The organism is Paenibacillus sp. cl6col (genome assembly GCF_900102125.1).
GTDB classification, from domain to species: Bacteria; Bacillota; Bacilli; order Paenibacillales; family Paenibacillaceae; genus Paenibacillus_B; species Paenibacillus_B suaedae.
In genome coordinates this window covers 1-115343 of the sequence record NZ_FNAZ01000009.1, presented here as the reverse complement: position 1 = coordinate 115343, position 115343 = coordinate 1, and the positions used below count along the sequence as shown (strand labels likewise).

Genomic DNA, 115343 nt, shown 5'->3' with positions numbered 1-115343 from the left:
GCTCTATCCTTTCTCCATCCCCTTCTATCGCAAAGCAGGCTGGGAAGTATTCAGCGACCGCATGACTTGCCAATTTACCCGTCATGATCTAATTCCATTGAATCCTGAACTGGCAGGCATTGTTCGCCGCTTTACCAAGGATACGCATTCTACTGATATTGAAGCGGTATATGACGCATGGTCATCACAGCATTCAGGTATGGTCGTTCGCGATCACGAATGGTGGCTTGCTCACTATCATCATCGCACCGCGGCGGTCTACTATAGTGAGCATTCGCAGCCTCAAGGGTATATGTTGTATGAGATAAAAAATAATGCTATGCATGTACATGAATTCATGTGCGTTACAAGGGATTCTAGACAGGGGCTATGGAATTATATTTGTCAGCATGATTCTATGGTAGAGCAAGTAAATATGCGTCTTTGTGAGAATGAGCGCCTGTTTTTCGCCTTGAACCTTCCACGAATTGTGCGTACCATACAACCTTTTGTCATGGCACGAATTGTAGATATTACATTATTTCTACAGCAATATACGTTTGCACCTGTACCTGCACACCCTCCCCTCTCTCTGTACATAAGTGACGACCAGGCTCCGTGGAATAATGTAGTCATTCAATTTGAGAACGGGCAAGCTGCTATTCACTCTCACAATGAGAAGCAGGTTCGTACCACTGTCAACACGACCAACACCCTGTCCATGAACATTAGAGCACTCACAACTATGCTGCTAGGTTATCAGCGACCATGCGAATTATTCGATAACGGATTTATTGCAGGTTCCATCAACAGTATTGAAACTCTAGAGCAGTTCGTTCCGCGACTTCATCCATATATATCCGACGCTTTCTAAGCTAAGCGAGTAAGTAAGTATGAGCATTCATCTCCCAATGGCATTACAGTCCGATCATTGCAACGTCTCTCCCTCTCAATTGAGCAATAGGATTGAGAATCACAATTCATCTTCGTTATAATAAGCTGTATGAATCTATGTAAGGGAGTTTTTGCAATGACGCGTAGTGCAGTAGAACAACAAATTATCGACAATTATGAGCGGGATGAGCAAATGATGATTCTTATCTTTGCACAATGGTGTGTGAACCATGATCTTGATCCAGCCGAGCTCTATCATCGCGCATACCCGAAGCAGGGCGACAACTATCGATTGCAGCAGGCAATTGATCTTACGGTTCCGAAGGAGGAGGCCGGACCGATCCCTGACGACACTTTGTTCGCCGTGCTGTCCATGTACAACAACGAAGATCTTGCCTTCGTCGTCTCAGAAGAGTTGGAGAAGATGAAGCAGTCTAACAACAAATAAGGATTACTTGGATTCGCATTAGGAATGCATAGGTATCAGTGCGTATAAGTTTACTGCAAATATGGAATAGTAAGCCATGATTGACCGATTCTAACCTACATCAAGGAGTATATTTGCATATGAAACGCATTCTGATTGCCACTGCTCTCCTCTGCTTGCTTGCCGCAAGCATTCAGCCAGCCGCATACGCCGGACAGGGTCCCGCATTCCACTTTGGATTCAAGAAGAGTGTAAACGGCAAGCTTCCTTCGATTGACGAGGAAGGCTTCAAACCGACGATTGAGAAGCACGGAGCTATTTTTCTCGGAGATACAAACAAAAAAATGATTTACTTAACCTTCGATAACGGATACGAAAATGGATACACGGCTCAAATTCTGGATACGTTGAAGGCGAAGAAGGTTCCAGCCATCTTTTTCGTTACCGGACATTATGTAAATACGCAGCCAGATCTACTGAAGCGAATGATTAACGAGGGACATCTGATCGGCAATCACTCGTGGAGTCATCCGGATATGACCACCATATCGGATGAGCAGATACGAACCGAACTGGATAAGGTCAAACAGGCGGTATCAGCTGTCACGGGCAAGCAGGATATGCCTTATCTGCGACCACCACGTGGTATCTTTAATGACCGGACTCTAGCCATCACGAAGAATATGGGGTACACGAATGTATTCTGGTCCGTGGCTTACTTGGATTGGGATGTCAATGCCCAACGGGGAACGAGCTATGCATATGATAAGGTTGTAAAGCAGCTTCATCCTGGAGCGGTCATTCTGCTCCACTCCATATCGAAGGATAATGCCGGGGCCCTTGGCGCCATTATTGACGGTGCACGTCAACAAGGATATGAATTTGCAAGCCTCGATCAACTCAACGTACAGCAATCCAAATAGAAACAATCATTACTTGTTCAACGCAAGCTGATGAGCGCAATTAAGGGCTGGGGACGGTCATTCGTCCCACAGTCCTTTTTTTTAGGTTGATAATCATGATTTTTATTTCAAGTTGGGGGCAGTTGGTGTATACTAGCACATTGTGATTACCATTCATTCATTCATTCATATACCGAGGTGTCTTCTGCTCATGTCATCAAGAAAATCATCGCATCTGTATGCCCTGCTCATCGTAGGAATGATCGCAATCTCTTTCTCGGCCATTTTTGTGAAATGGTCAACTGCCCCCGCCGCTGTCATTGGCATGTATCGTCTCCTGATAACGAATATCGTGCTTCTGCCATGGGCGTGGTCATATCGATCCGAATGGAGCTCTGTCCAGCGCAATGATTGGCTGCGTCTGTTCCTGTCAGGCTTCTTCCTCGGTTTGCACTTTCTCTTCTGGATGGAGTCGCTGCGCTATACGACTGTAGCGAGCTCGACCGTTCTGCTTGCCTTGGAACCCATACTTGTAATGGCCGGATCATTCTGGATTTTCAAACAACGAACGACGAGAAATTCATTAATTGGTGTCGGGATTGCTTTATGCGGCATGCTGCTCATTGGCTGGGGTGATATGGCCATTTCCGGGAGAGCGTTATATGGAGACATTTTATCTATCCTTGGTACGATTTCGGTCGTCATACACATGCTGCTAGGTCAGGATTTGCGACAGCGCGTCTCGTCTTACGTCTATAACTTTACCGTTTTTCTCGTAGCTGGTCTGGCGTTGGCTGTCTACAACCTTTCCGCAGGCTACTCCTTTATTGGATATGAAGCTAGAGAATGGCTCTTATTCGCATTAATGGCTGTCATCCCAACCGTGCTTGGACATATGCTGTTCAACTGGTTGTTGAAGTACACAAGCGCCACATCGATTTCGATGAGCGTGCTCGGCGAGCCTGTAGGTGCTACCGTTCTCGCGTGGCTTCTATTGGGAGAATCATTAACGACTACCCAATTTATTGCCTGTGTGCTTCTCATTGCTGGGGTATGGATATTCCTCATGAGTGAACGACGGGCGAACCACTCCACTCCAGCTGCAGCAATGGACCCGAACACGACTCGTTCGGTCTCCTAATCAACTACATCCCATTCAATCGTATCATTCAACTGTTAACGACAAAAAAGCCGATGCTCGCAGATGCGAATATCGGCTTCTTCTAACCTTCCGGTTTATCTAAACGCTAGAGAGAAATTACTTCTTGACGTACACCGGCTTCACACATACCGGCTTAGACACCTCAACAGACTGCCCTGTACTCGTGAGCTTGCCAGTCGAATTATCTACACGGAATACGACAATATTGTTCGCATCTCGATTAGCAGCCAGCAAATACGCTCCTCCAGGTGTCAATGCAAAGTGACGGGGATGACCTCCCTCTGTTGAAACAAATTGTACAGTCGTCAATTTGCCAGTGTCAGGCTGTACTTCGTATACAACGATACTGTCGTGTCCACGATTGGATCCATACAAGTACTTTCCATCTTCTGAAATGGCGATCTCTGCACAATAGCTCTCGCCATCGAAGTCCACAGGAAGTGTCGACACCGTCTCAATCGCATGGAGCTCACCATTGCTCGCGTCGTATGAGAACACACTCACCGTTGAATTCAATTCATTGATGACGTAGACGAATTGACCATTCGGGTGGAATGTCAAATGACGCGGCCCAGATCCTGCTGGAACCTCATATTCACCGTGCGGAACAAGCACGTGGCGCTCCTTATCTATGGAATAGCACTTCACCCGGTCAATCCCCAAGTCAGACACGTAGATATACTTCTCATCTGGACTGAAAAATGCAGAATGCGGATGCGGCTGGTTCTGATTCGGATGCGGGCCATGGCCGTGATGCTGCTGTACATCAAGCTGGCTTCCTACTTGTCCATCTTCTAGGAGCTCTACCAATCCAATGCGGCCGCCATGATAGCTGGCAACAATCAGGTAACGGCTCTGAGAGTCTCGTTGAATATGGCATGTCGGAGCATCAAGTGAGAAGGCGCGGTTCAATTGCGTCAGCTTGCCTGAAGCTGTATCTATTGCGAAGCTAACTACCTCCGCAGTCTTCGAACCATCTTCAATGACACATTCTCCAATGGAATAGAGCTTCTGCTGATCAACATCGACATTGATGAACGTTGGATTTTTCAACCCTGCTGCTTCATCCAGCTTCGTCAATTGACCAGTCTTCTCATCCATCGAGTATACATAAAGTCCAGAAGAATCTGCTTCAGCATACGATCCAACAAACACTAACATACGTTGTTCCATGTATGTAACTCCCTTCGGTGTTGTCCTTATGTAATATAGGAACTGATATTGTGTCTCTACTTTACACTTGGTACAGCGGAATATCAACATCCGAGGCTCAATCAACAGAATCAAATAGAGAGAGCCGCACAATATGACAGCTCTCCCTCTCGTTTTGAATAACTTATATGTGCTCAGGGATAATGCCTGCTGGGATTCTCCCATCTGGCCCTAAGTAATACCGATGTGTTGGTGTCAGCTTCTCATCAAGCTCGTACACAAGCGGTGTCCCTGTTGGTATGTTCAAATCTGCAATGCCGTCGGCAGGGATTTTGTCCAGATACTTCACAAGCGCCCGCAGTGTATTGCCATGAGCAGCAATGATGACCCGCTCCCCTGCTTGAATTGCCGGAGCAATGGTCTCATGCCAATAAGCAAGCACTCGCTTCTCCGTATCTTCCAAGTTCTCTGTTAGCGGGAATTGACCCGGCTGCAAGGAAGCATATTTCCGATCTGCTGCTTCATAGCGTGAATCAGTCGGCTCCAATGCAGGTGGACGTACATCCACCGATCGCCGCCACAGATGAACCTGCTCTTCCCCATACTTCTCTGCTGTCTCCGCCTTATTCAATCCTTGCAGCGCCCCATAATGACGTTCATTCAGCTTCCATGTATGGTGGATAGGAATCCACATCTGATCCATCTCATGCAATGCAATCCATAGGGTTCGTATGGCCCGCTTCAGCACAGAAGTATACGCGATGTCAAATACGAATCCATGCTGGCGCAATATCTCACCCGCCTGTCTCGCTTCAATAAGACCTTGTTCAGACAGATCGACATCCGTCCAACCTGTAAATCTATTTTCCAAATTCCATACGCTTTGTCCATGTCGAATCAGCACAAGTTTAGCCATAAGTTGCCCCTTTCTGTGAGCGAGCCACGTTCACGCCATGTTAGACAATCATATTTGAACATGTCCTTCTATTCTTTTTTAACCAAAATGAAAGGCGATGAAACAATTGCGAAAACTAATGAAAACAATATGTAATCCATACACAATTATTCCCTACTCCTGGCTACCGCTCGGCCACAGAGTGGATTACGTCTAACAGCTGTTCGATCGCATCGCCTTGACGATAATGTCTCATCTTCTCCCGCATCACTTCTTTATTGGCATAAGCGCTATAAATGGCTTCGATAAATGCAGACCCTTCTATTTCTTCTTCAAGCAGAACATGGCAATAACCGGCGGATTGAAAGGAGCGAGCATTCTGTATTTGATCTCCCCTGCTCGCCTTCTTAGACAACGGGATCAGCAGCATAGGAATCTGCAGCTTCAAATACTCAAATATTGCATTGGAACCTGCTCTTGAAATGACCAGATCAGCAGCTGCAAGCGCATCGCCAAGCTCTTCCTTCATATATTCGTATTGTTGATAGCCGCGATACGTAATGGAAGGATCAACATTCCCTTTTCCACATATATGTATAATCTGATATTGTTCCAATAACTTCGGCAGACTGCTCCGAATTCGCTCATTCAATCGTTTAGAGCCTTGACTTCCGCCCATGAAGAGAAGTACTGGCTTCGTACGTGTAAAGCCGCATGCATTTAACCCTCTGGATCTACTGCCCAGCAGCAGCTCAGAACGAACAACTGCTCCCACATAGATAGACTTGCGCTGCTTCACATGTTCTATCGTCTCCGGAAACGTAACACATACCTTCGTGGCAAAGGGCAAGGCCATCTGATTCGCCAATCCTGGGGTAAGGTCTGATTCATGAATAATAACCGGCACACGATTCAACCAAGCACCAATGACAACAGGGACCGATACAAATCCCCCCTTAGAGAAGACCACCTCAGGCTGATATGTACGGATATATTGATACGCCTGCCATGTCCCCTTCAATACACGGAATGGATCCTTTACATTGTTCCAGTCCCAATATCGGCGCAGCTTGCCCGTTGCAATCTTACAGTATTCTACCCCATCTAAGCCAACAATCAGTTCGGCCTCGATTCCATGCCGGGAACCAATGTATCGTACTTCCCATCCTCTGTTGATAAACTTAGGGATGAGAGCAAGGTTCACAGCCACATGTCCTGTCGTTCCTCCACCAGTAAAAAGGATGCGTCTTGTCACATTCAGGCACCTCGCCATCTATCTGTAAATGAACCAATCCGCACGAAACGTTCCTCTAACAACTTGCCTGCTCATAAAAAATGATTCGGTTGCCAAATGGATCAGTGACACACATTTCATGTTCATCCGGATCAAGTCCAGGTTTCGCGTATTTATACTGCTTGCCGCGCATCTCAGCATGCAGCTGCCGTATATGGCTAACTTCAATTCGCACTGCCGAGCCAGGACAGCAATCCCCATGATGCTCTGATAAATGAAGTATGCAATTGCCGCGTGCTACCTGCATGTACAATGGGAAATCTTCTCCGTAGCGATGTTCCCACTCCATTCGGAATCCTAAGAAATCTACGTAAAATTCACGCGCTTTATGCTCATCGAATATTCGCAATATCGGTATAGCTTCTCGGAACGAAATATCCTCCATGTTAACTCCCTCAATTCGACTCAGAATATCACATTGATTTATTATCGAAATGATACCACAATTTGGTTACATACACACACTATTCCCGCTTCATTCGTTGCGAACCCTCTCACCTTTATCCGTCTTCTTGACTGACTCTTGACTGCTAACTCCTTCAACAAAAAACGGCACAAGAGCAGTAGCCCTTGTGCCGTTATCATTGCGTTTCATGAATAAATCAGCCTATTAATTGCGATTGTTCCATGCGCATTAATTTCTAATGGGATCTCAGTACATGATCAAGCTGACCTCAGCATGCACTCTACCTCCGTCAAGGTTTCACTCTAGCAGTGACTTAACATCCTCGATAATCTTATCTTCTGGCGGTTCTAATCCATTGTAGCGAGTGAGCACGGTTCCCTCTTGATCAACGAGGAAGACTGAGGTGGTATGGATCACCTGATCATCGCCTTCCACCTTCTGCACTTGTGATTTGAACATCTCAAGACTGTATTTTTCAATCGCTGCCTGACTGTAACCCGTGACAAAGCGCCAATGAGTCGTATCAGCCTTATATTTACCAAGGAACTCCTTAATCTTCGCCGGCGTATCAATAGAAGGGTCGACACTGAATGATAGTATATGTACGTCTTCAATTCCCTTTTCTTTTAGCTTCTGTTGAATTTCTGTCAGGTTGAAGGTCATAGGTGGACATACCGTAGTGCAGCTTGTAAACGCAAAGTTAACGAGCCATATCTTCCCTTTCATTTGTTCGGTACGAAAAGGCTGTCCGTCTTGATCAACCGCCTCAAATGCAGTAACCTTCCAGTCGTAATCATTCGGCTTCGGCTTGCCGCCACAAGCGACTAGAACGATCATAATTATAGTGATTACACTACTTACAAGTATCTTCTTCATACCGACCTCCACATTACGATACCACATCGTTTTTACTCTTATTGTATCGTAATTGCAAGTCTATTTTTACCATCTACGCCCCTATTAAGCTACGATATTGTGACATTTTCATACATACATACATACATCGTAGTGAGCAAAAAAACACTCTCCGCATATTAGCGAAGAGTGCTTGGTTCATATCCGGACAACGCTTCAATAGATTTGCATAGGCGTTCATACACGGAAGTCCAGGGGGCCATCTCTTTTAAATTTGACAGCATTCCGAGCAAGATCACCTTACGGGGACGTACTTGCAGCAGTTCTTCTTCCAGCACTTGAATAGAATCCAGAACATCTTGCTTATTCCAGCTTTTCTTCTCCTTCGAATCCATGTCCATACTCTCTACAGCCTCTCTCAGCTGCTTCACAAGCACAAGCGGATGCAATTGCTTTGGCTTCAAATGCTCCTCATCGAATCCGACCATGCTTCCATTCAGTATTGGCTCCGGTCCATGCTTCAACATCCCTTCGGCCACATAGTCCATGATCGTAACAATATACCTGCTGAGGCTGTCCATCTCGATGGGGAAATTGTCGAATAGCTTCATATACATATAGGTAAAAATCAGACTGCTAAGCAACGTTGCGCTGTCAAGCATATAAGGGCTGAATTGCTCCCCATAGATATCTTGCAATGATTCCATCAGCGTCTCTATATTAAACTTATTCATTTGCTGCATGTGTTCACGAAGCTCTTTGCTTTCGGTATGCTTCGTATTATCCCGTATCTGCATCTTGATAAACTCAGGATGTTCGTTCCAGATGTGAATATAAACCCCGATTTTGCTTATTAACCGTTCACGAGGATTAGGCTGTTTCTCGCGCTCCAACATCAGCAAGCGATCCTTCAATAATTTGGATTGATACATGAAGATGTTCAGCAGCAGCTCATCCTTGGAACTATAATATTGATACACACTTCCTTTTGACATTTTACAGAAGGAAGCGACTTCCTGCATCGTCGTCTGTACGTATCCCTTGGATGCAAACAATTTCATAGCCGATAATAGAATCTGCTTCTTCTTCTCTGGCATATGCTCTTCCATTCGCTGTCCTCCACACTTGGTTCCTAATAAGTTCTTAATATGACTATTGAGTTCTCAATATCATAACAAAAAGTGGCCATTACCTGCAACCACATGGGATTGGACATATGAAGATAAACTTATCATCTACTCCGATTGAGCCAAAATACACCGATTATTGAACCATTTCTCCTCGCTGTGCTGCACTGGTATATGATGCATCCTGCTTCCAGCCAATAAGCATGCCCGCACTTGCGAGCAACACAATGGCGCCAAATGCATAGGGGATCTGAACATGAATATCAAACAGGATTCCCGCAATCGCTGGCCCAATAATATTGCCAAGACTCATATAAGCATTGTTCATTCCTGCAACGAACCCTTGCTCATTCCCTGCCATCTTCGACAATAACGTATTGATTGCAGGCCGTACGATGGATGTTGCCACGAAGAATAACATCGTAACAAAGAAAATAAGAAAATAATTCGAGACGAACAACAACAAAATCATACTGATTGCAGATAATCCAAACATCGTGAGCAGAATCTTCTTCTCACCGAATGTTCGCAACAGGCGCTCAATTAGGACAGCTTGACAGATGACTCCGATTATCGCACCGAGTGTAATCATTAAGGAAATATCCTTCGGCGTAAATCCATATTTCACATCAACATACAAACCAAATATCGCTTCAAAATTCTGCAATCCGAACGTTAATGCGAACACCAGCACAAGCAGCATGAAATACGGCGCCTTCGCAGAAGCGGCCATCTGTCGGAGCAAATTTTCCTTCTTCTTCGTGTTGCTTCTCGCTGCCATCCGTTCCTCGACAGACAGAGATTCAGGCAGGAACAACAATGAGACTACCGTAGACAATCCAGCAAGTGCTGCTGCTGCGTAAAAAGGAACTCGAATTCCGTATTCCGCCAACATGCCTCCGATACCAGGCCCTATAACAACGCCGAGCGTCATGGAAGCCATAAGCATGCCGAGCCCCTTCCCCCGTTTCTCTTCCGTCGTAATGTCCGCTACATAGGCCATCATCGGAGGTGTCATTAACGCTGCTGACATTCCGCCTAGCAGTCGTGATACATACAACATCCACATGTGTTCAGCCATACCGAACAGTAGCTGTGAAACGGTAAATAAACCAATTCCCGTTACGATTAGCAGCTTTCTGCCGTATTTGTCAGACAACTCGCCAGCAATCGGCGAGCACAGAAATTGCGTTAATCCAAATGCCGCCACCAAATACCCCATTGCTTGCCCCGTAGCCCCAAACGCCGTCACATATTTCGGCATAATCGGAATGATCAGCCCCATTCCAACCATAGCAATGAACATGTTAACCATGAGGATAACAAGCGAACCTGAACCTTGCTTTTTTGTTGACAATGTTCTCCACCTCTTCTAAGAACCTATAAGTTTTATTTTTGACTTATTAGTCAAAACCCATAGTACTCTACTCGACTTCAGAATGTCAAACTCCATTTCCAATCCCTGTGCTCCCTATACTTCTGTTGCCAGCTACAAAAAAAGCCCTCAGACGAGGTAACTCGCCGAGGGCTGCCGTTCAATTCATGAGAGTGAAAGATTATAGATATAATGGGATCAGACATGTTGAATTCCTTCACCCTTCCTATTCAGCTTCTTAAGGAAGTTATACAGGCAGAAGGTGTTTCCTCCTGACCTTATGCAGAACAATTGTCTGGTTCCCCGCTAAATATATTCCCTTAGATAGTGGTTGATGCGTCCTCTGCAGTCACCGGAGAAGCAGCTGTATCAATGGACTGCGGCGTCACCTCGGCTGGACGGCTTTCGTGACTGCCTCCTTGCAAATTCAAACCAATTACGCCGAGAATAATAAGCAAGATCGATACAACCTTAATCCAAGACATTGACTCAGAGAAGAAATAATATCCGATAACGGCAATGGCTGCAGTACCAACACCTGACCATATCGCATAAGCGACACTGACATTAATCTGCTTCAGTGAGAAATTCAAGCTCGTAAACGCAAGCAAATAACAAACAATCATGAGAATGGAAGGAACCGGTCTTGTGAAACCGTTCGACATCTTCATTGAGATGGTTCCGATAATCTCCAATGTAATCGCACCGATTAAGTAAAGCCAACTCATCATAATTGCATCACAGCATTTCCCCCGTATCTATCGTTCTTCACCTATTGACTTCACGAAAATAGGCACAATAGAGCTATTATGTTGCATCACGAGCGCCTTGTCAAACAGCATAGCCACTCGCCTCAAATTAGGCGCTCTCTTCACTCCATTCGTCTAGTCACCATGCTCCTGACCCACATACACTTATAACGTAAGATAAAAGCATGACGAAAGGAGCCAATGAACATGTCCGAAGTATGTGGTTCAGTTGGAGGCTTTTGTGGTGGAGGTTTTACTAGCGTTGGCGTAATTCTTGTTCTCTTCATTTTGCTCGTTATTATTACTCGTTCCTTTGGCTGCGGATTCGGTTTCGGTTACTAATTTACGCCAACAACCCCGGCAGTTGCAGCCGGGGTTGTTCTCTATCTTATACTTCTTTATCTATTAGGATTCAAATAATGCCTGTGAGATATATTACCCTTGAGCATACCCACCCGGTATGGCGAACAATGCACTCGCTACCGTCTTCGTAGATTCGTTCATCTTGTCCTTCTGTCCAAGAATTTTTAACATCGGACAAGCTGTTTATATGGATTCATCCATAAAGGAACCGTCATCCATCCATGATCGTGCTATATACTTCTTTCCTGCGGTGATCACTGCATGATCGCTGCAAAATGGGATATGGTCATGTATTCAATGCTGCGTTCCATCATAGCTAACCCTCGCTTTGGCTTTAGGTTTTATCATTGCACATGCCATACCTGCAAAGATGAGAACGATTCCCCCTATCTGCATCCCTGTCGGCCGAAATCCAGTGATCCACGTATCCAGTAAAATTGCCACGGCGGGATCGAGAAATACGAGTACTGAAATGACTCGTGTAGGCAGCTCTCTCAAACTGTCAAAAAACAATAAATATACAAATCCGGTATGAATGAAGCCAGTCGCCACAATTGCGAACCAATTGCTCCATGTTAATGCACCATAAGACGACATATCAACAAATGGCAGCAGCAATACGATCCCGAGGCTCGTCTGCACAATCGTAATCGCATACCCACTTAGTTGAACAACACCCTTGCCTAACAATGTGGTCATTGCATAAAACACGGCTGCCATGAATGCCCACACTACCCCTGTTGTGAACAGCTCGTCCATGCTTGCGCCTCCTTCGATACCGATAACAAGAACAGTACCGACGAAGCATATCCCCACAGATAAAATAGACCAGACCGTTAATTTTTCCTTGAATAAGATACTTCCAACTAGCACGACAATTACCGGAGCCAAATGATATATCGATATCGCAATCGTAATCGACATCCACTCGAAGGACTTGAACAAGAACACCCAATTGCCCACAAGAAATACACCGCAAGCTATCGTTTGCAGCAATTCCCGTTTGCTCCACTGTTCACGCCGGTATTGGCCTGAAGCCGCCCAGCAAATTCCCAGAAATAATGTTGCGCAAATGCATCGTATGAAGACAAGCTCCATTGACGGTAATCCAGTATGCTCGGAGAAAAATCCGATAGAGCCAAAGATGCACATGGATATGATCATTTTCATCATTGGCAGCGAGTTATTCCATTTCAAGACGATGACAACCTCCTTTATGTACCTCACCATGTGAATGAATTTCATAGAACGCAGCCTTACTACCCTTCTACATTTTACCACATGTAACATATATAAAAAGAAGGGACAAGCTGTGCATCGCCTATCCCTTCCCTATAATCAACCTATCTCTGTTATTCTGATGCTTTTACCGCCCTTGTCTTCCCCTGCCACTTGTTCTTAATCGAATGAATGATTTGGGCAATCGCGCCATCACCAGTTACATTAGCAGCCGTACCGAAGCTGTCCTGTGCAATATACAGTGCAATGGCAAGACTAATCATTGCTTCATCGAAGCCGAGCATGGATTGGAACAATCCGGTTGCCGCCATGACGCCGCCGCCAGGAACACTTGGTGCTGCAATCATCGATATGCCTAACATGAAGATGAACGGCATCATTGTGCTTACCGATAATGGCGCGCCATTAATGTACATGATCGCACTTGCTACGGAAGTAATCGTAACCGTTGAGCCAGTAATATGAATCGTTGCACATAACGGTACCACGAAGTTTGATACTTCCTCATCGGTACCAAGCTTCTTCACTTGAGACATGGTCACGGGTATCGTTGCCGAAGAAGACTGCGTCCCTAGCGCTGTTAAATACGCCGGGAGCATCGTACGCAGCATCGTGATCGGGTTGCGCTTGTTCATTATGCCCGCGATCGTATACTGTCCAACAATGACTACAGCATGCAGCACTAAAATGACGACGAACACTTTAAGGAACACTTGCAGAATGAATGCAACCTCGCCTGCTTGTGTCATGTTCATAAAGATACCCGCAATGTGGAACGGCAATAGTGGAATCAATATCGCATTGATTACCTTGCCTACAATCTCCTTGAACTCCAACGATGCGGTAAGCAAGACATTTGACTTCACAAACGTAATGCCGACACCGATCACGAAGGACAGCAGCAGAGCAGTCATAATATCGAATACCGGTGGCATGTCCAATTTGAAGTAACTTGTTAGCAGCATCTCTTCTGGATTGCTCGCCCGAAGGCCAGATGCTCCAGACAGCAGCCACGGGAATGTTGTCTTGGCGACGCCGTATGCCAGCATGCCAGACAATACCGTGGATACATATACAATCAATGCCGTTATGCCAAGAAGCTTGCCAGCTCCCCTCCCCAACTCTCCAATGCCTGGGATAATAAAACCAAGAATGATTAACGGTATGAGAAAGCTCAAAAATTGCCCGAATAAATGATTAAACGTAGCAAATATTCTTATAAACCAATCTGGCATAATTAGTCCCGCTCCAGTACCGAGCAGGATTGCGATAATAATACGCGGTAATAATCCTAGTTTTCTCATGATGTACTCCCCTCCAGTGCACGCAAACAAATCAATATATATGTCCTCGCACAGTGTACATATGTATCCTTCTTGAACACATTGTCCATATTAGCACACAACGAAAGAGAACAACACTGACAAATTGAGGGATTCATTGCTCAACTATAGGATGTACTCGTCCCCTTGAATCCATGATAACTGATTCAAGCATTCTCATTAACTTGGCGATACGATCATTTCAAGATTATGCTTCGCTGCTCATCTGTGGTAATGTGATAGAGAGACAACTGCAGCGTTGCTGCAGCAAGGATAAGGAGGAAATATTTTTGAATCGCACAAAATCCATTACATTCTTCACGCTCATGCTAGTCGTACTGCTTATCGTGGCTGGTTGCGGCAGCAAGCCAAGTACTGGGCAAAATGGAGCGGCAGACACAACCAAGTCTGGTCAAGAGACGAACAAGGAGGCTCCGAAAGATAACAGCGATAGCAAAAAGACTTCCAATTCCAAAAATCCGATTGTCACGATCGAAATGGAAAGCGGAGACAGCATTGAGATTGAGCTGTATCCTGACAAAGCTCCGAACACCGTAAACAACTTTATTTCTCTCGTGAACAAAGGATTTTATGACGGGACGATCTTCCATCGTGTTATTCCAGGATTTATGATTCAAGGAGGAGATCCTCAAGGCATCGGCATTGGCGGGCCTGGTTATGGCATTAAGGGAGAATTTGCGAACAATGGAGTAGAGAATGACCTGAAGCATACGGAAGGCGTATTATCAATGGCACGCTCTCAGGATCCGAATTCAGCAGGATCCCAATTCTTCATCATGGTAGCAGACGCACCACACTTGGATGGGGATTACGCAGCCTTTGGCAAAGTGATCAAAGGGATGGAAATCGCGCAAGCGATCGTGAATGTACCAACCGGCGCTAACGACAAGCCGGAGAAAGACCAAAAAATGAAAAAGGTTACTGTAAATACATTCGGCATCACGTATCCGGAGCCTGAAAAAATTCAAAGCTAACTCATAAGCTAATATATTTGATAACAGGGACAAAAGAAGGCTGGCTCCTTCTTTTGTCCCTGTTCTATTTTATATAACCCATCAATGGGAATCACGTAATCATGCTGATGTGCTGGTGAGCACTCTATTTATCGGCTTAAGGTGATTTCGCAGCCTAAGGAACGTTGTAAGGAGACAGGGGCTGCACTACTTCCGTGCGCCCCGTTGTCCTTTGCTGGCATTGCTGCGAGATGAACGAGATTGGATCGACGGCTGTGACTTGCGTACTGGCTTTCCAGAATGACGGCGAGCTTCTGCTTTTGCACGATTTCCTTTTGTGAGCGCAATTGGGCCCATTAATGACTGAAAAGTGCTGTACATGGATCGTGCTTGCTGGAACATGCCGAACATCTTCTGAATTTTGCCGAACGTATTCATCAGATCATCGATTCCATACTGTCTGTTCAATGAAGTGTAAGAACCACCGCCTGCGTTGCCTGCAGCTTCTTGATTCGCAACTGCATTGGATGCAGAGGGATCCGTTGGGGTTGTCAGCCCCATTACATTTTGATTCATGTAAGGCGCAGATGCTTTCGTTCTGCCCGGCTTGCTGATAGATCGTGAGGCTGCTCTAGGCGAGGCGGACAGCTTGTGCTTGGGTTTCGAGCCTTTGCGTCGAGACGTTCTCATGATGACGACCATCCTTTACCTCTGCTTGTATGGGTGATTCCACTCTTGGTAGAGCGGAAGCCTTACAAGATAATCTATGCACTCCCGCAACAGCTCGTATAGGTATCTATCTCTTTATTCGTATTTTTGTGCCATCACCCAACTAGGGGTCTGATCTTAGGAAATACTTGCAAGGCGTTATGATAAAATACTTCCTCATGATGACGCTCCGGAATGACCGTTTTCACAAAGTCAATGTAGGTTCCAATCGGTGCAAGTGGCCAATCTGTTCCGAAGAGCAGCTTATCATAGCGGTCACAATACACGATGGCGTGGCGCAAATGCTGAAAAAATAATGGCGACTCCTCGTCCAAACGCGCAAATCGCCTTGAATCTCCCACAAGCAGCCCCGACAGATCTGCATACACGTTTCGATTCTTATATACGACCTCTGCTCCGTCCAGTACCCATGGATCACCGAAGTGTGCCATCATCATCGTCACATCACGATGCTTCACGGCCACTTCATCAATCGTTAACGGATGGGCGTATTTCAGCAGCCCCCGTTCTGAATACGTATCTCCACAGTGGAATACAACCGGAACCTCGTACTTGGCAGCCAACTCATATACCCGATCATAGACACTGTCGAAAGCATAGAATGGATAATAGCCGAGATATAGTTTCAATCCCACTGCTTGCGGCTTCTGCAGTTCGAGCTCTATCCGTGCCCATGCCTCTTCATCGCATTGATAGGGATTGATTCCAATACAATAAGCAATCGAAGGAGGGAGCACATCCACAAGATCAAGTACCATCGGGTTATGGGCCTCAGCATCAGGGAATCCCTCTGCTTTCGTCTCTGCCAGCCCCATTCCGATAGCGAAGACAACACCATGCTGTGCGTATTCTTGCAGAAGCCCCTTCACACTGTAACCTACCTTGGATAATTCGTCTGCCGTACGCTGGAACTCCTCGATTCGGGACAGGTGCATATGGGCATCAATGATTTTCACCCCTTGACCACCTCCGACTCAGATTGCGGAAAACGAATAGCACGAAGATCGGTTAGCGCCTCCGGTTCGATTCTTTCCATCGAGAACATCAGCATAACGGGAGAAGTACGCTGAGTATGACCATTCGGGATGTGCAGCTTGTGAATCACATTTGTATGTGTCACTTCTTTATTGGCATACACGCTCGAGCGAGAAATCGTATGATCCGTAACGATGTGCATAATGGCTGTCTTATCCCTGGAACCGAATCGATAATCAGAATTTTCATATACATCGACAACTCCCTTACCTTGAGGGAAAGCGATTGGCTTTCCGTTCGAAGAATGCGCTTCGAGCCAGCTATTTTGCTCAGGTTCCCCGTTATTAATGAACATTTCTTGCTCCAATCGATCATTCAAATAAGCTTGAGAAGCTTGATGCACATCTGTGAATTGGCATAATACCGGTACACCTGGCAACAGTAAATAATAATTGCTCAATCGAATCCCCTTATACTTTTCATGCTCACGAATATGAAGATCAACCCGAATTCCCTGCCATTCATTACGATGCTGATCATACAGCTTAACAAATTGTGCAGACCGTTCTTGTTTTAAGGCTGACAGCATCGTAAGCTGATCGAGGCTGGAGTAAAGCCCACCGACAAATGGATTCCACCATGACTTAACGTCCCGAGCTGGGAAATTACTCATTAACCATTCTTCCCCTTCAACTTCGAGCGAGAACAGAGAAGAATAATAGTCAGGTGCCGCTTTCATCCGAATAACTCCGTTATCAACCGTGTATACGGTATACTCCGACTCCACCGTCTCGGTGCAATCAATCGGGCTCGATAACTGACGGAAGATTGCTGAATGATACTGCCCTAGCTCTACATCCAAGCATGTGTGAGCATCAACAACATCAATCGATTGAAGAAGTGGCCGCAACGTCACGCTTGCTCGCGTTACCTCCTCTTCAGGCGATATGGAGCACTGGGCTTCAATCTCTGCCGAATAGCGGTATGACATCTGCACATTGCCGCTCCATATGCCATGTTTCCGATCCTCCAAGATCATGGTAGGTTCGCCCGTCGCGAACGGATTCCGGTCTACTGGCTGCAGTTGCGTCTGAGGGGTAAGTTCGATATGCTCATCCCATCCCTCCTGCATGGAACAAGCTCGAAATGCCTTCCAATCCACAAAGCTTCCCATTGAAATGAATATGGGCTCACTCTTCACTGTCTTCCAAGCATCAAGCATCCCTATATTCGTATCCAAATCCATATACCAGCCTTGAAACTTCAATTCGTATTTCTTACCCCAGCTTATCCCGATCGGCAGCTCGTCTCCGCGGCTGAATAACCAACGTTCCGTTATTAGGTTGCTATCCCAGAACTCATATTCACTTCCGATAGAATCATTCATTTCTACAAACTGACCCGCATAAGGAATGATAGCGCGGTAGAGATCATGACGAACGGATTGGGATATCCATAAATCTTCAAGCAGCGGCTTATCCCCTTCATTCGTTGCTTCGAACCAGCGTTCAACGATGCCATCACCATGAAGCCGAGTCATTACTTTCAATAAGACGCCCGGGAAAGCTGAGGAGCGGTAATGCACTTCCTTCACCATGGCTCCGTTCTCTTCTTTTGCAAAAGACACATGACTAGGCGCTGCCTTGGAGAACTCATCCGAAAATGGCTTGCCTAGTTTCGGAAATAAGAGACTCATGTGCTTGTCCATTCCGACGCAGCTAAGCGTTGTGTCGTTATGCTCCTTCATGAGAGATACTGCATATTTTCCATGTCCAATCTGCCATCCTGAGTTGCAACGCCCCCCGTAAGCTGCACCTATCCCTGGGAATGACGCACTGATTAACGGAAGGAATGACAATGATTCGCCAGACCCTGTCTCAACTTGTATAAGAAGCTCGGTTTGGTAATAACCGAATTGAAGAACTTGATACCGGAGTGGAATGGACTTGCAGGAGAGCGGCTCGATCTGAATTTCGAACTGGCTGTGTTCCCAATCGATCTGATCTTGAGAAGGGAGCATGAAGCGGAACGTCGCTGACTCTGCCAGGTGACTTGCGATGTCAAGATAGGCAACGCCTTGCTTCCTATGGAAGGCGCCGAGATCAGGAAGCCTCAATTCCACAGCAGCGGGCTGTTTCGGAACAACACCGACTCGGAACTGTGCGGATTTCCCATTGATCAACAGCTCTGTACATACAGTTGGAGTCGTTCTCCACTGGCTGATTTCCTCCTGCAATTGCTGAACATTGAATTCTGCCTGGAGGGTTGCTTCTCCAATTACATCAATTGATGACTGCCAATCAAAATGAATATTACGATCACTCTTCCCTTGAAGTTCGATATGAAGAGGTTTCCCTGACTTATTTACGAGATGGTAGTGAATCGAGTAGGTTCTTCCGCAAATCAGATCCGGCTGCGCGATCTCGGCCGTCAATATATAATCATCCGTATCAATCAGCCTCATACCGCGTCCTCTTCGTTCAAATTCCACTCTCAGCTTCTTGCCGGACTTCTCCCACTCATACCGATAATAGTCGAACCCATTCTGCTTGATGCCATCAGGTGCGAGGGTGATTTCTCTCACGGAATCCCGATACCAATCAAAATACTCAAAATGAGATGCCAATGCTTCTGTGCGGACTACCGTTGGGATAAAGTTCATGAGATGTGTCGTTTCATCCCGATCCTCCCAGAAGAACCCGCATTTTTTATATAAAGGAACCGCCTTCGTATTGCTTTGCCACGTGTACAAATCCAATCTTGGCCATCCTAATGTAATCGTGTCATCAATGACTTGAAGTAAGAGCTGCTTGCCAATCTTCTGCCCATGATAGTCGGGATGGACATTTAATAAATGCACATACAGTGCGCCCGTGTCTTCCCGATACTCACATATTTTGCAATAGCCTACGACCCGTTCGCCGTCTAGCGCTAAGTATAAGTCTAGAGTATCCGCACTCTCCTCCCTCTGCCGCACTTGCTGTGCCGTCATCCTTGAATTTCCGCCGCCGAATGATTCATGACTATCATTCCACATGTCGGCGATCGCTGCTGCCAATTCGGGTCGATACTTCTCAATTTGGATTGTACGAATCATACCGCAACCTCCCAAGATTACTTCAACTAGAGCAAGCGGAGATGCCATTATGTGACATCGCCACTGTTGATTATATCATCATATCAGTGGATAAATGTTACATTTGAAATACACTTTCGAAATCACGTTCTCCCTCGTAAAACAGTCCAAAATCTAGTTGACAAGCTCAATCGTGAACAGCTACGATATGATTATTCATATGTCCATATATTGGAATTTACATCGTCGCCATCCTTACGATTCCCTGACTTTGGACGTTCCTTTCATTTACTGCAACTCATTTGTTGTATAGCTTCGAATGCATAATTGAATCCCCCTCTAGCGTATATAGAGGGATTTTCAATTTGTAGATCTAGAATATACGTTCTTAATCACAGTACATAGCGTCTTAGGTAGATTGGATGTGGAACTAGTATGAAAATACGGAGAACAAGACCGGACTTTCTCCTACTGCTGCTAACTGTCTTATTGGTAAGCTTCGGAATCATGATGACATTTAGCGCAAGCTCGTATACCGCGTTGCAATATTATAAACAACCTTGGTATTTCATTGATCGCCAGCTCGGATTTGCCTGTGTGGGATTCGTTCTTATGCTGCTGTTTATGTGCATTCCCTACCCGAAACTCAAGAAGCTATCTGTCCTGCTTGTCTTCGGCTCCATTGCCACCTTACTGCTCGTCCTGCTCATTGGCAAGGATGTTAATGGTGCAAGGCGCTGGCTTATGATAGGCGGCTTCACCATACAACCGACGGAGTTCATCAAATTATTTGTGCTGCTATATGCATCTATTCTCATTGCCCGCAAGGGAGACAAGATTCGCAGCTTCAAGCTCGGGCTGCTTCCACTCCTATTCGTGGTTGGCTGCATCGCCTTATTAATATTGAAACAGCCGGATTTCGGCTCTTCCCTGCTTATCATCATTGTAACCGGGGTTATCATCTATGTCGGTGGTGCAAAGCTGTCCCATCTTCGTTCCATCCTGCTAGGACTGGCGCCCATTATCATATTCCTCGCCGTGTTCAAAAGCTATCGGTTGAAGCGGATTACTTCCTTTATGAATCCGTGGGACGATCCTGATGGAAGCGGCTATCAGCTGATTCAATCATTATATGCTGTATCCCATGGCGGGATTGCTGGGACTGGATTTGGGCAGAGCATACAGAAGATGTCTTACCTGCCAGAGGCACACACAGATTTCATTTTCTCCATCATTGCGGAAGAATGGGGGTTATCAGGTACAATCTGTTTTCTCTTGCTCTACTTCCTCTTCCTTGCTCGTGGACTGCTTGTAGCCTTGCGTTGCAATGAACCGTTCGGACTAATCCTTGGTACGGGGATTATTTCTATGATAGGCATCCAACTTGTGATGAACATAGGTGCTGCCACTGGATTTCTGCCGATTACAGGTATCCCGCTTCCCTTCATCAGCTATGGAGGCTCTTCCCTGATTGTGTGTATGACTTCGGTTGGCATGCTGCTGAACATCTCTCGCTACACCTATGAGACTCAACAGGCTGAAAGTAAAAATATAAAAAGGAAAACGAGGTTTACTCATGAAAGAAAGATTGGAGCGCATTAACTATTTCATTAGCTGTTGGTATCGATCGGTCTCGTTCTAAGTAAAAGCAGCTGCCAGAAATCTGAAAGCGGCTATCACTTATCTGAATCGAATCAATTTAGCACGCCAATATGATATTGCGGCACACTGCTGTAATACCATGAAGCACGCAGAGACTTACCGGATAAGAACACGAACTTTAGAACATGCCAAAAAACCCGCGACTCCGCGGGTATCTTTATGTATTCGATTTGCGGTACAACATGCAGTCGTGCATCGCCTAGTCTGTTTATATTTCTTTGTTCGAATCCTGACCAATGGTCATACGATATTTCAATTCCGTAATATTATGCTCCATTTTACGAACGATTTCCTCAATGAATTTGACATCCACAGACGGCTCCGTGTTTACGATTTCTTCACGTTCACGATGCATCATTGAGATCTTATTTGCTCGTTCTTGCAGCTTCAATTCCTTGTATTTCTCCAACAGATCAGAGATTACCGCATAGAATTGGCTGTAATCCTTAATAATATCATCCAAGAATGCATCTACTTCATCGGGATCATATCCACGGAATTTGATCTGAAAATCCTTCTGATGAATGGTGAATGCATCCAGCGTAATTCCTAGCTGCTCAAACAATTCCTTCTGATGATCATATTGATCGTTCTTATTCTCTTCCATCTCTGTTCCTCCGTTCCATGCCAACCGGATCGCCTTCCTATTCCAAGTTGCGATCGATTTTATCTAAAGAACACACTATCAGCACTAACCGAACATTTCAAGTGTTTCCTTGTAACCTGTAAGTAAATGGCAAACAAAATCCTTCTTTGCCCGCGTCAAATCGGAAAATGCCCCAGTCTTGTATGATAAGACTGAGGCAAGGTGCCTACACGATTACACGGTATCGTTGTCCTTAGCTGCGGAACGGTTCGCTCCCGCTTGTTCGAAAGCTTCTGCACTAAACTCCACATTATTGGCCTGCTCAGGAACAGGAAGCTTATTCAGCTTCGTGGATTGAACCTCTGCTTTTGTAGCAAATTGATCATCATGAGATTGCTTGTTGTTCATTGCTGCCCCTCCTTTCCCTAACCTAGGATCGAAGGTTATTATGTGCATGAACATGCATTTCCATACCTATCCATCACATTGTTTGTAGTGGATTAGGAATTCACTACAGCAGCATTCCCGTTTATATAAGTCCGTTCTTGCAGTGAGATTTCGATAATACGATGAAGCAGCTCACCGTACGATATCCCCGCTGCTTGTGCACTTTTAGGCAATAAGCTGTTTTTCGTCAACCCAGGAAGCGTATTGACTTCAATCACGTACGGAGTTCCTTGATGTAAAATCATATCAATACGAGCGTATACACTGCATTGCGCAGCTTCATATACGCCAAGAGCAGTCCGGCTAACCTGCTGCATCACTTGCTCCGGCAGCTCGATAACTACCTCGTCCGCACCACCATCTTCGTACTTGGAGGTATAATCGAAAAATTCCCCCTTCGGCTTAATCGATAGAATCGGCAGCATTGCTCCATCTAATATGGAGCATGTGATCTCTTCGCCTTGAATATATTGCTCAATCAGCACTTCCGAATCATATTGGAACGCTTCCTCTAAGGCCGCGACAAGCGCATCACGATTGTGCACCAACTGTACACCGATGCTGGATCCGCCTGCGTTTGGCTTAATGACGAGCGGATAACCTAGGTCTGCCTCAATCCGATCGATATCATAGGCGGAATTCGATCGCAGCATAAGCCAATCCGCTGTTGCGAAGCCTTCAAACTTCACTAGCTTCTTCGTCAGCAGCTTATTCATACATAAACTGCTTGATAATATCCCGCCCCCGGTATACGGAATCCCGAGCGTATCAAGTGTTCCTTGAATGGTACCGTCTTCACCGAACGCCCCATGCAAGGCGAGGAGAGCGATATCAATCCCTGCAACCTTGTCAATCAGCTCTGCTTTGCTGTTCAATACAATAGGTACCGCTTCATATTTGCCAGTTAGGTGTTTCATCATTTCCTGACCTGTCATAAGCGAGACATCCCGTTCTGTAGACACGCCCCCCATAATGATACCAACCTTCATCTGTTATCCCCCCTGGATGATTTGCTTTATTACGTTCCCTATGATTCGAGTCCCTCGCTCGATGTCTGGCTCCGATACGCGTGAAAATCCAATGCGGAATGTGTTGGCGCCTCCTCCATCTGTGTAGAATCGGCTTCCAGGTGTAAATAGAACGCCCTGTTCACGGCACTTCATAAGTACATCCTCAACATTAACCGAAGGATCCAGTTCAATAAATAAGTGGAGTCCACCATCGCCCCATAATCTGCGGAGTGGAATATGTTGTTCACAACACTGTACAGCCCATTCGTACTTGCGTTTATATACGGATTTGGCTTTTTTCAAATAAGATTCAAAATGCCCATTGTGTAAGTATTGATAGAGTACCGCTTGATCCAATGTTGAGGTATGGATCGTTCGAGCCCTCTTCATACTAACGAGATATGAAATGAGCTGCTCATCTGCAATAATCCAGCCGATTCTCATTCCTGGAAACAAAATTTTAGAGAAACTCCCGATATAGATAACATGATTAGCCCCGCCAGCGCAGGCAATAAGTGGTGCGACATGCGCACCTGAATAGCGCAGTTCCTCACTAAAGCCGTCTTCGATTACGGGTATGCCGTGCTTGGCAAATAAGCGGATTGCAGTCATCCGCTTGCTAGGAGACATCACCACTCCAGTAGGATTCTGATAGGATGGGATTAAGTATGCCAGATCATAGGAACGTTCCTCTAAGGCATTCGTTACCTGTTCCATGTTCATCCCATCGTGCTCCATCGCAATGCCTTCGATCTCGAGGCCATGCATCTTGAACAATTTAATGGCACTATGATGGGTAGGATTCTCACAAATGACACGCCCATGACGCTTATCCATAGCAGATAGGACAATATCGAGTCCTTCCGTGAAGCCGTTCGTAATGAGCATATCCTTGCCCTTCATATCAATGCCCTTAGATTCCATATATTGCTTCAACTCTTCAATTAGCGGCTGATATCCCTGAGCATATCCGTAATTCAGCATAATCTCGCCTTCGGCTGCAATACGGTCTACCAATGCCTGCTTAACATATTGAAGTGGAAATAATGATTCATCTGGCGCAATACTCATAAACGAGATCATTCCGCGCTCGCCGCGTACACCGTGTTTCATCACATCCATGCGCTCAGCAGTTTGCGCCTTCTCGCTCATTCTCTTGTTCCAGTCCATATTTGCTATAATTGTATCGGCTCGTTCAGCAGGTGAAGCATAGCTGCCCTGCCCAGGGATTGAATAGATGAGCCCTTCATCAGCAAGTTCTTGATAAGCTGCAATAACGGTGTTGCGGCTTACACCCCATACATTGCCAAGCTCCCTTGTCGAGGGAAGCTTCTGATCAGCTGTAAGCCATCCGCGATTAATGAGCAGTCGCAAATAATCTCTAACTTGCAAATAAGCTGGTCTCCCTGGGATCAGCTTAAAATCTTGGAACATGTGCTCAACTCCCCTTTCTTATCTTGGCACAAACCCTTCCAAATGAGAAGAACCACATTCAGGTTATTTTACAACCGATGCGGTTCTTAGTCGATGTGATAGTGGAATCTAGCACTCTGCTGTAGTAAACTAGTATGCATCATCCAGATATGATTTGGACGAGCTCTAGGAAGCAACACGATTACTATTAATATTGACTACTACATTGGAGTGATTGCTTGTGACAACGTTACCATTGAATGAACGTGGAATTCCGGCAAGCCGCATCGTGCTTGGCTGCATGGGAATGGGCGGAAGCTGGGATAATGAGCCGTATACAAATGAACATGTGAAGCGTGCGGAAGCTGCTATTGAAGCGGCGCTTGAGATTGGCATCAACATGTTCGACCATGCGAATATTTACTCCCGCGGCAAAGCGGAGCAAGTATTTGGCGACGTGCTGAAAGCGCAACCAGGATTACGCGAGAAGATTATTATCCAATCCAAATGCGGCATTCGTTTCGCTGATGGTGATATTCCGGGAAGATATGATTTCTCCAAGTCTCACATCTTAGAGAGTGTCGACGGCATTCTTAGTCGTCTCGGTATTGAATACTTGGACATATTGCTGTTGCACCGTCCTGATCCTCTGTTGGAACCGGAAGAAGTCGCTGAAGCATTCAACCAATTGAAGCAATCCGGCAAAGTGCGATATTTCGGCGTATCCAATATGAGTGCTGGTCAGATTCGACTTCTGCAATCATGCTTCAATGAACCGTTCGTTGCAAATCAGTTGGAAATGAGCTTAGCCCGCTATGGCTGGCTGGATGCAGGCGTGCACGTGAATCAAGCAGCTTCTGCTGACGATACCTTCCCAGATGGAACACTCGAATACTGCCGCATGAATGGCATTCAAATTCAATCTTGGGGACCGCTGGCGCAAGGCTTGTACTCTGGACGAAATCTTGACAATGAACCCGAATCGGTTCAAGCTACCGCGAAGCTTGTTCGGAAGCTAGCTTCCCAATACAACACAACTTGCGAAGCGATTGTACTTGCATGGCTAATGAGACATCCGGCACATATTCAGCCTGTAATTGGTACTGTTAATCCAGAGCGGATCCGCGCTTGCAAGGATGCAACTTCCATTACATTGACACGTGAAGAATGGTATTCTCTCTATGTCAGCACGAGAGGCCGTATGCTGCCTTAATCATCGTTGACACAGCGATATAGATGACTGAAACAAGCGGCATCCATCCGGATGCCGCTTTTCTTCTGTTGAATACGATTTTTTCGTTCAATATCGTAAATTCAAGATGATCAAATTTACAAAATGATTCGATGTGCATATTGACAATAATTTATTTATCTGTTATGATATATTATTTAATTATTGATATTGAATACCATCCGTGATAAAACATATTATGCTAAGACGCAATGGCAAACCTTACTCACGATGGAGGGATATACTATGATCGTTGCACCAGGAGTCATGATGTTAGAGTTGGAATCTGAAGGCATCGGAGGACCAGTAGCAATTCATCCTACTCTAATATGGGATGAAGAGGATGCAATACTAATCGACACTGGGATGCCAGGGGATTCGATTCGAATCCAGCATGCGATGCAAGAAGCAGGCGTGCCGCTCGATCGATTGCATGCTGTCCTGCTTACCCATCAAGACCTCGATCATATCGGGAGTCTGCCTGATGTGGTATCAGCCAAGGATGGCCATCTCGAGGTGATAGCACACCACGAAGACGCCCCCTACATAGAAGGCAAATCTCCACTCATTAAGACAAGCCATGAAGCTATGGCGAAGCTTCTGCCGCTGCTGCCAGAAGAACATCGTCCTAAGGTCTTGGCCATGTGTAACATACATCCATCAGCGAATGTAACCAGATTGATTACGGATAATGAAGTTCTTCCTTACTGTGGCGGAATCCACATTATCCACACGCCTGGCCATACAGCAGGGCATGTCAGCATCTATTTGGAGCGCAGCCGTATCTTGATAGCCGGCGACGCGATGATAAGCGTCGATGGAATGCTGCAAGGCCCCGTCCCGCATGCGACGCTGGACATGAACAGCGCAATTCACTCTCTCTCCAAGCTGGCCAAATATCCGATTGACACCGTCATCTGTTATCATGGCGGTCTGTCCGAACAGAACATACACCATCAGATCCTGCAACTATCACATTCGTCGATAACGAAGCCATAATAAAGAGGGCAGCTAACCAACATCTTATTGTGGTTAGCTGCCCTCTTCTTTTCTTTTGAAATCAACACACCATTCACTTTTCAAATCTAATAATGAAATAACCACCTCACTGGTTCCTACTCTTACATTTCCTGCTCGCTCATAGAAATGTTGATTATTACGTATTGACCTTCACATCATGTCATCCTTTACACTATGTTTGTGGCCGCATTATGAAGGAGTTGGTACCAACAATGCATATTCGTGAATTATCTAAGCTTACAGGAGTCAGTCTTCGTTCCCTGCGTTATTACGAGCAGAAGCATCTGCTGTCCCCCGCTCGTTCAGAGAATGGGTATCGCATATACGAAGACATCGATGTCCAGCGCGTTCAGCTGATCCAGTTATTCTTGAAGCTTGGAGTTAGCACTGATGAGATAGCGCGCCTGATTCAGAACTGTGAAGGGTTGCCAGGGCGTAACAGCAATAACAGCAATCATCAAGCTGAATGCGCTGCAGCATTTTATGAAGAACGACTTCAGGAGATAAGAGAACAGATTCAATTATTACGAGAAGCAGAGCTGCAACTAGAAAAACTAGTTACTCATTGGAAGCAACATATAACAGACAATTAATATTGTAATTTGAGAAGAAACGAGGGATTTCCTATGCTGTTTTTGGATCATGTTACACTGGCAGTACCTAATTTGTCTCAAGCCGTCCATCTTATTCAAGAGACTACCGGCATTATATTTACGAAGCAAGTCATTCCGTTCCCGGGAACAATTGGGCAGGTTGCCTATTTAAGAGAGGGATTTATTGAACTCATCGCCTTAGAGGATTTAGAAGAAGCACAGAAGACGCCATTGGGCTCAGCATTCGCTGCATTTGCCTCTCAGCGTGCAGGGATTTTCGGAGTCGCATTAGAACTAACAGGGGGGTTGTCTTCATTTATTGAACCTGCAAGAAGTCTAGGAATACCTTATATAGGACCTAACCATCAATTCGCTCCATTAGAAGACGGAACCAGCATCTCTTTTCAGACGGCCTACATTGGACCACACATGCCGTGGTTAATCGAGTACGAGCAATCGCGTGTCTGGCCTAGTGCATATACATTGACTGGAGTCGAAATTCAAACAACGAATATTGAAGAGGATCTAACTGTGTATTCCAGCGCCTACCAGCTGCAAGCATCCATTGCAACAGATTCCGGCAGCCTGGATCGGATATTCTTGCTTGATCGTGGTTGGCTATCACTTCACCATACCGATACAAATGAAACATCAGGGTTTAACGCCGTTGTCTTGAATAAGGATAACGATACATTCCGTATTCTATGTACATCTCAGGGTGTACAAGTAACTTCGTAAGGATGCTGGCTTCATAAGTCTCCTTGATCGCCATCATAAATTCATTACTCGTTTATTTGATTGATTTTATTCGAATTTATTTTGATCTAACTTTCACATAGGTTGAATTTGGTGTATGATGGGTAATAGTGGAATTCGAGGAGGTATGATATGATCTTACGACGTCTTGCAATTGGGCTCGTTTTCATTGTACTTTCATTATTGTATGTGTACATTTGGCAAAATGGAGATCTCCGCTCCTTATTCAACATCAATTGCTATTTAGGTTTAGGGTTGTGGGTAGTCGGTTCCCTTTTCTCGGGTCTATTCAGGGATGATACGAAGCTTAAATTTAATATGGGCCATATTCCAGAAGAAGACCATCGAAGAAATATTAAATTCAGCGGTACGATGTTTTTAATTGGGCTGCCGAGTATTATAACATCCATCATTATCTTTACTTTTGTCCTATAAGCGAGCGGCTTAATCATCATATAAGAAAGAGAGGATGTTAGCCCCATCTACTTGGTGGGCACATCCTCTCTTTGTATTATTGATACATAACTGTGAATTGAACGATTGAATAGCGGTATAACTACACATACACCTGGTGCAAATATTGCTCGAGCCTCTCCTTCACCTGTGGCCATTCCTCATCAACTATGCTGTACACATTCGAGTCGCGAATATACCCGTCCTCCATCACCCGATGTCGGCGCAATTTCCCTTCGTATACGGCTCCTAGCCGTTGAATGGCGCGATTCGAGCGCTCATTGCGCACATCTGCCGTCAGCTGAACACGAATCGTATGCAGCTGTTCAAAGCAATATTGCAGCAGCAAATACTTGCACTCTGTATTGATGCGAGTACGCCATACAGAAGGATGATACCATGTGCCGCCAATCTCGGCATATCGATGCAAGGCAGACATATTCATTATTCTCGTCGCGCCAATAATTCGCTCTGTAAGCTGATCAATGACAACGAATGGATACTCAGTCCCCTTCTCGCGGTTCAGAACAGCATCATGAATCACTCGTTCTGCATCCGTAAGACTGCGGATGGTGCGCGGCAAGTAGTGCCAAATATCAGGATGAGATGCTGCTTCATATAAATCTTCCTTATGTTCAGGAAGCATCGGGATCAGCTTAGCACTGCTCCCCGCCAGCTCGAACAATTGATTGTTCATTCGTATCCATTCCCCCGAAGGTCTGATAGGTATAGAGTGCAGTCTGTAACTTGTCTATGTATTGCTGCTCATGACTTGAACACATAAATTGAATTGAAGGGCGGACTGACGTATCCGATGACTGCTTAAGCTGGTTTTCCTGCATTACTTGTGCTAGACGCTGCACGGTGCCATGGCTGCCGTCTATAAGCTGGATATGAGCAGGGATAATGTCTCTCAATATGTGCTTGTAATAGGGATAATGCGTACATCCTAACACAATCGTTCCATACTGATTCAAATCCAATCCAGCAAGCTTATGCACGAAGTAGTCTCCTATCACTCCCTTATCAAAGTTTAACTGCTCGCAATACTCTACCAATTCCGGCAAGGGAATCGAATCCACAATATGTTCTTCGTCAATTCGACTGACTAATGTATGGTATTTGTTCTGACTTAAGGTTAAAGCTGTCGCGAATACAAGCACACGTTTGCCATTGTCGCGGTTCATTTCCACGGCAGGCTTGACTGCTGGTTCCATCCCGATGATCGGAATGTCGTACTTCCGTCTTAGTTCTGACGCTGCGATGCTTGTCGCTGTATTGCACGCAATAACAAGCGCCTTCACATTGTGCTGCATGATGTCTTCCACAGCTGAATGTACATGGCGCATTACCTCGGATTGAGATTTCGTCCCATAAGGAACATGCAGCGTATCTGCATAAAATAAATATTGTTCATGCGGCATCTGCTTCATAGCCTCAGCCAACACGGTTATTCCACCGATTCCAGAATCAAAAAAAGCGATTGTCATTCCATTCACCTAGCATTCTTATTAACATTGCAACATCTAGTTGTCGATGCTTATATTGTACTCCTTTTCGGCGGTGAATCCTATCGAAATTTGTCAGATAACAAATGAAAAAACCTGCTGCACCAGCATGATACCGGTACAGCAGGTTCTTAGATTCTCAACCTATTGTTCCTTCAACTATTCATCTATCAGCTTCGTGTACTGCTCTGCATTCAGCAAGTGCTTCACAGCTTCCTCAACGCTGCCTTCTACTTCAACTTCTGCAATCCATCCATCTTCGTAGGGGCTGCTGTTCACAAGCTCTGGCGACGCTTCCAATCCATCATTGACCTTCGTAATTGTTCCGGATACCGGACAGTACAACTCAGATACAGTCTTCACCGATTCAATTGATCCCATGCTGTCCCCTGCGGACAAGCTGGTACCTACTGGCGGAAATTCGATGAATACGATGTCTCCCAGCTGGGATTGTGCATGATCTGTAATGCCAACCCGTACCGTATTGCCTTCTATGGCAACTACCCATTCATGCTCTTCACTATACAACAATCCATTCTTCACTTCGCTCATGTCAACGCCCCATTTCATTCATAATGTCATTCATCAGGCCGTCTATCCAATCGAGATCGTAAAAATGGACAGGAAGCGGCCTTGTCGCCTTGTTCTCTGTCCTCGGTACCTGAGAGTTCCCGTTCCTCCACAGCCACAACTGCGGTTGAACTTACCCCTTTGGCGGCATAGAAAATGCACTCTCCAGAGCTGCGTCAGAATGGCGGTTATGGAACCTGAGAGATTCATTGCCAATCGGCGGCTGGCAACTTGCTCCTTCGGTGTTGACAATCGCAATTGTCAAACTCTCCCGACCTTCCTCGTTCGCGAATTACGATTAAACTGGGTAATTATAACACCATTAGATTATTGCAAGATATGCATGATTGTCAATATGACAAGCTATGAAATCAGTTGTGAAGAAAATATCAATTGACAAAGTGTGGAAAGCTCAACTAATGTAGAGATGACAGCTGAAAATGGCGAATGATGGTAAAGGGAGAGACTGCTGAGACATAGCGGCGCCGAAGGAGTAAGCCTGAATGGGTGAATCTCTCAGGCAAAAGGACTTTTACCGGACGCACCTCTGGAGAGCACTGCTATTCATGAAAACGAATACAGTCACCCAAGGGGAAAGTCGATGGTAGACACGGAAACAAACAATTTGTTTGCGACAATCGGCGACACTCTCAGGTACAAAGGACAGAGCGAGAGAATGAGAGGATGCGATGCATCCACTTTTCTTTCGGCTGTCCTTTTTATGTACGTATACCGATGATTAGTCCAAATACGCGTATCGAGGTGAATTCATGAGTCAATTGAAGAGAACGCCAATATTTGATCAATACTCTGCTTATCCGGGTGCACGCTGCATTGACTTCGGCGGCTGGGAGCTCCCTGTTCAATTTATCGGCATTCAGCGAGAGCATGAAGCAGTTCGTACACATGCAGGTCTATTCGATGTCTCCCATATGGGTGAATTTATCGTAAGCGGCCCTGCCTCCCTGACATTTCTTCAACAGATGACAACAAATGATGTATCGCGGCTCGAGGATGGCAAAGCACAATATACGCTGATGTGCTACCCTGACGGAGGAGTTGTCGATGATATTCTCATTTATCAGATGAAGAGCGACCGTTACATGCTCGTCGTTAATGCCTCCAACATCGATAAAGACTACGCATGGCTGCAGAAGCACCTGATTCATGGCGTTACCTTGACCAATGTATCGAATCGCACAGCATTGCTTGCCCTTCAAGGGCCGAATGCCCAAGCTATTCTTGCTGCGGTAACTGAGGCACCTATTGATTCGCTCGCTCCATTCCATTTCCTATCGGATGCACAAGTCTGCGGCGTATCAACATTGCTGTCTCGCTCAGGCTATACCGGTGAAGATGGCTTCGAACTCTACTTGTCCGCAGAGGATGCAGCACACGTATGGAATGAGCTGATTCGCGCGGGCGAACCGTTCGGCTTGCTCCCAGCAGGGCTTGGTGCTAGAGACACCTTGCGCTTCGAGGCACGTCTGCCCCTCTATGGACAAGAAATTACAGCCGATATCTCGCCGCTTGAGGCAGGGCTAGCACGATTCGTCAAGCTGGATAAGGGCGACTTCATCGGCCGTGTAGCATTAACGAAGCAGAAGACCGATGGACCGGCACGAAAGCTGGTCGGCATCGAGATGATCGACAAAGGCATTCCTCGCTCCCATTATCCAGTGCTTGCAGATGGGCGCGTGATCGGAGAAGTTACAACAGGAACACAGTCGCCGACATTAAAACGCAATCTAGGGCTGGCCTTGATTGAATCCGCATTCTCTGAATTGGATACAGAAATTCTTGTCGAAATTCGCGGCAAGCAGTTGAAAGCCCGCGTCGTCTCGACTCCATTTTATAAACGAATCCCGACCCCTGCCAAAGGAGCGAATCCATCATGAAGCATCGTTACATTCCAGTAACGGAACAAGATCAGGCTGACATGCTGCAGCAGATCGGCATCTCTTCCATTGACGAGCTATTCCGCGATATCCCAGCCTCCATTCGTTACAATGGAGTACTGCCAATGTCTGAACCATTAGATGAAGCAGCCATGATGAAGCATATGAAGGAATTGGCCTCCCGCAATGCTAACAGTGAGAGCCATACCAGCTTCCTTGGTGCTGGCATATACGATCATCATATCCCTGTAGTCATTCAGCATCTAGTTTCTAGATCAGAGTTCTATACAGCCTATACACCCTATCAGCCTGAAATCAGTCAGGGTGAATTGCAAGCAATCTTTGAATTTCAATCCTATATATGCGAGTTGACTGGTATGGCTGTTGCCAATGCCAGCATGTATGATGGCGCTACTGCACTTGCAGAAGCTGGGGCACTGGCGGTTGGCGCAACGAAGCGCAAACAGCTTGTCATCTCGAGCACTGTCCATCCAGAAGCGAGACAGATTGTTCGCACAATGGCTCGAGGACTTAATGTTGAAGTGGTCGAGATTGGATATCAAGACGGCGTGACTGACCTTGCTCAGCTGGAGCGTGCTGTCACGGACGAGACTGCTGCCGTACTGATTCAGTCCCCGAACTTCTTCGGATGCATTGAAGATGTGCGCGCCATTGAACCGATTGCACATGCAAATAAAGGCCTGCTCATCATGAGTACGAATCCACTGAGTCTTGCTATGTTGGAGAGTCCTGGCAAACTAGGTGTCGACGTATGTGTTGGAGATGCCCAGCCGCTTGGCATTGCAGCATCTTACGGCGGTCCTACATGCGGTTTCTTTGCCGTTGCAGAGCCCTATATGCGCCGCATCCCTGGCAGAATTGTCGGCTTGACCAAGGATCTGGATGGCAAGCGTGGATTTGTTCTTACACTCCAAGCGAGAGAACAGCATATTCGTCGCGAGAAGGCGACATCCAACATCTGTTCAAACCAAGCACTTCTTGCTCTTGCTGCTTCCGTCTATATGTCCGTCATGGGCAAGATGGGAATGCAAGAGGTATCGAAGCTCAATATACAGAAGTCTCATTATGCAGCTGCTTATATCAATAACAAGCCCAATCTTGGATTAGCGTTCCAAGCGCCTTATTTCAATGAATTCGTACTTCGTCTCCCGCAAGATACTGACATGGATCGATTGCAGTCTCTGCTCCTGGACAACGGATACATTGGCGGCTTGGATCTTGGCCGTTTCTATCCTGAACTGGAAGGACATATGCTCATTGCGGTCACAGAGAAAAAATCCAAATCAGACATCGAACAATTTATTGACTTGCTGGAGGTGAGCTGCGTATGAAACCGGAACAAGCACTAATATTTGAATTGAGTCATCCTGGGCGTATTGCCTATTCCTTACCTGAATGTGATGTTCCAGAAATCGAGATTCAAGAGCTTATCCCAACTTCGATGCTGCGCAGTCAAGAGGCCGAGCTGCCTGAAGTGTATGAGGTTGATGTGATTCGACATTATACCGCCTTATCACGCCGCAACTTCGGCGTAGACAATGGCTTCTACCCACTCGGCTCTTGTACGATGAAATATAATCCGAAAATTAACGAGGATGCAGCAAGGCTGACAGGTCTCGCAGCAATCCATCCTTATCAGCCTACAAGCACGGTGCAAGGGGCTCTAGAGCTGCTGTACACGCTGCAAGAGGATCTCGCTGCCTTGACTGGTATGGATAAGGTCACGCTTCAGCCTGCGGCAGGCGCGCATGGAGAATGGACGGGGTTGATGATGATCCGGGCTTACCATGAGAGCCGCGGCGAGCAGCGGACAAAAGTAATCGTTCCTGATTCCTCTCATGGTACGAACCCCGCTAGTGCAACTGTAGCTGGCTTAGATACGATTACAATACCGTCTAACGAACAAGGATTCGTTGATCTGGAAGCACTCAGAGCCGCTGTTGGATCTGATACGGCAGCATTGATGCTCACGAACCCGAGCACGCTCGGATTGTTCGAAGAGCATATTGTCGAGATCGCGAGCATTGTTCATGAAGCTGGCGGATTGCTCTATTATGATGGCGCTAACTCCAATGCCATTATGGGTATTACGCGTCCTGGGGATATGGGCTTTGATGTTGTCCATTTGAATTTGCATAAGACGATGAGCACGCCTCATGGCGGCGGCGGCCCTGGTGCTGGCCCTGTTGGCGTGAAGAGCAAGCTGATTCCATTCCTCCCTTCCCCTACGGTGATGAAGCATGAGGATGGTTCATATGAATTCGATCAAGGCTCTCCGCTGTCCATTGGACGAGTCAAGGCCTATAACGGTAACTTCGGTATCCTCTTGCGCGCCTATGTATATATTCGCACTTACGGTCCAGAAGGGCTGCGCCGTGTATCTGAATGCGCGGTACTGAATGCCAACTACATGATGCACCGTCTGGCGCCTTATTACGATATTCCATATCCAGGCGTGTGCAAGCATGAGTTTGTGATGTCAGGAAAAGGGTTGAAGCAGTACGGTGTGCGGACGCTGGATGTTGCCAAGCGACTTCTTGACTTCGGCTTCCATCCGCCAACCATCTACTTCCCGCTCAATGTCGAGGAGTGTATGATGATCGAGCCTACGGAAACAGAGAGCAAGCAGACGCTGGATCGCTTCATCGATGTGATGATCCAGATCGCACAGGAAGCGAAGGAACAGCCTGAACTGCTGCTGAATGCACCGCATTATACGGATGTGAAGCGATTGGATGAAACCCAAGCCGCACGGAAGCCTGTATTGAACTGTGCTTGTAATTAATTTGTAATAAGCAGCAACATGCAAAATGCCCCGAGCGCCTACCGACAATTCGGTTACGGCCACTCGGGGCATTTCATTATTGGACGAAATGTAACTTACCTTCAGTCCTTCAGTATTATAACTTTAGATTGCTTTTATTATTTCTTCGCTCGGCTAACATAGAATTTAATCTTGTCACCCTTCTTCGCAGCTCCACCAGCAGGAACTTCTTGCTTAAATACTTTCCCTGCTTCCTGTTCATCCGAGTTCTCGAGAACATACTCATATTTCAAGCCGCTTGCAAGAATCTGCTTCTCCGCTTCTTCCTTCGACAAGCCCACCAAGTTAGGAACAGCAATCTCACCAGACTTCGGCGGTTCCGTCGTTGTATTCGTGTTCGGATCCGGCTGCTGGCCATCAGGCTGCTGACCGTCTGGTGGCGATGTCGTGTCTGGCGTTGTCCCTGTCTGACCATCATGAGCACCGTTATTCGTCGTACCAGAATCTGTTGTATGATCGTCAGGTTTCTTCTCTGGCGTCGTAGGCGGAGTTACACTCGTATTGTTCGAGTTGGAATCCCTATTACGGTCACGGTCACGCTCTGTCGACTTCCGATCCGCATCATCCGATTTCTTCTCCGTCTCGCGTTCTTGAGAGGAATTGTCATTGGATGAATTATTATTGTTATCCGTCGCTGGCGGCTCTGTTACGTTTGTAGAAGAGCCAGAGTCCTGTTGGCTTGCATCTGAATCCGTTCCCGGCTCTGTTGCTGGATTCTCTGTTGCAACCTGATCGTTAGACGCTGGAGCATCAGTAGATATCGCTGCATCATTTGCCTTCGACAAGGAGTTTGCCAACATGACTGCTCCGCCCAATACGCAAATAAATACGGCAGCACATGCAAGAATGAGTATCATTTTCTTGCGGCCCACATTCTCCGCGTTATCCGCTTCATAAGGTGCGGCTTCTTCTTCCTCCGCCTCTTCCTCAGCAGTGATGAGCAGCTCTGGATCCACTTTCGGAACGGGCGGCGTATAAATGCCCCCAATTGTCTTCACAGGGATGTTCGGCGAATCCATAATCTCGCGGAGCGTCAGCATGAAGGAAAACTGCGAGATTTCTCCTAAATAGACACTCTGTACGAGAGACAACAGCGCTTCCTTCTGACCTGGAGACAATTCCTTCAATGCACCGGCCAAGCGCGACTCATACATTTCATAGTATTGAGGCACATTCAAATGCAGTGTGCTCAGCTGATACAGCAAGTAGCACAGTCCCAATGTACCGCAGCGCTCAGTCGGTGCCTCTGACCAATAGTTCATCACAAGAACATGATGATCCTCCGTAATCCACAAGTTGTCGACAGATACGGAGAAGTTCGTAATATTCGATTCCAGCGCATCTTGAATCGCCTTACCAACTTCATATAACAAGGACAGCGTCTTGTTGGCACTCAGCGCGTGATGCTGTATGTACTTCGCCAGCGGCATTCCGCTATAGGAGGTGAACACCACGAAGAAATCACTGCCGGACGTCCCTGCATTCAGCATATGGAAGAATCGATTATTTGAAAAATGCGAGATTTGACCAAACGCTTTCTTGCATTGCTCAGCCTTATCCAGTCCCTTATTCTCTACCAAATATATAAATACATCTCTCTTAAGTGACAAATCTATGGCTTCATATAAAACTCCATCTGCCAAATGCAAAATTACCTTGCATAATTGATAACGTTCCCCAATGTAAGCACTCATATGTCTTGCTCCTCCGCGATTCATGCTTGGAAGCCCAACGCTGAACGTCGAGCTCTCCTAAGACATTATGAAGCAAATTATGATTTTTTGCAAAACTTGCATTAACGAAACATTGTGCAGCTATTTGCCAATTCCTTATACTATCGCCTACATTGCTTAATCTGGCTCATTTTCGCAAATTTTTCAGATTATTTTCTTCCATCATTTTCATTAACGATTCATCAACATTTCGTCATCAATTTATCGTGATTTATTCGTTGTCTAGTCGTTGATGAATCATTGATTTGACATCGTTTCATCATCGTTCGTCATTGTTTAATCATCATTGTATCACCATCGGTCGCTCTCAATTTTACTTTTGCAACATCTTCACTACATCTCTCCATTGCTTGATCGACTGCTCCATCTTGTCATGTGCCCCTTGAACTTCCCCCATTCGTGCTGCTTGCCCTGCCCATAATGACATATATTGAGGATTATTGGTTCGAGCAGCCGACTGTCTAACGCCTCTCGTAAGTTCATTCATAATTGGATAAGCAGGTATGGAATCGTGATAAGTCTCCAGCCTGCGAATGAGATCATTCCTTATTCCTCTTGCAGGCTTGCCTGAGATTGTCCTCGTAATAACCGTACTGCATTCGTCAGATGCGCGAATGGCCGCTTGATAAGCGGGATGTGCACCACTCTCCTTGCACAGCAGGAAAGCACTCCCTAACTGTGCTGCTTGTGCTCCAAGGGCCATGACCGCCGCTATCCCGCGTCCATCCATTATACCGCCGGCAGCAATGACGGGAACGGATACCTGATCGACAATAAGAGGAACTAACGCCAATGTGCCGATTAGAGATGAATAGGGGTCTCCCACAAATGTTCCGCGATGACCGCCTGCCTCACTGCCTTGAGCCACGATCATATCGATACCTGCAGCTTCAAGCTGTATCGCCTCGGCAACATGTGTTGCTGTTCCTATTAAGATGATGCCAGCTTCACTCAATTGACGAATATAGATCTCATCGAGAATTCCGAATGTAAAGCTGAGAATCGGAACGTTCTCTTCAAGAATGACTTGAATCTGGTTATGAAAAGTTAGCCGATAAGCTGACTCATCAAAGCAGTATGTCTCTTTGCTTCTATCTTTGCTTCCATCTTTGCTTCTATCTTTACTTCTATCTTTACTTCTATCCTCGCTGATTTCTTGACCTTGCTCATTCAGTTGTCTATCGATATTCTGCAAATCTTCCATCACTGCATCCGATATGTGCTGATCAATCCCGGCTGGTTCTGGTATGAATAGATTTACTGCAAAGGGCTTGCTCGTAAGCTGCTTAATTGCCCGAATTGCTTTTCTCATCTGTTCAGGCTGCATGTATCCCGCTCCCAGCGTCCCGAGCCCTCCAGCGCTCGATACAGCCGCTACAAGTTCAGGTGTGGTTGCTCCCCCTGCCATCCCTGCTTGAATAATCGGGTATTGGATGCCAATTCGATGGATTATCGTATTAGACTTATTCAATCTATCACTCACGATTCAATCTTCCCTTCTGCACCAAGGATTCGAAAATCGATCATGCTAATTTCGCACATTTAAGAGAAGCCTTGTCCCACACTGTTATCCTTCGACGAAAGAGATGGAATTTCCTGTATAATGACCATTTTCACTTGTTCTGACTCCGTGCATAATTGATGCATTGACATAATGTGTTTCCCATCAGTGTCATCGTGCGTACAATGTCTATGAATCATAGCAGGGTTTAGAATTGCTGGTGGGATAAGCGTAATCCGTTTACCATCATCACTGTCGAGAAGCGAATCCACGATATTTAGAATGCGATAATGATCAATCCAACTAGAATGATAATTTTCACGGAGAAGATGGCAACGTTTCCACCCTTCACGCATATGATAAATATAAATATTTTTGCATCGGGGAAAGTTTTTGTTGCTCAACAAACATAGTTGACCTATACTAATGAAGTAGCATGAACGGAAAAATCCCGCTTTTTTTTGGGACAAATCTTGCACTGGGCAAACTTTTTAGGACATGGTGAAATCAGGAGAGTGAATCAAATGCATTCAAATGTCGTAACGCTATACAGTGCTGGCACAGGCCAGCATGTACGGTTGAATCGAATCGAAGTTCAAGGAGTACTACGGAGAAGATTACTTGATCTCGGCTTTGTTCCAGGCAATGTGATCGAAGTGCTGCAGCGCAGCCCGCTCGGCGATCCGATCGCATTTCGAGTCAATAATACAACGATAGCGCTTCGCAAGGAAGAAAGCACACTCATGTATGGCGAAATAGTTGGGAGTGATGATCAATGACAGAACAATATACGGTTGCCTTAGCCGGCAATCCAAATACCGGTAAAAGTACCTTGTTCAATTCCCTTACAGGAATGCGACAGCATACGGGAAACTGGGCGGGAAAAACCGTCCTAACAGCAGAAGGCCACTTCAATCATGAAGGTACTTCCTATAAAATGGTCGACCTGCCAGGTACGTATTCGCTCTATTCCAATTCCGCCGACGAGGAAGCCGCTCGGGATTATATTATTTTTGAGAAACCCGATGTGACACTCGTCGTGCTGGACGCGACATCACTGGAGCGGAATTTGAACTTGGCACTGCAAGTGATGGAAATGACCAACCGCGTTGTTGTCTGCATTAACTTGATGGATGAGGCGAAGCGGCTCGGTGTCAAGATCGACATTAATGCGATCGAGAAGAAGCTTGGTGTACCCGCAGTTGCGATCTCTGCACGACACCGTACAGGGATTGATCAAATGATGGAGAAAATTAGGGGCGTAGCTTCCGGCAAGATTGTACCTGCCCCGCTGCTCGTGCAATATAGCGAGGATATAGAAGAGAAAATCGCAGCACTAGAACCGATCATTCTGGAGAAGCTTGGCACAACATTTCCAACAAGATGGATTGCACTTCGTCTGCTTGACGGTGATGAGAGCTTGATCAATTCGATGAGATCCAGATGGAACTCGCCGGTCGCAGATACCGTGAAGGGAGTTGTTTCGTATGGCCACACCGCTTGCCACTAATTCAGAATCATTGGACTCCTTATTGTCCAGAGCACGCACTCTTGCAAGCGGAGAAGCAATTCGGGACGGAATTGTAACGGATATTTATCGTACGACGCGTGATATATGCAGTGCAGCCGTTGTCTATGAAGACAAGAAGAAATTAAAAAGCACATACCGGTTAGACAAGATTCTAACCTCTCCGATCTGGGGCTTTCCGATCATGCTCGCCATCTTGGGTGTTGTATTTTGGTTGACGATTGCTGGAGCGAATGTTCCGTCGGAAATGATATTTTCCTTCTTCGAAGTGATTGAAGGGTACTTAAACACTGCATTTGAAGCGATGAATGCTCCTGCTTGGCTGCATGGCATTCTTGTACTCGGCTTATATCGCGGTACATCATGGGTAATCAGTGTCATGCTGCCGCCAATGGCTATTTTCTTCCCTATTTTCGCGTTACTTGAGAATTTCGGGTATCTGCCTCGAGTTGCATTCAACATGGATCGTCTATTCAAAAAGTCCGGCGGACACGGAAAACAAGCCTTGACGATGTCAATGGGCTTCGGATGCAATGCAGCAGCGATCTTGTCTACACGGATTATCGAATCGCCACGAGAACGCATGCTTGCGATATTAACGAATAACTTCGTACCATGTAACGGCAGATGGCCAACCCTGATTCTGTTGTCATCTCTGTTCATGGCAGCAGGTGTAGCAAGCGGGATGCAGACGATCGTAACGGCAGCTATCGTGATGGGTATGGTTATGATTGGGATTGTTGTCACCTTGACCGTATCTTGGGTCATGTCCAAAACAGCACTGCGCGGTGTGCCCACACATTATACGCTTGAACTTCCACCGTACCGCAGACCGCAAGTCTGGAAGACGATTTTATTGTCATCGCGTGATAAATCGCTTAACGTATTGACTCGCGCTGTCGTTATTGCGGCACCAGCCGGCGTTCTGACTTGGATTCTTGGCAACGTATTTGTCGGTGGCGACAGCATATTGAATCATATGGCTTCATTCTTCGACCCATTCGCTCACGCTATTGGCTTAGATGGATTCATCGTTATGGCATTCCTGCTCGGCTTGCCTGCGAACGAGGTTGTCCTTCCTATCTTGCTAATGGGCTACTTGTCCTCTGGGGCAATGGTTGATGCAGATGGAATGGAGAACATCAAGGAAATCTTCCTGCAGCATGGATGGACATGGTTGACTGCATTGAATATGATGCTGTTCTCCTTGCTCCACTACCCTTGCGGAACGACACTATTCAACATTTATAAAGAAACGAAGAGTGCAAAATGGACAGTATTGTCTGCCGTTATCCCACTCGGAATTGCTATAGCTGTCACCTTCGCCACGGCTCAGCTCGCAAGAGCCTTCGGCTGGGTATAAATTTATCGCCCGCCCCCTTAACGATTATGTTCAGGGGGTTTCTTATTCATTCCCTCCTTACTTGCTAACTATACCGTATTGCTAGAAACCATGATTTCGTTCGTTACTACCATTCGTCTACATATACATTTCTTTCCTATCATGTTAAAATGATCATCTCATTCTTTTTATGATTATTCATTAGCGAATACAAATACCTAAACAAACCTTTAATGGGGGGGATTCATTTCATGGACAAGCAGCAGCTGCACTCGATCGTGGAGCATCAATATAAACCACCAACAGAAATCGAACAATATGAAGCCGTACAACAAGTAGTCAGCCTACTTGGCTCTACAGATCCTGAATTGAGGGATGATCTTGCATATGGGATATTGTATGAATGGCTTATTACACAAAAAATCCTGACCGCTGGACAACTAACAGAGCTTCTTCATCAGACGTTATCAGACCAAATGCTTTTCAAAGGAATTGGGACTGCTGAGAACGATTCGGTCTTCCAACGTACATTCTCCGCCCTCTTACTCGCACTGCTTCTGAAGCGTGATGAACAACAGCCTTATATAAGCAAGCCTTTATATGAACACATTGCGAAGCGAGTTGTTGATTATTGCATGCAGGAGAACGATTATCGCGATTATGTAGAAGTTAAAGGATGGGCTCATTCTCCAGCTCACATCGCAGATGTCATGGCTGCTTGTGTACGCAGTCCACACATTGGCCCAGAGGAATGCAAGAAGCTTCTCAGTGCCATTGAGCACATGCTTCTTCATGCGAATCATATCTTGCGAACAGAGGAAGATGAACGCATGGCGACAGCCGTCGTGTCAATGCTTGAGCTTAATAAGTTGTCGTTCACGTCCTATTGCGCGTGGCTTATGCAGGCTGAGCTGCCCAATGAAGACAAAGTGATTTATCGCTGTAGACGCATAAATGTTAAAAATTTTGCTCGATCTGTATGGTTGCGTGCAGCAATGAGAGAATTCATCGATCCAACAACAGAATGGCACAATTGGTATAACATTGAAAAGAAACTGAATCCGGTCTTCAACAGAGACATATAAGATCAACTTCATTTCTGTTAATTTCCTCGTTATTCTCTTGTAGAGCGCCTGATTAAATACAAAAAAAAGAACCTGCACTTACCTGCAGGTTCTTGATGTGATATCTACATACTTAACTCGTTAGCCTGTAAATGATTGTACCCACACGCCATTGTAGTATGCAACACCGATGGAGGTGAAGCTGGAGTTCAGGATGTTCTTACGGTGTCCATCGCTGTTCATCCATGCGTTCATTACTTCTTGCGGATTACGTTGGCCTTTGGCAATGTTCTCGCCAGCAGTATTGAAATTGACACCTTGTGCTCTCATCAGATCAAATGGGGAGCCAAGTGTTGGAGATTGATGGTCAAAGTAGTTGTTATCGTTCATGTCTTTCGCCTTGATCATCGCAACTTTGTTCAATTGTGCATCGGATTTCAATGGCTGCAAACCAGCATTCGCACGTTCTTGGTTCACCAAATCGATAACTTGGCTAGCGAAGTCACTGTTCGCATTGTTGTTGTCTTGCGGCGCAGTTGGTTTATTGTCACCAGGTGTTACTGGTTTTTCAGCTTCTGGCTTGTTTACTTCTGGTTTGTTAACCTCAGGCTTTTCAACTTCAGGTTTCTCGATTTCTGGCTTCTCTACCTCAGGTTTGTTTGCTTCTGGCTTTTCAACTTCTGGTTTATTTACTTCCGGCTTGTCCACCTCTGGCTTTTGAACGGGAGGCGGAACGATTGGCTTATTCCCAATCTCTTTTTGAATGGCTTCCATCCATTTGGACAAGATTTGCTTCAATTCCGAGTTATCTTGGAATACTTTATCAAAGTCCATATTCATACCCAGGTTTGAACAATTCGAGTTCATCATTGGATTCGGCTGTTGCACTGGGCTAACGGGTGCTGCCATAGCAGAGTTCACCGCCATAACCGGTGCCAATGCAATCGCACTTGTAATTACAACTTTCTTAAATGTCTTCTTCATCCTGTACATCTCTCCCTTTGCAGCCTGCGAGGTTAGCTGTCGGGTTCGGGTTAAAGTGGACTCCCCTGTCGCTATACGACTTCACCCCAATGAATCGGTTCCCCCGCGCTCTGATGAGCTTCGGCTTGTTTTGTGGTACGTTTCCGATCCTAACACGGATAATACAGGAGATCATTTCAAATATATTGTAATTAATTATAATATCTTCCAAACGAAAAGAACCGGAGTATGCTAGACTGCACTCCGGTTCTACTTTTCTAGTATTCCATTTGGTCGGAAATTGATCTAATCCTAATCCGCTCGCTTCTTACTTGATCACTTGGGACAACGCTGTGAAAATCACGCCAAGCGCATAGGCACCAGCATCAGGATAGCCAAGACTCCGTTCGCCAACCGTACCCGCTCTTCCCATACGAGCTACTATTGTCTCTGTATACTTTGCACCTTGAACAGCAGCCTCTGCCGCTTTCACAGAAGCAGTCTTCACGTCATCGCCCTCAGACGCACTCTGTACCCACGCATCTGCAAATGGAGCCAACGCATCGACAAGTGTCTTATCCCCAACTACAGCTCCTCTTCCGAATGAGCGCTCGCCCGTGTCTTGAATGCCTTTAACAACTGCTTGCATCATTTGTGCAAATTCAGAAACGGTCAATTCTACGCGTTCGCCCGCGAACTTGCTGGCAGCACGGAATGCTGAACCCCAGATTGGGCCGGAAGCGCCGCCGCAATGCTCCATAATAACTAACGAGCAAGCATGGAGGAAGCTGCCCATGTTGTCTGAATGATGTTCAATGATGTCATGCCATTCTCTCTTCAATTGCTTGAAGCCCTTCGCCACACTCATACCGAAGTCGCCATCACCTGCATGTGAATCCAACTCGCAGAATGGAACCTCATTTTCAATGATGATTTCGCTCATCTTGTCTGTTAGATAGATCAGGTTATTAACCGTGAACACATTATGTTCGACCTTCGAGAAGGCCTCGTCCGTCTCTACTGTGAAGGATACCTCGTTGCTCGCAGTTCCTGCTTCGGACATCTCCTCAGGATGGATTGGTTCAAATGAACCACTCACCTGCAGCGCTGGCGTATTGCAGCTTGCTTCAAGATAATGCTTAAGCTGTTCATCCAAGCGGATAATCGACACCGACGCGCCAGCCATATCGATACTTGTCATGTAGTTGCCTACGAATACTTTGACAAGAGTAATTTGTTGTGCATGAATCTCCCGAACTACAGCGTTCGCCAGCAAGTACAATTCTTGCAGCGGAGATCCGCCAAATCCGTTAATCAACACGGCTAGCTCCTGCTTAGAGCCTGCTGTAATCTTCATGTCACGGAACAAATCCGCAACCATTTTCTTCGCCAGTTCGTTAGCAGAAGCGATCTTCTCTCGACGAATGCCAGGCTCCCCATGAATTCCTACGCCGTACTCGATCTCATCGTCATTCAACTGGAACGTTGGTGTTCCTTTTGCTGGAACTGTGCATGAGGTAAGCGCGAATCCAATACTTCTTGTGTTGTCGATCGCGTGCTGAGCAATCGCCTTCACTTCTGCAAGCTCCAAGCCCTCTTCAGCGGCCGCACCTGCAATTTTATGAACGAGCACTGTGCCTGCAACACCTCTGCGGCCAACCGTGTATAGACTGTCCTCTACAGCTATATCGTCGTCCACTTTGACATAATCGACCTGAATTCCGTCTTCTTTGGCCAGATGCGACGCATTTTTGAAGTTCATAATGTCGCCACTGTAGTTCTTAATTATGAGCAGCGTTCCCTTCTTGCTTGCAGAGGCCTTTAACGCTTGATAAATTTGAATTTGTGAGGGGGATGCAAATACATCACCGCATACAGCTACATCGAGCATGCCTTGTCCAACAAATCCAGCGTGAGCTGGTTCATGACCGCTTCCTCCGCCACTGATCAACGTAACCTTGTTCTCATTCACGATTTTTTTCTTGACAATCTTGTATTTGCTGATGAACTCCAGTTCCGGATGTGCAAGCACCATACCGTTACACATTTCCCGAACCAATGTTTCCGGTTGATTCAATATTTTTTTCATTCCTTACACGTCCTTCTGGTCTTTGAATTGTTGACCCATCATATCAGCCACTCGAATCGCCGATACGACCATCTCTTCTGTGACTGGGAACGGCATGGAGTGGATAGATTCTTCAGGGATGCACGCCTTCTGTGCTACTGCCTGTAATTCCTCGTTCGTAACACTTGTTACACCGAGATCAGCCAAGCATACCGGAAGACCAATGCTTACGCAGAATTCCAATACCTCGTTCATTTCTGCTGCGCTTGCATTCTCAAGGACAAGCTGCACCAATGTTGTAAAGGCTACCTTCTCGCCATGCATATAAGAGTGAGTGCCTTCAAGTGAAGTTAATCCATTGTGGATGGCATGAGCTGCCGCCAATCCGCCGCTCTCAAACCCTAATCCAGACAACAGAATATTCGTTTCCACAATGTTCTCTAGTGCAGGCGTTACCAAGTTCGCATCGCAAGCCATCTTCGCCTTCGCACCGTCTTCAAGCAATGTTTCGTAGCACAACTTCGCAAGTGCGAGTGCTGCTTTCGTACCTTTGGCAGGTGCTACTCCTCCCATTGCACCACAAGGCAGTCCTGCATTTACATTCGAATAAGAGCTTGCTGTTGCACGTGCTTCGAAGTAAGTGGAGAGCGCATCTCCCATGCCTGCTACGAGGAAGCGCGTTGGCGCATTCGCAATGACAGTCGTATCAATCATGACCACACTAGGACTTTGCTTGAAATAAGCATAATCGTCAAATTCCCCTTCAGGCGTGTACATGACCGCGGAATGGCTAGTTGGCGCATCAGTTGCTGCAATAGTTGGAACGATAATGAGCGCTTCCCCTTCTGCCACACATTTGGCTGTATCAATCGCTTTGCCACCGCCAAGTCCAATTGTACATGAGCAATTATGCTCAATAGCAAGCTGTTGTAATCGTTTTACTTCTTGACGAGAGCATTCTCCAGTGAAACCGCTCTCAACTAACGTAACTTTGTATTTATTCATTGTATGTTCAAGCTTATGCTTTACACGCTGCACATCATCTGGATGAGCGATCAGAAGAGCAGAATCTCCGAATGTTCGAATGAAATAACCCAAGTTATACAGTTCATCTTCACCTTGTACATATTTGGCTGGGCTGATAAACGCTTTTCTCATGATTAAATGCCTCCTCTGTGCTATTTATATGTTTATTATAGAACCGTCAATGAACTAGATCATTGAACTATTATTGCGAAATAAAGCGCTATCTTATCGGATTTTCTTATCATTTGTACGCCGAATGGTATTATCTTGTCATCCAACCAGAAAATTATGCTATAATTTAGCCATGCAAACAAAAGGAGAATGAGTCATCGTGAGTTCCCGTTTTAGCTTAGAGAGCATCATCGATATGGAAAAATGGCAGCAGCTGCAAGACTCGCTATCCTTAGTGACGAAGATGGCCGTGATTACGACTGACTATAAGGGCATCCCAGTAACAGCGCATAGTCATTGCCAAAGCTTCTGCCAGGCCATACGGCAAGATGAATCGTTGTCGCAATACTGCCAGAAGTGCGATGCACGCGGCGGTCTGGAGGCTGTTAGGCTGAATAAGCCGTATATCTATTTGTGCCACTTCAATATTGTCGATATTGCTATTCCGATTATCGTGAATAATCAATACATGGGAGCAGTGATGGCCGGACAAGTCAAGCTGCGTGACAATCCGATGGAGCTCGAACAAATTGTTACCCGACCTGCTAATGCGGATGCGAATCGGAAGTTCAAGAATCTCGAGCCGGAATACAGCTCCTTGCCGGAACTGTCTTATGATGAGGTTGTCACCATTTCTGAAATGCTCTATCATCTATGTAATTATATTGTAGAGGAAGCCATTTCCAAAAATACAACCATTGAAATGTATCGGCAGGCGCTTCATAGTGAGAAGACTGCCTCCGAGTTTTTAGCAGACCATAGCTATCGCAGCATTCAAACATTCAAGGCAGAACTGGATAACACGCTGATCGACAATCAAATTAGCAAGATGAAAAATCAGCAAATGCTTGCCTCCAACTCGATGCTTCAGCCTGCATTCGATTATATTTATACACACAAGAGCGAGAACATAAAGCTGACGGATATGGCTGCACTCTGCCATGTCAGTCCCAGCTACTTCAGTCGTATTTTTACGAAAGAAACAGGAGAAAACTTCTCGGTGTTCATTCCGCATCTCAAAATCGAGTGGGCCAAACAAATCTTGGAGACTACCGATCTGTCTATTTCGGAAATTAGCAATGAGCTTGGCTTCAGTGAACCGAGCTACTTCATTAAGTCATTTAAGAAATTTGAGCAACTTACACCTGCTCGCTATCGCCAAATCTATAAACGATAAACCATAACAAAAAGCCGTCACTCCACGTTCTCCTGCGAACTTGGGGACGGCTTTTCAACCCTTCCTCTCTTCCAATTACTCATCGAATCCACTGCTGCAAATCATCCATCGTTACATATGAGATAGAGGGCGATCGTTCATGCTGCTCATGTCCTTCTGTACAGGCTGCCGCTTTATAACCATGTTCCAGCTCGAACGTATAGAAGCGTACCGATTCCTTATCCGGCTTCAATTCGAATGTCCCTGCCCCATTGTCAACGATGGAGAAGGAATCCAGCGGAATAGATAAGCCCTTTCCGGCTGCTTTGATATAGCTTTCTTTCAATGTCCAAAGTGTATAGAAGTAGTCTAACTTCTCCCCGTCGGCTTTTTGCATTAGAGCATCCGTTTCTTCCATCGAGAAAAAACGGCGCGCAATCGACAAGTCAATCGGCTTTATTTGCTCCACATCAATGCCAAGCACTCCTTGCCCCCATATCATCATCACCCAGCAGCCTGAATGCGAAATGTTGAAGGAAAAGTCGCTGTCTCCTGCGACACGTGGCTTGCCGTACTCATTGTGTTCAAAATGTATGTCTGCATTCGTATATCCGTAATCCTTACACAACACTGCTCTGACCAAAGCTTCTCCAAACAGAGAGCGATATGCATCTTCAACAAACTTAAATTTGCTAACTCGATCTCTTCGCTGCGGTGCAACCTTGCTCATGAAATCATCATACTCCGCAGACGAAATGTGTTCCGGTAAGTGAAATGCTGCGATTTTCGTTATGTTCATCACCTTTTGACCGACCTATTGAACGACATTTAGAAGCCCATCTTCAATAACCAGCTAGCCAGATGCTCTTCCCGCGCTTTTATGTCATCCTTGTCTCTATTATATTTGCCCAATTGGTATTCGCCAACAAGATTACCGTCGAGCATGAGTCAAGCATGAATAGCACATGCTCCAAGCAAAAGATGCCCATTAGTCAACATGCTGTAAATACCTTCATGTTGGAAGACGAATGAGCATCCTTGATTATTAGGAAACGATGAATAGACCGTTATGCTTGAATGAATTGGGGAGACTTTTGCAATTCATAGTTGTTCTTTTCTTTCTGCTTGTTATAGATGAAGTGCATAATGATTGCAGCGATTAAGAAGAAGCTGACTTGCAAAATCTGTACTTGCGCATTGAAGTAATAGAACTGAAGCCGGCTTCCTGTTGCAGTCAGCCAGAACGTGAAGAGATAGAACAGCAGAGTGCCTCTTGTTGCATTGAACACGTAGCTTTGGAACCATATGAAGAACATAAGCTGAATAACGTAGAGAAAATAGGAGGTGCTAGTTTCATAGGAAGAGATCACGTAGCCTGGCAGCACCCAAAGTCCGAATATGAGTCCAGTGAGCAGAGAACTGGTAACATTGTTTTTGAATTTGCCCTGAAGAAAAGGAAGCAAAAAGCCAATCCAGCCAAAGATTCCACCGATAAGCCCTGTCTCCTCAATCAGATTCCACAGTCCAATTAGGAACATGTCAGAAATGCTGTATGTCATTTGCGGAAGAGGAATACCGAAGAGCTTTGAGCCATAGTGCATTGTCGCTACGAACAAAATGACGACTACTAACAATACAGGGAACCAGAACAAGTCTTGTTTTCTAGGAATCAGTTTGGAGAACACGCCCTTCACTGCCTTTGAACCGCCCATTGCATAATACGCAATCAATCCAGCGAACGATGGCGAGTACAGCGCAATGATGGTCAGCGGATGCATAAGCGTCAGAGGTCCTGTAATCGGAACCAGAATGTCCCCAAACAGCATATAGGCAAGCCCAATCCCCCAACAAGCGCCAAACGAGATGGCCAAATACAAATACAGATATTTGTTATGATTGCTCATCTTTTCAACCTCCCTATCGTATTAGTTTGGTGCTGGATCTTACTTACACATTCACTTTCTTATGGATCAAAGCCAGTAGGTTATTGACCGTGCTGAAATTTTTCAAATCCATATCCTCATTTTCGACTTCGATTCCGAACCTCTGCTCGACAAAATTCACAAGCTTCATCGCGAACAGCGAGTTGACGAAACCCAATTTGAAGAAATTGTCGTCATCCGAGAATTCAATGTTATCTTCGCTAATGGACAAATTTTGATGAATGAAGTTTCTGATTTCATTTTGATAGTTCATAGTATCCTCCTTCAACATTTGGCAATTGGACTTCAATATAAGGTGGGAAGTCTTGAATATTGTCTAAATCATGTTCCAACACATAGTTGCCCTGCCCATCCGATGATTTCTCACGAAATCCTGCAAAGCGATAACTGACATACATCATCCTGTTGCGTCCTGTTTCGCGAAAATCGGCCAGCAGCGGGGTGTTCTGTTTGCGAGCCTCTTGTAAAATGTAACTGAGCAGCACCGTCCCTACGCCTCGCGATACGACTCGACAGGACATGAGCAGCATCTCCAGCTTCCAATGAGTTTCTTGGGTATGGATTAAGGCTAGCCCAATCTTACCGTAATCTCCATACTTGTCTTCTAATTGGCAGACTAACAGCCGATGGTGCGGAGATTGCCGCAACTCATCCAATTCTTCATAGCTGAACGTTCTTCCCGTTGCATTCAATTGATTCGTTCGAACCGTCAGTTCCTCAGCTCGCTGCAAATCCTCTTCCTGTGCAGGATAGATCGTAAACTTCATAGAGAGCGTTGCAAGAAACGCCTCTGAGGGCCCTTGATATTCACTTTCTGCCAGCTTCCGCTGATAATCAGCCTGATACAATTTGCGTCTTCGTGCAGAATCAACCGTTATGAATCGAGGATTCAGTGATGGATGAGATAACAGGGTGAGATATTGATCCGCATTGATGCAGTGAACACTCTCATGGACGTTCTGTACTTCTTCCAATTCGAAGGGCTGATCGTCAACAAACAAGATCGTGTCCATACCGATATTGATATTTTTCTGAATTTCTGCGAGTGAATAAGATTTGGCGTTCCAATGAATTTCAGGATACAGGAAGTAATCATCCAATCCGAACTCTTTCAGCTTGGACATGGCCAAGTCATAGTCGTTCTTGCTGGCAATCGATTGAAGAATTCCGCGGCTATCAAGTGTCTGGATAATCTCCCGAATGCCCTCCTTAAGTTGGACGCTGGATGACTCCACCAGTACCCCCTCCCATAGTGTATTGTCCAAATCCCACACGACGCATTTATACTCTTTTTTTTCGCTCATACGTATCCTCCATCGGAATAGTCATAGAACCCTCATCCACTTTTGCGTCCCCACAGGCCTGCATCAACCATCTTCTTCAACAATGGGCAGCATCTATACTTGGGATCTTGATAGCTGTCATACAGGACCTCTAGCGAATGAACAACCGTATCCAAGCCTATTAAATCAGCCGTTTCCAGCGGCCCCATCTTATGATGGAAGCCTTGCTTCATAATTTGATTCACTTGCTTCGCCGTCGCTATTCCATCCTGTACGAGATAGGCCGCTTCATTCATGAACAGATGGGATAAGCGATTCGAGACGAATCCAGGCAAGTCGTCAATAATTCGTTGATAGATTGTGTTGAGATCAAAGGACAAATATTCGTTGCGAATCATGCCGGCAGCTCGATTCTCTTGTTTGATTACATGCTTCGCCCGGTACAGTACATCAGATGAAATATCCTTTAAGAGTATCCCATCCCTCCTCTATCATGCTATGCAGACACTTCATGTGCTCACTAATACCGCGCTTACAATCTGCTAGCCGGAGCTAGACCAATACAAGAAGAGCAAATGATTAGTAGATTTCTTCGTATGTTTCCTTCGTTTCCGCTAAAGCCTTGCCTACCTTGGTCCGGAACCATTCCACATCCTCTGCTGTCAGGGATATGTTCGGATACAGTCTCGACATCGTCGAAACGAGTATGCCATTCTTCGAAAGATTATGGTTCAAAATAATGTCCATCGACATAATCTCAAAATCATAGTCCGAAGGACTTGTTAGTACCGAAGAGCAGCAATGATAGGCTGAACATGCTGGCGGACCTTGAATGACGAGTGGAAGCCCTATAGCATCCGCTTCCTGCTGGATAATCTGCTGCATCTCACACATCTTTTCATTCATTTCCGTCATTGCCAGCCCTTGATTGCGACTCAATATTTCCAGTGTTGTTTTGACAGCCGCCGTTCCAAGCGGGTACCCGTTGAAAGTTCCAGCATGAATTACTTTTTTGTCGACCAGAAGCTGCATAATCTCCTTCTTGCCAACTAGTGCAGATACAGGTACGCCGCCTCCCGCAATTGCCTTCCCAAGTGTTGTCAGGTCAGGACGTACATCGAATTGCTCCTGAGCGCCGCCTAATCCCATACGAAGTCCGGTTATTATCTCATCGAAAATAAGTACAACCTCATATTCATCACATAATGCCCGCATTTTCTTCAGATAACCCTGTGCGGGCATGACGCTTCCCCCATTCACGCATACCGGCTCCGTGATGACAGCAGCAATTTCATGGCCTTTCTTCCGCAGCAGTTCTTCTAGTGCCGCTTCATCATTCCATGGCAGCAAGTAGGATTGGCTCTCAAGCGAGTTCGCTGCGCGGCCTTCTGTTCCTTTGAGGTCTCCTCTGAAATCGGAAGGGATTGGCTCCCCGCTGCGCGGCGCTCTCCCACCCATAATGTTGTCTGCATTGCCATGATAGTGGCCTTCAAATCGGACGAAGCGGTTTTTGCCTGTCCATGCCCTAGCTAGCCGTAATGCATTCTGTACGATTTCCGTACCTGACAAGCCAAAACGGATCATCTCAGCCGAAGGGATATACTTCGCAATCAACTCAAGCGCTTCTGCATCCATATCACAGTGGCTAACCGAGAGAACCCGATCAATTGTCTCCTTCAGGCCCTCATTGTATTCTCGATTCCCATGGCCAACGATCAGCGCACCGAATCTGGCATATAGATCAAGATACTCGTTGCCGTTCATGTCCCATACCCGACTGCCTTCGGCTTTGACGAAGTGAATTGGGGTTTCCTCCCACGGAAGATGGAAATTATAATGCACGCCTCCGGGCAGCAGTTCTTTCACTCTCCGGTTGTAAAGGTCCATTGTGTTCTGTCGCGTAATCAATTGCGCTATCCCTCCTTTATTGACTCTACTATCCAACGAAGCTACCACACCCATCATTCAGTAGATTCCTTCTTGGCATCTTGTATCAGATAGGATCGCTGCAATACGATATCAATATCCGGTCAAGCGTGAATAAGTAATTGAGACAGTTGTTCCCGATCCGCCTGATCATCAAATGATAAAGATTGAGGAAGCCTCGTATTTTCCCGAATCAAATTACGGGTGATTTGATTCGGTCCAATATCCACAAATAAGCCAGCTCCTGCTTCATGCAGCGCTTCGAGCACTTGATTCCAATACACCGGTGTAACCAACTGATGGGCAAGAATCGACGCTAAGTTGTCTGCGGGCCCGATAGGTTTACCTGTCACTGTCGACCATACATTGAATTTGGTAGGGCTGAATGACACGCGCTGCAAACAAGCTTCGAATTCAGGCTTCAAATAGTCCATTAATGCACTATGGTAGGGCGCATCTGCCTTCATAGGCATCATGCGGAATGGAATAAATTCTCCCCCCGCCTCGACCACATCATCCTCTACCTTCAGAAGTGCCGTCTGATGCCCTGCAATGATGAACTGACTGGGAGAATTGTAACCGGAAATTGTGACATAATCATGTGAACGAACGCTCTCGATGATATCTGTAAGCGTGTCTACATCTATATCTACAACGATTCCCGCTCTCCCCTTCTTCTCTTGCAGCGCGCGATGCATCAGTCTTCCTCTTTCTCTTGCCAAACGGACACCGTCCGAGAAGGGTAAGGCTCCTGCCGCAATGAGCGCCGAAAGCTCTCCAAGACTATGCCCTACAGCTCCGAATGGTACAAGTCCGATCTGTTTCTCCCACACTCGATACAGTGCATAACTTGCGGTCACGACAGTGGGCTGTGCAATTTCGGAAAGTGACAGCTCTTCCAAGCTTCCATTCAACAGAAGGTCTTGTAAATCCAAGTTCAATACATCACTCGCCTCTTCAAATACCTCCTGCACGATCGGGAACTCCTCCATCAATGAGCGGCACATCCCGCTGTATTGACTGCCTTGTCCAGGAAATGCTGCGGCAAGCTTCATATCGAGTAACCTCGCTTGAAATAATGCCGTAGACCGTAATACGAAATCATTTCTTGCTGCATCTGGGAGGATCCCTCGATAATCTCCAACACCTTCGCTTCCCGGTACAACCGCTCTACCGGATATTGATTACTGAAGCCATTGGCCCCATGTACTTGCAGAGCATCGCTTGCGACCTCCACCGCTACCTTGGATGCAAAATACTTCGCAATAGTCGTTTCAATCGTGGCCTCGTCTTCCTTCGCAAGCCGCATTTCTCCTGCTCGCAAACATAATGCTCTTGCAGCGTGTACCTTCGTTACCGCATCTGCGATCATCCCGCGAATTAGTTGGAAGCTGCTCAGCTTCTGATCGAACTGCGAGCGGGTTCGGGAATAGGACACCATTGCATCCACGCCTTCTTGCGCAATGCCAACACCAGCCCACGCGATACTGTATCGGCCGTTATCCAGTGCCGTCGAGACCACATATTCGAAGCCGAAGTTAAGCTTCCCTATTACATGTGATTTCGGCACCTTAACATCTCGCAGATGAATCTCAGCCAGATGGGTTGAACGTGATGCCATTAGTCCTTCAATTGCTTTTGTTTCAACACCCTCATAAGCTCTCTCCACGAGAAATACGGAGCTCTTCCCCTGATTCGCTGCAACAATAAAGAATACATCCGCGATATCTCCAAACGTAATCCACTTTTTCACACCATTAATCACGTAATAATCGTCTTCCTCATGCCATGATGTCTTAATATTCTTGGCATCTGACCCAACGTCCGGTTCGGTTAATCCGAAGCATGCAATCTGTTCTCCTCGTGCCAGCCGTGGCAGCCAGGTTTCTTTCTGCTCCTTCGTCCCGAAGCGAAGCAATGTCTCTGACACTAGTGAGGTATGAACGGTTATCAAGCTACGTGCTGCTACAGAAGCCTTCCCGAACGCTTCTGTAAACATGCCATAATGGATCGGATCGAGGCCAAGCCCGCCATAGGAGACAGGTAAAGATGCCGCCAGATAGCCTTTCTGCGCCATTTTGTCAATCAGCTCACGCGGCATTGTACCCTCATCTTCCATTTTTCGCACAAGTGGACGCACTTCTTTATCAACAAATGTACAAGCCTCCTCCACAATCGCTGCCTGTGAATTTGCTAGTGTTGGTTCCATTTCTTGAATGTTCTTCATAGCGACACCTTTTCTTCTACGCATTCACTCAAATGCCCAGCGAATTCCGAAATTGTCTTGAATTCAAACAATGCCACCGGATTAATATTGATTTCCAGTTTCCTGCGGAGTCGGTTCACAATTTTGAGAGCTTGAACGGAGGACACGCCGATCTTCATGAAGTTCATATCCTCATCAATCTCTTCTGGTTCCTCATTAAGAATCGTTGCAATTTCTGCTTTCATAAAGCCCACGATTTCTTCCTTGTTCATCTTCACTTCTCCTCTCTACTATTCTCGAATCCAATGGGAAGTCTGCTCGAACGGATATGCTGGCAAAGGAACGAGCATGCCAGATCCGTCGGGATGCAATGACGACCAGTCTATATCAGCACCTGATACGTACAGTTGCCCCACAGTATGAAGCACTGTATCTTCAAGCGAATCAGAGGCGCTCGACTCGATCAGAATGTGCTCAGCTTTGCTGTTCTGCTTATGCGACAACACCTTGTATGCTTCTTCCTTAGTCATGCACACGCCGAGCAGGATATCCGCTCTCGATTGCAGCTGACCCGCATCCTCATGAGCAAGGCACTTCTTATCCTCGCCTTCTTCACGAATGCTCTTCGATTCGCTCCTGAATGTGTCTAAGGCTGTTTTGATATCCATTCGTTCTTGCAGCAGATCAGCAAGGATCTGGCCAGAACCGAGCCCTCTTATTTCGATTATCGAAACTCCGCTTTGCAGGATTCGCTGTACAAGCGAGTACCAATAAAAGAATACCGTTAACTGTACGCGCTCCTTCATTTCCGGCTCAGAAACCCCATATTGGCTCGCACCACATTCGAGTACATCCAAATGGTCGATTGTGAATTGTTCAAAGGCAGCATCTTGAGTTAAGAGATTATCCGCCAGCGGTTGGCTCGCAATATCACCGATAACTAACGCTACTTTTGCGGCGCGGTTTTTTAAGAAACGACCTCTATTTGCCGTTTGTAATACCTCTGCCTTCAATGAATTGGAAAGGATGCAAGCAGCTCGATAGCTGTAATGCTTGCGATAACGATTCCGTGTAAAGCATAGATGATTGATATTTATGGATGGGTTGAGTTCCAGAAATTCCTGTGTCTGACGAATAACCCGCTCCAGTGCTTGCTCAGATTTAGCTGACAGGGTGAGCAAATGTTTACGCGGACGAACCGCGGATCTTGTGGTTGCTGCGGATGCTGCAGTCACCTCAGATGCTTCGGACATTTCGGACGTTTCGGATGTCTTGGATGTCACGGCTGCCTTGGTAGCTTCGCTCGCAGTGGAGAGTGCCTCTCCCCCATTCCATTCTTCGAGCACCACATGCACATTCGTTCCCCCTAATCCGAACGAGCTTATCCCTGCCTTACGGGTGTTATTCTCATCAACTGACCATTCTTCAACATCCTGTACAATGAAGAACGGTGATTTCTCCATTTCAAGAGCTGGATTGCGTGTGCCCATATGCAGACTTGGAACCAGCTTTTTGTGATAGAGAGACAACAGCACTTTCACAAGTCCGGCCCCGCCTGCAGCAGGCAGCAAATGTCCGATATTGGTCTTTACAGAGCCCAATCCAATCTTGCCATCAGTTCGTCTCTTTCCTTCCGTAAAGAGCTTGGTTAGCGCGTTCACCTCAATCGGATCGCCGATTCTCGTGCCTGAACCGTGTGCTTCCACATAGCCGACTTCACCCGGTGACAGATTCGCATCAATGTACGCTTCGGACAGAACTTGATATTGCCCGCCCGGATTTGGCGCCATGATGCCAAGCGAATATCCATCGTTATTGACGGCGCTCCCGCGGATAATGCCATATATCTGCTTGTTGTCCTGAACTGCTTGGGTAAGAGGCTCCAAGTACACTACTACTACCCCTTCGCCTAACACGGAACCATCAGCTTCAATATCGAACGTCTTTGTACAACGAGTCGAGGAGACAATTCCCGCCTTTCGCGACAATTGATGGACGATTGGCGTAGCCAATAGATTAGCGGCGCCTACAATCGCTCCTGATATGCTGTTCTGTCTAATCGCTGCAACTGCTTGATGAAGCGCCACTAGGAAGGATGAACATGCCGTATCGATTACAAGCGCCGGCCCTGTAAAGTTGAGCTTATGTGCAATCAGAGCCGATACCATATTGTGCATATTCCCTACCATCGTATTTGGATGGATACGATCAACGCCATGCTTGTCCATATAATTCATAACAAGCTGGTAGTACGTATTGATGTTAATGCCGGTATATACACCGATGTTGCGTTTCTCATCCAGCCCCGGCATCGCACCGGCATCTTCAAGTGCCTCATAGGCAATCTCCAGCATCAGCCGCTGCTGCGGATCCATGAATGCAGCTTCCTCATCGGAAATCTCGAAAAAGTCATTGTCAAAACAGTCGATATTCGCAATTTCACCAAGCCAGTCATCCCACTCTGGTTTTCCCGCCAATTGCCTGCGTTTCTCACTTACCTTGGCAATGCTGTCTTTCTTCGCGCATAGATTCTCCCAGTATTGCTGAGGCGTACTTGCGCCCGGCACACGCAGCGCAATTCCAGTAATGGCAACAGCATTATGTAAGTCTAATTTGTTGTCAGCATCCCATGCCGATGCAGGAATCTCACGTGCTTGAGGCATCGTTTGCAAATAATCTGCCATTTGCTTAATGGTCTTACAGATGACAAATAGCTCAAATCCAATTTCTATGCCAAAGTGCTTCTCGATGCGGTCTAAGAACTGAAAACGTTGAATCGAGCTTCCGCCCAATGCCAGGAAAGAATCATCTGTAGATATACGTGTTTCCTGGATGCCCAGTACTTCTGCCCAGCTCCGGCGAAGGAAGGATTCAAGTTCATTTTGAGGAGAGTGAATCACCCGCTCCTGAATATAACGCTGTTCTAATCCCGCATGAATTTCTTGAAGCGCCTCGTCATACTCCCCAGCTTCATAGTTCTTGCGCAGCTCGAAGCGTTGGAGTTTGCCGCTCGTTGTCTTCGGAATCGTACGAACCGGAATGACGTGAGTAACCTCAATGCCGAGAGATTCTCGCATATGAGTGATGATTTGGTGGCGAAGATCGAGCAGCTTCTCTACACCCGATTTGTGCTTCACGAAGGCAAGCAGTTCTTCCTGCTGTGCAGCGCCGTTAAACAAACCTACGAACGCGATGTTGCCGCGCGGAATCGCACCTTGCTCATACAACACTTCCTCCAAATCATGAGCGAAGTAATTTTGCCCGCGGATGAAAATAATGTCCTTCATTCTCCCGCTTACCACAAGCGAGCCTTCCGCTATGAAGCCTAAATCGCCGGTATGCAGCCATCCGTCAACGAACAAACTCTCGGTTAAGTCGTCACGATTGTAATAACCGGAGGTGACGGAACCACCTTGAATCTGAATTTCTCCTACAACATACTCGTCAACTGTACTCCCGTGCTCATCCGCAATTCGGATACTGATCTCAGGGAGTGGAGTTCCCTCATGAACGAATGGAAGGCGATCTCGTTCATCGGTTTCGTGAACAGGAACAGCAAGCTGTGCATGTATCAATTTAGATCGGGATATGTATTCTACCTTCGGAACTTCATCCATTCGCCAAATGCTGACGCCAACTGTTGCTTCTGCCATGCCGTAAGCAGGCAGCATCATTTCAGGCTTGTACCCACATGGTTCAAATTTCTTAGCAAAGCTGTTTACCACATGGATTGATATGGGCTCAGCTCCATTCAGTGCAAACCGCAAAGAAGACAAATCAAGTGAGGCAAGCTTCTCGTCCGCAACCTTCTGTACCATCCAATCAAATCCGAAGTTTGTTGAACCGAACCAGGTAGCCCGATGCTCAGACATTTTGCGCAAGAACAGGTAGGGTGATCGGACAAACGTATACGGTGAGAAAATGACAATATTGCTTCCGCTCACAATAGGAGTAATATGCTGAACGAACAGACCCATATCATGCGTATGCGGCAGCCACGTAAATACGGTATCCGACTCTTTCGTCTCGAATCGTTCTGCCATGGCGAGCGCATTAATCAAAATGTTGCGGCTGCTCAGCTTCACTCCCTTCGGAATACCTGTACTGCCCGAAGAAAATTGGAGAAACGCTAGCTCATCCGGCTGTGCATCATATGGCTCCCCTACGCCTTCGGTTTCCAGTTCCTGCGTGGAGAAAAAGCAGATTTCCTCATAGTAGGAACTCTGTTGAAGCGATTCATAATACTTGCGATTGTGCTCCTCCATAATAATGATTGGCTTTTGGAGCACCTCCCAAATTCTCGTCAGCTTAAGCAATCCGGCAGACAGCGGCTTCCATGAGGTAGGCTGACTGACCGGGGCTGCAACTATGCCGCCCAAAATACATGCCCAGAATGTACAGTAGAAATCTTTAGACTGATCAATTTCCAAAATGATTACTTCGCCTGGCCGTATCCCTTTTCGGTACAGCATGCTCAAGTATTGCCGGGCATTCTTCACGAGTTCCGGATAACGGAGAAATTCCTCATTTCCAGAAGCGTCTACGAAGGTGAGGCCCTTCTGCGGATATTGATTTGCGACATACTGAATCATTTCGGCTAAAGTGTTATAACCTGCTGGGAGTGTAAGAGATTTGCCATGTAGAATTGCCTTCTTAGACATGTTGAACCTCCTTATATGGATGACGCAAGAAGTAGTGGCTTGCTGAACAGGATGTACAGCATTCAGCAAGCCGTCACCAAGAAGAGTTGCCGTGATTGAATTCAGAAGCCAAGTTAGTGCACGAGGGTGTATTGACCATGGAGATATGAACGAATAAATGCTTGGATAACGTCTGCGTTGAGACCGAGCGGGCTTTCCAAGTGAATACGCAGTTGTTCTTTATCGTAGTTGACGGAAATGGATAGCTGAGCTGGAGCACTGGCTTCCTGTTCAATGGATGAGTTCCGGAAAGCATCAATCTCCTCTTGTGATGCATAGCCTTGGAAATTATAGAGTACAAGAGCTTGTGGCTGCCCGCCGCTGCGATAAGATGCATCCAGCAGACTCGCAAGTTCGACATATTCCCCTGATAGCTGCTTATGGTACAGCAGTGACAAGAAGTTAATCGAATGTCGTCTGCAATGCTGCATCACATCTTGTAAACTAGCTGCCGGTTGTCCTTCGTGCAAAAGCACGGGGATAATATCTAGAAATTCTCCTACGCTGTTGTAGAAATCCTGATTCTGATAGCTTCTTCCATAATGGATCATCGCGAGCGGAACGTCGGTTATTCCTGTATAGGAACGCAGTAAGGCGCCAACCAAGTCAAACGAATACTGCCATGGGTCTGCTATGTTCGTCAATGCAATCGGGATGGACAGCTCAAGCTCCGTAACATCTCGGTTCGGAACGTAGAGCAGACTGTCCATGATAGAGCTGTTCTGCTCTTTCCATACTCGCAGCTCATGGTATTCGATGATATCCTGTTCCGTGATACCTACTGGCCCCTTGGACAGCAGTGTTACATAATCTGCATACGGCTGAATAGGCTCGTCGTCCCTGCCTGCTATCCCCTGTTCAAATTGACGACGCACAACTTCTGCACTCATTCCATCAAAAGCAATATGGTCGAATCCCCATAGAATCTGATGGGTATTATCTGATACGCGCAGACAGCACAATCTCCAAGGCAAATGTCCCGCTATATAGGGTTCTGACAAAATAACGCCAGTAAAGCCGTCCACAAGACGTTGTTTTGTCGTCTCGCGATACGTCCGCAGATCGATATACGGAATGTGCTGAGCGATGAATGCAGAGAGAGCGGTACTATCATACTCACTCCAAGCAGGCTCATCCTCCCCTTCCATTACGCTATGAAGCAGCTGATTGCGCTGAATAATTGTGACTAGCAAGTTGCGAAGGAACTTCTCGTCCACATCGTGAATAGAAGTAACAAATCCGCTGACTTGAGCCCCGAATGCTCCGTGTGCGAGTTGGACAGGCGACAATGGGAAACGGCCAACTCGATCCGCTGAAGCCATCATTGTGGAAATGAGAGAGCATGAGGCACGTACATGCTGCACAAGCAACAGGATCTGCTGCTCAGAAAGCTCGGCCGCTGCTCCCTCTCTCCATGGGTCGTCGTGCTTATGGAGAAGTGAGGCCGAACGAGAGCTGCTCAATCCACGAAGCGCAGCCAACTGCTCGACTGTCGGATACATGAAGATCTCATTCACCTTCAATTGAAGCCCAGCTTGCAGCAGAGCCTGAACAAGTGCGATAGCCTTAATGGAATGCCCCCCATGCTCGAAGAAATCGTCTGTAATACCGAGTCTCTCCTGATCCAGCACTTCTTGCATGCAGCGCAGAATCGTCCGTTCGACCTCGGTTCTCGGAGCCGCATATGTCGACTGACCCTGCTCATTCTCACTGATGTTCTTCAGGGCCTGACGATCGATCTTTCCATTTATATTGAGAGGCATTCTTTCAAGCTTGATCAGACGAGCAGGAATCATATAGGCTGGAAGCTGTTCGCGCAGCAGTGCTTTCATCTGCTCTTGATTCCATCCCTGTCCATGCGCACGGTCTGCCTGCTCAACGGTATAATAAGCGACCATGTACATGCTGCCGGTTCGATCTGTTCTCGGTAATACAACTGCCTCCTTCACGCCGCTGATGAGCTTAATATGATTTTCGACCTCTCCAAGCTCAATCCGGAAGCCTCTGATTTTGACTTGGAAATCAAGTCGACCAATGAAGCCAATCTCCCCTGTAGGAAGCCTCCATACCAAGTCCCCAGTTCGGTACAGCTTGCCCGTTTTGTCGAATGGATCGTTCACGAATCGCTGTGCGGTCAGTTCATCCCGGTTTAAGTATCCTTTGCTTACGCCCGCTCCGCCGATATACAGCTCGCCAGGTACATATGGAGGCACTAATTGCCCTTGCTGATCCAAGATGTACAGCTTGGTCTGGGAGAGCGGATATCCGATTGGAATGCTGTGCACGTGCTCGTCCGTATGTCCGATTGGATAGTAGGCAGCAAATACCGTCGTCTCCGTTGGCCCGTACCCATTGATCAATGTATCCGGCCCTAGGTACTCTACCGCTTTGCGTGCATGCGGTATCGAAATGGCTTCCCCGCCAATCAGCAATTTCCGGACATGCTTCAGTGCGGTTACATCCCAATCCACCAGCATATTGAACAATGCTGACGTGATGAAGAAGGCCGTGATTCGCTCCTGCTCAATGAACTTGGCCAACTGCGCAATTTCGATTGCCGAGTCCTTCGAGATGATGACTAAACAAGCACCATTCAGAATCGCTCCAAAAATATCGAATACCGAACCGTCAAATGCGTAATTGGACATTTGAAGCATCCTGTCACTGTGCAGTATCGTCACGTAATTCGTGTTCTTCACAACACGGGCTACATTACGGTGACTAACAAGTACTCCTTTCGGTGTCCCAGTCGATCCTGACGTATACATGATATATGCTGTATCGTCTGCATCTCCGATATTAGAACCGATATAGGTTGTCCATGATGGTGACTCGTGAGATGCATCGTCATTTTCCGCTGACCGATCTTCCTCACGATCCAGCAACAGTCGAGGGAGTGACTCGTCAAGGATGGATTGCAGCGCTGAATCTGTGAGGATGAGAGAAGCACCGCTATCCTCCAGCATGAAGGCGATCCGAGACTGCGGATAATCTGGGTCGATCGGCACATAGGCGCAGCCCAGCTTCAAAATAGCTAGAATGCTCACAATCTGCAGCGGCCCTCGATCGAGCAATATTGCTATATGATCTCCCTGTTGAACATGCTCGTCTGCGAGGCGTGTGGCGAGCCTGTTCGCTCGGCTATTCAACTCTGCATATGTCAGTTCTTCATCATTCCACACAATTGCAGGGCGCTGCCCATACAGCTCCACCTGTTCTTCAAACAACTGTGCAAGCGTTGGATGGTCTGCTTCCAGCGTAACTGCTGGATTCAACTCGTGCAGAAGCCACTCTCTCTCCTGTGGTGTTACAAGCGTAAGCTCACTCAGCCTACGAGTTGTATCTTCAGTCAGTTGCGTAAGCATGTGGAGCAATCGCGTTCCATAAGATTCGATTCGATGTCTGGTGAACAAACTCGTATTGTATTCCAAGGAAGCCACATAGCGATTGTTCCGTTTCTCGATTGTCCAAGTGAGGTCGAACTTCGAATCCTTGTTCATCATTGGCCTAGGAGTTAGTAATAATCCGTCTAGTTCCAATTCCTCCGTGCCCATCGTAATGTAATTGATAACGACATCAAACAGCGGATTTCTTGCGATGTTCTTCTCGATATGAAGCTCCTCAAGTAGCATCTCGAACTGGCAATCTTGATTTTCATAGGCCTTCAGCATCTTCTCTTTCATGTATTGCAGGTACTCGTCCACGCTCAGGCTTTCATCAATTTGTGAACGGATTGCCAATGTATTGACGAACATTCCTACGATCGGCTCGAGATCGGCATGGCGTCTACCTGCAATTCCTGTACCCACAATAAGATCCTGTTGGCCCGTAAGCTTCCATAGCGAAAGCTTCAAGACAGCCATGAGAATCATATACGGGGTCAATCCTCGCTCAGATGCCAACTGTTCCAGCCGCCCACTGAGTGCTTCACCAAATTCGAATTCCACTTCATCGCCCGAGAAGGTAAGCACAGGCGGTCTTATGTAATCTGTCATCATATTGAGCGTCGGAATCTCGCCTGCAAATTCTTCTTTCCAATATTGAAGCTGTGTACCAAATGCTTCGCTCTTGAAGAATTCATTTTGCCAAGCAGCAAAATCCTTATATTGCAGGGACAGTGGCGTTAGTGTCTTGCCGGCATACAGTGCTTGCATCTCTTCTAGTAAAATCGCTATCGAATACTGATCCGATATAATATGGTGCATATCGATGAGCAGAATGTGCTTCTCTTCGTGTATGGTCGTCCATCTTACGCGGAGCAGCGGCGCTTGCGCCAAATCAAACGGCCGAATGAAAGACTTGATTTCAGCTTCCACGTCTTCCTCTGTTGTAGTGTTGAATTCAACGACGGAAGGCACCTCGTCCTCAATGATTTGGACTACTTCTCCATTCACGATCTGGAACCGAGTGCGCAGCGATTCATGTCTTTGCACAATTTCATCAATGATTGACTTGCATCTTACCTTGTCAAGCTGCCCTTCCACCACATATACGGAGGCCAAATTGTAAGGAACCGCATCGCCAACCAGCTCATGTACGGCATACATGCGCTTCTGCGCAGATGAGACTTCATAATAAGGCTTGTTCGCAACAGACTGAATCGCCATGAATTCCTGCTCGTCAGCGCGGTTTGTCCATATCCAATCCACCATCTGGTCAAATACGGCATTATCGAATATTTCCGTCAATGACATATCCAGCTTAAATGCTTGTTGCATGTTGGCGGACAAGGAAATGGCCTTCAACGAATGACCGCCGATGACGAAGAAATCATCCTCAGCCTTTACCTCGCCGCAGCCGAGAAGCTCCTGCCATAATTCTGCTAATTGCTCACTGATGGTATCCCGACTCCTAATACTGGATGACTGACCAATCTCGATCTGCTGAGCTTGCGACAGGGTTTGGACACATGAACCTTCTTCCTTACGCTTCAGCTCAAATGCATTAAGAATCACATCATGCTCATGATACGTCGCATCGAACACATAGGTCGGCAGCGGGATACGCTGTCTTCTGCTCTCCGGATGCAGCATCGACCAATCGATCTCGAAGCCTTCACACCACAGCTGGGCAAGCAAGTGTTGGAATTCTATCCAGCTAGATGCTCCATTCCCACCAGCTTGCAGCCTATGAACCGGCGGCGAATCCTGCGCCTCCGTTCGATGTGAATGTTGGGATGCGGCAGACGCGTAATCCGAACATTCGCAACCGATCGCAACGACACTTACACTGATTTCTTCAATAGTGCTGCTATTGTGGCTGACATCAATGAGCGGAATTCGGGATGTATGGAGTGGATAATGCAACAGTTTCTTTCTTACCGCCTCTGACCCGGCACCATTCACTACAGCCTCTAGCGCCCCTTTTTCCAAACCTTGCAGCCATTTCCCGCTTGTTTGTACCCATTCAACCGCGTGCTCCAAGGCCAATACACCAGCAACCGTTAAGGCACACACCTCACCAATGCCTTGACCGAATAGTCCATCTGGCAGGACACCAACATCGATCAAACTCATTGCTATCCCGTAACTGACAGTAAACCATTCCAATGCAGGGTCATCTTGCAACTGATGGAAGGCATCCCTCTTATCGAGTTTCGTGCATGCAATCACATGTTCCACATGGCGGTTGAATGTTGCCGCTAGCGGATGTAGATTTCGCTCCTTAGATGTATGCCAATCGCGACCTAATTCGCGATAAGCCCCCGCTTCCGCTGCAATATAAAAGTGAGCGGTCGGTCTGCCGTCCTGAATACGCAATCCAGATTGTTGAAGGAATTGCTGCATTTCCTTCGTCTCATATGGTAAACCTCCATCTAAGAGGAGCGCCTTGCGGTATTCGAACGGCTTGCGCCCCATTTGCAATGTCCAAGCGGCATCCGAGATATGGACTTCTGGATGGCTGTGCAAGTACTCCAACACAGCCTCACTAGTATGGGTCAGTGCCGATTGACTCCTAGCCGAGAACAAGAGCAAATTGACAGGTTCCGATGTCTGGACTCGGCTTATTTCTGGCGGCTGCTCCAGCACGACGTGCACATTCGTTCCACCGATGCCGAAGGAGCTTACACCAGCCCGCAAGATTTGACTCCGATCCGTCCGATATTCAGCCTGTGTATTCACATAAAATGGACTGTTCGCGAAATCAATTGCAGGATTCGGCTTCGTAAAATGAAGTAAAGGCGGAATCGTTCGATGGTACAGGGACAGAACGGTCTTGATGAAGCCTGCCACCCCTGCCGCAGAATCGAGATGCCCGATATTCGCCTTTACAGAACCGATGGCGCAATAGCCTGTCTTCTTCGTATCCCATGCTTGCTTCAGGGCTTCGATCTCGATCGGGTCTCCCAATTTCGTTCCTGTCCCGTGTGCCTCAACATAGTGGATATCCTCAGCCGATACGCCAGCCTGTCTAAGAGCAGATTGAATGACCTGGGCTTGACCGCTCACACTAGGAGCCGTGTACCCGATTTTCTCAAGGCCATCATTATTCATTGCCGATCCCTTTATGACACCGTAGATATGATCGCCATCTCTAAGGGCTGCGGCTAGAGGCTTGAGGAGTACAACCCCACATCCATTGCCAGATACGGTTCCCGATGAATCCTCTGCGAACGGCTTGCAGTGCCCGTCTTGGGAGAAGATCATGCCTTCATGCCATAAGTAGCCTTCCTTGCGCGGATAGGAGATGGACACTCCGCCGGCAATCGCCATATGCGACTCACCACGCTGCAGTGACTGTACCGCTTGATGAATCGCTACTAATGAAGTTGAGCAAGCGGTTTGCACATTGAAGCTAGGCCCTTTCAAATTGAGCTTGTATGACACACGGGTCGTCAGAAAATCTTTTTCATTCAAGGTAATCGCTTCGAATGCACGAAGCAGATCTTGTTGATGACCTAAGAATTGAATCATCCAAGGAAGATTGGAGCCACTTCCGGCAAACAGGCCAATTAACCCCTTGTATGCGGAAGGATTGTATCCCCCATTCTCCAGCACTTCCCATACGCATTCATGAAGCAGCCGAATTTGCGGATCCATCATGTTGGCTTCCTGATAGGGATAATCGAAAAATGCGGAGTCAAAATACTCGATGCCATCAAGATAACCTTTTGCTTTCACATATTTCGGATGAGACAGCAAGTCAGCATCCACACCAGCTTGCAGCAGTTCTTCGTCTGAGAACTCCACAACTGACTCTACGCCAGATACGATATTATCCCAAAATGCATCAATCGTAGGCGCTCCTGGGAATCGTCCCGCCATCCCTATCACTGCGATATCTGCTATCTCATGACTTTTAGCAGCAACTGGAGCAACTGGCATTGCAAGACCAATGTCCTGCAATTCTGAAGGAATGCCGATACTCTTGACTAATGATTCAACCGTTGGATATTGGAACAGCTGCATTAACGGAATGGAGCGCCCGATCAGGGAATTGATCCGATTATTGATCAGGATGAGTCCCAATGAGTTCCCGCCAACGTCGAAGAAATTATCCCGCACGCTAATGCGCTCGGTTCCGAGCACATCCTTCCAAATATCCAATATCGCCTTCTCCAATCCTGTTGAAGGCAATTTCGTTTGTCCCGTCATTTCCGATGACTCTTGTGGGAGCGGCAGTGCTTTTTTGTCAATCTTTCCATTTGGAAGCGTCGGCATCTCTTCTAGCTGACGAATAAAGCCAGGAATCATATAATGAGGCAGCTTCTCTCGCAACCACGGCTTGAGCCATATATGCGCTTCTCCGTCAACATCCGCTTCTTTTTTAACCGTGCAATATAATCCAAGCTGTTTGTTCCCGCGCTTATCGTCGTAAGCAGCAGCTACAGCCTGTCTAATATGTTCATGCTTCTGAACTACCTTCTCGATCTCATCAAGCTCCACCCGATATCCGCGTACTTTGATCTGCGAATCCAACCGCCCCATCAGTTCGATTTCGCCATTGACAAGCAATCGTCCACGATCCCCTGTGCGATAGAGGCGGCAGCCCGGAAGCTGTTCCGTTTCGAAAAATTTGCGCTTCGTTCCCTCCGGATTGTTCAAATATCCGCGTGCAAGTCCATGTCCCGCCAAGCATAATTCGCCGTATACCCCTACCGGCTGCAGCAGTCCAGAATCGCTGATGATATACGCCTGTGTGTTCGCAATCGGCTGTCCAATCGTAACCGACTTGGAAGCCGTCAATTCCTTCACAACCGACCAGATCGTTGTTTCTGTCGGGCCGTACATATTGAACAGCCTTGCTTTGGAACGGGTTTGCAAGTCTTTCAACAAGGCGTCAGGATAATTCTCCCCTCCGCTCAAAATACAGGCAAGCTGCTTCAGCGCAGGTGCAAAATCCGAATTCTCAACAAACGCCTTAATTCGCGATACCGTGCTTAACAGATGCGTAACCTTGTGCTCAACAATTTTCTCATTCGCCAGCATTGGATCCAACTGCTCATTTTCATTGGCAATATATACGGAATGGCCAGTGCACAGTGGGACAATCGACTCGAATGCGAAAATATCAAAGGATAACGTCGTTACACAAATGACACGATCCTCTTCGTGCTGGAACACACCTCTCTGTTGAATATCTTGAATGAAATTGAGGATAGAGCCTTGATTGATCATGACTCCTTTCGGCTTGCCTGTTGAACCTGAAGTAAAGATGACACAAGCTAAGTTGTTTTGATGAGTTCGTGATACAGGATTGCTGCAGTCTTCTGTATTGTGATTTCTGATAGAGTTTATGATCTCTCTGCAATCTACCATTTCCCCTGCAAACTCGATGCCCGCTTGATACTCTTGTGGACATAATAGAATATTCACATTGCTCTCTGTGAGCATGTACGTGATTCGTTCCTTCGGGAATGCTGGATCGATCGGAACATATGCTCCGCCTGCCTTCAGCACCGCCAGGAGTGACACGATTAAGTACTCATCCCGTCTTGGCATCACGCCAACCAGCGTATCCGCTGTAACACCTTGTTCAATCAAGTGGTGCGCGATCGCATTGGCTTGTTCATTCACTTCGCGGTACGTAAGCTGTCGTCCATCGGATACGATAAGCGCCGGTTTGTCTGGTTGTGTTCGTGCATGCTGTTCGAACAGCTCTACAATTACTAGGTTCTCGTCATATGGCAGCGCTGTATGATTCACATCAGTCACAATCCATAACTTTTCTTCTGGCGTCAAGAAATCGATCTGACCCAGACTGGTATTGATATCCGTTGTGATGCGCTGCAAAATGGCCTGAAAGTGTCCGATCATTCGCTGCACAGTTTCCTTGCGGAATAGTCCCGTCGCATATTCAAGAAATCCTTCTACTGTCTTCTCCTTTTTGTTTTCCTGACAGGTTAATACCAGATCATAAGCGGACGTTGTTGTCGGGAAAGCATATGGTGCAAACGAGATGCCATCGATTTCAAGATCATGAAACTCCATATTTTGAAAGTCGAAGCAGACATCAAACAGTGGATTGCGGTTGAATTCTCGTTGCAAGTGCAGACGGTCAACGAGTTCGTCAAATTGGCAGTCTTGGTTCGAAAATGCCTTCAGTGCGTTCTCCTTCACTTCATGCAGAAACTCCGAAAACGACTTCTGGCTCAACGGACGGTTCCGCATCGCAAGCATATTCACAAACATGCCGACGGTATCTTTCGTCTCTTCTTGCGTTCTTCCCGCTACAGGCGTACCGACGATAATATCCTCTTGTCCAGAATAACGGGCTAGCAGGACATACCATGCACTCAACATCATCATATACAGCGTCGTTCCCGTTTCTTGAGCCAGTTGAATGAGCTTCGCCGCGCAATCTTCTTCAATGTGGAAATAAATCCGGTCACCATGGAAGTCCTTTACAGACGGTCGTTCATAATCTGTCGGCAATTCCAGCACAGGCAGTTCACCGTCAAGCTGCTGGAGCCAGTATGCCCGCTGATCGTGAATTTCTTGTCCCGCAGACTGCTGCTCCGCTTGCCAGACTGCATAATCTTTGTACTGAAGAACCGGCTGCGTCAGCTCCCCGAAATACAACGCATTGAAGTCCCTCGTAATAATCTCCATGGATGTGCCATCCGCAATGCTGTGGTGCATGTCGAACAACAACAGCTGCTCGTCCGAGCCTGTACGGATGAGTTCGACTCGGAACAATGGCGCACTTCCTAAAGAGAATGGCTTAATAAACGAACGAATCAATGGCATGATATCCTCGTCATTGAAACGGTCTATTTCCCGATACGTAAAAGGAATATCTACGGAATCATGAATGATTTGAACGGCTTGATCGCCGATAATGTCAAAGGAAGTCCGCAAAGATTCGTGGCGCAACATGAGCTTTTCCAGTGTTTGTTCTACTCGGGTTCTGTCCAGCAGCCCTCTAATCTTCGTAGCAGATGGAAGGTTATAAGCAACGCTGCTTGGATCAAGCAGATGCAGTGCATACATCCGATTTTGAGCAGATGACAATGGATAATAATCTCTTTGTGCCGCAGGTGTGATTTGCACTTGCTGATAAAAGTGTGCTGAATTCTCATGCAAATGAGCGACCAATGCGCTCGGCGATGAATAGGTGAATAAATCAAAAATCTCCACCTTGATACCTGCATGCTGCTGAATCGCATGAGCCAAGCTAACCGCCTTCAAGGAGTCGCCGCCGAGCGAGAAGAAGTCTTGATCGCTTGCAATCGTGTCGAAACCGAATACAGATTTATATGCATCCAATACCGCCTGCTCTAGTTCACTCTGGTTACGAAGTGTCGCTGCCACTGTGAGACGATCCACATGATTCTGCGAATGCTGAGAATAAGGCGTTTGATGCACAGCAGCATTTGATCGTGGTAATGATGCTTGTGGAGCGCTATGTGCAATACCTATTGGGAAATGTCCTTTGTCAAACACATAGGTTGGCAGCGACACACGCTTGCGAACAGTATTGCCTCGCATGGCTTTCCAATCGAGATCGACACCTGCTCCCCATAGGAGTCCTAGCTTATGATGAATATATTCCACATCATCCAGCGCCTCTTGCGGATGGCGTATTAAGTTCATGAAATGTTGACCGGCAGCCTGGGATTCATGTTGTCTCGCAAATGTACTTAAGGTACGACCCGCCCCGACTTCGATGAATACATCGTGCTCCGACTTTAAGATTTGTGTCAGGCATTTGGCGAAGTTCACTGGTCGCAAAATATGCGCTGCCCAGTAGGACGGCCGATTCATTTCGCTCGGCGACACCCATTCTCCGCTCACATTCGAGACGATCGGAATACGAGGCTCGTTGAACCGATAGGCGGAGAGTCGCTTCTCAAATTCACGCGCAGCCTCCTCCATCATCGGCGTATGGAAGGCATGGGATGTTTTCACCCGAACTGCCTTCCAGCCGAGCTTCTCGCACTTCGCTTCGAATTGTGCAATCGCTTCTTCCCGCCCGCCAACGACGCAGCTATTTGTCGTATTTTCCAGCGCAATCCACACATTCGGAATCAGTTCCGGCTCTGCCATGCTTGCTGCCGCCATAACGGCAAGCATTACTCCTGGCTCCTGCTGCTGCATCAGACGTCCGCGCAAGCGAACAATCTCCACCGCGTCCTTCAGTTCGAATACACCTGCGACCGTAGCTGCGGCAAGTTCTCCAATACTGTGTCCAATCATTCCTGCTGGCTTCACGCCAAGCTCCAGCATCGTAAGCGCCAATGAGTAGCTTGTGGCAAACAGTGCAAATTGACTGTTCTCCGTCTGATTGATTCGTGAGCTATCGCCAACGCCGTATATCATATCCTCGAACATCAGCCGTTCGTCTTCAGTCAGGCATGACAGCACATGATCCATATGCCGCTTGAATATGCGGGATACTGCGCTTTGTTCAGCGGAACGGTACAAGGAACGACCCATTCCTTGGTACTGGCTCCCTTGTCCTGGAAACAGGAAGTATACCTGCCGCTTGGCTGGCTGCACCTCATGAACAGCAGCGTCTTGCAGCTGTTTCAGCAGAAGCTGTGGATCATCGGCGTAGCGGTTATTCACGACGAGCGCCTTACGGTAGGCAAATGGCTTCCTTCCTATCTGTAATGTCCATGCCGCATCGGTAACGTTAATGCTTGGGTAGTCTATCAAGTGCTGTACAACATTGTACGAGGTGTTGACAAGCGCCTCCTTGCTCTTGGCGGAGAACACAAGCAAATTCACCTGCTCCGGATCGCTGCTGTCCATCATGCTCGGAGCTTCCTCCAATACCATATGGGCGTTCGTACCGCCAACCCCGAACGAGTTGATGCCTGCTCGGCGCTTGCTGCCTGTACCGATGGTCATCCACTCCATTCCTTGTGCCTGCACGGTAAATGGCGTACTCGCAAAATCAATTTTGGGATTCGGTTCCCTATAGTTAACCGTTGGCGGGATATATTTGTGCTTCAAGCTAAGTGCGACCTTCGCCAAGCCGACCACTCCAGCAGCTGTATCGGTATGCCCTACGTTGCCTTTCACCGAGCCTAACGTACAAAATTGCTTCTTTTCAGATGCGAACGCCTTCGTTAAAGATTCCACCTCGATCGGATCGCCGAGCGCAGTGCCTGTTCCATGAGCCTCAACATAGGTTATCGTTTCTGGATCAATGCCTGCAACACGATACGCCTCCTGGATAACCTCAGCTTGTCCTTCCACACTTGGCGCCACAAAACCAATCTTCTGTCTTCCATCATTATTAATCGCGGAACCTTTAATGACCGCATAGATATGATCGCCATCCTCAATGGCATCGTCCAATCTCTTCAGCACGACTAATCCCATACCGTTCGAGAACATGGTTCCCTTCGCCTTGGCATCAAATGGCCGGCAGTGTCCATCCGGAGAAAACATCATGCCTTCCTCGTAATAATAGCCCCCCTCATTCGGCAGTTCGATCGTGATCCCACCAGCCACAGCAATATCGCATTCGCCAAGAATTAATGACTGACACGATAAGTGAGGGGTAACCAGCGTTGTCGAGCAGCCTGTAAGCGCTGAATAAACTGGCCCTTTAATATCCAGCTTATAAGCGATCCGAGTCGCCAAGAAGTGATTCGTGCTCAGTGTAAAAGCTTGATACTTGTCACTAAATCCACTTTCGCCGAACAGAACCTTTTGATACCATTCAAAATCATCAGACCCGCCAAGAAACAACCCAATCTTCGAGGTGTCAGATCCGGGATAATATCCGGCATCCTCTAATGCTTCCCATGTCCCTTGATAGAGAAGACGAAGCTGTGGCGACATCATCTGCACTTCACCTGGTGTATATTCGAAGAAGTTTGGATCGAACTCCTCAATGCCATCAATGCGTCCTTTTGCCTTCACATAATTCGGCGATTTCAGCATGTTGGGCTGAATGCCTAATTCGAGCAATTCTTCATCCTTATAGAAATGGATGCTCTCTACGCCGCCTTTTAGGTTATTCCAGAAATCATGAATATTGGAAGCACCGGGCGCGTGAATGGACATGCCGATGATCGCGATATCCGATCGTACGACTTTTCTGTCCCGTTGGAAAAATGATTTCCGATCGGTAATCGTCTCTTCCTCAGCTTGATTGAAATGATCAGCCAGCAATCGTACAGTTGGATATTGGAACAGCAGCGTGATTGGGAAATCCTGCGTCAATGCTTTTTTCAGCTTGTTGTGCATTTGGATTAAGGCTATGGAGTGACCGCCGATTTCAAAAAAACTATCATCCACACCGACATGGGTAATTCCAAGTACCTCTTGCCACACAGAGGCAATAAGAACCTCTAAATCGGTATTCGGTGCTGTGTCGCTTGATGAAGCTGCATCTAAATAGTCTTTGTCCGCGATCAGCGCATTCCGATTCACCTTCCCGCTCGTATTGAGAGGAAGCTCTCTTTTATGTACAAAGAAGGAAGGAATCATGTACGCTGGCAATTCCTTGGATAGGTGCTCCTTCAATTGAGCCACTGGAATCTCATCGTCAGAGAGATAATAGGCGCACAACGCAGCTGACTTGCCTGTCTCCTTCTTCACAACAACGATAGCCTGCGTAATTCCTTCCATCTTCGACAGCACATTCTCGATTTCTCCTGTCTCGAGCCGGACACCGCGCACCTTTTCCTGAAAGTCAATTCGTCCGAGAAACTCAATCGTTCCGCTTGGAAGCCAGCGGGCCAGATCCCCCGTGCGGTACATATTGTGGAAGTAATCCGGGTCGCTCCCTTCTTGATAGAACGGATTCGCGACAAACTTCTCCTTCGTCAGCTCATCCCGATTCAAATATCCCCTTGCCAACCCGACACCACTAAGACATAATTCACCTGCTATCCCAATCGGCTGTAATTGATCTTGCTTGCCTACGATGTACCAGCGCGTCTCATTGAGCGGCTCACCAATTGGAATCGAGCGTGTTGTATCGTCGCCCCTAATCGAATAATGGGAAGCCCATATCGTGCATTCCGTTGGACCATATACATTTTCAAGCTTAATATCCGTATGCAGCGAATTGAATTTATGCAAAATATCCGGCGTTACGGCCTCCCCTCCAATACATATCCACTTCAAGGAGGCTAGCTTTGACAGATTGTCCGCATTATCCAGCAGTTCCAAAAAGGCACGGAACATCGTAGGGACAAAATTGATATGAGTAACCTTATGCTTGTGTATCTCCTCCAAAATGATTTGTGGGTTTTTCTCTCCGTCTGGCTCCAATACGAGCAAGCTGCCTTCTCCCATAAACCAGCCAAACAATTCCGTTCCGGAAACATCGAACGTATGCGGTGTTTTGAGTAGGTACAGATCATGTTCTTCCACCGGAAAACGTCTTTCTAGATCAATCAATGTATTCACGACACTATGATTCTCGATCATGACGCCCTTCGGCTTGCCGGTTGAACCCGAAGTGTACATAATGTAGGCCAAGCTGTATGGATCCAGCTGTACTCCGGGCATCGAGTCATCCCCGCTGAAAATGTTCGGATCACTCAGGTCAATGAGACCTACTTCCCATTCTTCTTCGAATGGAAGATCTGACGTAGTGATGAGATAGGACACATTCGCATCTTCAAAAATAAATTGTTTTCTAGCTGACGGATACGTTGGATCTAGAGGCACGTATACACATCCCGCCTTAAGAACCGCTAATAAACTAATGACTAAGTTAGCTGATCGTTCCAGCTGAATGCCGATACAGGATGGAGTTCCTTGCGTTTTCTGAAGGATATTGCGAGCCAATTGATTAGCTTTTGCATGAACACTAGCATATGTCTCAACTTGGTCTTGGTCGATCAATGCCTTTCGTTCCGGATGCTTAGCGACCTTGGAGTGGAATAGTTCAATGATGGTACGAGGTTCGTATGTAAAATAGGAAGTTTGATTAAATTGTTGCAGGATAAGGCTTCGTTCTTGCTCCAACAGCAACTCCGCTTCTCCGATCTTGATGTCTGCCTGTCCGCTTACCAGTTCCAGCAGTTTCATGAAGCGAAGACCTAATAAATCAATCGTTTCATCTGCAAAAAGTTCTGGCTTGTATTGAAGTTTAATCAAATCTTTGTGAGGGGTATGTTGCAGGATAACCATTAGGCTGCCGGGAAATGTTACGCGATCTTGATCGAGGATTTCTGCCTTAAGTTCGTACTGATCGCTGTCTTCTACGATATCATATACGAAGCTAACATCGAAGATAGATGGAGTTCCCGGCAATGGGAGCAATTGATTATCTCGCATAATCAGATTGTTCGGATAACCGATATGCTTGTAGACTTCGATAAGCTCCTTCGACACTTGCTGCAGTGCTTCGGAGAAGCTCTGTTCATCCTTCAGCAGCAGACGCATTGGCAGCATATACACAAAGCAGCCTATCGATTCCTCGAAATCCATATCAGGACGATATGAAAATGGTGAGGAGAACACAACATCCTCTTGCTGCGTATAACGATTCAACAGTACACCGAATGCGGCCAATACAAACATAAAGGTCGTAACTTCCTGTTCCCTCGCCTGTGCATGAATCTGTTGCAATAGATCAGATGAGATCTCGATTCGTTTTTCCTTGCCGATGCCATGAACTTGATGTCGAATAAAGTCGTTCGGCAAGGCAAGAGGCTCTGCACCTATCATCTTATTCGCCCAATATTCTCTTTCTTTGTCGTACCCTCCCTGAGCAAGTTTTGTATTTTCTTGGCTCATGAAGTCGGTAAATCCCGTATTCGGCTTTATTTCAATTGGCTCTTTTCGTGCGAGCTTATGATCGTATTCCAAGAGCTTTTGCTTCAACACTTCGAGTGATAATCCGTCGGAGATGATATGGTGAATGCTAATGAGAAAAATATGCTTCTTGTCAGATAGCTTAATCAAGCTTGCGTGAAATAGCGGAGCTGCTGTGAGGTCAAATACTCGGCTTAATAACTCTTGCTCAACCTGAAGCTTTACCCGTTCTTCCTGAAGTTCAGTTTCTGCAGAGAAATCTAACTTTGTTAGTTGAACATTGATTCGGTCGTGGACTACGAGGAGAGGCATTTCATCACTGACATCAAGACTGCATCGCAAGGCTTCCTGCTCCTCAATGACTAGATTCAGAGCTTGCTCTAACCGAGCCTCGTCCACTCCTTCAAGCATGATGGAAGCTGTGATGTTATAAGAGAGCGGGTCGTCAATTTGGCAATCGAAGAATATTCCCTTCTGGACTTCTGTTAATTCTAGTCTGCGCGTTACCATAAGCTAGACCTCCTTAGTTGAAGACCCAGATACCGCCTGCCATGATCGACAGAACCGTAATGAACGTTTGGTACACGACATCCATGATCAGATTTCCAATACTGTCTGCATCTGCTTTCTTGTTCTTAATCATGACGTATGTATGAGACCACAAACCGCTTAACCCGTATATGTACATTGTGACAAGTACGCCTACCCAGAAGTTTCCGTGAAACCAAATCGCCATAATTCCCATCACCCCAAGACCAACTTGGGAAAACCCGTACTTGACTTGAAACGGCCCGCCTGGCCAGCCCAATTGAGTTGCGGTTCTGTCAGCAATCGCAATGTTGTAAATAAATCCAATGACACCCACTAAGCCAAATGTCACAACAAACTGATGCAGCAACAGCACATTCGCAATTTCGCTCGTATCAGCTGAAAAACCGTTGATCCAAAGCTGTACTACCGCTGAGACAATTCCCAATCCCCATAACAACAGAAACCACATAGTTACAAGCTCCTCTCAATTGATAGATTTGTTACCAAAGATAATAAAGTTGAAAGGTTAATTCTGTCAATAATATTATTTTTATACTAAACAATATCTGTCATCAATTATCCCAAATGGATTTAATCCAATATTCCTGAAATTTTGTTTCTTTTCTATCTATTGACTTCTCACTAATTCTGATCATTTTGACGAACCAGAGTTGTTCCTCAATTCGGTCTATTAATGCTGACCTTATCTCCCAAATCCTTGATATAGTGCGATTTACACGTGTATTCCCCTACGAAGAACATAAAAAAAGCACCCCTTCTTGCCTATCGAAACACGACAAATCACAGCCGTGTTTGGATAAAGAAAGAGCGCTTATATTTTGTTGTCATTATATTGTATTAATGTTATTCATCTCTTTTTTTATTTCTCGTCTACTGCATTGCTTTCCAATTCTTTAATCACTTTGGTTCGACCTGTAACAAACGATAAGAATGCGATGAGAATTCCAAACACAATAAACATAAAGCCAATGCCACGACCCGGTCCAATGCCAATAATGCTGCCAACTGATGTAGCGAGCAAACCGCCCTCCACCAAGAGCGGATTGAATACATGCTCGGCCAATACACCAGAAAGAACATAGGCAATCGGATATCCGAGCTGCGTAGCCACCGATATGAGGGACCATACCCGCCCTTGCACAGTATTGTCAATATTTTGCCGAATCAATACTTCCAAACTCGTCTGCACAAATGCTAGAGCAAAGAAAAAGAGAAATCCTGATACGACAATCACATATACATTCGTCGAAACGCCGATAAGCGAATAAAAGAGCCCAACAAAGACAAGACATACCGTCATTGTAGCGACATGCTTCTTAATTCCTCCAAAAATACTGATCAGCAAACTGCTGACTAGCAAGCCCGACGCACACACGGATAGAGAGATTCCGTACGTCTTCGGATCTGTAAAGTTCAACATCATCGGAGCAAGCAATGTCTGTAAAAATCCAATATAGAAGCACAATACAGAAGTAAGTGTAATGAGTACGACAATCCCTTTATTGGCGTTGATTGTCCGCATTCCTTCTTTCAGCTCATGCCAAAAACTTAGCTTGACCTGCTCTTCAACATGATGATTCTGGAGCTTAGCTTGCTCAGCAACTACCCGATTGCTTCTAACCCATACAACCAATAGCGCCGCGATGAAAAATGACAAAATATCAATGACTAATATGTACTTGATGTCCATAATCGTAATCAAGATACCAGCTAGAACTGGGGAGACTAGAAACTGAGAAGTGGAGGCAAGCTGCATCAAGCCGCTTGCTTGGGTGTATTTTTCTTCACTGACGAAGTCGGTAACAGAAGCTTTGTAGGCGGGATTATGCAAGGCACCGAATATCGAACTAATGGATGCCCCTACGTATATGTGCCATACCTCCAAGCTGCCCATCAGCACGAAGGCCAAAATGAATATGAGACCAAAGGCAGAGCCTGCATCACCTAAGATCATCATCAATCTGCGATCGAAGCGATCGGCGAGGACACCCCCGACCGGCTTTAGCAACAGAGATGGCATAAACGAACAAAATATGACCATGGCATAGCTGGTCGGGCTTTGTGTTTGCTGTAATACTAGGATGCCGAGCGTAAAGGCAGTCAGACCGCTGCCAATATTCGATATGAGCTGGCCGAACCAGACTAGAAGGAACTTGGAAAATAGTTTCTGTTGAAGCGTATCCATGTTCTACCCCTTTTCCTCAATTGGTTGCTATGAAATTGTACAAGCAATATAAAATTAACCAAAAATCCTCCTTCTATTATCTACTTCCGATCGAGTAACAGCATTAACTAATACTAACATTTTTATCCTTATCCAAGCCTGTTGTCAAGACGTAAATTGCTGTGCTATGTAAAGGTGATCCACAATTCCCCCATCGACAAATGGTGCCGACAAATAAGGTGAAATAACGACAAAATCACTCTTTCATCACCCAATAAAAAAGAACCGTTTGCGGCAGCCCAGATTATGGACGCAAAACGGTTCCTCCATTATATATATCTGTATACGATTTTCCTTAGTTCCTTGTTTATGAATCTATAAGCTTCCGCTTTAACAAATGGACATACCATTTCAACTCTGCATGATGATTGAACACACTGACCTTGTCCATCACCTCAAAATCCTTGCATTGATCCATTTCCGTTACTTTATTCTCGATCATCATATAGGCGAGATCTTCTTTGTTTTTATGTGAATACAGAGATGAGATAATGACACCATGTGGGGTTAGATAATTCGAGTAGTCCAGCAGCTTCTGCGGCGTATTGGGCACATAATGCAGCGATTCATTAAATACGATCACATCATATTTCTTTGCAGGTACATAATGATTAATGTCACCACAGTGGAACTGATTCAATGAGGATTTGGCCGATGCGACTTTAATGGCTTCTTGTGACAGATCAATCCCTGTATACCCTTGTTTCTCGCTGTCGAGAAGCATATCGAACAAGATGCCTGTCCCGCAGCCCATATCCAGAATCCCTTCTGTTCCAATAAATTTCCGAATGTAACCATACACCACCGAATATCGAGCATATTCCGTAATATCCGACAAATAATCCCACGCGTTCGACTTGTATTCCTCGTCCCATTGCTGCTGATTGCTTGCTAAGAAATCCGGAATTGTTACTTTTTCCATGTTGTTTCCTCCCACGCGTCAGATAGTTGATTGTTAACTTTTGTGTCGCATCATAGGTGTTGTTCGATAAGAAAAGCAAACAAATGGAGAGTATGTCTTGTTGAGTTTGATAGTCGTAGATATGCAGGGAAGTATTAATGAAGTTAAACAAATATAGTAGTCTTTCTTCATACTAGTATGCAATCCAGATCATGTCAATCTTATAGCGCTTTTACATTCATAAGAAAGCGGCCTGCGATGCAAACACAGATCCAAGTCGCCTCTAGATGTAAAGAACTCTTTACATGTTTACGTTTAACATATACACTATCGATGTAAAATTCTTTTGACATAAGGAGGTTTACAAGGATGAAGAACTTTTTTCGTCCGATGGATGAAATGGAATTCAGCATTAGTTTGCGGGCAATCAAGATTGCCTGGATCTATTCTGTATTGGTTTGTTTATTCGTATGATATATGATTTTGCAGTAACGGGTTCTGTGATCGGTTTTTGCTTTTTACCTGCTAATTACCCAAAATGCACTGTTCAGCATGGCACAAATTTATTTAAAATGGAAGCTTGGTAAATCCCCTCATTCTTAATTTTCTAGGTCGTATACTACTTCCCAGTACTGTCACTTCAGACTCATGAATGGCTGAGTCAGCTTACTCCAGCAACTTGGAAATGCTTGAATCTCTTCTATATAAATCAAACGTAAATGCTTGGACACGTTATGCACACATCCCTCAATTCATAATTCAAAGAATACGCATCACGTTGTAAGACAACGCCTCAGAAGGCTCACGGCTTGTGTATGTATCCAGCATCTTTAAGCAATCTCTCGCCGTGGGCCAAAAGAATACATGCTGATCCCAACATGCTCTGAATTGCTGTCTTCAAATTTTAGGCTGGATCCAGACTCTCCAAAATTCCCATATGAGAATTGATCGTCATGGTATATCCATCGCGACCGACATCTATGAATTCTGTTCGACGTTCTTCCGCCGAATGGAGAATCGATCCAATCTCTGGAATGTGGCGATCTCTATATGACTTTCAACTCTTTCATTCCATGTTCTTCATCCGGTTATCAAGCTGTTCCAGCACCATTGGCCATGCCTGCTCATGCTGATTCTTGGATGCCTCATCTGGAAATCCAGCATGCGTTAGGCGGAGCTTCGTTCCTTCTGCAGAGGGAAGCAATGTTACGGTAACGACAGTCTCAGCTCCCTTTGTCCCCCCACTTCCTGTCACCCATGTCAGTTCAACTAGCCTATCCTGTTCGAGGCGGAGAAATCTACCGTAATGCGGATGCCGCTGGGCCTCGTGCTTCGTGTTAGGGCGGTATACCGTTTCAAAATAAAAAACCGTATTCACCTCACCCATCATCATTACGGTTCCCGGTTCCGCGAACCAGCGATCGAACCATCGTGTCCATGCTTTGTATAGAACGGCTGGAGGAGTCTCCATCTCTCGTTCCACTGTGAGCTGATAAGGTCTTAATGAAAGATCAGGGATTGCAATCGGTTCTGTCATTGTGGAATCCATCCTTTCTTATTCCCGTGTTAGATACCCGCTTCATATATCTTCCCCATTTCATCCCTCATAGAACCCTTCCAGTACTTCATCTTAGCGCGATCCGATCCAACCCTATACCAGTCAACATTCGATTGTTCGCACTAAGCCGTGACTCAAATCCTCTGGGATCATCCACATTCTTTCTCTTTCTCTTGCAAACAATCTCCTGCAATAACATGCCTACTCTATAACTCTATGAACAGTAAAAAATATAGATAAAATTTAATATGATTGAATTTCACTCCCATGTATAATGAATCGTGAAACGACAATAATGCTAATATGCAAAGGAACCGTTAGTCTTCAGAACCAACAACTACTAAGGAGTGAAGCCAACTATGTCCATCCATCCATATCTCAACTTCAACGGCAACTGCCGTGAGGTAGTCGAGTACTACGCCGAAGTGTTCGGGCTAGACAAGCCTCATATTATGACATTTGGGGACACACCGTCAGATCCATCCCATCCTCTTCCCGAGGAGGCCAAACATTTGGTCATGCACGCAAGACTGAACATTCAAGGAACGATCGTGATGTTTTCTGATGTATTTCCGGGCATGCCATACCAAGCAGGCACTAATATCACTCTTTCTATTGTTGACACAGATGTCGATAAATTGACATCCATCTTCAACAAACTCAAGGAAGGTGGACAAGTTGGCATGGAGCTCCAAGAAACGTTTTGGAGCAAAGCCTACGGTAACTTGACGGATAAATTCGGTATTCAATGGCAAATCAATCACGATAATGGCGACTTTTCAAGTTAAATACAACCAACAAACACTACATGATAAAGGGATGTACGCCACTTCGATTACGAAGGATGGCTGCATCCTTCTTCCTTATTTATGAACCATAATGACCTTATCCCGTTCCAAAGTACAACCTGAAAGTTAATGCGGTTTAATTAATTTTTATAATGGCATGCGCAATCTAATTAAATTATTTCGTTCACACGTTGGTCACACTTTCAAGTATGATAAAAGCAAACAACAACTATAACATTTCAACAGCATTTTCTTCTATAATTCGACCACGAATACCTGTTCATGAATCCACTCGCTTGCTGGACAATGTCCACGATTCCTTCATTTTGGGACTAAGTATGTTGCTTTGTATATGAACTCTTCCGAGTTTATATAATAGAGTTGCTAGAAGCTGTATCCATAGCGTCATCTAGGAGCTCCACTCTTTTATTTTGACAACTTCATATGGAAAGGAGGCTGACTTTAAGTTTAAAGGGTTTAACATTTCATTTGAATTGTTTTCATGACATCCCATTATTCTTAGGAGGTTGATAGTGTGAATCAACTGCGTCTTTCCAACCCAATAACAACGAAGTTGCTTGTCGGTTTTGGTGCAATGCTCGTAACGGTTATCTGTATGGTGCTCTTTGCTGATAAAGCGTTTGGACATGGTTATATCGAAGGCCCTGCCAGCAGAGCTGCATTGTGTAAATCCGGTCAGAATACAAACTGCGGAGCGATTCAGTACGAACCACAAAGCTTGGAAGCACCGAAGGGGTTTCCTAATGCTGGACCTGCTGACGGCAAAATTGCAAGCGCTAACGGAGCCTTCCCTGAACTGGATGAGCAATCCGCAACTCGCTGGACTAAAGTCAACATCAATGCTGGACAAAACACGTTCAATTGGAAACTAACTGCAGCTCATGCAACATCAAGCTGGAAATACTATATTACAAAAGAAAACTGGAATCCTAATGCAAAACTGACACGCGACTCCTTCGATCTAACACCATTCTGCTCCGTTAATTATGGTGGCGTACGTCCTCCATCGACGTATTCGGATACTTGTAATGTACCAGCTCGCACTGGCTATCATGTTATCCTTGCAGTGTGGGAAATTGCAGATACTCCAAACGCATTCTACAATGTACTCGATGTGAACTTTAGCGGAACGAACCCTGGCGACAACCAAGCTCCTACTGCACCTGCTAACCTGGCAGTGACTGCAACAACAGCAACAAGCGTGTCCTTGAAATGGGATGCTTCTAGTGATAACGTTGGTGTAACCGGTTACAACGTGTACAATGGCAACTCCCTTGTTGGCAACGTATCGGGATCCACACTTACGTATACTGTAAGCGGTCTCACATCCAATACAGCATATACATTTAGTGTAAAAGCGGTAGATGCTGCTGGCAATCAATCAGCTGCTAGCAATGTAGTAAGCGTTACCACACCTACAGTACCTGTTGATAATGACGCTCCAACTGCACCAACTGGCTTGCATGTAATGGGTACACCGACATCTACGTCGGTATCCCTGATGTGGAGCCCTTCCACTGATAATGTTGGCGTTGCTGGCTACCACGTTTATCGTGGAGCGACATTAGTTGCAACTGTATCCGGCACAACAACAGACTATGTGGTTACTGGCCTCAGCCCGAAGACAGCGTACACATTTACTGTCCGTGCATTTGACGCTGCTGGGAATGTCTCTGCAGACAGCAATGCAGTATCCGCTACAACTGCTGATGCACCTGCAGTAGCTGCTTGGGTAGAAAATAAATCCTATGCAGTGGGCGACAAAGTTACTTACAATGGCACGGTATACGAGTGCCTCCAGCCGCACACGTCATTAGCTGGCTGGGAGCCTACTAACGTTCCAGCATTATGGGCTGTTAAATAAGATATAAGATATTCCCCCCCTTCCAAATAACAAGAAGAGTCGTCCATGTAATTCCCCGGACGACTCTTCTTTATTGATTGCGATTTAGATAATAATCCTTCATCTCATCAAGCGGTATAAATCATGATCTCATCTGCTCTTAGAATGATACGTCCGTCCACAGAAGCCTCGCCTTTGCCAATTGTGAATCCTTTTTTGCTCCGCAGTACTTCATAGCTGAGCTCTAGCTTGTCCCCTGCATATGCTCTCCCCATTGATTCCACACCTTTCAATGAAGATAAGAAGCCAAGACCACCCTGCTGACTCTGGACAGCTGTAAAAGCTCCTAGCTGGGCAAGTGCTTCAATAATAAGCGAATCCGGCATGAAAGTTGACGCACCCGACATAAACCATTCATTGTGAGAAATGAGTTTATATCCGTTCGCGGACGTACCCGGTTCAATCTGAGTGACGCGATCAATCATGAGAAACGGGTAACGATGCGGCAATATATCCATCACTTCTTGAATGTTCAACGTATCATCTCCTAGATATCATTCATCTATGTTTTCACCAATTATTTCATATAAGGATGTTGCTGTAAAGAAGCGATTTCCACGTAATGCCAGCCGCTTAGCTTCTCATTCATTTTACTTCTTTTTGAAATAAGTCTTGAATTTTCTTGTTACTTTGTAAAAAAACCGTTTGCTTTCCGGCCAGATAAGACCAAGTAAATAACCAATAACCCCTCCGACAATGGCCGGAACCAACCAGCCAATTCCTTGATTGTACAGCGGGAGCATCTTCAACCACGACAAAATCGTGTCGAACTGAATATCAGCTTGCTTCAATCCGTCGAATATACTGATGATGAACGTACCGACCAGTGCACCGACATATACCGATTGACGACCGCCGAACAAGCGATGTGACAGTGATAAAATGATCAATACAATGGATACGGGATAAATGATAAGCAAAATTGGGATTGAAATCGAAATGATCTTATTCAAGCCTAGATTCGCCACCAATAACCCCAGCACGCAAATGATAAATGCAATTTGGTTGTAAGTAAATCGGCCAAGTAGTGTTGAGAAATACTGACTGCATGCGGACACCAATCCGATGCAGGTCGTAAGACAAGCAAGCGTGACAATGGCAGCCAGCAATATTAATCCAGCTTCCCCGAACAACTGCTGTACGATTTGCGTTAGCAGCTGTCCTCCATTTGCCGCATAACCGAGTCCAGTCACACTTGTAACTCCCAAAAACCCGAGTGCTGCATAAACCAAGGACAGTCCAACACCTGCGATGATGGCTGCTTGTATAGCCGCTCTTGTAATCGTTCGCTTGTCTTGGACTCCTTGATCACGAATGGCATTAATAACAATAATGCCGAAGGCCAATGCTGCTATCGTATCCATTGTTAGGTAGCCTTCCATAAACCCTTTGAATCCTGGTGAAACCGCATATTCCTTGATAGCAGGCTGTGCTTCGCCGAGCGGCCCCATCATGGCAGCAATGAATAATATCGTAATCGAAATCAGCAGCAATGGTGTTAGGATATTGCCAACCCGCACTACGAGCTTGGACGGATTTAGACATAACCAATAAACAACACAGAAAAAGACGAGTGTGTATACGAACAAAACCCAACTGCTTGATTGCAGTGACTCAGGTACAAAAGAGCGTACCCCCATTTCAAATGCAACGTTAGCAACCCGCGGTATTCCCATGGATGGCCCAATGGACAAGTAGACAACAACCGCAAACAAGATCCCAAACTTAGGATGTACTCGACTTGCTAAGTGCTGCATATCTCGTCCGGATAGTGCAATCGCAATTACCGTTAACAATGGCAGCCCAACACCAGTCAGGATAAACCCTGATATGGCATATATGAAGCTGTCTCCCGCCTGTTGTCCTAAAATTGGCGGGAATATTAGATTCCCCGCTCCGAAAAATAGCGAAAATAGCATAAGTCCCACGAAAAACACGTGGCTTCTCGGCAATGACTTCATCTTTCTGTTCCCCCTAGACATCTAGTACATTTCTACAGCAGCATCCCCATACAACAAAAAAACCGTCCCTCGAAAGGGACGGATTCTATCCGCGTTACCACCCATATTCATGCAGCATGATGATAGACATTCACAATTGACAATGCATCTATCCCTCCTGCTTCATGCAGCTCTCTTCGCAGCGACTGTCGCAGCGATATCCGAATAACGGTGGATATTCCGGCGCAGCTTACTCATTCTCGTTCAGCCACGCTTCTCAGAGATGATGTTCAGGTATGCGCCGAACGTTGGCTTGCAGCACTTCACCAACTCTCTGCAGATCGGCATTCATAGCTTACTCGTTCTCTTCGTAGAAGTTTTCTTTCTTCAAGTTGTTTTCTATTGTCACATGAGCCCAATCTTGATGTCAATGTACAATATATCACAGTAACGAATGATCATGTACACATTTACAATTAATTCTAACTATTCCAATTCGATAAACAGAGCAAAATCCGCCCCATTGTTGCGGACGGATTTGCTCGAATTCTTACATGTAATTAAACATCAATTCGTATTGCCGTGCACCTATAATTGGTTCATAGATTTCAAATATCGATAGATGAGCATTGCTGCTTGTGCACGAGTCGGAGTCTGATCGCTTCCAAAGCGTCCGTTTCCGATTCCTTGAATCCAGCCCTGCTCTACCGTATAAGCAATAGCAGCTTGATTCGCCTGATCTAGATGATCCGTATCTGTAAAATGAGACTTCGCGGTGGTTGGCATTACTTTAGCAGTCTTCTGAGCAAGCAAGGCTACCATTTCAGCACGTGTAAACGGCTCTTTATCTGCCTTATCTGCCGATTTACCGTCACCATTCACGCCCTCATTAGCGAACCTTTCACTCTTTTTCATGGAAGCTTCTGTGCCTGCATGATGTGGCAACCGATCGAGCATCATGAGGAAATGTGACCGAGAGATAATCGCGTTCGGCGTATAGAGCCCCTTACTCGTTCCATTTACAATTTGCTGTGCTGCCAGCACTTCAATTGCATCTTTGCCCCAGTGATTTGCCAAATCCGCAAAGCTTGGAGCATTCTCATACAACGCATACGTCCCCGTCTGTTCAACAGTCAAAGCAAGTCCTTCTGCATTATGAGTTGCCATTCCTGCAACACTCCATGTCCCCTGTGCGTTTATCCGATACATAGCTGTCTTGCGCAAATCCCTCACTTTCGAAGCGTCCCCTCGAAGCAAGAGGATAACTGGTTGAGTCAATTTGCCGCTCTCGTTATGAATGGCAACAAGGCTGGATACAAGATTTCTCTGGTCGCCACTAGCACCTTCCCCTGTTCCTGCCTGACGCTCCGAACCCTTCTTGACGGATACAACAAGCTTAAATTGATCTGCCGCAGCATAATCCGCCATGGAGGCCGTTGGTATCTTCAATTCATAGGCTGCCGAACGAATATGCAGTTCCTTCCCAGAAGTTAGAAGCTGCTTCATCATCAGTGCATGGAAAGTGATCGATACGTGAGTATAATCCTCGAAACGTACATTAGTAAGATCCATCTCAACTGCTGTACTAGCTTTACGCGTAAGCTGCTCACTCAGCCATTGTTCCAAGAGGGATACCTTAGCAAATTTAGCACCTGTCGCAGAAGCTGGCTGCTCTACCAGATACCCAATCGTTCGGTTATTAGCAATAACCGGTATCCGCTTATCCTTCTCAGGAATTGTTACGGGCGAACTGGATGATCCCCCGCCTGAAGAAATAGGAGGCTCATATGAATTAACATTTTTCTTACGCACCGTTACGGTTGCTTCTGCTTGTTTATCTTTATATCCAACTGTAATTGTTGCCGTGCCTTCGTTCCAACCCGTTACCCGTCCCTTATCATCTACCTTGGCAACTTGCTCATCTGAGGAATGGAACTGCAACGGCTCTGTAATTGGCGATAATTTAACTTCTCCAGCTTCATATACGATCGCTGCAACAGACAGTGGTGCTGAATCTCCCACATGTATTGCAAGCTTATCAGGGTACACTGTAATGCCTTGGAGTTCAGGCTCCCTTCCATCGTCCCCGCGATGCACGGTTATCGTAGCCTGATCACTCCACTGTTGGTAGGTCACCTGCACGACCGACATCCCTTCACTCACACCTGTAACACGACCAGCTTGATCTACCTCGGCAATTCGACTGTCTGACGAAGTAAATATCAATCCTTCTGTTATCGGTATCGGTAGGAGGTTGCCATTCTCGTATACGGCCGCTGTTACAGTCAGCGTCGACTGTTCCCCCGCCTTCAGGGACACATCACGCGGATGTATAGCGATCGATGTAATATCCCCATTTTGTGCAGGTGCCTGATAGTTGATCGTAATCGTGGCCGACTTGCTTGTCGCTTGTCCATTCGTTTCCGCGACTGCATACAACTTATTCGCTCCACGCTCCAATTCAGCTGATATCGCAAATTGTCCTTGCTGCACCGTTCCAGTTCCGACACGAACGTCTTGACGATATAAGTGAATCGTCGTTCCATCGGTTGGATATATTCCTTTAACAACAATATGAGCATCTGTAACTGTACTGCCTGACACTGGTTCTGTAATTACCGGTTCTTCCACAATCTTTGTAACCTTGGCTCGAATCATGTAATTGCCATCGCTGTTCCCTATCTTCTTCCACGAACCGCGATCCAGCTTCCATGAACGCCCTGAAAAATTGCCAAGCTTCGTCATCGACAATCCTGGTACATTTGGCATGACACCATCCTGAATGTAGGCTACATAGAAATCACCGTTTACAATAATCGGATTCGGTATCGTTACATCTGTCCACGAACCATCCAGCATTGCCTTGCCTTCATACGGACCGGCCACCATCTTGCCTGGAAGGCCATCAGAGCCGCTGGCATCATAGATGGCATACTTGAATTTCTCCCCGCCAGGATTCGGCCAGCCTTGATCCCAGAAGAAGAATCTTGCACCTGTTACTTGTGCGGGGCCGTCCGTTGTCATACGAACTGCAAACCCATTTCCAGATACAAAGAATGCCTTGGCATTATCAGCCACGCCATCATCGTAATAGATTTCATCAGCTGATCCTTGGAAGCTATGAAGCGTATATGAAACGTGAGTTGTATCGTTACCTGTGATCTTAATGTTGTCTTGAACCGATAAGTAATTCAATGCGGATACCGATAGTTGATAGTCGCCTTCGTAGGCTTCGAGTTCAAATTGTCCCTCTTCATTTGTTTCAACTGGTTCAACACGAACATCATTTAATAATCTGATTGTCGCATGCTTCACCGGCAACCCTGTTGCACGATCCGTTATCTTACCGGTAACCTTCCCTTTCGCCAATGGCTGTAAATGAACATTCATCACCGTATCTTTATTTTGCTCGATAACAATCGGTCGCTGCTCCGTCTTATAACCATAAGCCTCCACTTGCAGCGTATATGCACCAGGCGGATGCTTCAGTGTATAGCCTCCGGTTCCTGCATCAGAGCGTGTTGCCCGCTGCGATTGCAAGACGCTGATGTCCGCCATTATCGGCATCCGGCCCTTATTTGACTGCTGTATCACGGTCTGCAGTTGCTCATCCGACTTCGCGGCATGATCACGCTTCGCTGATTTCAACATTTCTAAGGTAAAGCGTGCATTCCTTGCTCCCTGCGTATCATCATTTGCTTTCCCTGCTTGTCCGGCAGCCGCCTGAGTAGAAGATGTCTTCGGTCTTGTCATCACCGGAGGGGTCTCCCTAACCTCCACATCATCAATGTACCAACCGAACTGGATCGATTGCTGCTTGCTCTCGAATCGGAAGCGTAATTTGATCTTCTCTCCCATGTAAGTATCAAGTCCAAGCTCTTCCAAATACCAGAATCTGCGTGGATGATTCGTATCATATCCCTGCTTCGGATATACAGCGAGCGGCTTCCATGTCGCTCCCTGATCCTTGCTTATCTCAACTGTTGCCTTATCTCCATCATCAATATCGTACCATTGTTGGAAATACAGCGTTGCATGCTTCACCTGAGTCAAATCGATTTCAGGCGATACCAGACTCTCATTCACATCGCCGCCATAAGGGCCATTCAAGTTCGTGCCCCATACATTCTTGCCCGAAACTGCCTTTTGCGGCCCACGAGTCGGATGTGGAACACCATGCTCCCATTCGTTTCCTTTTCCTTCAACAGTCCAGCCCTTATTATTGCCTTCGAAATCATCACTGAAGATTTCACTGCCACCCGTAAATGTCCAAGATACGATATCCGAATCTGAACTCATCGTATGACTGACAGTTCGCGCCTTTACCTTGTAATAATACGTCCCCTTCTGAGGGGCAGGCAGATCGGCAAAGTTATAGCCAGAGCTTGTGCCAATCTCGTCCCAATTCCCACTCAAATCCTTCGTACGATAAATGACATATTCCTTCAATGTCCCCGAAGGCGCCTTGTCAAAATCAAGAATGACTTTGCCTGGTGCGTTGCTCCTAGTCTTTATTTTAGGGGGAAGCGGAATTGTCGAATCAGGGGCTTGGATTTTAATATCATCGATGTACCAGCCCTCGTCACTGCCAAAGTCTCCTCGTAAATTGAATACAACGTAGATTTGATCCCCTGCATATGGGGACAAGTCGATATATTCGGTTGTCCACGTGGTGTTGCGCATCGTAAAGGTTTTTACCCGTTCGAACGTGAAGTTCGATTTCTTGCTGCCGATAAACACTTCTGCCCGATCAAAGGAAGCGCTCCACCAATCGCCAAGCTTATACCAATGAGCAAAGGATAAAACAGCGTGTTTCGTATCCGTCAAGTCAATCACAGGCATTTCAACATAGCTGTTAGTTCCATTCGGATAATTGCCATCCAGAACGGTTGCCATTACTTTGGTGCCGGAGAATGCTTTTTTCGGGCCGCTTGTTGGAACGCCCCATTGCCATACGCCTGATGCGTCTCCGAATCCAAATCCTTCTATCGAGGTTTCGAAATCTTGCGTATAGCCAACCTTGACTCCCTTCGATACCGTTACGGGATAGATGTCTGTCTTGGACGAGCTGCCTGCGAAATTTACTGCTTCTATATAATATTCAATACCATTCAACGACAGCTCTTGAACAGGGATAGCTCCCTCATATAAACCATTCATATGACTTCCGGAAGTTCGAAGCAGCGCGTGCTTACTCCAGCCGGTAGTCCCCTTCTCACGGACATAAAGGTTCACATCCGTTACACTCACATCGTCCTTCACACGTGCAAATATGTCCTTGTCCAATATATTGAACGTCAATGCAATAGGTTCATGTTCAATCGTCGGAGTTCCTGCATTCAACCCATCGATCGTCACCTGACCAACAACCTTGCCCAGCCCTTTGTTCTGGGTTGACACGGCATTGAGTGCATTAATAAGGCCTGAGCCATAGCCATTATTCGGCGTTTGTGGGAATTCATTGTCGGTTAATGCATCTGTAGTGGACGTCAATATGTCCCCTATATCCTTCACCTTTAAGCTGCGATTTGCCTGCTTAATCAGTGCAGCCACGCCTGCTGTATGCGGACTTGCCATCGAGGTGCCGTTCATGAGCGCATATTGTCCGCCTGGTACTGCTGAACGAATATGTACACCTGGAGCAGATACTTCCGGCTTCATTTGTCCATATGGCGTCGGCCCTTGCAGCGAGAAATCTGCCAGCTTGTTGTTCATGTCAACCGCACCCGTGGCGAATGATTCAGGGTAATTGCCCGGTGCTGCAATAGAGCCTGGTCCGCCATTGTTCTCCGGAGGATGCGTATTCCCTGCTGAGAATGCCGGGAAGATATCTGCTGCGATCCATGCCTTCACGATATCTTGGAAGAACTCATTCTTGCCAGCAGGTATGTTCCCCCATGAATTATTCACGACATCGGGCGCAAGTTCGGGATGCTTCACTCCGTGCTTGTCCGTAGGTGCAAGAATCCACTCCCCCGCCTTAAGGAGATCAGCATCTGTCGTTTGTCCATTCGAATCGAACACACGAGCCGCTATCCACTTCGCATTGGGGGCTACCCCAATCTTGTTGCTGCCATCTTTCTCAGAGCCTACCATTGTGCCCATAACGTGCGTACCATGACCGCTTCCATCCGTAGGCAGCTTCTTCCTCTCGATTGTGGCATCGAACCAGCTTAGCTCTGGGTCCACAATGTCACCATTTTGATTCAGACCTCTCCATTTATGCTGCAGTGCCGGATGGGTTCCATCTACACCGGAGTCCATGTTGGCAACCACAACGCCTGTTCCATCGAAGCCAAGCTCCCACGCCTGAGCTGCGTTAATATTGCGCAAGTTCCACGGAACTTCTTGATTGCCAGCAGCAGATTGTGCTCCCGTTAGCTTCGACTTCGACACGATTTCAGATTGAAGCGTATATGTATGGTTAGGCAGAATCTTCTCGATTTCATCACGAGCTGCGAGCTTCTCCATGGCCGCCTTCGTACTTGTTACCGCAATCGCATTCACAATGTAATACGGATGGAATTCACGCACATCCCCAGCGGACTCCATTTGACGGAGCTGCTGAATAATGCCTGATTGCGACTGGTCTGCTGTACTCATTAGCGAGTTCACAATGAAGTTGCGCACCGTGCGTGTCTGCTTCGCTGATGATTCTCCCTTCTGCTTAGACCATTGCAGCGCATGCTGTGAGATGGCTTTCATATCCGGCTGTTCCTTTAACTTGATGATGTACGTCTCAATCCCGTCAGACTGAAAAGCTTGCAACAGCTTGGGATCGATAACTTGGTGACCACCGTCCGATGGCTTCGAATCCATAACTTTCCCATCGTACGCCATCGCTGCATTAGACCGTACAGCAGACGCGGATGAATCAACTGATGTACCAACTGCGGCATACGTAAACGCCGGCGATGTAAGGGCTAGAATACATACGAGTAATGATGCAATCCAACTTTTCAACCATGATTTCACCTGCAAAATCAGTTCCTCCTCGTTATCTCTCAATCTAGCATGTCGGTTCAACTTCCTCTTTTTTTGGGACATCTTGTAATCTATCATATTTGTTTCCCTCTTACAATAGTTTTGTATTAGTGCAAAATTTGTTGCAAATTGTTGCATCCCCAGAAAAATGTGGTCATTTCGTCATGTCTATATACCAAAAAAGACCCAGCTTCGCGGCGTTCGCCTCGATACTGAGTCATCGAATTGTCGAGCAAATTGTAGAATGTTCGCTATCGGACTTTCTTGCCGATGTATAACAAATGGGTTCCTGTTCCTAGCAGCGAAGGATCGGCAGCAGTATCATATAGCAACTGATAGAGTCCCTCGAGCTCTTGTTCGCCACGGCTCGACCAATATTGCCACTGCTCCGGTGTCAAATTTCCTCCTAGCCCAGAGGAGCTGATCAACTGGATTCCTTCAAATCCATGTTCACGCATGAATGGCATAATCTCTTCCACCTTGTAAAAATATGCGCCCGTAAATCTGCCTTTATCTGCATGATTAAATATTCCGGTATGTAAAAAATCTTGCAAAGCCTCTACGTTGTCAAGCGGCTTCCAATTCTGTGGAAATTTAAGAGAGAGAAGGGTGTGTACAAGGCGTGGTCGGAATGCAACAAAGACGATACCTCCCGGTTTTGTTACACGGTATAATTCTTCTACAGCGGCTGCCCGCTCCTCTGCCTCCTGCAAATGATACAACGGCCCTAACATGAGAGATGCATCATACTGTTCATTCGGTAGCATATGTAAATTCCTAGCGTCTGCGGCATAGAATCCGCGAAATTGTGCAGCGAGATTAAGCTCAGCAGCCTTATTCTCTGCAAAATCAACGGAGGCAGGTGTTAGATCAGTTAAGGTGACCCGATAACCAGAGCGAGCCAATTCCATCGCGTACCGCCCAGGTCCGGCACCATTATCCAGAACCTCCCCTTGTGATGGAAGATACCGTTTCATGTAATGCCAATTGATTTTAAATTCTAAGCTCTCCCGCTCTAATCTTCCCCACTCGTCAAATCTTGTGTAATAATCAACGATTTCTTGCTGCATCTTAACCCCTCCTTTTATCCCAAACCATGATGTATGATTAAGCCCCTAATTGTGAGTCCCATACTCCTTGCAGCTTGCGCAAATAAACAATCTGTCCGGCGTGATAGGCAATATGAGCATTCATATTGATGAGCGTCGATTCCCAAGGTTCATCGGAACCAGGACGTGCAGTGCTCTCGCTGGACGAAGTCAATTCCTGTTTCCACTGATCAAGAACAGAAGCGAACCGTTGCAGCAGCTCTGACCAATCCTCCTCGGTTCTATCAGACTTACCCAATCTAAAGGTTTCTTCATTTTCCATTGTCAGATCAGGGACTAGTTTTTGCTGAAAGCGAAGCAAGTAGCGTTCTTGCCAAAAGAGCAAATGTTCGGCAATCTCCCATATTGAGTGAACCTGATCACTCGGCTTCCATAGCGCCTGTGTTGCGGACAAGCCATCCAACGATGCGAATAACGGAGCGAACCAGCCTTTTTCTAAGGTGCAGACGAGAAATTGATCGAGCAATAATTCTTTCTTGTTCATTTTCTTTCTCCTCCAAACGCTATATTTATACTTGGGGCGTCGATTGCATTCGCTTTCGAGCGCGCGATCTCCATTTGTATAACAACCAGGTCCATGCGGCAGATTCTGTGCTCTTATGCGTGGCTACATGATCTAAGAATATAAAGTCTGACGGCTCGACATGAATGCGAGCGAGCGGCTTTACTGAAGTGCAACTGGTCCATTCATCGAACGCGGCAGCTTTCTGTTCGGGGCCGTTGAACGTATCCTTGGACAGCAAATAAATCGTCCCACTCCTCCACGGGTGGTTGGTGTCTTCAAACGTTTCTCTTGTTAAAGAGAAAAAATAAAATCTCTTATTCCGTAAGCTAATTACACATCCATTGCGAAAATTGATCTTCAGCTTCGCGCGGTCGAGCACGGCATAGAACATGGCCCAAATTCCATCACTAGTCGCAAAAACCGCCTCGGTCATGATCCCGTTGTACAACGTTTGCTGCTTCGTAAGCAGCTCATCGATTTCTGGATGATTCGATCCGTGTAGCAGCACGTTCTCCGCAGCAGCGATGTAACGTAGAAACCGTTCTTTTGAATAAGAAGGAGCAATCCGTACGATGCCATCCCCATCAAGCGCTTCTTGATATGCCCGCTTGTATTCCCTCATTTCTTCTTCTGAACAGCTTAGAGGCGCTGTTGTTCTAAGAAGTATGCGCAGCCCCAGTTCCGCAAGAATTGTAAGCAAGGACACGATATTGATCCTCCTAAAAAATGCGATAATAACCTGCAATCTTTAATACCATATTTAACCACACCAATTACTAATGTGCAATCTTTATAATTCTCATTAAGATACAATGAGTGCTGCGTTCCCCCTTCAACAAGAATGTCGGATCATGCAGAGGGCATGCATGACATGATTTCGATATAAACACACAAAAAAACGCCAGGCAATCTCGGCGTTTTCTGCGAAGGCTACATAATACGAGTTCACATTCCTACTCGATCGGTTGTCCTCTTCCTCATACAAGCAAGACAATCTTCTCTTCTATCGCTTGCTTCTCCTCTTCATTCCATACTACGGATATCTCAAATGTCCCTTCCTTGAAAAACAAAGAAAACTTACGTTTGAACCAGGACTGCATTGGCAATTCCAACGCTTCCTCAATTGGCACCCACCCCAATTCCCCCTCAGGAGGATTCTTCAACAATTCTCCCTCATAGGAGGTAGCCAAATAATTGAATACCATGTACCGATAATTCGTAGAAGGAACGACATATTCGTCCAAGCCCTTATAGATCAGTCCACTCACGCGCAGACCTGTCTCCTCAAAGACTTCTCGAATTGCACCCTCTGTCAGACTTTCTGGAAATTCGATCTTGCCTCCCGGAGCCAAATATCCAGGAAAGCCCTTACTGTCAGGACGATTCATCAAGAGTACTTGATCTCCATCCTGTACCATACACATCGTATACATACCATATGTAATTTCATTCGATGCAGTCATTTCTATCCCCCAACTTTCATGTAGAACAGATCATTAGAGTTCCGATCGTTAGTATCGTTGTTTATTGGCAGGAAGACCTTGTAGTTCATTCACCTGACGTTCCAGTTTCTCGATTCTAGGAAGATTACACAGATTCAACTTGAGAGCTCGGTGCGACGCTTGCGAGTACAGCATTCAATTCCTTCTCCGCCATCGAGTCTAATCGTCCATCACTGCCTGTGAATTCCATATGCGAGGTAACATTGTTCGGTACGACCACACAGTAAGCTCCCGCTGCTTTGGCTGCGATCATGCCGTGCATCGAATCTTCGAACGCAACCGCTTCCGTGCCTTTAACATCAAGTTCACGCAGCGTCTTCTCATATAAATCTGGAGCAGGCTTGATACGTTCCACATCATCTGACGTGTTCACAACTTCAAAGTAAGAGCGAATATTGAACTTATTCAAATAGGATTCAACCCACACACGGTTCGAGCTAGATGCAAGTCCGATACGTAATCCAGTACGCTTCGCTTCGGTTAGATACATCTCAACTCCAGGTCTCAAGCCCTTCCCTTCCATGATAATCGCGAACTGCGCATCCGCCTCCCGCTTGAATTCGTCTCGATCTATCGGACGATTTGCATGTTCTACGATATAATCCAAAGGATCAAAGTGCTCGAAGGAAGCACCGACACACTGTCCCCATACTTCTATTTTCAAGTCTACTCCGTATGCAGCACTTACCTGTTTATACGACTCATACCATGCTGTTTCCGTATCGACAATCAAGCCATCAAAATCAAAAATAACTGCTTTAATCATTCGAATCCGCTCCTTCTACCATGCAGATGCCACAGCAATATGCACAGAATTGTTGTCGTTATTGTTGGTTGTCAAACACACGTTCTTCCTTCGACATGCGAGACTGCTTTTTCATTCTCTTCTGTTCTTCCTTACACAGCGCATCGTTCACTTCTACCTCAATCTCGGTCAGTACTTCTTCCAGCTTCTTCGGCTTGGCTAACAGATTAAAACCTAGTGCACGCACCGTATTGATAGGCCCAGCTGGGAGCGCCCACCAGCCAAATACGAAGGTATACAGACTGAACGCCATATTCAGAAGCGGTGTCAGATGATAACCCTTCACATAATAGCCTGTTTTCGTTCGATAGCTGAATATCCCGAAGGATAGACAGACCTCATACTGCACGAATTCGGATTCGTGATCAATTAGACATTGTTCATAGTTGGTTCCTTCTTGTCGAAGCTGCTCACGATTCAAGTACAACCAAATCACGAATTCATTACTCCGCTTCTGATCCTTGCGGAATACGATATACAGCAGAAGCATTACCGAGAGAACAATAGATTGAAATACGATATTGCGATAATCATGCCGAATGATGCTAGACACTAAAAAAATGGCAAAAAGCCCTGCTACAAGTAACAATACAAAGTGCATGATTGAATCTCCTGTTGACTAGTTAATCCATGATTTCTGATACCGAAAGTTCGTACCCAAGCTATTGGCTAATTGCTAATAAAATCAGAGATAGCACAATAAATGGGGTGGACATGATTAGAAACAAGGTTCCCCACCGTTCACGGTTCTGCCGCTCGTCCTTACTGCTCGTATGGTGGATATATCGTGCCTGATTCGGATCGGCAAACACGCCAAATAATAAGGCGCCTATTCCAATCAGGATTGCAGCTGTGAGGCCCAGCCATTTGCCAGCTGTGGTTAGGCTAGCTACACTTACTAAAATAAGTGTTAGAAGCAGACAGCTTCCACACGCGATGCCTAGCCACTTCATCTTCATGCTATCCCTCCTTCCTCAACCAACCCAGTTATCTTTCTATAACTTGCACAGCTATATTATACACGACCGCACACGATTACGAACCCTGTAATTCCCAATCCTCTTCCACTGTTACTCCATCTGCTCCGAATGCAAAGACCACAAGTACTATTTCGCTTGTGGCCTTCATTACTACTTCAATTGAAGGCTTACAAGGCAGTATCGTCAACCTTGTTCAACCAGTTCTCAATGTCCCCGATCACTGAAGCAATACAGCCATCTTCGAATGGTGAGATCAGTCCCGCTACTTGTACCAAACCTGTGAAGGATTGACTTCCACCTGCACGGCACAGCTTCAAATAGTCTGCCCAAGCGGACTTCCAGTCTTCATTCATACGCTTCCAGAATTGGAATGCGCACAATTGCGCCAAGGTGTAATCGATATAGTAGAATGGCGATTGATAAATATGTCCTTGCTTCTGCCAGAATCCGCCGCGCTCCAAGTAATCATTGCCTTCATAGTCTCTGTGCGGCAAGTACTTCTTCTCGATGTCGCGCCAAGCAGCCTTGCGCTCCGCAGGTGTTGCTTCCGGATTGCTGTATACGAAATGCTGGAACTCATCTCCAGATACACCGTGTGGAATGAACTGCAATCCGCCCGCCAAATGAGCGAACTTATACTTCTCTGTATCTTCCTGGAAGAACAGCTCCATCCAAGGCCATGTGAAGAATTCCATGCTCATCGAATGAATTTCTCCCGCTTCATAAGTTGGCCAGTTATATTCCGGAACCTCGAAATGACGACTCTCGTACACTTGGAACGCATGGCCCGCTTCGTGTGTCAATACGTCGATATCATGAGACGTACCATTGAAGTTGGAGAAGATAAACGGCGCGCCAAACTCACTTAAGAATGTGCAATAACCGCCGCTTTGCTTACCCTTCTTGCTCACAAGATCCATCAGCTCGTTCTCACACATAAAAGTGAAGAACTCGTTCATCTCCGGAGACAGTTCTTGATACATCTTCGCTCCGTTCTCAAGGATCCATTCTGGATCGCCCTTCGGTGCTGCATTGCCTGTCTTGAATTTGAAGGATTCGTCATAGTAGTACATTTGATCAACGCCGATCCGCTTGCGTTGGCGCTCTATCAGCTTCATTGCAGCTGGCACAATATGTTCCAGCACCTGTGCTCTGAAATTCGCGACCATGTTCGCATCATAATCCGTACGGCACATCCGGTCATATCCAAGCTGAACAAAATTCTCGTAGCCAAGCTTCTTTGCAATTTTCGTACGTACTTTCACCAGATCATCATAAATGCGATCGAACTTCGCTTCGTTTTCCGCCATGAATCCGAACCTCGCCTCAGATGCACGCTTACGCATGTCACGATCTGTAGACAGCTCGAATGGTGTCAATTGTGCCAATGTACGCTCTTCCCCTTCGAATGGGATTTTGGCAGAAGCGATCAATTGAGAATGTTCGGTTGACAGCTTGTTCTCCAGCTGCAAGTCTTCAATTATTTCAGGGCTGAACGTCTTGAGCATTTTCTCAGCCAACTGGAACAGCTGAATGCCCCATTTCTGTTCAAGTTCTGATCTGAACTTCGAATTCACAAGCGCCCGATAGTAGTCTGTTATGTATTCTTGGATTACTGGAACTACCTCGTCCATGTATTCCTGCTCGGCTTTGTAGAATTCATCATTCGTATCGATCGAATGGCGAATAGATACCAATTGCACCTGTGTATCGAATTCATTGCGAAGCTTGTTAATGTCAGACATGATGTCATCCTGCTGCTCGAAGCTTTCTGCAGCTTCAAAGGAACTGATCAGTCGTTTCATTTGCTGTTCAATTTGTTTCGCATCCGATCGGATATATGCGTATTCACTAAACTTCATCTTCTTATGCATCCTCTCTATTAGATAATCCATAGATTATTTTGGTGGGGAATATTGTAGAAAATAGAAGCCGGCTGCACCACATGAAGTTCCGAAACACTTTAGCTTTACTCTACCCGCCCTTTCATAGCCGTACATGGAAGAAGTAAAAATACTATCTACGAACCCCTCTCCCCTAATATTACCAGTACATCAATTTGCAATAAAGGGAAAACAGCTAAAATTCGACCTTATGCAAAGACCACAAGCACGACTCGTGCTTGTGGTCTAATTGTTCTTATCGTTTACGATTCAATGCTGATTGCTTACAATGCTGCATCATCGACACCATTCAACCAGTTCTCAATGTCCCCGATCACCGAAGCAATACAGCCATCTTCGAATGGTGAGATCAGTCCCGCTACTTGTACCAAACCTGTGAAGGATTGACTTCCTCCTGCACGGCACAGCTTCAGATAGTCTGCCCAAGCGGACTTCCAATCTTCATTCATGCGCTTCCAGAATTGGAATGCACACAATTGTGCCAATGTGTAATCGATATAATAGAAAGGCGACTGATAGATATGGCCTTGCTTCTGCCAGAATCCGCCGCGCTCCAAGTAATCATTGCCTTCATAGTCTCTGTGTGGCAAGTACTTCTTCTCGATATCGCGCCAAGCAGCCTTGCGCTCCGCAGGTGTTGCTTCCGGATTGCTGTATACAAAGTGCTGGAATTCATCCACCGTTACTCCGTATGGGATGAACAACAGCGCGTCAGCCAAATGAGCAAACTTATACTTCTCCGTGTCTTCCTGGAAGAACAGCTCCATCCATGGCCATGTGAAGAACTCCATGCTCATCGAGTGAATTTCGGCAGCTTCATACGTTGGCCAGTTGTATTCTGGCACTTCGAAATGACGGCTCTCGTACACTTGGAACGCATGGCCCGCTTCATGTGTCAAAACATCGATATCGCCGGATGTACCATTGAAGTTGGAGAAAATAAACGGTGCGCCATATTCACTCAAGAATGTACAGTACCCGCCGCTTTGCTTGCCTTTCTTACTGACAAGATCCATCAGCTCGTTCTCACGCATAAACGTAAAGAACTCATTCATCTCTGGCGACAATTCTTCATACATTTTAGCACCGTTCTGTACAATCCAATCTGGATCACCCTTCGGCGTCGCATTCCCTGTCTTGAAGTTAAACGACTCATCATAGTAGTACATATGATCAACGCCGATCCGGTTGCCTTGACGCTCCTTCAGCTTCGTAGCTGCTGGCACGATATGTTCTAACACCTGCGCTCTGAAGTTCGCTACCATTTCCGCATTGTAATCGGTACGGCACATACGGTCGTATCCAAGCTGAACATAATTCTCGTAGCCCAGTTTCTTCGCAATCTTCGTACGCACCTTAACCAGATCATCATAAATACGGTCGAACTTCGCTTCGTTCTCGGACATAAAGCCGAACTTCGCTTCAGAAGCACGCTTGCGCATATCGCGATCTGTGGACAACTCGAACGGTGTCAGCTGTGCCAGCGTGCGCTCTTCCCCTTCGAATAGAACTTTCGCAGAAGCAATCAATTGGGAATATTCTGTCGACAACTTGTTCTCCAGCTGCAAGTCTTCAATGATCTCAGGGCTGAATGTCTTAAGCATCTTCTCTGCCAACTGGAACAGTTGAACGCCCCACTTCGCCTCGAGCTCCGCTCTATACTTCGAATTCACTAGCGCCCGGTAATAGTCAGTTATGTATTCTTGGATAACGGGACCTACTTCATCCATGTACTCTTGTTCTGCTTTGTAAAATTCGTCATTTGTATCGATCGAATGGCGAATGGATACCAACTGCGCTTGCGTATCGAATTCACTGCGGAGCTTGTTGATGTCTGACATGATGCGATCTTGCTGTTCGAAGCTTTCCGCAGCTTCAAAAGAACTGATCAATTGTTTAATTTGCTGCTCAATTAACTTCGCATCAGGTCGGACATATGTGTAATCACTAAATTTCATCTCATATGCACCCTCTCTATTAGATACTCCATAGATTATTATAACGGAAATGTTGTAAAAAATAACTATTTAAAAGTAAGAGAGTGTGCATATGCGCTAATAATTTTTGATAATTACGTTACAAGCTCAACAAATTCTTCTACGTTATGCTGAATATAATGATGGATGTGTTCAAGCGTCGCTGGTGCTTGCTTCTTGTACGCTTCATAAAGGTGAGATACCTTGACGTAGAGTTCCTCATTTTGTTCCAAATCAGCAACGATCGCTTCGCGCCAAGATCGGTCTGGCTTGCGATTGTATGACTCCACTAACGCTTCTACTTGGTCATACAAGCGCAGCATGCCTTCATCCTCAAATTGCCGCATGCCCTTCTTCAAGGCCTGCCACGCCCGTAGATCACCTACAAAATAAGAGGAAAACCAATAAAACTCATCGATAGATTCAGTATGCTTATGAAACACAAAAAACATAAACAGCGCCTTTTGACCCTCGGTCAACTTAGCATACACCTGTGACTTCTCAATAGGATCCTTGCCCTTGATTCGCTCAATTATAGGCTCAATCATCTTCCAGCCCAGCGAGTCTTGTGCAATCGAACGATATACGTCCGTTTGCATTTTAATAATCATGACAATCAACCTCCTAGTTGTACTTGCTCATTAATGGCTCTCCATCCCGATCACTCAATATGAACAATCCCCCATCCTGGATTGCAAAATCCATCTGACCTGCCGGCACTTCGATCACTTCAATCAGCTGTCCCTGTGCATCACGCAGCTGCATGGTCATGGAATACGTAAATGACATTGACTTCACCGTCTTAGGTTCAGCCTCAGTCTCAGATTGTTCTTCTAGCTGAAATGAAGTCACTTCGATATTGCATTGCTGTTTCTTGGCTGTACCTAACGCAATGGCCAGAGTTCGGTTTCGATACAGTTGGTTATATGTCTCTCGGGTCAGGAAAGGCTTAATCCTCTCGTATCTCCCGAGGAGCTGATCCACATGTCCTGTAATTTGCGTATAATCGGGTATATCGTATTGTGCTTGCTTAAATGCTTCGGCCAACTTCGTGTACTGCTGCCATTCTGTTGACGAGCAGCCGATTGTGGACAACATGACACAGAAACACAATACAGTCATCCATATGATCCTCATCCTGAAATTCATACCTCCAACTCACAAAACGAGGAATAACTATTACCTGCAAGATGAATCAATCCATCGAAGACATCCGATGAAATTGGAAGATCAAGAATAGTTGGAGCACTGTCATGCACATATAAAAATGGAAAAATCACATGTTGGGGGCAAAATATCATTTCGTGTGTAAAGAAAGAACGAGTTGTTTGTTGTGGAAGTCTGAGGTGTGCTTCTTCGCCTTTGCTTGCCTGTAGAGCGCATCATAGGGCAACAAAGACAAGTTATTCTTCTATTGAGAACCATGTTCCGCTACTTCCTGCTTGTTACGGAGGGAATGAATGAGAAGTGCAATGAAGTAACTGAACACAATCGTGAAAATAATCCCTAATAAATACGTGAATAGATTGAAGAAAGCAGAATTCATATACGGAGTGAGCAAATAATCCAATAAGGAATTGTTCGAAACATCATCGGGTACGCCCTCTCTCATAAACACAAAGCGCTGTACCAATCCTAATCCAATCGATATTCCAATGAGGAAAATGAGAAACCCGCTGTTGGACTTCTTATTACTCAACCGATTCATATAAACGAATCCTGATGCAGTACCAATGAGGGACAGCAACAAGAGGTAGAACGGAAGAAATAGGAGGATTGCAATCAATCCTATGTTGCCATTGCCTGATGTTCTGCCCGTTGAATGATAATGAATGGTCATCATATCAATGAGTTCAAGTTCGAGGAGCGTGACGACGAATAGGCATACAAAAACACCAAGCATAATCTTCTGCTGCTTGGAGCCGGAGATGACTGCATTCCAAAAGTTTGACATCCGTACACCACCAGAGATTTATAATATATGCCATATTGTACCATTTATTTGTTATGCAGATCAACACCTCAATTATGCCTAATCGGTGAACTTTATTAGCCACCTTCCCAACAATCGTAGACTTATTCCCAATATAAAAAAGAGAAGGAACAGTGCACTCCTTCTCCCTGCATCATCTTTAATTTTCACCTTTTTAGCTCGACCTCAGATCCGATTATAAAAGTTGTAAAAGTTCCCGAGCCCTGCCCTTGCTCACTTGTCACACTGATTCAAAAAGTCTCGAATCGTCTCATACAATCCTTGTTCTTCCGTCATTCTAATTCCATGCCCAGAGTGAGCGAAGGGCCGCACCGTCAGATCCGCGCACATCAACTTGTAACGATTCAGATCTTCTTCCGTAATCATTGAATCATCCAGCATACCATGCATAACTAGAACAGGCTGTGGAAGCATGATTTCAAGAGCAGCATATTCAGAATCACGATGAATTCCGATAATCGCTTCCTGCCGAATGTGCGGTAAGCGTTCGTGCGGAATGATGTATTCATGTAAGTATTCTTCGGCCCACGCTTCGCTCATGGCCCGATGCTCAGGCGGATAATCATCAAGCAGCAGACTGCGTATATGCGGCTTTTCTGCTCTCGTATACCCCAACGCATAGGATACTCCTCTTGAGTGGCTGTACATGTGATATTGAATCAATCCAGCGGTCTGTACAACCTTCTCGATATCGGCCACATGCTCCTCCAAGCCATATCCAGTGAGCGGTGTGTCACTATGTCCTCGTCCACGGAACGACAATGCCACACATCTTCGTGGAAGCAAGAATTCCATAAGTGCTTCAAATTCCTCCGCGCTCTCGGACAATCCTGGGCAAATAAGCAATGGGGTAATAGACAGATCTGCTTCATCCAACGTATCCAGAACATGTATGCCTACGCCATCGCTGCTGTTCGTCCGATACGATTTCATCGACATCCCCCTTTAATTGCGAAGTCGTTGCAAGATCTCTTCCTTCTCTTGCGTCATTGCTTAGTTCAATGGCTTAATAAAGCCATATGCCGTATCCTTCGTAAATCCAAGCTTCTCATAAAATTGATGCGCATCCGTTCTCCACGCACTTGATAAAAGAACGACACTATGACAGTCGCTTTCTACGGCAATTTTCTCAATCGCATCTACGAGGAGTTGTCCAATGCCTTTTCGATGATAGCTTTTGCTGACGATCATATTTTCCAGCACCATGAACGAGCGACATTGACCTGTTAAGTCATAACAGCGAATCCCCATTACGGAGCCGACAAGCTTGCCGGAATCATCTACTGCACCTATGAATGTATAGTCTGGGTTCGATTGCAGCGCAGTAAATCTTTCTCTTAGCCTTTCAATGTTCGTCTCACTGTTATCGAGCTCCGTATATAACTCCGCTAACTCATTAAGTTGAGTTCGTGCAACTGTCTGTATATGTATCATTGATTGATCCCCCTTTTCGCGATATACAGATATATCCATTCTATAATCACTCTGACAAATCCTTCAACATATAAATTAACCGGGATACAAAAAGAGAAAGCGCCCTCTAAATGGGATGATCTCCACCAGAGGGCGCTTGCACATGCTCACATACATGACGCGTGTAACAACTGCTCGCAGCTGTTTCCACTTATAAGGTTGTCAAAATAACTGGACCATCCTTCGTAATCGCAATCGTATGCTCATATTGCGCCGACAAACCGCCGTCAGCTGTACGTGCAGTCCAACCGTCGCTGTCGAGCTTCACATGGTAGCGGTCCGTATTCAGCATCGGTTCGATCGTAATGACCATGCCTTCCTTCAAGCGAATGCCGCGATTTGGAGAACCATAGTGCGGTACTTGCGGCTCCTCATGCATATCCTTGCCTATACCATGGCCGATGAAGTCTCTTACTACCGAGAATCCATTCGCTTCTGCATAGGATTGAATCGCATGTCCGACATCTCCGAGTCGATTGCCTGGAACCGCCTGCTCGATGCCGAGATACAAGCATTTCTCCGTAACGGTGAGCAATTTGTCTGCCTGCTCCGATACTTCACCGACACGGTAGCTCCACGCTGAATCAGACAGAGCGCCATTCAAATTTACGACCATATCAATGGTTACGATATCGCCATCCTTCAATGGCTCTTTGTTCGGGAACCCGTGACAGATCACATCATTCACAGATGCGCATGTCGCAAACGGAAAGCCGTGATATCCCTTCTGTTCAGGCGTTGCACCATGCTTATGCAAATAGCGCTCCACGAACTGATCGATCTCATGTGTGGTCACGCCAGGCTTAATCATACCTGCGAGCTCTTGATGCACCTGCGCAAGCAGTCTCCCCGATTCGCGCATTGCATCGATTTCTTGCTGACTTTTCAAAATAATCATATTTCTACACCTCAATAGCTGCGTAATGACGTAATATATCTTATTGTACACCAAAACACATTGCTACCCGGTCATTTATCACAAAAAAATTCATTTTGGCATCAATTGGTGTCTTTTCGCGGTCTTTCCACTCCACTGTAACATGCTGCATTTCTTAGCCTTATACAACATGGGAGGGTTGGTAGATAATCCTCCCCATATGAGCTTCCTACTCTTCTGGCTGCAAACTCTCAATGGCCGTAAAAAATACATCCATTAATTCCATTTCGAAGTTGTGCTGTACATAATCCGTAATTTCATGAAGTTCCTGTTCGGATTTGAATTCAAGCACAGGACGTCCTTCGCATTTCAAGACGGTACAGCTATACTTCTCTTTGACCTGCTCGATGATATAATCTTGACTGACTGGTGCAACAGATTTTCCACTCATGCTGTGACTTGCCCCCCCTATTATCTTTGCCAAATGTTACATATGTATCATTTCTAGCAATCAGCAGCATGATTGTCTATGAAGTTAATCACAATCGATTCGAAGTAATTGTTCATAGGGATCGCCTTCAAGCTGAAGAAGGAGAGGGCAGCGTACCGATAAGGTGTACGGCTCTAACCCCCCCATAATATACAAAAACTTACCCGCTGCCTAATGGCCCGCAGGTAAGTTCACATTATGAATTCTTCATCCTTTACGCAGACTCACCAAGCTTCTTAGCGCACCGTTACATTGGACAAATCAGCCTTATAGCTCTTCAGCAGCGCATAAGTCAGCTTATCCATCGTCGCTCCGTCGAAAATCGTCTTCTTCACATCTGTCTTAAAGGACACATTGTTGAATACCGCATTGCGGAATGTTGTCTTTCGCAATCCAGCATAATCAAACACAACCCCATTGAATGTTAAGTTGTCGAAGCTCACGCCAGAGAAATCAGAGGACTTGAACGTGGTATTCTCGAAAATACAATCTGTGAAAATCGCTTTTCTCGCGCTTGACTTCACTATTTGCGCACCTGACAAATTTGCCCCTGTAAAGTTGACCTGATCCAAGCTGCTGCACTTGAAAGAACTGTTCGTTAAATCCGAATAGCTGAAATCCGATCCTTTCAAATTGCTGTAATTGAACTGCCCATCATGCACAGAAGTCGATTTGAAATCAGAGTATTCCAAATTGCTTTTCGAAAAGTCCATCCCCACCTTCTGCTGCAGCTGAACCGTTTGCGAATTAATACTCTCAATGAGTTCAGAAATCTCACCAATCGATTCAATCGTTAGAAGATAGGCTGCCTCATCATCATAACCCTCCTTCTTCAAATCGCTCAGCTTCTCCTGTAAATCATACAGCAGTTCTTCCTTCAGTTCCTGGATCTGCTTCAAATCTTCATATGGGGAAAAGACGCTGTCCAAGTATCGTCTTAGTCGCTCATTCATCGCATATTCCACCTTTCTTATAGAGGTTGTTCAAAAAGTCCGCTTTTGATCACGCACTTATATCAAAATATCTAATATTTTCTTCGCATATTCCCAATTCTGCTTATTGTCTGTATACGTGACGCGCCCTTTGTCCGTAATGCGGTAATACTTCCGTCTACCGCCATGTGTCTCGTCGCCCCAATAGGAAGTAATGTTTCCTTCTGACTCCAGCCTCTTCAGACTGGAATACATTGTGGCTTCCTTCAGCTCGTATTGCCCGTCTGATCCACTGTGCACCAGCTTGCATATTTCATAACCGTATTTATCTCCGCTCATCAGCAGCTTCAAAATAATTGTATCCGTATGGCCGCGCAGCAAATCGGAAGACAGCTTCGCATTCATGCAAGGATCACCTCCTCAATAACAATATAGATCAAAGTACTACGACAGTCAAGGTACTATTATGATCATTGCAAATTATCCTCACACAACCACCTGTTGGAAGTGCTCCAAGTACCCTAATCGAACAAAACAAAAAGCCTGATTCGAAACGCAATCATGCGTGAATCAGGCTTCAAAATCTAATTCATTTTATCATACAAATATACAAGTATGGTCAGCACATAAAATTAGATGCTATTCTCTGAATTGCGCCTTGTGCAGTCGGCTATACACGCCGCCTACGGCAAGCAGTTCGTCATGACCACCCTGTTCTACAATTCCCTTATCGGTTACAACTACGATACGATCGGCATTCTTAATCGTTGCCAAGCGATGAGCGATAACTAGCGTTGTCCGTCCCTCCGACAATTCCGCTAGAGACTGCTGGATAGCTGCTTCCGTCTCCGTATCAAGTGCAGATGTTGCTTCGTCCAAGATAAGGATTGGCGGATTCTTCAAGAACATACGCGCAATGGCAAGGCGCTGCTTCTGACCTCCCGACAGCTTCACCCCACGCTCGCCAATTACTGTGTTCATGCCGTCCGGCTGATCACGAATGAAGTCATCCAGTCGCGCGCGCCGTGCTGCTTCCCAAATATCCTTATCGGAGGCTCCAAGACGCCCATATGAGATATTCTCACGAATGGTTCCAGCGAACAAGAAGACGTCCTGCTGCACGATGCCAATCTGCTTGCGCAGCGATTGCAGCTTCAAATCGCGAATATCAACGCCGTCTACCGTAATACTGCCTTCAAGCACATCGTAGAATCTCGGCAGTAAACTGCAGAGCGTCGTCTTGCCAGAGCCCGACGGCCCTACGAAGGCAACCGTCTCGCCGGCGTTGATGGCAACGTTAATGCCGCGCAGAACAGGACGATCCCGTTCGTAACCGAACGTAACATCTTGGAACCGAATATTGCCGCGCAGCATGCCCACATCCACTGCATCCGGCTTATCCTTCACGTCAGGCTCGGTGTCGATAATCTCTACATAGCGCTTGAATCCAGCGATTCCTTTCGGATAACTCTCGATTACGGTATTAATCTTCTGGATCGGGCCGAGGAATACGTTCGTCAGCAAAATAAACGCCAAAAACTCTCCGTAAGATAATTCCTTCTGAATGACAAACCATGTACCGCATAGCAGTACAAATACGGTTACAATACGCATCAAAATATAACTGATTGACGTATTCCACGCCATGATGCGATAAGATAACAGCTTCGTCTTGCGGAAGCGGCCGTTGTTCTCTGCGAACAACTCCTTCTCATGTGTCTCGTTAGCAAAGGCTTGAACAACGCGGATGCCGCCAATGCTGTCTTCTACGCGAGCATTGAAATCAGCAAGGTCTGTCATCATTCTCCGAAATGTCCCCATCATCTTCTTATTGAAATAGATCGTGATGGAACATAGTAACGGAACAACGACGAACGTCAACACGGCCAGCTTCCAGTTCAACCCTAGCATAAGACCAAATGCGCCGAGCAGTGTCATCACCGCAATGAATAAATCTTCCGGCCCATGGTGGGCTACCTCTCCGATTTCAAGGAGGTCATTTGACATGCGGGACATCAGCTGCCCTGTCTTATTGTTATCGAAGAAACGAAATGACAGCTTCTGCAGGTGCTCGAACATTTTCTTGCGCATATCTGTCTCAATGTTAATGCCGAGCATATGCCCCCAGTACGTGACGACAAAATGCAGCACCATATTAATCAAATAGATCACGAGCAGGCCAATGCAAGCCCATACGATCCACGTCCAGTTCCCCGTTGGCAGCAGCTTGTCCACAACCTGGTTCACTGCCAGCGGGAACCCGAGCTCAAGTAATGCGACGAATACCGCACAGGTAAAGTCTAAGAAGAACAGCCCCATGTAAGGACGATAATAGGAGAAAAACCTTCGCAGCAATCGATTCCCTCATTTCTCTATGTCGGTATAATCATAATCAACAATCTATGTCATTATATAGCATTGATAATGATTATCATAGAGAAAAATAAAAAAGACTCGAGTTCACTCCTCCGCGATCCCGAATCTTCAGAAATACATCGATATTATAATTGCGTTACCAATCAAATTACACTGCTAGGCTCATTATCGAACAAATGGTTGCACTCATTCAGCAAATAAGTCATATACGCCAAGGCATCCCGCTTCCTCTCCCACTTCGAAGCATAGTGAGACTCCCCGATGCCTCGTCTTTCGTTGATCGATTCTTGCAGAATCTTATGCCACCGCGCAGGAACTATGCTCAATGCATATTCCCCCGCTCCAGCCTTACTCACAATCGCTCTTTCACGGAACGTATACCATTGTCTGGTTACACCAAGTACACCCCATGCAACTTGAGCACGATTGAGCAGCAGGAAGGAATGAATCGACAAGAACGGTATTGATCTCTGTATCCAATTCGCCCAATAGGTGTTCAAATTCTCATGCATGTCAGACAAGAACAAGTTCATATCTAAGGGAATATCCAATTCAGCCACAGGCGGCCCAACGATTGTTAGGCCGTGATGCTTCATTTCATACCAGGTCACAGGATTGAGCTCGAAATAACCTGCTCGGTTCATCTTCCCATCACAATAATAGGGAAACGACGCAATTTCATGAGGCAACTTGCCTATATCCTCCCAAGTCAAGTAGATCCCGTTCATATTAGGCTTTGGAGCAAACCGCCTTACTTTCGCATGAATAATAGCCATTTGTCTGATCTCATCTGCATTCAGTCGTTCACGAGTGATCGCAATGAAGTCAATATCGCTTAATGATAACGAATAATCCCCTAACGCAATTGAGCCATAGACATACAAACCCTCTAGCCAATCCTGCTTATATTCGTCTATTAACTTGATATATCGATTCAGTATAGTTTCAATCTCAGGTTGTATATTCACCAATGCTGTACGCTCCCTTGTATGTTACAAACTGCTCGGATACACAATCATCGCGATGATAACCAATGCGATAAGCAAACTAGCAATAAATACACCATAGCGGACACCACGTAGATGTTCTGTCTCCTTGTCGTAGTGCTCTCCTCGGCGAAATATGCCATAAAATAACCCCAACATCAATTCAAGCACCATCTTCATAAAGCTCTTCAGCGTTCGCATGGGTAAAAAACACTCCCTATCTAATCAGATAATGATCATTACCTCTTCTGACTAGTCTTGATGCAGCGCTTATTTCCTTTATGAACATTCTCAATATAGGCGTCATCCTTCTCTTTTAGCGATCAACCGAAATAATCTCTCTAAATAGTATTAGTTGAATATGGATTCATTCATTCCAAAAAAGTCATATGCGGCATCGTGTCCTTGTAATAGTCCAAGCGATCCGCCAATTGACCGGAGTGGAATTCAAATCGGTGTCCGTCTGGGTCTGTGAAATAGATCGACCGCTTATCCCGCTCATCGCGCTCTCTTCCAGGCAGTATTCGAGCACCGTATTGGACAAGCTTCGTCTTTATCTCATCAATATCATGTTCGCTTACAGTAAAAGCAATGTGGGTATAGGTAGGGTGAATCTCATCGCGTGGTACGTCTTGCTCTTCATTTAACGAAATCCATAATCCATGTAAATCGAAGTATGCCAGCTTGCGCCCCTTCACGACTAATTTCGCCTCAAGAATATGCTCATAAAATGAAATCGAGCGCTCCAAATCAGAAACAGAGAAGCATAGATGGTTCAATCCCTGCACCTTCATGTCTATTTCTCGCCACCTTTGTAAGTATTCATCGTTCATCCCGGAAATGTGTGATCATGCAAAAATGCACAGGAGGCGAATCTAGCGATTCGCCTACCCTGTTAGGAGTTGCTGACAGTTATGTACGATTGCTATCTAATCGATCAGTTTGTGCTGGAATATACATGCGCTGAACCTCTATTGGCCCAGGCATAAAACCAAGATTGTAGTATACCGATTCCGCTGTATTCCCCTGCATCACATACAGTCTTAGAACAGGATAGTGCCCTTTCAAATTAGATAATGCCGTTTGAAGCATTCTTGTAGCAATCCCCTGCCCCGAATAGGAAGGATGCACGGCAATATTATAAATAGCTGGGTAACTTCCTTGCATGGACACGAGACATGCGCCTACCACTTCATTCGTATGACTATCGACAACGATCGTCGAGGCGTTCCTTACCAAGTCATTCGTGTAAGACACATATTCGCGGATATCCTCTTGATAGAATTGCATATCCGTCTGCTGTCTGCGAATGGCATCTATCGAACCTGCACCGGCAAAACTTCGATATAAGAGCCTCGCAATGTCATTCTCGTTCCGCAGTTGATTGATGCCATCCTGCTGGATCATTTCTGGCGTCTCCACAACAAAGCAATCTTCCCACTTTACTTCAAAAGCTTCGGTTGGCCGCTGCATCCAGCGGCATCTGAATGCTGATGGCCAGAAGCCAGCCCTGCCTAGCAGCTCAACTTGATCTGGCAGTACCTCGAATATGATAATATCCTTGCTTAGATCAGACCAGCTGATTAGCGCTTCCTTCAATAACAGCACGATGCGCCGTTCATCTCTGAATGGCGGGATGAAGAAGAGTGTAAACATGACATTGGGCGCTATCACTACCCCGCCGATGCGAGCTTCGCCTTCATAAATCCAGAAGGGATCTCGCCATCCTTCAAATTCATATCTTTGATCCTTGAAAAAACCGTTATATTCTGAATTATAATAAACAGAGCAGTATATTCCCCATTCGATCTTATCCGCCTTCAGCAGGTATACCCGTTCCGCTAACGCATAGCGCTGCTGCTCAGGCTCCCATGGTGGGATCATTGCCATATGCATCACCTTTCAGCTGTTTTAGGTCAGTTCCCATCATGCTGTATCTGCTCATATTCGTCCTTCAACACGCTCATCACGATAACATCCGTGTACTTTCCGTCCTTGAACATCTTCTGGCGGAGTCTCCCTTCCTCCTTGAAGCCACAGCTGATATAACAACGATGCGCCCGCTCATTGAATGCATACACTTCCAGCTCCAGCCGGTTCAAATTCAAGGAGTGGAATACAAACTTCTGCATCAGTCGAATCGCTTCCCTGCCATAACCGGCACCAAGCATATCTTTGCGGCCGATCACGATGCCAAGTACGGCGGAGCGATTTTTCCAGTCAATCTGATGCAAATCAATTTGACCGATATAATCCAACGATTGCCGATCAGCGATGACGAAGCCTTTCGATTTAGACGAACTGTCAATCATCATTTCTAGAAAGGCTTCCGTATCTTGTTCCGCATGCGGATACAAAAAAATATCACTCAGTGTATTCGTTATCTCCTCATCATTTGCCCATTTCCGAATCCACCCCAAATCTTCTCTGCGATATTCGCGTAATGTGATGCGGTTTCCATGTAAATATGGCATCATCAGCACCGTCCTCTCTTGAAATTATTAGCTATTTCCTACCATTTATTTTTGCTATCATAACAATCAAGACCTAATCCATCAAGCTAATTTTCATTACAAGCTATTCTTTACTTCGACCACCTGTATACAGAGTGCCTTATCCACTCTTTGGAAACGTCACACTAGGGTGCAACACTGCGATGGCTGCATACTGCATTCGCATAACGCAAGACTTTTCCTTAGAATCACGATGAAACAGGAAGCAGAGGTACACGTAGATAAAGAATTAGGGTACGATGCAAATCAATAACAACTTGGGGGTGCTACTCATTCAAACGAAAAAAGAAAATCCAGAAACAAATCTGATGTCTTCTTATAAGCTTATGAACATGCACGCTGAAGCCCTGTTTACACATGATGACAAGATGCAGCTTCGCTCGATTAACGAGCCGTGGCCTGGTGAGCGTCCAGCTCCTCGCTTTTTCTTAGGACGAACCATGGATGGCAAGACGATATGTAGATTTCGCCATGATGTTCCAAGCTCGGTAGTCGAACAACTGGAGTCATTAATCAAGGTTGAACCCGCAATTCGTGATATTCATGCAACACCGAAGCACTATGAATCCTATATGAGCCTCCTGCATGCTGAACATTTCACAATGGGGCCTTGTTACTATGTACCTGATACCAGCTTGGCGGATGCGGGTTCGGAGAAGCCAGTAACGATCACGAAAGAAAATATAACAAAATGGGATTACAGTGGATTCGAGTGGCTGGCCTCAGAAATCGAGTATGCACAGCCTTGTGTCGCAATCGTTCACCATGAGCAGATTGTATCGCTATGCCGGAGTGTTCGTATTTCTTGTCACGCTCATGAGGCTGGGCTAGAAACACTTCACGACTTTCGTGGTAGAGGGTACGCAGCTCACGTAGTTGCAAGCTGGGCTCAAGCGGTCCGCAGGATCGGAGCCATCCCGTTATACAGCACGTTCTGTGACAACTTCTCTTCACAGCGTGTCGCCGCAAAAGCTAATTTGCCGATATACGGAGTCAACTTCACTATCAGATAGCACCTATCTATAGCAGGTAAAAAAAAGCACCGAGGTTCGGTGGTCAAGACCCCATTTAGTGGACATAGAAAAAACACCTAAGCAGCAAGCTGTCGTCGGTACTCTACTGGCGGCAGCTTCTTTAGCTTTCTTTGTGGTCGATTATGATTATAAAAATGAATATATTCTTCAATTCGCCTTTGTGCCTCGTCCAAACTTCGGATATGATAAGGATAGAGCCCTTCCGTTTTGAGATGCGAGAAGAAGCTCTCCATAGAGGCATTATCGTAACAATTGCCTTTCCGAGACATGCTGATTTGGGCGCCAACCTTCGGCAGCATGTCATGGTAAGCGTAGGACGTGTATTGGAACCCTTGATCGCTATGAACG

91 protein-coding genes, 1 pseudogene, 3 riboswitches and 1 other annotated feature (1 of these 96 running past the window's edge) are annotated in these 115343 nt (G+C 46.1%); of the genes and pseudogenes, 23 read left to right on the top strand and 69 right to left on the bottom strand.

Annotated elements, in window-relative coordinates; all coding sequences use genetic code 11:
• The 4 genes from BLS15_RS21760 to BLS15_RS21745 all read left to right on the top strand — a co-directional run.
• On the top strand, positions 1 to 853 hold the 3' portion of the coding sequence (locus tag BLS15_RS21760) for a GNAT family N-acetyltransferase (protein ID WP_028531498.1). Its footprint begins 329 nt before the window's first position; 853 of the gene's 1182 nt are visible here — the last part of the coding sequence; its start codon lies beyond the left edge, outside the window; its stop codon occupies positions 851 to 853.
• A gap of 156 nt (positions 854 to 1009) precedes the next feature.
• Positions 1010 to 1321, top strand: coding sequence for a hypothetical protein (locus BLS15_RS21755; protein WP_021255013.1), 312 nt, complete (start codon positions 1010 to 1012; stop codon positions 1319 to 1321).
• 119 nt (positions 1322 to 1440) lie between these two features.
• On the top strand, positions 1441 to 2223 hold the full coding sequence (pdaA, locus tag BLS15_RS21750) for a delta-lactam-biosynthetic de-N-acetylase (protein WP_028531499.1): 783 nt from the start codon (positions 1441 to 1443) through the stop codon (positions 2221 to 2223).
• A 190-nt stretch (positions 2224 to 2413) separates the two neighbouring features.
• Complete coding sequence (locus BLS15_RS21745; RefSeq protein WP_021255015.1) at positions 2414 to 3343, top strand: DMT family transporter; 930 nt, start codon at positions 2414 to 2416, stop codon at positions 3341 to 3343.
• A 117-nt stretch (positions 3344 to 3460) separates the two neighbouring features.
• Here the strand turns inward: BLS15_RS21745 and BLS15_RS21740 are convergent, their stop codons facing one another.
• From BLS15_RS21740 to BLS15_RS21705, 8 genes are all read right to left on the bottom strand, one after another.
• Positions 3461 to 4537 (bottom strand): lactonase family protein, encoded by a 1077-nt coding sequence (locus BLS15_RS21740; protein WP_028531500.1) that lies wholly within the window; start codon positions 4535 to 4537, stop codon positions 3461 to 3463.
• Between the two features lie 163 nt (positions 4538 to 4700).
• A complete protein-coding gene (gene gpmA, locus BLS15_RS21735; RefSeq protein WP_028531501.1) occupies positions 4701 to 5432 on the bottom strand; it encodes a 2,3-diphosphoglycerate-dependent phosphoglycerate mutase in 732 nt (243 codons plus the stop codon).
• A 163-nt stretch (positions 5433 to 5595) separates the two neighbouring features.
• The gene (locus BLS15_RS21730) at positions 5596 to 6666 is read right to left on the bottom strand and encodes an undecaprenyldiphospho-muramoylpentapeptide beta-N-acetylglucosaminyltransferase (protein WP_028531502.1); all 1071 of its coding nucleotides are present in this window, start codon (positions 6664 to 6666) and stop codon (positions 5596 to 5598) included.
• A gap of 55 nt (positions 6667 to 6721) precedes the next feature.
• A complete protein-coding gene (locus BLS15_RS21725) occupies positions 6722 to 7090 on the bottom strand; it encodes a glyoxalase superfamily protein (protein WP_090513723.1) in 369 nt (122 codons plus the stop codon).
• A 318-nt stretch (positions 7091 to 7408) separates the two neighbouring features.
• Positions 7409 to 7987, bottom strand: a complete 579-nt coding sequence (locus BLS15_RS21720; protein ID WP_028531504.1) for an SCO family protein — start codon at positions 7985 to 7987, stop codon at positions 7409 to 7411.
• A gap of 158 nt (positions 7988 to 8145) precedes the next feature.
• The gene (locus tag BLS15_RS21715; protein ID WP_021255021.1) at positions 8146 to 9075 is read right to left on the bottom strand and encodes a TetR/AcrR family transcriptional regulator; all 930 of its coding nucleotides are present in this window, start codon (positions 9073 to 9075) and stop codon (positions 8146 to 8148) included.
• Positions 9076 to 9229: 154 nt separating this feature from the next.
• Positions 9230 to 10450 (bottom strand): MFS transporter, encoded by a 1221-nt coding sequence (locus BLS15_RS21710; RefSeq protein WP_021255022.1) that lies wholly within the window; start codon positions 10448 to 10450, stop codon positions 9230 to 9232.
• 338 nt (positions 10451 to 10788) lie between these two features.
• Positions 10789 to 11196 carry a DMT family transporter gene (locus BLS15_RS21705; protein ID WP_036591753.1) on the bottom strand — a complete coding sequence of 136 codons (408 nt, stop codon included), beginning with the start codon at positions 11194 to 11196 and terminating at the stop codon, positions 10789 to 10791.
• 228 nt (positions 11197 to 11424) lie between these two features.
• On the opposite strand from BLS15_RS21705, the gene BLS15_RS29225 reads away from it, so the two are divergent.
• The gene (locus BLS15_RS29225) at positions 11425 to 11559 is read left to right on the top strand and encodes a sporulation protein YjcZ (RefSeq protein WP_197035277.1); all 135 of its coding nucleotides are present in this window, start codon (positions 11425 to 11427) and stop codon (positions 11557 to 11559) included.
• Between the two features lie 93 nt (positions 11560 to 11652).
• On the opposite strand, the gene BLS15_RS29220 is transcribed toward BLS15_RS29225, so the two are convergent.
• The 3 genes from BLS15_RS29220 to BLS15_RS21695 form a co-directional block, all read right to left on the bottom strand.
• Positions 11653 to 11751 carry a Dyp-type peroxidase gene (locus tag BLS15_RS29220; RefSeq protein ID WP_217635871.1) on the bottom strand — a complete coding sequence of 33 codons (99 nt, stop codon included), beginning with the start codon at positions 11749 to 11751 and terminating at the stop codon, positions 11653 to 11655.
• A gap of 123 nt (positions 11752 to 11874) precedes the next feature.
• A complete protein-coding gene (locus BLS15_RS21700; protein WP_021255024.1) occupies positions 11875 to 12777 on the bottom strand; it encodes a DMT family transporter in 903 nt (300 codons plus the stop codon).
• Between the two features lie 155 nt (positions 12778 to 12932).
• On the bottom strand, positions 12933 to 14123 hold the full coding sequence (locus BLS15_RS21695) for a dicarboxylate/amino acid:cation symporter (protein ID WP_021255025.1): 1191 nt from the start codon (positions 14121 to 14123) through the stop codon (positions 12933 to 12935).
• Between the two features lie 344 nt (positions 14124 to 14467).
• On the opposite strand from BLS15_RS21695, the gene BLS15_RS21690 reads away from it, so the two are divergent.
• Positions 14468 to 15136 (top strand): peptidylprolyl isomerase, encoded by a 669-nt coding sequence (locus tag BLS15_RS21690; RefSeq protein ID WP_081677008.1) that lies wholly within the window; start codon positions 14468 to 14470, stop codon positions 15134 to 15136.
• 186 nt (positions 15137 to 15322) lie between these two features.
• Here BLS15_RS21690 and BLS15_RS21685 read toward each other — a convergent pair whose 3' ends face one another.
• The 3 genes from BLS15_RS21685 to BLS15_RS21675 all read right to left on the bottom strand — a co-directional run bounded on the left by BLS15_RS21685 (position 15323) and on the right by BLS15_RS21675 (position 19916).
• Complete coding sequence (locus tag BLS15_RS21685) at positions 15323 to 15805, bottom strand: hypothetical protein (RefSeq protein WP_090513720.1); 483 nt, start codon at positions 15803 to 15805, stop codon at positions 15323 to 15325.
• A gap of 134 nt (positions 15806 to 15939) precedes the next feature.
• Positions 15940 to 16800: an amidohydrolase family protein gene (locus tag BLS15_RS21680; protein ID WP_021255028.1), complete on the bottom strand. Its 861-nt coding sequence runs from the start codon at positions 16798 to 16800 to the stop codon at positions 15940 to 15942.
• Positions 16797 to 19916 (bottom strand): GNAT family N-acetyltransferase, encoded by a 3120-nt coding sequence (locus BLS15_RS21675; RefSeq protein WP_175460822.1) that lies wholly within the window; start codon positions 19914 to 19916, stop codon positions 16797 to 16799. Before BLS15_RS21675 ends, BLS15_RS21680 begins: the two co-directional genes overlap by 4 nt.
• A gap of 414 nt (positions 19917 to 20330) precedes the next feature.
• Here BLS15_RS21675 and ftsW point away from each other — a divergent pair, with 414 nt between their 5' ends.
• On the top strand, positions 20331 to 21497 hold the full coding sequence (ftsW, locus tag BLS15_RS21670) for a putative lipid II flippase FtsW (protein ID WP_021255030.1): 1167 nt from the start codon (positions 20331 to 20333) through the stop codon (positions 21495 to 21497).
• Positions 21498 to 21765: 268 nt separating this feature from the next.
• Here ftsW and BLS15_RS29875 read toward each other — a convergent pair whose 3' ends face one another.
• The 4 genes from BLS15_RS29875 to BLS15_RS21655 all read right to left on the bottom strand — a co-directional run bounded on the left by BLS15_RS29875 (position 21766) and on the right by BLS15_RS21655 (position 25034).
• On the bottom strand, positions 21766 to 22164 hold the full coding sequence (locus BLS15_RS29875; RefSeq protein WP_028531508.1) for a DivIVA domain-containing protein: 399 nt from the start codon (positions 22162 to 22164) through the stop codon (positions 21766 to 21768).
• Positions 22165 to 22377: 213 nt separating this feature from the next.
• Entirely contained in the window at positions 22378 to 22551 is a 174-nt protein-coding gene (locus tag BLS15_RS29125) for a hypothetical protein (RefSeq protein WP_175460821.1), read from the bottom strand.
• Between the two features lie 92 nt (positions 22552 to 22643).
• Positions 22644 to 23579: a D-alanine--D-alanine ligase gene (locus BLS15_RS21660; RefSeq protein ID WP_021255032.1), complete on the bottom strand. Its 936-nt coding sequence runs from the start codon at positions 23577 to 23579 to the stop codon at positions 22644 to 22646.
• A 3-nt stretch (positions 23580 to 23582) separates the two neighbouring features.
• A complete protein-coding gene (locus BLS15_RS21655) occupies positions 23583 to 25034 on the bottom strand; it encodes a MocR-like pyridoxine biosynthesis transcription factor PdxR (protein WP_021255033.1) in 1452 nt (483 codons plus the stop codon).
• Between the two features lie 220 nt (positions 25035 to 25254).
• Between BLS15_RS21655 and BLS15_RS21650 the strand changes: the two genes are divergently transcribed.
• From BLS15_RS21650 to BLS15_RS30070, 5 genes are all read left to right on the top strand, one after another.
• On the top strand, positions 25255 to 26226 hold the full coding sequence (locus BLS15_RS21650; RefSeq protein WP_021255034.1) for an aldo/keto reductase: 972 nt from the start codon (positions 25255 to 25257) through the stop codon (positions 26224 to 26226).
• Positions 26227 to 26490: 264 nt separating this feature from the next.
• Positions 26491 to 27243 carry an MBL fold metallo-hydrolase gene (locus tag BLS15_RS21645; protein ID WP_090513714.1) on the top strand — a complete coding sequence of 251 codons (753 nt, stop codon included), beginning with the start codon at positions 26491 to 26493 and terminating at the stop codon, positions 27241 to 27243.
• Positions 27244 to 27476: 233 nt separating this feature from the next.
• The gene (locus BLS15_RS21640) at positions 27477 to 27857 is read left to right on the top strand and encodes a MerR family transcriptional regulator (RefSeq protein WP_021255036.1); all 381 of its coding nucleotides are present in this window, start codon (positions 27477 to 27479) and stop codon (positions 27855 to 27857) included.
• A 33-nt stretch (positions 27858 to 27890) separates the two neighbouring features.
• Positions 27891 to 28595 carry a VOC family protein gene (locus BLS15_RS21635; protein ID WP_021255037.1) on the top strand — a complete coding sequence of 235 codons (705 nt, stop codon included), beginning with the start codon at positions 27891 to 27893 and terminating at the stop codon, positions 28593 to 28595.
• 150 nt (positions 28596 to 28745) lie between these two features.
• Positions 28746 to 29048, top strand: coding sequence for a DUF5316 family protein (locus tag BLS15_RS30070; RefSeq protein ID WP_021255038.1), 303 nt, complete (start codon positions 28746 to 28748; stop codon positions 29046 to 29048).
• 121 nt (positions 29049 to 29169) lie between these two features.
• Here the strand turns inward: BLS15_RS30070 and BLS15_RS21625 are convergent, their stop codons facing one another.
• From BLS15_RS21625 to gcvH, 3 genes are all read right to left on the bottom strand, one after another.
• Entirely contained in the window at positions 29170 to 29763 is a 594-nt protein-coding gene (locus BLS15_RS21625) for a GNAT family N-acetyltransferase (protein ID WP_021255039.1), read from the bottom strand.
• Positions 29723 to 30556: a glutamate racemase gene (gene murI / locus BLS15_RS21620; protein WP_021255040.1), complete on the bottom strand. Its 834-nt coding sequence runs from the start codon at positions 30554 to 30556 to the stop codon at positions 29723 to 29725. The genes BLS15_RS21625 and murI overlap by 41 nt, the downstream gene beginning before the upstream one ends.
• Before the next feature lie 177 nt (positions 30557 to 30733).
• Positions 30734 to 31126, bottom strand: a complete 393-nt coding sequence (gcvH, locus tag BLS15_RS21615) for a glycine cleavage system protein GcvH (RefSeq protein WP_021255041.1) — start codon at positions 31124 to 31126, stop codon at positions 30734 to 30736.
• 193 nt (positions 31127 to 31319) lie between these two features.
• A riboswitch (glycine riboswitch) is annotated at positions 31320 to 31428 on the bottom strand.
• A 163-nt stretch (positions 31429 to 31591) separates the two neighbouring features.
• Positions 31592 to 31686: riboswitch (glycine riboswitch) on the top strand.
• Positions 31687 to 31914: 228 nt separating this feature from the next.
• Between gcvH and gcvT the strand changes: the two genes are divergently transcribed.
• Genes gcvT through gcvPB form a run of 3 tightly spaced genes read left to right on the top strand, consistent with a single transcriptional unit; the run spans position 31915 to position 35848 of the window.
• Complete coding sequence (gcvT, locus tag BLS15_RS21610) at positions 31915 to 33042, top strand: glycine cleavage system aminomethyltransferase GcvT (protein WP_021255042.1); 1128 nt, start codon at positions 31915 to 31917, stop codon at positions 33040 to 33042.
• Entirely contained in the window at positions 33039 to 34394 is a 1356-nt protein-coding gene (gcvPA, locus tag BLS15_RS21605) for an aminomethyl-transferring glycine dehydrogenase subunit GcvPA (RefSeq protein ID WP_021255043.1), read from the top strand. The genes gcvT and gcvPA overlap by 4 nt, the downstream gene beginning before the upstream one ends.
• Entirely contained in the window at positions 34391 to 35848 is a 1458-nt protein-coding gene (gcvPB, locus tag BLS15_RS21600; protein WP_021255044.1) for an aminomethyl-transferring glycine dehydrogenase subunit GcvPB, read from the top strand. Before gcvPA ends, gcvPB begins: the two co-directional genes overlap by 4 nt.
• A gap of 137 nt (positions 35849 to 35985) precedes the next feature.
• Here gcvPB and BLS15_RS21595 read toward each other — a convergent pair whose 3' ends face one another.
• Complete coding sequence (locus BLS15_RS21595) at positions 35986 to 37581, bottom strand: PASTA domain-containing protein (protein WP_090513711.1); 1596 nt, start codon at positions 37579 to 37581, stop codon at positions 35986 to 35988.
• A 352-nt stretch (positions 37582 to 37933) separates the two neighbouring features.
• Positions 37934 to 39103 (bottom strand): NAD(P)H-dependent flavin oxidoreductase, encoded by a 1170-nt coding sequence (locus BLS15_RS21590; protein ID WP_302848154.1) that lies wholly within the window; start codon positions 39101 to 39103, stop codon positions 37934 to 37936.
• A 542-nt stretch (positions 39104 to 39645) separates the two neighbouring features.
• Here BLS15_RS21590 and BLS15_RS21585 point away from each other — a divergent pair.
• The 4 genes from BLS15_RS21585 to BLS15_RS21570 all read left to right on the top strand — a co-directional run bounded on the left by BLS15_RS21585 (position 39646) and on the right by BLS15_RS21570 (position 43076).
• A complete protein-coding gene (locus BLS15_RS21585; RefSeq protein ID WP_021255047.1) occupies positions 39646 to 39900 on the top strand; it encodes a FeoA family protein in 255 nt (84 codons plus the stop codon).
• Positions 39897 to 40631, top strand: coding sequence for a FeoB small GTPase domain-containing protein (locus BLS15_RS21580; protein ID WP_028531514.1), 735 nt, complete (start codon positions 39897 to 39899; stop codon positions 40629 to 40631). Before BLS15_RS21585 ends, BLS15_RS21580 begins: the two co-directional genes overlap by 4 nt.
• On the top strand, positions 40609 to 42012 hold the full coding sequence (locus BLS15_RS21575; protein WP_021255049.1) for a nucleoside recognition domain-containing protein: 1404 nt from the start codon (positions 40609 to 40611) through the stop codon (positions 42010 to 42012). The genes BLS15_RS21580 and BLS15_RS21575 overlap by 23 nt, the downstream gene beginning before the upstream one ends.
• Before the next feature lie 230 nt (positions 42013 to 42242).
• The gene (locus tag BLS15_RS21570) at positions 42243 to 43076 is read left to right on the top strand and encodes a DUF2785 domain-containing protein (protein WP_028531515.1); all 834 of its coding nucleotides are present in this window, start codon (positions 42243 to 42245) and stop codon (positions 43074 to 43076) included.
• Between the two features lie 120 nt (positions 43077 to 43196).
• Here BLS15_RS21570 and BLS15_RS21565 read toward each other — a convergent pair whose 3' ends face one another.
• The 3 genes from BLS15_RS21565 to BLS15_RS21555 all read right to left on the bottom strand — a co-directional run bounded on the left by BLS15_RS21565 (position 43197) and on the right by BLS15_RS21555 (position 47244).
• The gene (locus BLS15_RS21565; RefSeq protein ID WP_021255051.1) at positions 43197 to 44039 is read right to left on the bottom strand and encodes a CAP domain-containing protein; all 843 of its coding nucleotides are present in this window, start codon (positions 44037 to 44039) and stop codon (positions 43197 to 43199) included.
• Positions 44040 to 44045: 6 nt separating this feature from the next.
• A riboswitch (cyclic di-AMP (ydaO/yuaA leader) is annotated at positions 44046 to 44175 on the bottom strand.
• A 171-nt stretch (positions 44176 to 44346) separates the two neighbouring features.
• The gene (dhaK, locus tag BLS15_RS21560) at positions 44347 to 46107 is read right to left on the bottom strand and encodes a dihydroxyacetone kinase subunit DhaK (protein WP_021255052.1); all 1761 of its coding nucleotides are present in this window, start codon (positions 46105 to 46107) and stop codon (positions 44347 to 44349) included.
• 3 nt (positions 46108 to 46110) lie between these two features.
• Positions 46111 to 47244, bottom strand: coding sequence for a glycerol dehydrogenase (locus tag BLS15_RS21555; RefSeq protein WP_021255053.1), 1134 nt, complete (start codon positions 47242 to 47244; stop codon positions 46111 to 46113).
• A gap of 199 nt (positions 47245 to 47443) precedes the next feature.
• On the opposite strand from BLS15_RS21555, the gene BLS15_RS21550 reads away from it, so the two are divergent.
• Positions 47444 to 48460 carry a PocR ligand-binding domain-containing protein gene (locus BLS15_RS21550; RefSeq protein ID WP_021255054.1) on the top strand — a complete coding sequence of 339 codons (1017 nt, stop codon included), beginning with the start codon at positions 47444 to 47446 and terminating at the stop codon, positions 48458 to 48460.
• Between the two features lie 79 nt (positions 48461 to 48539).
• Here BLS15_RS21550 and BLS15_RS21545 read toward each other — a convergent pair whose 3' ends face one another.
• From BLS15_RS21545 to BLS15_RS21475, 15 genes and pseudogenes are all read right to left on the bottom strand, one after another.
• Entirely contained in the window at positions 48540 to 49238 is a 699-nt protein-coding gene (locus BLS15_RS21545) for a 4'-phosphopantetheinyl transferase family protein (protein ID WP_021255055.1), read from the bottom strand.
• Positions 49239 to 49506: 268 nt separating this feature from the next.
• The gene (locus BLS15_RS29120; RefSeq protein WP_021255056.1) at positions 49507 to 50343 is read right to left on the bottom strand and encodes a hypothetical protein; all 837 of its coding nucleotides are present in this window, start codon (positions 50341 to 50343) and stop codon (positions 49507 to 49509) included.
• Between the two features lie 43 nt (positions 50344 to 50386).
• Positions 50387 to 50635 carry an acyl carrier protein gene (locus BLS15_RS21535; RefSeq protein ID WP_021255057.1) on the bottom strand — a complete coding sequence of 83 codons (249 nt, stop codon included), beginning with the start codon at positions 50633 to 50635 and terminating at the stop codon, positions 50387 to 50389.
• A complete protein-coding gene (locus BLS15_RS21530) occupies positions 50619 to 51686 on the bottom strand; it encodes an HAD-IIIC family phosphatase (protein ID WP_090513707.1) in 1068 nt (355 codons plus the stop codon). Before BLS15_RS21530 ends, BLS15_RS21535 begins: the two co-directional genes overlap by 17 nt.
• A 32-nt stretch (positions 51687 to 51718) precedes the next feature.
• Positions 51719 to 52012: pseudogene (locus BLS15_RS21525) on the bottom strand (3-hydroxyacyl-CoA dehydrogenase family protein); the annotation flags it as partial.
• Positions 52013 to 52244: 232 nt separating this feature from the next.
• Positions 52245 to 53573, bottom strand: a complete 1329-nt coding sequence (locus tag BLS15_RS21520) for an aspartate aminotransferase family protein (protein WP_254777386.1) — start codon at positions 53571 to 53573, stop codon at positions 52245 to 52247.
• A gap of 122 nt (positions 53574 to 53695) precedes the next feature.
• Positions 53696 to 54646, bottom strand: a complete 951-nt coding sequence (locus BLS15_RS21515; protein WP_021255061.1) for an ACP S-malonyltransferase — start codon at positions 54644 to 54646, stop codon at positions 53696 to 53698.
• Entirely contained in the window at positions 54643 to 55818 is a 1176-nt protein-coding gene (locus BLS15_RS21510) for an acyl-CoA dehydrogenase family protein (RefSeq protein ID WP_254777385.1), read from the bottom strand. Before BLS15_RS21510 ends, BLS15_RS21515 begins: the two co-directional genes overlap by 4 nt.
• Positions 55815 to 56069, bottom strand: coding sequence for an acyl carrier protein (locus tag BLS15_RS21505; protein WP_028531520.1), 255 nt, complete (start codon positions 56067 to 56069; stop codon positions 55815 to 55817). The genes BLS15_RS21510 and BLS15_RS21505 overlap by 4 nt, the downstream gene beginning before the upstream one ends.
• Before the next feature lie 18 nt (positions 56070 to 56087).
• On the bottom strand, positions 56088 to 60458 hold the full coding sequence (locus BLS15_RS21500) for a beta-ketoacyl synthase N-terminal-like domain-containing protein (RefSeq protein ID WP_090513704.1): 4371 nt from the start codon (positions 60456 to 60458) through the stop codon (positions 56088 to 56090).
• A 113-nt stretch (positions 60459 to 60571) separates the two neighbouring features.
• Positions 60572 to 77179 (bottom strand): hybrid non-ribosomal peptide synthetase/type I polyketide synthase, encoded by a 16608-nt coding sequence (locus BLS15_RS21495; RefSeq protein WP_090513701.1) that lies wholly within the window; start codon positions 77177 to 77179, stop codon positions 60572 to 60574.
• 13 nt (positions 77180 to 77192) lie between these two features.
• Complete coding sequence (locus BLS15_RS21490) at positions 77193 to 77669, bottom strand: DUF6790 family protein (protein ID WP_021255066.1); 477 nt, start codon at positions 77667 to 77669, stop codon at positions 77193 to 77195.
• 411 nt (positions 77670 to 78080) lie between these two features.
• Positions 78081 to 79406 (bottom strand): MFS transporter, encoded by a 1326-nt coding sequence (locus BLS15_RS21485; protein WP_021255067.1) that lies wholly within the window; start codon positions 79404 to 79406, stop codon positions 78081 to 78083.
• Positions 79407 to 79752: 346 nt separating this feature from the next.
• Positions 79753 to 80367 (bottom strand): class I SAM-dependent methyltransferase, encoded by a 615-nt coding sequence (locus BLS15_RS21480; RefSeq protein WP_021255068.1) that lies wholly within the window; start codon positions 80365 to 80367, stop codon positions 79753 to 79755.
• A 1045-nt stretch (positions 80368 to 81412) separates the two neighbouring features.
• Positions 81413 to 81883: an SRPBCC family protein gene (locus BLS15_RS21475; RefSeq protein ID WP_175460820.1), complete on the bottom strand. Its 471-nt coding sequence runs from the start codon at positions 81881 to 81883 to the stop codon at positions 81413 to 81415.
• A gap of 380 nt (positions 81884 to 82263) precedes the next feature.
• On the opposite strand from BLS15_RS21475, the gene BLS15_RS21470 reads away from it, so the two are divergent.
• Both BLS15_RS21470 and BLS15_RS21465 read left to right on the top strand, forming a co-directional pair.
• Positions 82264 to 82692, top strand: a complete 429-nt coding sequence (locus tag BLS15_RS21470; RefSeq protein WP_021255069.1) for a VOC family protein — start codon at positions 82264 to 82266, stop codon at positions 82690 to 82692.
• Between the two features lie 535 nt (positions 82693 to 83227).
• Complete coding sequence (locus tag BLS15_RS21465) at positions 83228 to 84577, top strand: lytic polysaccharide monooxygenase (RefSeq protein ID WP_090513695.1); 1350 nt, start codon at positions 83228 to 83230, stop codon at positions 84575 to 84577.
• 107 nt (positions 84578 to 84684) lie between these two features.
• Here BLS15_RS21465 and BLS15_RS21460 read toward each other — a convergent pair whose 3' ends face one another.
• The 27 genes from BLS15_RS21460 to BLS15_RS21330 all read right to left on the bottom strand — a co-directional run bounded on the left by BLS15_RS21460 (position 84685) and on the right by BLS15_RS21330 (position 113922).
• Complete coding sequence (locus tag BLS15_RS21460; protein WP_090513692.1) at positions 84685 to 85092, bottom strand: 3-hydroxyacyl-ACP dehydratase FabZ family protein; 408 nt, start codon at positions 85090 to 85092, stop codon at positions 84685 to 84687.
• Between the two features lie 114 nt (positions 85093 to 85206).
• The gene (gene brnQ, locus BLS15_RS21455; RefSeq protein WP_081677003.1) at positions 85207 to 86598 is read right to left on the bottom strand and encodes a branched-chain amino acid transport system II carrier protein; all 1392 of its coding nucleotides are present in this window, start codon (positions 86596 to 86598) and stop codon (positions 85207 to 85209) included.
• 50 nt (positions 86599 to 86648) lie between these two features.
• Positions 86649 to 86937: a binding site (T-box leader), on the bottom strand.
• A 207-nt stretch (positions 86938 to 87144) separates the two neighbouring features.
• Complete coding sequence (locus tag BLS15_RS21450) at positions 87145 to 93618, bottom strand: S8 family serine peptidase (protein WP_175460819.1); 6474 nt, start codon at positions 93616 to 93618, stop codon at positions 87145 to 87147.
• A gap of 173 nt (positions 93619 to 93791) precedes the next feature.
• Positions 93792 to 94610, bottom strand: a complete 819-nt coding sequence (locus tag BLS15_RS21445; RefSeq protein WP_090513686.1) for a class I SAM-dependent methyltransferase — start codon at positions 94608 to 94610, stop codon at positions 93792 to 93794.
• 37 nt (positions 94611 to 94647) lie between these two features.
• On the bottom strand, positions 94648 to 95133 hold the full coding sequence (locus tag BLS15_RS21440) for a DinB family protein (protein ID WP_090513681.1): 486 nt from the start codon (positions 95131 to 95133) through the stop codon (positions 94648 to 94650).
• Positions 95134 to 95158: 25 nt separating this feature from the next.
• Positions 95159 to 95860: a hypothetical protein gene (locus tag BLS15_RS21435; protein ID WP_021255076.1), complete on the bottom strand. Its 702-nt coding sequence runs from the start codon at positions 95858 to 95860 to the stop codon at positions 95159 to 95161.
• 271 nt (positions 95861 to 96131) lie between these two features.
• The gene (locus tag BLS15_RS21430; protein WP_021255077.1) at positions 96132 to 96617 is read right to left on the bottom strand and encodes an 8-oxo-dGTP diphosphatase; all 486 of its coding nucleotides are present in this window, start codon (positions 96615 to 96617) and stop codon (positions 96132 to 96134) included.
• Between the two features lie 124 nt (positions 96618 to 96741).
• Positions 96742 to 97422: an HAD family hydrolase gene (locus BLS15_RS21425; RefSeq protein ID WP_021255078.1), complete on the bottom strand. Its 681-nt coding sequence runs from the start codon at positions 97420 to 97422 to the stop codon at positions 96742 to 96744.
• A 58-nt stretch (positions 97423 to 97480) separates the two neighbouring features.
• Entirely contained in the window at positions 97481 to 98062 is a 582-nt protein-coding gene (locus BLS15_RS21420; RefSeq protein ID WP_021255079.1) for a hypothetical protein, read from the bottom strand.
• A 61-nt stretch (positions 98063 to 98123) separates the two neighbouring features.
• Complete coding sequence (locus tag BLS15_RS21415; protein WP_021255080.1) at positions 98124 to 98420, bottom strand: DUF5316 family protein; 297 nt, start codon at positions 98418 to 98420, stop codon at positions 98124 to 98126.
• Positions 98421 to 98608: 188 nt separating this feature from the next.
• Positions 98609 to 100303 carry a M3 family oligoendopeptidase gene (locus BLS15_RS21410; RefSeq protein ID WP_021255081.1) on the bottom strand — a complete coding sequence of 565 codons (1695 nt, stop codon included), beginning with the start codon at positions 100301 to 100303 and terminating at the stop codon, positions 98609 to 98611.
• Positions 100304 to 100608: 305 nt separating this feature from the next.
• Positions 100609 to 102303, bottom strand: a complete 1695-nt coding sequence (locus tag BLS15_RS21405; protein WP_090513678.1) for a M3 family oligoendopeptidase — start codon at positions 102301 to 102303, stop codon at positions 100609 to 100611.
• Between the two features lie 113 nt (positions 102304 to 102416).
• Entirely contained in the window at positions 102417 to 102932 is a 516-nt protein-coding gene (locus BLS15_RS21400; RefSeq protein ID WP_021255083.1) for a hypothetical protein, read from the bottom strand.
• 13 nt (positions 102933 to 102945) lie between these two features.
• Positions 102946 to 103443, bottom strand: a complete 498-nt coding sequence (locus BLS15_RS21395; RefSeq protein ID WP_021255084.1) for a Tim44 domain-containing protein — start codon at positions 103441 to 103443, stop codon at positions 102946 to 102948.
• A 289-nt stretch (positions 103444 to 103732) separates the two neighbouring features.
• Positions 103733 to 104275: a hypothetical protein gene (locus tag BLS15_RS21390; protein ID WP_021255085.1), complete on the bottom strand. Its 543-nt coding sequence runs from the start codon at positions 104273 to 104275 to the stop codon at positions 103733 to 103735.
• Between the two features lie 252 nt (positions 104276 to 104527).
• On the bottom strand, positions 104528 to 105247 hold the full coding sequence (locus BLS15_RS21385) for an alpha/beta fold hydrolase (protein ID WP_021255086.1): 720 nt from the start codon (positions 105245 to 105247) through the stop codon (positions 104528 to 104530).
• A gap of 60 nt (positions 105248 to 105307) precedes the next feature.
• A complete protein-coding gene (locus BLS15_RS21380; protein ID WP_090513676.1) occupies positions 105308 to 105748 on the bottom strand; it encodes a GNAT family N-acetyltransferase in 441 nt (146 codons plus the stop codon).
• Between the two features lie 190 nt (positions 105749 to 105938).
• Entirely contained in the window at positions 105939 to 106685 is a 747-nt protein-coding gene (gene map / locus BLS15_RS21375) for a type I methionyl aminopeptidase (protein ID WP_090513673.1), read from the bottom strand.
• Between the two features lie 208 nt (positions 106686 to 106893).
• Positions 106894 to 107115, bottom strand: coding sequence for a hypothetical protein (locus BLS15_RS21370; RefSeq protein WP_044355742.1), 222 nt, complete (start codon positions 107113 to 107115; stop codon positions 106894 to 106896).
• Between the two features lie 275 nt (positions 107116 to 107390).
• A complete protein-coding gene (locus BLS15_RS21365) occupies positions 107391 to 108107 on the bottom strand; it encodes a pentapeptide repeat-containing protein (RefSeq protein ID WP_090513671.1) in 717 nt (238 codons plus the stop codon).
• Positions 108108 to 108164: 57 nt separating this feature from the next.
• Positions 108165 to 108491, bottom strand: coding sequence for a PadR family transcriptional regulator (locus BLS15_RS21360; RefSeq protein WP_090513668.1), 327 nt, complete (start codon positions 108489 to 108491; stop codon positions 108165 to 108167).
• 234 nt (positions 108492 to 108725) lie between these two features.
• Positions 108726 to 110441, bottom strand: coding sequence for an ABC transporter ATP-binding protein (locus BLS15_RS21355; protein WP_090513665.1), 1716 nt, complete (start codon positions 110439 to 110441; stop codon positions 108726 to 108728).
• 164 nt (positions 110442 to 110605) lie between these two features.
• Entirely contained in the window at positions 110606 to 111430 is an 825-nt protein-coding gene (locus tag BLS15_RS21350) for a nucleotidyltransferase domain-containing protein (RefSeq protein ID WP_090513779.1), read from the bottom strand.
• Between the two features lie 24 nt (positions 111431 to 111454).
• The gene (locus BLS15_RS21345) at positions 111455 to 111649 is read right to left on the bottom strand and encodes a hypothetical protein (RefSeq protein WP_090513662.1); all 195 of its coding nucleotides are present in this window, start codon (positions 111647 to 111649) and stop codon (positions 111455 to 111457) included.
• A 170-nt stretch (positions 111650 to 111819) separates the two neighbouring features.
• Positions 111820 to 112242: a metallothiol transferase FosB gene (fosB, locus tag BLS15_RS21340; protein WP_021255096.1), complete on the bottom strand. Its 423-nt coding sequence runs from the start codon at positions 112240 to 112242 to the stop codon at positions 111820 to 111822.
• Between the two features lie 118 nt (positions 112243 to 112360).
• A complete protein-coding gene (locus BLS15_RS21335; protein ID WP_021255097.1) occupies positions 112361 to 113332 on the bottom strand; it encodes a GNAT family N-acetyltransferase in 972 nt (323 codons plus the stop codon).
• Positions 113333 to 113364: 32 nt separating this feature from the next.
• Positions 113365 to 113922: a GNAT family N-acetyltransferase gene (locus tag BLS15_RS21330; RefSeq protein ID WP_028531539.1), complete on the bottom strand. Its 558-nt coding sequence runs from the start codon at positions 113920 to 113922 to the stop codon at positions 113365 to 113367.
• A 278-nt stretch (positions 113923 to 114200) separates the two neighbouring features.
• On the opposite strand from BLS15_RS21330, the gene aac(2')-IIb reads away from it, so the two are divergent.
• On the top strand, positions 114201 to 114974 hold the full coding sequence (gene aac(2')-IIb, locus BLS15_RS21325) for a kasugamycin N-acetyltransferase AAC(2')-IIb (protein ID WP_254777384.1): 774 nt from the start codon (positions 114201 to 114203) through the stop codon (positions 114972 to 114974).
• 77 nt (positions 114975 to 115051) lie between these two features.
• On the opposite strand, the gene BLS15_RS21320 is transcribed toward aac(2')-IIb, so the two are convergent.
• On the bottom strand, positions 115052 to 115343 hold a 292-nt coding region (locus tag BLS15_RS21320), incomplete at its 5' end, for an integrase core domain-containing protein (protein WP_139170706.1).

Bases quoted from the DNA above. Each gene is read 5' to 3' on its own strand.
- BLS15_RS21755 (WP_021255013.1), top strand. From the start codon at position 1,010: ATGACGCGTAGTGCAGTAGAACAACAAATTATCGACAATTATGAGCGG.
- pdaA (WP_028531499.1), top strand. From the start codon at position 1,441: ATGAAACGCATTCTGATTGCCACTGCTCTCCTCTGCTTGCTTGCCGCA.
- BLS15_RS21745 (WP_021255015.1), top strand. From the start codon at position 2,414: ATGTCATCAAGAAAATCATCGCATCTGTATGCCCTGCTCATCGTAGGA.
- BLS15_RS21740 (WP_028531500.1), bottom strand. From the start codon at position 4,537: ATGGAACAACGTATGTTAGTGTTTGTTGGATCGTATGCTGAAGCAGAT.
- gpmA (WP_028531501.1), bottom strand. From the start codon at position 5,432: ATGGCTAAACTTGTGCTGATTCGACATGGACAAAGCGTATGGAATTTG.
- BLS15_RS21725 (WP_090513723.1), bottom strand. From the start codon at position 7,090: ATGGAGGATATTTCGTTCCGAGAAGCTATACCGATATTGCGAATATTC.
- BLS15_RS21720 (WP_028531504.1), bottom strand. From the start codon at position 7,987: ATGAAGAAGATACTTGTAAGTAGTGTAATCACTATAATTATGATCGTT.
- BLS15_RS21715 (WP_021255021.1), bottom strand. From the start codon at position 9,075: ATGGAAGAGCATATGCCAGAGAAGAAGAAGCAGATTCTATTATCGGCT.
- BLS15_RS21705 (WP_036591753.1), bottom strand. From the start codon at position 11,196: ATGAGTTGGCTTTACTTAATCGGTGCGATTACATTGGAGATTATCGGA.
- BLS15_RS29225 (WP_197035277.1), top strand. From the start codon at position 11,425: ATGTCCGAAGTATGTGGTTCAGTTGGAGGCTTTTGTGGTGGAGGTTTT.
- BLS15_RS29220 (WP_217635871.1), bottom strand. From the start codon at position 11,751: ATGTTAAAAATTCTTGGACAGAAGGACAAGATGAACGAATCTACGAAG.
- BLS15_RS21695 (WP_021255025.1), bottom strand. From the start codon at position 14,123: ATGAGAAAACTAGGATTATTACCGCGTATTATTATCGCAATCCTGCTC.
- BLS15_RS21690 (WP_081677008.1), top strand. From the start codon at position 14,468: ATGCTAGTCGTACTGCTTATCGTGGCTGGTTGCGGCAGCAAGCCAAGT.
- BLS15_RS21685 (WP_090513720.1), bottom strand. From the start codon at position 15,805: ATGAGAACGTCTCGACGCAAAGGCTCGAAACCCAAGCACAAGCTGTCC.
- BLS15_RS21675 (WP_175460822.1), bottom strand. From the start codon at position 19,916: ATGATTCGTACAATCCAAATTGAGAAGTATCGACCCGAATTGGCAGCA.
- ftsW (WP_021255030.1), top strand. From the start codon at position 20,331: ATGAAAATACGGAGAACAAGACCGGACTTTCTCCTACTGCTGCTAACT.
- BLS15_RS29875 (WP_028531508.1), bottom strand. From the start codon at position 22,164: ATGGAAGAGAATAAGAACGATCAATATGATCATCAGAAGGAATTGTTT.
- BLS15_RS29125 (WP_175460821.1), bottom strand. From the start codon at position 22,551: ATGAACAACAAGCAATCTCATGATGATCAATTTGCTACAAAAGCAGAG.
- BLS15_RS21660 (WP_021255032.1), bottom strand. From the start codon at position 23,579: ATGAAGGTTGGTATCATTATGGGGGGCGTGTCTACAGAACGGGATGTC.
- BLS15_RS21655 (WP_021255033.1), bottom strand. From the start codon at position 25,034: ATGTTCCAAGATTTTAAGCTGATCCCAGGGAGACCAGCTTATTTGCAA.
- BLS15_RS21645 (WP_090513714.1), top strand. From the start codon at position 26,491: ATGATCGTTGCACCAGGAGTCATGATGTTAGAGTTGGAATCTGAAGGC.
- BLS15_RS21640 (WP_021255036.1), top strand. From the start codon at position 27,477: ATGCATATTCGTGAATTATCTAAGCTTACAGGAGTCAGTCTTCGTTCC.
- BLS15_RS21635 (WP_021255037.1), top strand. From the start codon at position 27,891: ATGCTGTTTTTGGATCATGTTACACTGGCAGTACCTAATTTGTCTCAA.
- BLS15_RS30070 (WP_021255038.1), top strand. From the start codon at position 28,746: ATGATCTTACGACGTCTTGCAATTGGGCTCGTTTTCATTGTACTTTCA.
- BLS15_RS21625 (WP_021255039.1), bottom strand. From the start codon at position 29,763: ATGAACAATCAATTGTTCGAGCTGGCGGGGAGCAGTGCTAAGCTGATC.
- murI (WP_021255040.1), bottom strand. From the start codon at position 30,556: ATGACAATCGCTTTTTTTGATTCTGGAATCGGTGGAATAACCGTGTTG.
- gcvH (WP_021255041.1), bottom strand. From the start codon at position 31,126: ATGAGCGAAGTGAAGAATGGATTGTTGTATAGTGAAGAGCATGAATGG.
- gcvT (WP_021255042.1), top strand. From the start codon at position 31,915: ATGAGTCAATTGAAGAGAACGCCAATATTTGATCAATACTCTGCTTAT.
- gcvPA (WP_021255043.1), top strand. From the start codon at position 33,039: ATGAAGCATCGTTACATTCCAGTAACGGAACAAGATCAGGCTGACATG.
- gcvPB (WP_021255044.1), top strand. From the start codon at position 34,391: ATGAAACCGGAACAAGCACTAATATTTGAATTGAGTCATCCTGGGCGT.
- BLS15_RS21595 (WP_090513711.1), bottom strand. From the start codon at position 37,581: ATGAGTGCTTACATTGGGGAACGTTATCAATTATGCAAGGTAATTTTG.
- BLS15_RS21585 (WP_021255047.1), top strand. From the start codon at position 39,646: ATGCATTCAAATGTCGTAACGCTATACAGTGCTGGCACAGGCCAGCAT.
- BLS15_RS21580 (WP_028531514.1), top strand. From the start codon at position 39,897: ATGACAGAACAATATACGGTTGCCTTAGCCGGCAATCCAAATACCGGT.
- BLS15_RS21575 (WP_021255049.1), top strand. From the start codon at position 40,609: ATGGCCACACCGCTTGCCACTAATTCAGAATCATTGGACTCCTTATTG.
- BLS15_RS21570 (WP_028531515.1), top strand. From the start codon at position 42,243: ATGGACAAGCAGCAGCTGCACTCGATCGTGGAGCATCAATATAAACCA.
- BLS15_RS21565 (WP_021255051.1), bottom strand. From the start codon at position 44,039: ATGAAGAAGACATTTAAGAAAGTTGTAATTACAAGTGCGATTGCATTG.
- dhaK (WP_021255052.1), bottom strand. From the start codon at position 46,107: ATGAAAAAAATATTGAATCAACCGGAAACATTGGTTCGGGAAATGTGT.
- BLS15_RS21555 (WP_021255053.1), bottom strand. From the start codon at position 47,244: ATGAGAAAAGCGTTTATCAGCCCAGCCAAATATGTACAAGGTGAAGAT.
- BLS15_RS21545 (WP_021255055.1), bottom strand. From the start codon at position 49,238: ATGAACATAACGAAAATCGCAGCATTTCACTTACCGGAACACATTTCG.
- BLS15_RS29120 (WP_021255056.1), bottom strand. From the start codon at position 50,343: ATGAGCAATCATAACAAATATCTGTATTTGTATTTGGCCATCTCGTTT.
- BLS15_RS21535 (WP_021255057.1), bottom strand. From the start codon at position 50,635: ATGAACTATCAAAATGAAATCAGAAACTTCATTCATCAAAATTTGTCC.
- BLS15_RS21530 (WP_090513707.1), bottom strand. From the start codon at position 51,686: ATGAGCGAAAAAAAAGAGTATAAATGCGTCGTGTGGGATTTGGACAAT.
- BLS15_RS21515 (WP_021255061.1), bottom strand. From the start codon at position 54,646: ATGAAGCTTGCCGCAGCATTTCCTGGACAAGGCAGTCAATACAGCGGG.
- BLS15_RS21510 (WP_254777385.1), bottom strand. From the start codon at position 55,818: ATGAAGAACATTCAAGAAATGGAACCAACACTAGCAAATTCACAGGCA.
- BLS15_RS21505 (WP_028531520.1), bottom strand. From the start codon at position 56,069: ATGAACAAGGAAGAAATCGTGGGCTTTATGAAAGCAGAAATTGCAACG.
- BLS15_RS21500 (WP_090513704.1), bottom strand. From the start codon at position 60,458: ATGTCTAAGAAGGCAATTCTACATGGCAAATCTCTTACACTCCCAGCA.
- BLS15_RS21495 (WP_090513701.1), bottom strand. From the start codon at position 77,179: ATGGTAACGCGCAGACTAGAATTAACAGAAGTCCAGAAGGGAATATTC.
- BLS15_RS21490 (WP_021255066.1), bottom strand. From the start codon at position 77,669: ATGTGGTTTCTGTTGTTATGGGGATTGGGAATTGTCTCAGCGGTAGTA.
- BLS15_RS21485 (WP_021255067.1), bottom strand. From the start codon at position 79,406: ATGGATACGCTTCAACAGAAACTATTTTCCAAGTTCCTTCTAGTCTGG.
- BLS15_RS21480 (WP_021255068.1), bottom strand. From the start codon at position 80,367: ATGGAAAAAGTAACAATTCCGGATTTCTTAGCAAGCAATCAGCAGCAA.
- BLS15_RS21475 (WP_175460820.1), bottom strand. From the start codon at position 81,883: ATGACAGAACCGATTGCAATCCCTGATCTTTCATTAAGACCTTATCAG.
- BLS15_RS21470 (WP_021255069.1), top strand. From the start codon at position 82,264: ATGTCCATCCATCCATATCTCAACTTCAACGGCAACTGCCGTGAGGTA.
- brnQ (WP_081677003.1), bottom strand. From the start codon at position 86,598: ATGTCTAGGGGGAACAGAAAGATGAAGTCATTGCCGAGAAGCCACGTG.
- BLS15_RS21450 (WP_175460819.1), bottom strand. From the start codon at position 93,618: ATGATAGATTACAAGATGTCCCAAAAAAAGAGGAAGTTGAACCGACAT.
- BLS15_RS21445 (WP_090513686.1), bottom strand. From the start codon at position 94,610: ATGCAGCAAGAAATCGTTGATTATTACACAAGATTTGACGAGTGGGGA.
- BLS15_RS21440 (WP_090513681.1), bottom strand. From the start codon at position 95,133: ATGAACAAGAAAGAATTATTGCTCGATCAATTTCTCGTCTGCACCTTA.
- BLS15_RS21430 (WP_021255077.1), bottom strand. From the start codon at position 96,617: ATGACTGCATCGAATGAAATTACATATGGTATGTATACGATGTGTATG.
- BLS15_RS21425 (WP_021255078.1), bottom strand. From the start codon at position 97,422: ATGATTAAAGCAGTTATTTTTGATTTTGATGGCTTGATTGTCGATACG.
- BLS15_RS21420 (WP_021255079.1), bottom strand. From the start codon at position 98,062: ATGCACTTTGTATTGTTACTTGTAGCAGGGCTTTTTGCCATTTTTTTA.
- BLS15_RS21415 (WP_021255080.1), bottom strand. From the start codon at position 98,420: ATGAAGATGAAGTGGCTAGGCATCGCGTGTGGAAGCTGTCTGCTTCTA.
- BLS15_RS21410 (WP_021255081.1), bottom strand. From the start codon at position 100,303: ATGAAGTTTAGTGAATACGCATATATCCGATCGGATGCGAAACAAATT.
- BLS15_RS21405 (WP_090513678.1), bottom strand. From the start codon at position 102,303: ATGAAATTTAGTGATTACACATATGTCCGACCTGATGCGAAGTTAATT.
- BLS15_RS21400 (WP_021255083.1), bottom strand. From the start codon at position 102,932: ATGATTATTAAAATGCAAACGGACGTATATCGTTCGATTGCACAAGAC.
- BLS15_RS21395 (WP_021255084.1), bottom strand. From the start codon at position 103,443: ATGACTGTATTGTGTTTCTGTGTCATGTTGTCCACAATCGGCTGCTCG.
- BLS15_RS21390 (WP_021255085.1), bottom strand. From the start codon at position 104,275: ATGTCAAACTTTTGGAATGCAGTCATCTCCGGCTCCAAGCAGCAGAAG.
- BLS15_RS21385 (WP_021255086.1), bottom strand. From the start codon at position 105,247: ATGAAATCGTATCGGACGAACAGCAGCGATGGCGTAGGCATACATGTT.
- BLS15_RS21380 (WP_090513676.1), bottom strand. From the start codon at position 105,748: ATGATACATATACAGACAGTTGCACGAACTCAACTTAATGAGTTAGCG.
- map (WP_090513673.1), bottom strand. From the start codon at position 106,685: ATGATTATTTTGAAAAGTCAGCAAGAAATCGATGCAATGCGCGAATCG.
- BLS15_RS21370 (WP_044355742.1), bottom strand. From the start codon at position 107,115: ATGAGTGGAAAATCTGTTGCACCAGTCAGTCAAGATTATATCATCGAG.
- BLS15_RS21365 (WP_090513671.1), bottom strand. From the start codon at position 108,107: ATGAATGAGCGACTAAGACGATACTTGGACAGCGTCTTTTCCCCATAT.
- BLS15_RS21360 (WP_090513668.1), bottom strand. From the start codon at position 108,491: ATGAATGCGAAGCTGTCTTCCGATTTGCTGCGCGGCCATACGGATACA.
- BLS15_RS21345 (WP_090513662.1), bottom strand. From the start codon at position 111,649: ATGCGAACGCTGAAGAGCTTTATGAAGATGGTGCTTGAATTGATGTTG.
- fosB (WP_021255096.1), bottom strand. From the start codon at position 112,242: ATGAAGGTGCAGGGATTGAACCATCTATGCTTCTCTGTTTCTGATTTG.
- BLS15_RS21335 (WP_021255097.1), bottom strand. From the start codon at position 113,332: ATGATCCCACCATGGGAGCCTGAGCAGCAGCGCTATGCGTTAGCGGAA.
- BLS15_RS21330 (WP_028531539.1), bottom strand. From the start codon at position 113,922: ATGCCATATTTACATGGAAACCGCATCACATTACGCGAATATCGCAGA.